This is a genomic window from Stutzerimonas azotifigens (genome assembly GCF_013522725.1).
Classification (GTDB): Bacteria; Pseudomonadota; Gammaproteobacteria; order Pseudomonadales; family Pseudomonadaceae; genus Stutzerimonas; species Stutzerimonas azotifigens_A.
Genome location: NZ_JAAMRF010000001.1, coordinates 227,961 through 339,933, shown reverse-complemented (window position 1 = coordinate 339,933; position 111,973 = coordinate 227,961). Strand labels below are relative to the sequence as shown.

At 62.5% G+C, this 111,973-nt stretch carries 113 protein-coding genes and 1 other RNA gene (2 of these 114 only partly in view); 57 read left to right on the top strand and 57 right to left on the bottom strand.

Annotated features, from left to right (window positions below):
- A protein-coding gene (locus G7026_RS01590; RefSeq protein ID WP_181068891.1) for a M48 family metallopeptidase crosses the window boundary here: on the bottom strand, nt 1-468 show its 5' portion. The gene continues 351 nt to the left of window position 1, outside the view; the window shows 468 of its 819 coding nt (coding positions 1-468); it begins with the start codon at nt 466-468; its stop codon lies off the left edge, out of view.
- Between the two features lie 143 nt (nt 469-611).
- Here G7026_RS01590 and G7026_RS01585 point away from each other — a divergent pair, with 143 nt between their 5' ends.
- The gene (locus G7026_RS01585) at nt 612-2,741 is read left to right on the top strand and encodes a methyl-accepting chemotaxis protein (protein WP_181068890.1); all 2,130 of its coding nucleotides are present in this window, start codon (nt 612-614) and stop codon (nt 2,739-2,741) included.
- A gap of 4 nt (nt 2,742-2,745) precedes the next feature.
- Here G7026_RS01585 and G7026_RS01580 read toward each other — a convergent pair whose 3' ends face one another.
- The 3 genes from G7026_RS01580 to G7026_RS01570 are packed head-to-tail and all read right to left on the bottom strand — an operon-like array spanning nt 2,746 to nt 3,848.
- On the bottom strand, nt 2,746-3,366 hold the full coding sequence (locus G7026_RS01580) for an SOS response-associated peptidase (RefSeq protein WP_181068889.1): 621 nt from the start codon (nt 3,364-3,366) through the stop codon (nt 2,746-2,748).
- Nucleotides 3,367-3,405: 39 nt separating this feature from the next.
- Nucleotides 3,406-3,666, bottom strand: coding sequence for a putative signal transducing protein (locus tag G7026_RS01575; RefSeq protein ID WP_181068888.1), 261 nt, complete (start codon nt 3,664-3,666; stop codon nt 3,406-3,408).
- The gene (locus G7026_RS01570) at nt 3,666-3,848 is read right to left on the bottom strand and encodes a CPXCG motif-containing cysteine-rich protein (protein ID WP_181068887.1); all 183 of its coding nucleotides are present in this window, start codon (nt 3,846-3,848) and stop codon (nt 3,666-3,668) included. The genes G7026_RS01575 and G7026_RS01570 overlap by 1 nt, the downstream gene beginning before the upstream one ends.
- Before the next feature lie 90 nt (nt 3,849-3,938).
- On the opposite strand from G7026_RS01570, the gene G7026_RS01565 reads away from it, so the two are divergent.
- Nucleotides 3,939-5,099, top strand: coding sequence for a 1-acyl-sn-glycerol-3-phosphate acyltransferase (locus G7026_RS01565; RefSeq protein ID WP_181068886.1), 1,161 nt, complete (start codon nt 3,939-3,941; stop codon nt 5,097-5,099).
- Nucleotides 5,100-5,435: 336 nt separating this feature from the next.
- The gene (locus tag G7026_RS01560) at nt 5,436-6,785 is read left to right on the top strand and encodes a DUF1329 domain-containing protein (RefSeq protein ID WP_181069225.1); all 1,350 of its coding nucleotides are present in this window, start codon (nt 5,436-5,438) and stop codon (nt 6,783-6,785) included.
- A gap of 116 nt (nt 6,786-6,901) precedes the next feature.
- Here G7026_RS01560 and G7026_RS01555 read toward each other — a convergent pair whose 3' ends face one another.
- The 3 genes from G7026_RS01555 to G7026_RS01545 form a co-directional block, all read right to left on the bottom strand.
- Nucleotides 6,902-7,486 carry a YajG family lipoprotein gene (locus G7026_RS01555; protein WP_181068885.1) on the bottom strand — a complete coding sequence of 195 codons (585 nt, stop codon included), beginning with the start codon at nt 7,484-7,486 and terminating at the stop codon, nt 6,902-6,904.
- A gap of 175 nt (nt 7,487-7,661) precedes the next feature.
- Nucleotides 7,662-9,167: a malate dehydrogenase (quinone) gene (gene mqo / locus G7026_RS01550; RefSeq protein WP_258190138.1), complete on the bottom strand. Its 1,506-nt coding sequence runs from the start codon at nt 9,165-9,167 to the stop codon at nt 7,662-7,664.
- A 327-nt stretch (nt 9,168-9,494) separates the two neighbouring features.
- Complete coding sequence (locus G7026_RS01545; RefSeq protein WP_181068883.1) at nt 9,495-9,782, bottom strand: PA4642 family protein; 288 nt, start codon at nt 9,780-9,782, stop codon at nt 9,495-9,497.
- A 213-nt stretch (nt 9,783-9,995) separates the two neighbouring features.
- Between G7026_RS01545 and dauA the strand changes: the two genes are divergently transcribed.
- The gene (dauA, locus tag G7026_RS01540) at nt 9,996-11,726 is read left to right on the top strand and encodes a C4-dicarboxylic acid transporter DauA (protein WP_181068882.1); all 1,731 of its coding nucleotides are present in this window, start codon (nt 9,996-9,998) and stop codon (nt 11,724-11,726) included.
- Nucleotides 11,727-11,779: 53 nt separating this feature from the next.
- On the opposite strand, the gene G7026_RS01535 is transcribed toward dauA, so the two are convergent.
- Nucleotides 11,780-12,691: an SDR family oxidoreductase gene (locus G7026_RS01535; protein ID WP_181068881.1), complete on the bottom strand. Its 912-nt coding sequence runs from the start codon at nt 12,689-12,691 to the stop codon at nt 11,780-11,782.
- A gap of 499 nt (nt 12,692-13,190) precedes the next feature.
- On the opposite strand from G7026_RS01535, the gene G7026_RS01530 reads away from it, so the two are divergent.
- The 8 genes from G7026_RS01530 (at nt 13,191) to G7026_RS01495 (ending at nt 19,123) form a co-directional block, all read left to right on the top strand.
- The gene (locus G7026_RS01530; RefSeq protein ID WP_181068880.1) at nt 13,191-14,138 is read left to right on the top strand and encodes a glycerophosphodiester phosphodiesterase; all 948 of its coding nucleotides are present in this window, start codon (nt 13,191-13,193) and stop codon (nt 14,136-14,138) included.
- A gap of 559 nt (nt 14,139-14,697) precedes the next feature.
- Nucleotides 14,698-15,285 carry an LOG family protein gene (locus tag G7026_RS01525; RefSeq protein WP_181068879.1) on the top strand — a complete coding sequence of 196 codons (588 nt, stop codon included), beginning with the start codon at nt 14,698-14,700 and terminating at the stop codon, nt 15,283-15,285.
- 28 nt (nt 15,286-15,313) lie between these two features.
- Complete coding sequence (locus G7026_RS01520) at nt 15,314-15,817, top strand: Mut7-C RNAse domain-containing protein (RefSeq protein WP_181068878.1); 504 nt, start codon at nt 15,314-15,316, stop codon at nt 15,815-15,817.
- Between the two features lie 204 nt (nt 15,818-16,021).
- The gene (locus G7026_RS01515) at nt 16,022-16,435 is read left to right on the top strand and encodes a VOC family protein (protein WP_181068877.1); all 414 of its coding nucleotides are present in this window, start codon (nt 16,022-16,024) and stop codon (nt 16,433-16,435) included.
- Nucleotides 16,432-16,908, top strand: coding sequence for a DUF2726 domain-containing protein (locus G7026_RS01510; protein ID WP_181068876.1), 477 nt, complete (start codon nt 16,432-16,434; stop codon nt 16,906-16,908). Before G7026_RS01515 ends, G7026_RS01510 begins: the two co-directional genes overlap by 4 nt.
- 42 nt (nt 16,909-16,950) lie before the next feature.
- Nucleotides 16,951-17,454 (top strand): thioesterase family protein, encoded by a 504-nt coding sequence (locus G7026_RS01505; protein WP_181068875.1) that lies wholly within the window; start codon nt 16,951-16,953, stop codon nt 17,452-17,454.
- 63 nt (nt 17,455-17,517) lie between these two features.
- Nucleotides 17,518-18,540, top strand: coding sequence for a DUF5924 family protein (locus G7026_RS01500; protein WP_181068874.1), 1,023 nt, complete (start codon nt 17,518-17,520; stop codon nt 18,538-18,540).
- 55 nt (nt 18,541-18,595) lie between these two features.
- The gene (locus G7026_RS01495; protein WP_181068873.1) at nt 18,596-19,123 is read left to right on the top strand and encodes an MgtC/SapB family protein; all 528 of its coding nucleotides are present in this window, start codon (nt 18,596-18,598) and stop codon (nt 19,121-19,123) included.
- 24 nt (nt 19,124-19,147) lie between these two features.
- On the opposite strand, the gene sfsA is transcribed toward G7026_RS01495, so the two are convergent.
- Together sfsA and G7026_RS01485 are read right to left on the bottom strand one after the other, a co-directional pair.
- Nucleotides 19,148-19,855, bottom strand: a complete 708-nt coding sequence (gene sfsA / locus G7026_RS01490) for a DNA/RNA nuclease SfsA (protein WP_181068872.1) — start codon at nt 19,853-19,855, stop codon at nt 19,148-19,150.
- Nucleotides 19,855-21,027 carry a pyridoxal phosphate-dependent aminotransferase gene (locus tag G7026_RS01485; protein WP_181068871.1) on the bottom strand — a complete coding sequence of 391 codons (1,173 nt, stop codon included), beginning with the start codon at nt 21,025-21,027 and terminating at the stop codon, nt 19,855-19,857. The genes sfsA and G7026_RS01485 overlap by 1 nt, the downstream gene beginning before the upstream one ends.
- 190 nt (nt 21,028-21,217) lie before the next feature.
- On the opposite strand from G7026_RS01485, the gene dksA reads away from it, so the two are divergent.
- The 11 genes from dksA (at nt 21,218) to pgi (ending at nt 34,155) form a co-directional block, all read left to right on the top strand.
- The gene (gene dksA / locus G7026_RS01480; RefSeq protein WP_181068870.1) at nt 21,218-21,664 is read left to right on the top strand and encodes an RNA polymerase-binding protein DksA; all 447 of its coding nucleotides are present in this window, start codon (nt 21,218-21,220) and stop codon (nt 21,662-21,664) included.
- Between the two features lie 58 nt (nt 21,665-21,722).
- Nucleotides 21,723-22,634 (top strand): tRNA glutamyl-Q(34) synthetase GluQRS, encoded by a 912-nt coding sequence (gene gluQRS, locus G7026_RS01475; protein WP_181068869.1) that lies wholly within the window; start codon nt 21,723-21,725, stop codon nt 22,632-22,634.
- 113 nt (nt 22,635-22,747) lie between these two features.
- On the top strand, nt 22,748-22,924 hold the full coding sequence (locus G7026_RS01470) for a hypothetical protein (RefSeq protein WP_138407285.1): 177 nt from the start codon (nt 22,748-22,750) through the stop codon (nt 22,922-22,924).
- Nucleotides 22,908-25,856 (top strand): sensor histidine kinase, encoded by a 2,949-nt coding sequence (locus G7026_RS01465; RefSeq protein ID WP_181068868.1) that lies wholly within the window; start codon nt 22,908-22,910, stop codon nt 25,854-25,856. Before G7026_RS01470 ends, G7026_RS01465 begins: the two co-directional genes overlap by 17 nt.
- 62 nt (nt 25,857-25,918) lie before the next feature.
- Nucleotides 25,919-27,331 carry a sigma-54-dependent transcriptional regulator gene (locus tag G7026_RS01460; protein ID WP_181068867.1) on the top strand — a complete coding sequence of 471 codons (1,413 nt, stop codon included), beginning with the start codon at nt 25,919-25,921 and terminating at the stop codon, nt 27,329-27,331.
- A 635-nt stretch (nt 27,332-27,966) separates the two neighbouring features.
- Nucleotides 27,967-29,367, top strand: a complete 1,401-nt coding sequence (locus G7026_RS01455; protein WP_181068866.1) for a polynucleotide adenylyltransferase PcnB — start codon at nt 27,967-27,969, stop codon at nt 29,365-29,367.
- Nucleotide 29,368: 1 nt separating this feature from the next.
- Nucleotides 29,369-29,887 (top strand): 2-amino-4-hydroxy-6-hydroxymethyldihydropteridine diphosphokinase, encoded by a 519-nt coding sequence (folK, locus tag G7026_RS01450; RefSeq protein WP_181068865.1) that lies wholly within the window; start codon nt 29,369-29,371, stop codon nt 29,885-29,887.
- Nucleotides 29,888-30,050: 163 nt separating this feature from the next.
- Nucleotides 30,051-30,851 (top strand): 3-methyl-2-oxobutanoate hydroxymethyltransferase, encoded by an 801-nt coding sequence (gene panB, locus G7026_RS01445; protein ID WP_181068864.1) that lies wholly within the window; start codon nt 30,051-30,053, stop codon nt 30,849-30,851.
- The gene (gene panC, locus G7026_RS01440; RefSeq protein ID WP_181068863.1) at nt 30,848-31,705 is read left to right on the top strand and encodes a pantoate--beta-alanine ligase; all 858 of its coding nucleotides are present in this window, start codon (nt 30,848-30,850) and stop codon (nt 31,703-31,705) included. Before panB ends, panC begins: the two co-directional genes overlap by 4 nt.
- 72 nt (nt 31,706-31,777) lie before the next feature.
- Nucleotides 31,778-32,158: an aspartate 1-decarboxylase gene (panD, locus tag G7026_RS01435; RefSeq protein ID WP_138407293.1), complete on the top strand. Its 381-nt coding sequence runs from the start codon at nt 31,778-31,780 to the stop codon at nt 32,156-32,158.
- A gap of 332 nt (nt 32,159-32,490) precedes the next feature.
- Nucleotides 32,491-34,155 carry a glucose-6-phosphate isomerase gene (gene pgi, locus G7026_RS01430; RefSeq protein WP_181068862.1) on the top strand — a complete coding sequence of 555 codons (1,665 nt, stop codon included), beginning with the start codon at nt 32,491-32,493 and terminating at the stop codon, nt 34,153-34,155.
- Nucleotides 34,156-34,228: 73 nt separating this feature from the next.
- Here the strand turns inward: pgi and G7026_RS01425 are convergent, their stop codons facing one another.
- Entirely contained in the window at nt 34,229-35,107 is an 879-nt protein-coding gene (locus G7026_RS01425) for a ChaN family lipoprotein (protein ID WP_181068861.1), read from the bottom strand.
- Nucleotides 35,108-35,237: 130 nt separating this feature from the next.
- Here G7026_RS01425 and G7026_RS01420 point away from each other — a divergent pair, with 130 nt between their 5' ends.
- The 12 genes from G7026_RS01420 (at nt 35,238) to G7026_RS01365 (ending at nt 49,711) form a co-directional block, all read left to right on the top strand.
- Nucleotides 35,238-35,570 (top strand): Rieske (2Fe-2S) protein, encoded by a 333-nt coding sequence (locus tag G7026_RS01420; RefSeq protein WP_181068860.1) that lies wholly within the window; start codon nt 35,238-35,240, stop codon nt 35,568-35,570.
- 60 nt (nt 35,571-35,630) lie between these two features.
- A complete protein-coding gene (locus G7026_RS01415; RefSeq protein WP_181068859.1) occupies nt 35,631-37,400 on the top strand; it encodes a protein-disulfide reductase DsbD in 1,770 nt (589 codons plus the stop codon).
- Between the two features lie 148 nt (nt 37,401-37,548).
- A complete protein-coding gene (gene aroQ, locus G7026_RS01410; RefSeq protein WP_181068858.1) occupies nt 37,549-37,992 on the top strand; it encodes a type II 3-dehydroquinate dehydratase in 444 nt (147 codons plus the stop codon).
- Between the two features lie 78 nt (nt 37,993-38,070).
- Nucleotides 38,071-38,523, top strand: a complete 453-nt coding sequence (accB, locus tag G7026_RS01405; RefSeq protein ID WP_181068857.1) for an acetyl-CoA carboxylase biotin carboxyl carrier protein — start codon at nt 38,071-38,073, stop codon at nt 38,521-38,523.
- Between the two features lie 17 nt (nt 38,524-38,540).
- Nucleotides 38,541-39,890: an acetyl-CoA carboxylase biotin carboxylase subunit gene (gene accC / locus G7026_RS01400; RefSeq protein ID WP_181068856.1), complete on the top strand. Its 1,350-nt coding sequence runs from the start codon at nt 38,541-38,543 to the stop codon at nt 39,888-39,890.
- Between the two features lie 101 nt (nt 39,891-39,991).
- Nucleotides 39,992-40,873: a 50S ribosomal protein L11 methyltransferase gene (prmA, locus tag G7026_RS01395; protein WP_181068855.1), complete on the top strand. Its 882-nt coding sequence runs from the start codon at nt 39,992-39,994 to the stop codon at nt 40,871-40,873.
- Between the two features lie 100 nt (nt 40,874-40,973).
- Nucleotides 40,974-42,191 (top strand): DUF3426 domain-containing protein, encoded by a 1,218-nt coding sequence (locus G7026_RS01390; protein WP_181068854.1) that lies wholly within the window; start codon nt 40,974-40,976, stop codon nt 42,189-42,191.
- Between the two features lie 177 nt (nt 42,192-42,368).
- Complete coding sequence (gene dusB / locus G7026_RS01385; protein WP_181068853.1) at nt 42,369-43,382, top strand: tRNA dihydrouridine synthase DusB; 1,014 nt, start codon at nt 42,369-42,371, stop codon at nt 43,380-43,382.
- Nucleotides 43,379-43,702, top strand: a complete 324-nt coding sequence (gene fis / locus G7026_RS01380) for a DNA-binding transcriptional regulator Fis (RefSeq protein WP_181068852.1) — start codon at nt 43,379-43,381, stop codon at nt 43,700-43,702. The genes dusB and fis overlap by 4 nt, the downstream gene beginning before the upstream one ends.
- A 73-nt stretch (nt 43,703-43,775) precedes the next feature.
- Nucleotides 43,776-45,380, top strand: coding sequence for a bifunctional phosphoribosylaminoimidazolecarboxamide formyltransferase/IMP cyclohydrolase (gene purH, locus G7026_RS01375; protein WP_181068851.1), 1,605 nt, complete (start codon nt 43,776-43,778; stop codon nt 45,378-45,380).
- A 117-nt stretch (nt 45,381-45,497) separates the two neighbouring features.
- Entirely contained in the window at nt 45,498-46,781 is a 1,284-nt protein-coding gene (gene purD, locus G7026_RS01370; protein ID WP_181068850.1) for a phosphoribosylamine--glycine ligase, read from the top strand.
- A 119-nt stretch (nt 46,782-46,900) separates the two neighbouring features.
- A complete protein-coding gene (locus tag G7026_RS01365) occupies nt 46,901-49,711 on the top strand; it encodes a hybrid sensor histidine kinase/response regulator (protein WP_181068849.1) in 2,811 nt (936 codons plus the stop codon).
- Nucleotides 49,712-49,717: 6 nt separating this feature from the next.
- Here G7026_RS01365 and G7026_RS01360 read toward each other — a convergent pair whose 3' ends face one another.
- Nucleotides 49,718-50,965: a cytochrome P450 gene (locus tag G7026_RS01360; RefSeq protein WP_181068848.1), complete on the bottom strand. Its 1,248-nt coding sequence runs from the start codon at nt 50,963-50,965 to the stop codon at nt 49,718-49,720.
- Between the two features lie 246 nt (nt 50,966-51,211).
- Between G7026_RS01360 and G7026_RS01355 the strand changes: the two genes are divergently transcribed.
- Both G7026_RS01355 and G7026_RS01350 read left to right on the top strand, forming a co-directional pair.
- Nucleotides 51,212-52,159 (top strand): lysylphosphatidylglycerol synthase transmembrane domain-containing protein, encoded by a 948-nt coding sequence (locus G7026_RS01355; protein ID WP_181068847.1) that lies wholly within the window; start codon nt 51,212-51,214, stop codon nt 52,157-52,159.
- An 85-nt stretch (nt 52,160-52,244) separates the two neighbouring features.
- Complete coding sequence (locus G7026_RS01350; protein WP_181068846.1) at nt 52,245-52,976, top strand: VC0807 family protein; 732 nt, start codon at nt 52,245-52,247, stop codon at nt 52,974-52,976.
- A gap of 50 nt (nt 52,977-53,026) precedes the next feature.
- Here G7026_RS01350 and G7026_RS22820 read toward each other — a convergent pair whose 3' ends face one another.
- Both G7026_RS22820 and rfbD read right to left on the bottom strand, forming a co-directional pair.
- A complete protein-coding gene (locus G7026_RS22820) occupies nt 53,027-53,113 on the bottom strand; it encodes a hypothetical protein (protein WP_138407415.1) in 87 nt (28 codons plus the stop codon).
- Between the two features lie 268 nt (nt 53,114-53,381).
- Nucleotides 53,382-54,305, bottom strand: a complete 924-nt coding sequence (gene rfbD, locus G7026_RS01345; RefSeq protein WP_181068845.1) for a dTDP-4-dehydrorhamnose reductase — start codon at nt 54,303-54,305, stop codon at nt 53,382-53,384.
- A 489-nt stretch (nt 54,306-54,794) separates the two neighbouring features.
- Here rfbD and osmE point away from each other — a divergent pair, with 489 nt between their 5' ends.
- From osmE to G7026_RS01330, 3 genes are all read left to right on the top strand, one after another.
- Nucleotides 54,795-55,133: an osmotically-inducible lipoprotein OsmE gene (gene osmE / locus G7026_RS01340; RefSeq protein WP_181068844.1), complete on the top strand. Its 339-nt coding sequence runs from the start codon at nt 54,795-54,797 to the stop codon at nt 55,131-55,133.
- Between the two features lie 38 nt (nt 55,134-55,171).
- A complete protein-coding gene (locus G7026_RS01335; protein ID WP_181068843.1) occupies nt 55,172-55,570 on the top strand; it encodes a Rho termination factor N-terminal domain-containing protein in 399 nt (132 codons plus the stop codon).
- Between the two features lie 263 nt (nt 55,571-55,833).
- The gene (locus G7026_RS01330; RefSeq protein WP_181068842.1) at nt 55,834-56,367 is read left to right on the top strand and encodes a ferritin-like domain-containing protein; all 534 of its coding nucleotides are present in this window, start codon (nt 55,834-55,836) and stop codon (nt 56,365-56,367) included.
- A gap of 73 nt (nt 56,368-56,440) precedes the next feature.
- Here the strand turns inward: G7026_RS01330 and lpxC are convergent, their stop codons facing one another.
- The 18 genes from lpxC to rsmI form a co-directional block, all read right to left on the bottom strand.
- Nucleotides 56,441-57,352 carry a UDP-3-O-acyl-N-acetylglucosamine deacetylase gene (gene lpxC / locus G7026_RS01325; protein ID WP_181068841.1) on the bottom strand — a complete coding sequence of 304 codons (912 nt, stop codon included), beginning with the start codon at nt 57,350-57,352 and terminating at the stop codon, nt 56,441-56,443.
- A gap of 111 nt (nt 57,353-57,463) precedes the next feature.
- Nucleotides 57,464-58,651 (bottom strand): cell division protein FtsZ, encoded by a 1,188-nt coding sequence (ftsZ, locus tag G7026_RS01320; protein WP_181068840.1) that lies wholly within the window; start codon nt 58,649-58,651, stop codon nt 57,464-57,466.
- Nucleotides 58,652-58,699: 48 nt separating this feature from the next.
- Nucleotides 58,700-59,947, bottom strand: coding sequence for a cell division protein FtsA (ftsA, locus tag G7026_RS01315; RefSeq protein WP_181068839.1), 1,248 nt, complete (start codon nt 59,945-59,947; stop codon nt 58,700-58,702).
- Between the two features lie 13 nt (nt 59,948-59,960).
- Nucleotides 59,961-60,818, bottom strand: coding sequence for a cell division protein FtsQ/DivIB (locus tag G7026_RS01310; RefSeq protein ID WP_181068838.1), 858 nt, complete (start codon nt 60,816-60,818; stop codon nt 59,961-59,963).
- A 3-nt stretch (nt 60,819-60,821) separates the two neighbouring features.
- Nucleotides 60,822-61,769 carry a D-alanine--D-alanine ligase gene (locus G7026_RS01305; RefSeq protein WP_181068837.1) on the bottom strand — a complete coding sequence of 316 codons (948 nt, stop codon included), beginning with the start codon at nt 61,767-61,769 and terminating at the stop codon, nt 60,822-60,824.
- Nucleotides 61,766-63,226 (bottom strand): UDP-N-acetylmuramate--L-alanine ligase, encoded by a 1,461-nt coding sequence (gene murC, locus G7026_RS01300; RefSeq protein ID WP_181068836.1) that lies wholly within the window; start codon nt 63,224-63,226, stop codon nt 61,766-61,768. The genes G7026_RS01305 and murC overlap by 4 nt, the downstream gene beginning before the upstream one ends.
- Nucleotides 63,219-64,289: an undecaprenyldiphospho-muramoylpentapeptide beta-N-acetylglucosaminyltransferase gene (gene murG / locus G7026_RS01295; RefSeq protein WP_181068835.1), complete on the bottom strand. Its 1,071-nt coding sequence runs from the start codon at nt 64,287-64,289 to the stop codon at nt 63,219-63,221. Before murG ends, murC begins: the two co-directional genes overlap by 8 nt.
- Nucleotides 64,279-65,508 (bottom strand): putative lipid II flippase FtsW, encoded by a 1,230-nt coding sequence (gene ftsW / locus G7026_RS01290; protein ID WP_181068834.1) that lies wholly within the window; start codon nt 65,506-65,508, stop codon nt 64,279-64,281. The genes murG and ftsW overlap by 11 nt, the downstream gene beginning before the upstream one ends.
- Entirely contained in the window at nt 65,508-66,851 is a 1,344-nt protein-coding gene (gene murD, locus G7026_RS01285) for a UDP-N-acetylmuramoyl-L-alanine--D-glutamate ligase (RefSeq protein ID WP_181068833.1), read from the bottom strand. The genes ftsW and murD overlap by 1 nt, the downstream gene beginning before the upstream one ends.
- Before the next feature lie 6 nt (nt 66,852-66,857).
- Nucleotides 66,858-67,940, bottom strand: a complete 1,083-nt coding sequence (mraY, locus tag G7026_RS01280) for a phospho-N-acetylmuramoyl-pentapeptide-transferase (protein WP_181068832.1) — start codon at nt 67,938-67,940, stop codon at nt 66,858-66,860.
- The gene (locus tag G7026_RS01275; protein ID WP_181068831.1) at nt 67,940-69,316 is read right to left on the bottom strand and encodes a UDP-N-acetylmuramoyl-tripeptide--D-alanyl-D-alanine ligase; all 1,377 of its coding nucleotides are present in this window, start codon (nt 69,314-69,316) and stop codon (nt 67,940-67,942) included. The genes mraY and G7026_RS01275 overlap by 1 nt, the downstream gene beginning before the upstream one ends.
- Nucleotides 69,309-70,772 (bottom strand): UDP-N-acetylmuramoyl-L-alanyl-D-glutamate--2,6-diaminopimelate ligase, encoded by a 1,464-nt coding sequence (locus G7026_RS01270; RefSeq protein WP_181068830.1) that lies wholly within the window; start codon nt 70,770-70,772, stop codon nt 69,309-69,311. The genes G7026_RS01275 and G7026_RS01270 overlap by 8 nt, the downstream gene beginning before the upstream one ends.
- Complete coding sequence (locus G7026_RS01265) at nt 70,772-72,499, bottom strand: peptidoglycan D,D-transpeptidase FtsI family protein (RefSeq protein WP_375138177.1); 1,728 nt, start codon at nt 72,497-72,499, stop codon at nt 70,772-70,774. The genes G7026_RS01270 and G7026_RS01265 overlap by 1 nt, the downstream gene beginning before the upstream one ends.
- A complete protein-coding gene (gene ftsL / locus G7026_RS01260) occupies nt 72,496-72,786 on the bottom strand; it encodes a cell division protein FtsL (RefSeq protein WP_181068829.1) in 291 nt (96 codons plus the stop codon). Before ftsL ends, G7026_RS01265 begins: the two co-directional genes overlap by 4 nt.
- Nucleotides 72,783-73,730, bottom strand: a complete 948-nt coding sequence (gene rsmH, locus G7026_RS01255; protein WP_181068828.1) for a 16S rRNA (cytosine(1402)-N(4))-methyltransferase RsmH — start codon at nt 73,728-73,730, stop codon at nt 72,783-72,785. The genes ftsL and rsmH overlap by 4 nt, the downstream gene beginning before the upstream one ends.
- On the bottom strand, nt 73,727-74,182 hold the full coding sequence (gene mraZ, locus G7026_RS01250) for a division/cell wall cluster transcriptional repressor MraZ (protein ID WP_138407329.1): 456 nt from the start codon (nt 74,180-74,182) through the stop codon (nt 73,727-73,729). Before mraZ ends, rsmH begins: the two co-directional genes overlap by 4 nt.
- Nucleotides 74,183-74,477: 295 nt before the next feature.
- Nucleotides 74,478-74,835, bottom strand: an RNA gene (rnpB, locus tag G7026_RS01245) — RNase P RNA component class A.
- Nucleotides 74,836-74,893: 58 nt separating this feature from the next.
- Complete coding sequence (rsmI, locus tag G7026_RS01240; protein WP_308811739.1) at nt 74,894-75,757, bottom strand: 16S rRNA (cytidine(1402)-2'-O)-methyltransferase; 864 nt, start codon at nt 75,755-75,757, stop codon at nt 74,894-74,896.
- A 114-nt stretch (nt 75,758-75,871) separates the two neighbouring features.
- Between rsmI and G7026_RS01235 the strand changes: the two genes are divergently transcribed.
- The 4 genes from G7026_RS01235 to G7026_RS01220 all read left to right on the top strand — a co-directional run bounded on the left by G7026_RS01235 (nt 75,872) and on the right by G7026_RS01220 (nt 79,274).
- Complete coding sequence (locus tag G7026_RS01235; RefSeq protein ID WP_181068826.1) at nt 75,872-77,647, top strand: penicillin-binding protein activator; 1,776 nt, start codon at nt 75,872-75,874, stop codon at nt 77,645-77,647.
- Nucleotides 77,644-78,009: a YraN family protein gene (locus G7026_RS01230; RefSeq protein WP_181068825.1), complete on the top strand. Its 366-nt coding sequence runs from the start codon at nt 77,644-77,646 to the stop codon at nt 78,007-78,009. The genes G7026_RS01235 and G7026_RS01230 overlap by 4 nt, the downstream gene beginning before the upstream one ends.
- A gap of 93 nt (nt 78,010-78,102) precedes the next feature.
- Complete coding sequence (locus G7026_RS01225) at nt 78,103-78,696, top strand: phosphoheptose isomerase (RefSeq protein ID WP_181068824.1); 594 nt, start codon at nt 78,103-78,105, stop codon at nt 78,694-78,696.
- Nucleotides 78,693-79,274, top strand: a complete 582-nt coding sequence (locus tag G7026_RS01220) for a BON domain-containing protein (RefSeq protein ID WP_181068823.1) — start codon at nt 78,693-78,695, stop codon at nt 79,272-79,274. Before G7026_RS01225 ends, G7026_RS01220 begins: the two co-directional genes overlap by 4 nt.
- A gap of 64 nt (nt 79,275-79,338) precedes the next feature.
- Here the strand turns inward: G7026_RS01220 and G7026_RS01215 are convergent, their stop codons facing one another.
- From G7026_RS01215 to rplM, 7 genes are all read right to left on the bottom strand, one after another.
- Nucleotides 79,339-79,746, bottom strand: a complete 408-nt coding sequence (locus G7026_RS01215; protein ID WP_181068822.1) for a ClpXP protease specificity-enhancing factor — start codon at nt 79,744-79,746, stop codon at nt 79,339-79,341.
- A gap of 14 nt (nt 79,747-79,760) precedes the next feature.
- A complete protein-coding gene (locus tag G7026_RS01210) occupies nt 79,761-80,378 on the bottom strand; it encodes a glutathione S-transferase N-terminal domain-containing protein (RefSeq protein WP_181068821.1) in 618 nt (205 codons plus the stop codon).
- Nucleotides 80,379-80,548: 170 nt separating this feature from the next.
- Nucleotides 80,549-81,331: a cytochrome c1 gene (locus G7026_RS01205; protein ID WP_181068820.1), complete on the bottom strand. Its 783-nt coding sequence runs from the start codon at nt 81,329-81,331 to the stop codon at nt 80,549-80,551.
- Nucleotides 81,331-82,542: a cytochrome b gene (locus G7026_RS01200; RefSeq protein WP_181068819.1), complete on the bottom strand. Its 1,212-nt coding sequence runs from the start codon at nt 82,540-82,542 to the stop codon at nt 81,331-81,333. The genes G7026_RS01205 and G7026_RS01200 overlap by 1 nt, the downstream gene beginning before the upstream one ends.
- Nucleotides 82,542-83,135, bottom strand: coding sequence for a ubiquinol-cytochrome c reductase iron-sulfur subunit (petA, locus tag G7026_RS01195; RefSeq protein WP_181068818.1), 594 nt, complete (start codon nt 83,133-83,135; stop codon nt 82,542-82,544). Before petA ends, G7026_RS01200 begins: the two co-directional genes overlap by 1 nt.
- Nucleotides 83,136-83,389: 254 nt before the next feature.
- Nucleotides 83,390-83,782, bottom strand: coding sequence for a 30S ribosomal protein S9 (rpsI, locus tag G7026_RS01190; RefSeq protein WP_181068817.1), 393 nt, complete (start codon nt 83,780-83,782; stop codon nt 83,390-83,392).
- Between the two features lie 14 nt (nt 83,783-83,796).
- The gene (gene rplM, locus G7026_RS01185; RefSeq protein ID WP_019342644.1) at nt 83,797-84,225 is read right to left on the bottom strand and encodes a 50S ribosomal protein L13; all 429 of its coding nucleotides are present in this window, start codon (nt 84,223-84,225) and stop codon (nt 83,797-83,799) included.
- A 343-nt stretch (nt 84,226-84,568) separates the two neighbouring features.
- Between rplM and G7026_RS01180 the strand changes: the two genes are divergently transcribed.
- Together G7026_RS01180 and G7026_RS01175 are read left to right on the top strand one after the other, a co-directional pair.
- Nucleotides 84,569-85,606 (top strand): NADP(H)-dependent aldo-keto reductase, encoded by a 1,038-nt coding sequence (locus G7026_RS01180; RefSeq protein WP_181068816.1) that lies wholly within the window; start codon nt 84,569-84,571, stop codon nt 85,604-85,606.
- A 125-nt stretch (nt 85,607-85,731) separates the two neighbouring features.
- Nucleotides 85,732-86,409 carry an energy-coupling factor ABC transporter permease gene (locus tag G7026_RS01175; RefSeq protein ID WP_181069221.1) on the top strand — a complete coding sequence of 226 codons (678 nt, stop codon included), beginning with the start codon at nt 85,732-85,734 and terminating at the stop codon, nt 86,407-86,409.
- Here the strand turns inward: G7026_RS01175 and yacG are convergent, their stop codons facing one another.
- The 5 genes from yacG to pilB all read right to left on the bottom strand — a co-directional run bounded on the left by yacG (nt 86,410) and on the right by pilB (nt 91,133).
- A complete protein-coding gene (gene yacG, locus G7026_RS01170) occupies nt 86,410-86,607 on the bottom strand; it encodes a DNA gyrase inhibitor YacG (protein ID WP_181068815.1) in 198 nt (65 codons plus the stop codon).
- The gene (gene coaE / locus G7026_RS01165) at nt 86,604-87,212 is read right to left on the bottom strand and encodes a dephospho-CoA kinase (protein WP_181069219.1); all 609 of its coding nucleotides are present in this window, start codon (nt 87,210-87,212) and stop codon (nt 86,604-86,606) included. The genes yacG and coaE overlap by 4 nt, the downstream gene beginning before the upstream one ends.
- Before the next feature lie 117 nt (nt 87,213-87,329).
- Nucleotides 87,330-88,205, bottom strand: a complete 876-nt coding sequence (locus G7026_RS01160) for a prepilin peptidase (RefSeq protein ID WP_181068814.1) — start codon at nt 88,203-88,205, stop codon at nt 87,330-87,332.
- A gap of 3 nt (nt 88,206-88,208) precedes the next feature.
- Nucleotides 88,209-89,426, bottom strand: coding sequence for a type II secretion system F family protein (locus G7026_RS01155; RefSeq protein ID WP_181068813.1), 1,218 nt, complete (start codon nt 89,424-89,426; stop codon nt 88,209-88,211).
- A 3-nt stretch (nt 89,427-89,429) separates the two neighbouring features.
- Nucleotides 89,430-91,133 carry a type IV-A pilus assembly ATPase PilB gene (pilB, locus tag G7026_RS01150; RefSeq protein ID WP_181068812.1) on the bottom strand — a complete coding sequence of 568 codons (1,704 nt, stop codon included), beginning with the start codon at nt 91,131-91,133 and terminating at the stop codon, nt 89,430-89,432.
- A gap of 225 nt (nt 91,134-91,358) precedes the next feature.
- Here pilB and G7026_RS01145 point away from each other — a divergent pair, with 225 nt between their 5' ends.
- Nucleotides 91,359-91,835: a pilin gene (locus G7026_RS01145; protein WP_181068811.1), complete on the top strand. Its 477-nt coding sequence runs from the start codon at nt 91,359-91,361 to the stop codon at nt 91,833-91,835.
- Nucleotides 91,836-91,986: 151 nt separating this feature from the next.
- On the top strand, nt 91,987-92,436 hold the full coding sequence (locus tag G7026_RS01140; RefSeq protein WP_181069217.1) for a pilin: 450 nt from the start codon (nt 91,987-91,989) through the stop codon (nt 92,434-92,436).
- A 255-nt stretch (nt 92,437-92,691) separates the two neighbouring features.
- On the opposite strand, the gene cysN is transcribed toward G7026_RS01140, so the two are convergent.
- The 3 genes from cysN to G7026_RS01125 all read right to left on the bottom strand — a co-directional run bounded on the left by cysN (nt 92,692) and on the right by G7026_RS01125 (nt 96,500).
- The gene (cysN, locus tag G7026_RS01135; RefSeq protein WP_181068810.1) at nt 92,692-94,593 is read right to left on the bottom strand and encodes a sulfate adenylyltransferase subunit CysN; all 1,902 of its coding nucleotides are present in this window, start codon (nt 94,591-94,593) and stop codon (nt 92,692-92,694) included.
- A gap of 99 nt (nt 94,594-94,692) precedes the next feature.
- Nucleotides 94,693-95,610 (bottom strand): sulfate adenylyltransferase subunit CysD, encoded by a 918-nt coding sequence (cysD, locus tag G7026_RS01130; protein ID WP_181068809.1) that lies wholly within the window; start codon nt 95,608-95,610, stop codon nt 94,693-94,695.
- 131 nt (nt 95,611-95,741) lie between these two features.
- Entirely contained in the window at nt 95,742-96,500 is a 759-nt protein-coding gene (locus G7026_RS01125; RefSeq protein WP_181068808.1) for a Nif3-like dinuclear metal center hexameric protein, read from the bottom strand.
- A 107-nt stretch (nt 96,501-96,607) separates the two neighbouring features.
- On the opposite strand from G7026_RS01125, the gene algW reads away from it, so the two are divergent.
- Complete coding sequence (algW, locus tag G7026_RS01120; protein ID WP_181068807.1) at nt 96,608-97,768, top strand: Do family serine endopeptidase AlgW; 1,161 nt, start codon at nt 96,608-96,610, stop codon at nt 97,766-97,768.
- Nucleotides 97,769-97,812: 44 nt separating this feature from the next.
- Here algW and hisC read toward each other — a convergent pair whose 3' ends face one another.
- The 10 genes from hisC to G7026_RS01070 all read right to left on the bottom strand — a co-directional run bounded on the left by hisC (nt 97,813) and on the right by G7026_RS01070 (nt 105,912).
- Nucleotides 97,813-98,874, bottom strand: a complete 1,062-nt coding sequence (gene hisC / locus G7026_RS01115; RefSeq protein WP_181068806.1) for a histidinol-phosphate transaminase — start codon at nt 98,872-98,874, stop codon at nt 97,813-97,815.
- Between the two features lie 110 nt (nt 98,875-98,984).
- Complete coding sequence (gene hisD, locus G7026_RS01110; protein ID WP_181068805.1) at nt 98,985-100,295, bottom strand: histidinol dehydrogenase; 1,311 nt, start codon at nt 100,293-100,295, stop codon at nt 98,985-98,987.
- 164 nt (nt 100,296-100,459) lie between these two features.
- Entirely contained in the window at nt 100,460-101,086 is a 627-nt protein-coding gene (gene hisG, locus G7026_RS01105) for an ATP phosphoribosyltransferase (protein WP_181068804.1), read from the bottom strand.
- Nucleotides 101,087-101,172: 86 nt separating this feature from the next.
- Nucleotides 101,173-102,438 (bottom strand): UDP-N-acetylglucosamine 1-carboxyvinyltransferase, encoded by a 1,266-nt coding sequence (gene murA, locus G7026_RS01100; protein WP_181068803.1) that lies wholly within the window; start codon nt 102,436-102,438, stop codon nt 101,173-101,175.
- A gap of 100 nt (nt 102,439-102,538) precedes the next feature.
- The gene (locus G7026_RS01095; RefSeq protein ID WP_181068802.1) at nt 102,539-102,778 is read right to left on the bottom strand and encodes a BolA family protein; all 240 of its coding nucleotides are present in this window, start codon (nt 102,776-102,778) and stop codon (nt 102,539-102,541) included.
- An 83-nt stretch (nt 102,779-102,861) separates the two neighbouring features.
- Nucleotides 102,862-103,194 (bottom strand): STAS domain-containing protein, encoded by a 333-nt coding sequence (locus tag G7026_RS01090; RefSeq protein WP_181068801.1) that lies wholly within the window; start codon nt 103,192-103,194, stop codon nt 102,862-102,864.
- The gene (locus tag G7026_RS01085; protein ID WP_181068800.1) at nt 103,187-103,837 is read right to left on the bottom strand and encodes an MlaC/ttg2D family ABC transporter substrate-binding protein; all 651 of its coding nucleotides are present in this window, start codon (nt 103,835-103,837) and stop codon (nt 103,187-103,189) included. The genes G7026_RS01090 and G7026_RS01085 overlap by 8 nt, the downstream gene beginning before the upstream one ends.
- Nucleotides 103,838-103,848: 11 nt before the next feature.
- On the bottom strand, nt 103,849-104,307 hold the full coding sequence (mlaD, locus tag G7026_RS01080) for an outer membrane lipid asymmetry maintenance protein MlaD (protein ID WP_181068799.1): 459 nt from the start codon (nt 104,305-104,307) through the stop codon (nt 103,849-103,851).
- Nucleotides 104,307-105,104, bottom strand: coding sequence for a lipid asymmetry maintenance ABC transporter permease subunit MlaE (mlaE, locus tag G7026_RS01075; RefSeq protein ID WP_181068798.1), 798 nt, complete (start codon nt 105,102-105,104; stop codon nt 104,307-104,309). Before mlaE ends, mlaD begins: the two co-directional genes overlap by 1 nt.
- Nucleotides 105,097-105,912 carry an ATP-binding cassette domain-containing protein gene (locus G7026_RS01070; RefSeq protein WP_181068797.1) on the bottom strand — a complete coding sequence of 272 codons (816 nt, stop codon included), beginning with the start codon at nt 105,910-105,912 and terminating at the stop codon, nt 105,097-105,099. Before G7026_RS01070 ends, mlaE begins: the two co-directional genes overlap by 8 nt.
- Nucleotides 105,913-106,177: 265 nt before the next feature.
- Between G7026_RS01070 and G7026_RS01065 the strand changes: the two genes are divergently transcribed.
- From G7026_RS01065 to ptsN, 8 genes are all read left to right on the top strand, one after another.
- Entirely contained in the window at nt 106,178-107,155 is a 978-nt protein-coding gene (locus tag G7026_RS01065; protein ID WP_219858257.1) for a KpsF/GutQ family sugar-phosphate isomerase, read from the top strand.
- A complete protein-coding gene (locus G7026_RS01060) occupies nt 107,155-107,679 on the top strand; it encodes a KdsC family phosphatase (RefSeq protein ID WP_181068796.1) in 525 nt (174 codons plus the stop codon). The genes G7026_RS01065 and G7026_RS01060 overlap by 1 nt, the downstream gene beginning before the upstream one ends.
- A gap of 9 nt (nt 107,680-107,688) precedes the next feature.
- Nucleotides 107,689-108,261 (top strand): LPS export ABC transporter periplasmic protein LptC, encoded by a 573-nt coding sequence (lptC, locus tag G7026_RS01055; RefSeq protein WP_181068795.1) that lies wholly within the window; start codon nt 107,689-107,691, stop codon nt 108,259-108,261.
- Nucleotides 108,248-108,793: a lipopolysaccharide transport periplasmic protein LptA gene (gene lptA, locus G7026_RS01050; protein ID WP_181068794.1), complete on the top strand. Its 546-nt coding sequence runs from the start codon at nt 108,248-108,250 to the stop codon at nt 108,791-108,793. The genes lptC and lptA overlap by 14 nt, the downstream gene beginning before the upstream one ends.
- On the top strand, nt 108,793-109,518 hold the full coding sequence (gene lptB, locus G7026_RS01045) for an LPS export ABC transporter ATP-binding protein (RefSeq protein WP_181068793.1): 726 nt from the start codon (nt 108,793-108,795) through the stop codon (nt 109,516-109,518). The genes lptA and lptB overlap by 1 nt, the downstream gene beginning before the upstream one ends.
- Nucleotides 109,519-109,666: 148 nt before the next feature.
- The gene (locus G7026_RS01040; RefSeq protein WP_181068792.1) at nt 109,667-111,169 is read left to right on the top strand and encodes an RNA polymerase factor sigma-54; all 1,503 of its coding nucleotides are present in this window, start codon (nt 109,667-109,669) and stop codon (nt 111,167-111,169) included.
- A 74-nt stretch (nt 111,170-111,243) separates the two neighbouring features.
- Nucleotides 111,244-111,552, top strand: a complete 309-nt coding sequence (gene hpf, locus G7026_RS01035; RefSeq protein ID WP_181068791.1) for a ribosome hibernation-promoting factor, HPF/YfiA family — start codon at nt 111,244-111,246, stop codon at nt 111,550-111,552.
- Between the two features lie 10 nt (nt 111,553-111,562).
- Nucleotides 111,563-111,973, top strand: partial view of a PTS IIA-like nitrogen regulatory protein PtsN gene (gene ptsN / locus G7026_RS01030; RefSeq protein WP_181068790.1) — the 5' portion only. 54 nt of this gene lie beyond the right edge of the window; only the first 411 of its 465 coding nucleotides appear in the window; the start codon lies at nt 111,563-111,565; its stop codon lies beyond the right edge, outside the window.

Here is a 111,973-nt window from a genome sequence, read left to right as displayed (position 1 = left end):
CTCTCGTCCATGCTCGCGCAGGGCATGGGCGATCTCATGCCCCATCACCGCCGCGATCTCATCGTCGGTGAGGTTCAGTTTCTCGATCAGCCCGGTGTAAAAGATGATCTTGCCTCCAGGGCCGCAGTTGGCGTTCAGCTCGGGACTGTCGATCACGTTGACTTCCCAGGCCCACTGGGCCGCGTCGGGGCGGAACACCGGTGCTTTGGCGATCAGGCGCTGCCCGATGGCATTGACGCGCTTGGAAATGGCGCTGTTCTTGTCCAGCACGCCTTTCTTCGATGCTTCCTGAAGGGTTTCCTGGTACGACTGCGCATACATCTGGTTGACCTGCTCGGTCGATAGCATGCTGAACATATACTGCTTGCGATCGACCCCGATAGCGCCGCCGCTGGTGGTGTTTACCGCCTGGCAGCCCGCCAGCAACGCGGCGCCGATCAGCATCGACAGAGAGTGTGGCTTGAACATGGCGCTTCTCCATAAAACGTGGCGCGTATGCTAGAACCGGCCAGTGACCCCGGCAAGCGCGCCGCCCGCTCTTTGTATCGCAAAATTTCAGTTTTCATGACGACAGCCGATAACGGGCCATACCCATAAGAAGGCTGTTCGTCATGTTCCGATCCGTTCAGACCGCATTCGCCGCACTCGCCGGCGCAAGCATCGTCGCCATCATCGCGGCCCTACTGCTTTATGTGATGTACTCCGGTGAGCGCACCCAGGCGCTCGTCGAATCCCGTACCAGCGCGATCACCAAGACCATGGTCGAGCAGCGCGTCACGGCCCTCGCCCAGCTGCAGATCAGCCGTATCCAGTCACAGCTGCAGACGCCCCTGCTGATCACCGCCGAACTCGCCCGGGTCAATTCGCTGACAGGCAAGACCGGCGACGACGGCATGCCGCTGGCCAACCTGCGCCGCGAGGAGCTGATCAACCTGGCTCGAGAAACCCTCGACCAGAACCAGGTACTGCAGAGCATCTTCATCGCCTGGGAACCGAACGCCATCGACGCCAACGACATCATGTACCGCCGCGATGCGCCCGGCATGCTCAACGGCCGCTTCGCCACCTGGCTGCACCGCGACGTCGGCGGAAAGCTCGCCCTCGACACGCTGACGGAGATCGAGAACACCTCGATGCTGCCCACGGGCGTGCGCGCCGGCGAGTATTACCTGTGCCCGAAGGAAACCCTCAAGCCCTGCGTCGTCGACCCTGCGCCCTACGAGGCAGGCGGCAAGACCACCCTGCTCGCCTCCTTCAACGCCCCTATCCTGATTGACGGCCAGTTTCAGGGCATCATCGGCGCGGACCTCGAGGTCGACTTCATCCAGCAACTGCTCATCGAAGCCAACGGACAGCTCTACGGCGGCGCCGGCGAGATTTCGCTGATCTCCAACAACGGCCGTCTGGCCGCCTACTCGCGCGACAAGTCCATGATCGGCAAACCCGCCAGCGATGTGCTCGAGCCTGAGGACCTGGCCCATGCGCAGCAGCTCAAGGCCGGGGAATACCTCTACCAGATCGACCAGCCGCGGGGGCTGATCGAGCTGTTCCTGCCGTTCAGCTTCTCCGGCACCGATGCGCGTTGGACCCTGGCATTGGAAATGCCCATCGCCGTGGTGATGCAGGAACACCAGCAACTGATCGATACCCTCTCCTCCAACCATGACAGCAACCTGATCAGCATGTTGGTGATCGGCCTGCTGGTCGCCGCTGCCGGCCTGGCCCTCGTCTGGATCATCAGCCATCGTCTGACCCGCCCGCTGCGCCAGATGGTGGTCATGCTGGATGACATTGCCCAGGGCGACGGTGATCTCACACAGCGCTTGCACGTCGACAGCCGCAACGAGCTGGGGCAGATCGCCAAGGGCTTCAACGCGTTTCTCGGAAAATTGCAAACGATGATCGGCAACGTGGTCGGCTCGGTGCAGCAGGTCAGCGACGCCTCGGAAAATACCGCCGACATTGCCATTCGCACCGACAAGGGGGTGCAGAAGCAACTGGCCGAGATCGAACAGGTCGCCACCTCGGTCCACGAGATGACCGCCACCGCCCAGGATGTGGCACGTAACGCCACGCAAGCGGCCGAAGCGGCCAACAACGCCGACCGGGCCGCACGCCAGGGCAAGCAGGTCGTGCAGGAAACCGCCGGCACCATCGGCGATCTGGCCGGCGAGATCGGCCGCGCGGTGGGCGTGGTGCAGACACTGGCCCGGAACAGCGAGAATATCGACACCATTTTGGTCACCATCCGCAGCATCGCCGAGCAGACCAACCTGCTGGCTCTCAACGCGGCCATCGAGGCCGCGCGCGCCGGCGAGCAGGGCCGTGGTTTCGCCGTGGTGGCCGACGAGGTGCGCAACCTCGCGCAAAAGACGCAGCAGGCCACGGGCGAAATCCAGAGCATGATCCAGCAGCTGCAGGAAGGCACCCGCGGTGTGGTTCAGGTCATGGAAAACAGCCAGTTGCGTACGGAACAGAGCGTGCAGCAGGCCAGCGAGGCGGCCCGCGCCCTGGAGTCGATCACCCAGGCCGTGTCGGTGATCAACGACATGAATACCCAGATCGCCAGCGCCGCGGAACAGCAGAGCGCGGTTTCCGAGGACATCAACCGCAACGTCAGCAACATCGGCCAGGTCGCCCAGGAAGTCGCAGGGGGCGCCGAAGAGGCCAGCCGTGCCAGCGCAGGCCTGACCAAGCTGGCCGAGCAGCAGCGCCGCCTGATCAATCAGTTCAAGGTCTGACGCCCTAGTTGGCGGGCGTCAGACATTCCGGGCTGTCGAGGTTTGGGTCGTTGACCAGCGTCGCCAGCGGGCGCTCGCGCAGTGGCTGCTGCGGAGCGGCGAGTAGCGCGTCGAGTTCGCTCGGGGGCGTACGCGGATCGAGCCAGGCGGCCTGCCCGGCCGCATCGAGAATCAGCGGTCGGCGCAGGCTGGCCGCAGGCAGGGTCACCACCGCCGCGCTCAGGTAGGTATGACCCTGCACCGGGTAGGCCTCCCACAGGGCCGCGAAATAAAGAATCGAGTCCTCGCCGGTCATCCAGAACGGCCGCTTGCGCTGATTGCCACGCCATTCGTAAAAGCCGTTGGCCGGCAGCAGCCCCCGCCGCTGGCGAAAGGCATCACGAAACATCGGCTGCTCGGCCAGGGTTTCGGCGCGCGCCTGGGCCGGCGTGCGGGAGAGATCGGAAAGCCAGGCGGGGGTAAGACCCCAGCGCACCCGGTTCAACCGCGTGCCCTCGCCGGCGTCGTGCAGCAGCAGGACCGAAGCGCCAGGCGCCAGGCTCCAGTGAGGTTGCTGATCGGCGGGAAACCCCGGCAATTGCGCAAAGTCGGGATTCCAGCGAAAAAAGGCGAAGCGGCCACACATTTTGCAGAACTCATCGGGCGGGGGATGAACGGAGGGCGGTCAGCAGATCAGCTCGCCCGGATAGCTTTCCGGCTCGTCACCGGGCAAGGGATCGGCGCCATTGTACTCGGCGATCAACGTCCGCGCCCGCTCTGCATCCGCCTCGGCCACCTGCAATCCCAGCAAACCGGCGGCAGGCAGCTCGCCTATCGCGCCGATCAGGTGCTGCCCGGAAACGAAGGCCATGATGCCCTCCGCAGCGAGCATGCCGACCAGCATCTGGGCCTCCAGCAAATCGCGTGGTTCGTAGATGCGCCGCATCACTCATCCTCCCGCAACGCAGCCAGCTGCCAGTCGACACCATCGGTGCGCAGGTCGAATACGATTGGCCGGCAGCACACCGGGCAGTCTTCGGTGTACTGCTGATCCCCGGCGGACAGATCGAGCACCGCCTCGACCGGTTCTCCGCAATAGGGGCATGCGTAGTCCTGGGTTTCCAGCATCACCGGTCTCCTGTGTGACTTGTCGGTATAATGACCGTCTAGTTACCGGCCCTACATACGCGCCGGCCACGCCGTTACCTCAAAGAGAGCATGATGGACGAATTCGAAGCCATCCGACCTTACGCTGACGCCGAAGTCCCCACTGTCATGGCGCGCCTGTTCAACGACCAGACCTTTCTCGCGATTCTCGCGAGGTTTCGCTTTCCCCGTCTGGCGGGAACCCTTGGCTGGGCGCTCAAGCCCCTGATCGCCCATCGCCTGCGCAAGGAGTTCGCCGGGCTGGCGACGGTCGACGCGCTGCAGGAGAAGATCGAGCCTTATATCGACCGCACCATCGAGCGCGCTACAGACGGTATCACCTATTCAGGCCTTGAACAGTTGCAGCGTGGCTGCGCCTACCTGTTCCTCGCCAACCACCGCGACATCGTGATGGACCCGGCGTTCGTCAACTACGCCGTATACCAGGCAGGCCTGCGCACGCCGCGCATCGCCATCGGCGACAACCTGCTGCAGCGCCCCTTCGTCAGCGACCTGATGCGCCTGAACAAGAGCTTCATCGTTCATCGTTCGATCACCGGCAGGCGTGAAAAGCTCGCGGCGTACCAAATGCTCTCGGCGTACATCAATCATTCAATCCGCCATGACGGCGAGTCGGTCTGGATCGCCCAAGCCGAAGGGCGCGCCAAGGACGGGGACGATCGAACCGACTCGGCGATTCTCAAGATGCTGCACATGAGCCGCAAGGACGCGCCCTTCGCCGAGGCGATGGCCGAACTGCACCCAACGCCGGTCTCGATCAGCTACGAATACGACCCGTGCGACCAGGCCAAGGCACGTGAGCTCTACATCCGCTCCACCACCGGCAGTTACACCAAGGCGCCGGGCGAAGACGATGCCAGCATCGCCCTGGGCATCACCGGCTACAAAGGACGGGTACACGTCCATTTCGGCGCCCCGATGGAGCGCGTCCCCGAAGATGCCAAGCAGTTCGCGGTGGCGCTGGATCGGGAGATCCTCGGCAACTACCGCCTGTTCCCGGTGAACTACCTGGCCTATCACATGTGGGCTGGCAAGGACCCCGCACTGGAGGTGCCGGACGCCGCCACGCTGTTCGGCGAGCATGAACTGCAGCGTGCCCATGCCGAGTGGAGCAAGCGTCTGGCGGCCTGCCCGAGCGCGCAGCAGCCATATCTTGTCGAGCAGTACGCCACCCCGGTTCGCAACCAGTACCAGATCCGCCGGAACGGCTGACCCCGACGCCTGGCGACGCTCGCGCGGGGCGCCACCTCCCTCCTGCCGACAGACCGACCGTGACCATTCAGGCGGCATTTGCCTCGTTTATGGTCGTTCCTAAGCCGTGGCGTCCTTGACTATAGTGGCGCCCGGCTGCACCCTCAAAACCCCCGAAGGGCCTATCCAGAGCATGTGAACATGCCAGGCGGAACAGCCAGAAGCCCCGGGAACGCCCGCTATCAGGCCAAGACCCCGTGACGCCCCTTCGGCGCCACCGGCCCTGCGACTGAATAACGACGGCACGATGGTCAATGCGCTTCAGGATTACAGGAATAAGAACAAATGAAACGAATAATGCTGAAAACGGGGGCTTTCACTCTCTCTCTGCTGGCTGCCAGCGCCATGGCGGCGGTATCGGATTCCGATGCGGCCAAGCTGGGCGCCAGCCTCACGCCGATAGGCGCGGAAAAGGCGGGCAACGCCGCAGGCACCATTCCGGAGTGGACAGGCGGTTTGCCGGAGAACGCCGCACCTGTCACCGACACCGGCTTCGTGACCGACCCTTTCCCGAATGACAAACCCAAGTTCGTCATCACCGCCGAGAATGTCGACCAGTACAAGGACAACCTCTCGCCTGGCCAGCTCGCCATGTTCAAGCGCTATCCGGACACGTATCGGATGCCGGTGTTCGAGACCCGCCGCAGCGCCGCCATGCCTCAGAGCATCTACGAGGCAGCCAAGCGCAACGCCACCCGCACCAACCTGGTCCGCGGCGGCAACGGCCTGGAAAACTTCGATACCGCTGTCGCCTTCCCGATCCCCCAGGACGGCCTGGAAGTCATCTGGAACCACATCACCCGCTATCGCGGCGGCTCGGCACGGCGCGTAGTCGCCCAGGCCACCCCGCAGGTCAATGGCAACTTCAGCCTGGTCAAGTTCGTCGACGAGGTGATCTACGCCAACACCCTGACCGACTACAGCCCAGAGAAGCACGGCAACGTCCTGTTCTACTTCAAGCAACAGGTCACCGAACCCTCGCGCCTGGCCGGTAACGTGCTGCTGGTCCACGAGACCCTGGATCAGGTGAAGGAACCGCGCATGGCGTGGATCTACAACGCCGGCCAGCGCCGTGTGCGCCGCGCCCCGCAGGTGGCCTATGACGGCCCCGGCACCGCGGCCGACGGCCTGCGCACCTCCGACAACCTGGACCTGTTCAACGGCGCCCCGGATCGCTACGACTGGAAGCTGGTGGGCAAGAAGGAGCTGTACATCCCCTACAACTCCTACCGCCTGGATTCGCCGCAGCTCAAGTACAGCGATATCGTCAAGGCCGGCCACATCAACCAGGACCTGACCCGCTACGAGCTGCACCGCGTGTGGGAGGTCGAAGCGACGCTCAAGAGCGGCGAACGCCACATCTATGCCAAGCGCCACTTCTTCATCGACGAAGACACCTGGCAGGCAGCGATCGTCGACCATTACGACGGCCGCGGCCAGCTCTGGCGTGTAGCCGAGGCGCATGCCCTGTATTTCTATAACGTGCAGGTTCCGCTGTACGCGATGGAAACCCTCTACGACCTGATCTCCGGTCGCTATCTGGTGATGGGTATGAAAAACGAGGAGCGCAACCCCTACACCTACAACTATAAGGCGCATTCCAACCAGTACACCCCGGCAGCACTGCGTAACGCCGGCGTGCGCTGACCGCTCCCCTACCCTGCAAAACGCCCCGCCCCTGCGGGGCGTTTGCATTGCGCACCGGCAAGCATTCGCCCATGAAAAAGCCCGCTCGAGAGCGGGCTTTCGAGGACGGGCTCAGGTCACTGGGCCAACAGCTGACCGATGTTCTGGTCGTTGAAGACGCGGGTCAGCGCATCGCTGAGTACCTCGCTGACCAGCTTGGTGTTGGTCTGCTCGTTCGGCGCCATGCCGAAGCGCTGGTTCAGCGTCGCCCCGTAGCGACCGTTGTAACGTCGGCCCCCGTTCTGCGCATCGACGCGGAAGGTGGCGCCGATCGTGGCTTCGGTAACGTATAGGCCTTCCTTGGGCGACTGGTACTTCAGGTCCGCGAGGGTCAGGGTCAGCTGAGGCGCATTGAAGGCATTGGCCGACGGCGTGAAACCGAGCAGGCGAACCGCGGCTTCGGCCTGGGCCTGCAGCTTGGGTATCACCTTGTCGGCCGGAACGATGACCGCACTGGTCTCGGGATAGAGGCCGCCGCGGGTGCCGAGCGTCGACGAGGGACGACCATCCACGACGCGCACCATGACCGGCTGGCCTTGACCGACCGGATTGATGGTGCCGGTGAGCTTGGGATGCGGATCGAGCTGCTGGGGGCTGTGGGCGCAGCCGACCAGGCCGAGCGCCGCTACCGTGACAAGACCGAACAACAGGCGTTGCAGCATGCTGTCTACTCCAGGTGAGGGTTGGGAAGGAACGGGCCGCAGTATAGCCAGACGGACCGGCCGCTGACAGCGAGCCGATCGTAACCGAAACGGACAGGACGCCGGCAATCGAGCCGACACCAGCGCAGCAGCTTCGGCGCTCCCGGGCCGACCGCCTGGAAACGCCGGAGGCCTGTCAGTAGGACAGGCCCAGGCGCTCGTCGGAACGCGCGGTGACTTCCCGATAGACCTCGGCGTCGGTGGCCAGAAGCTTCTCGCGAGCCGGGAAGATTTCCGCCAGCTTGCTCGCCCAGGCTTGCGACTGGGCTTTTTCCGGGAAGCAGCGCTCGATCAGCTCGAGCATGATCGAAACGGTGACCGAGGCGCCCGGGGAGGCGCCCAGCAGGGCCGCGATACTGCCGTCACGGGCCGCCACCAGTTCGGTACCGAACTGCAGGATGCCGCCCTTCTTCGGGTCCTTCTTGATGATCTGCACGCGCTGACCGGCCACTTCCAGGCGCCAGTCCTCGGCCTTGGCTTCGGGGTAGAAGCCGCGCAGCGTGTCCAGGCGATCCTGCATCGACTGGCGGACTTCTCGGATCAGGTAGCGGGTGAGGTCCATGTTGTCGCGTGCAACGGCCAGCATCGGCTTGAGGTTGCTCGGCCGAATCGACATCGGCAGGTCGAGCGGCGAACCGTACTTCAGGAACTTGGTGGTGAAGCCCGCATAAGGTCCGAACAGCAGCGATTTGTTGCCATCGACCACCCGGGTGTCGAGGTGCGGCACCGACATCGGGGGGGCGCCAACCGCGGCCAGGCTGTAGACCTTTGCCTGGTGCTGTTTGACGATTTCCTGATTGTCGCAACGCAGCCACTGGCCGCTGACCGGGAAACCGCCGAAACCCTTGCCTTCCTTGATACCCGACATCTGCAGCAGCGGCAGCGCACCACCGCCGGCACCGAGAAAGACGAACCCGGCCTGGATATCACGTTCACCGCCGCTGCGGCTGTCCTTGACCTTCACTCGCCAGCCCTTGCCGCTGCGCTCGAGGTCGGTGACGCGATGGTTATAGGTAACGGTAACGCCCGGCTTGAGAGCGAGGTACTGCAGCAACTGGTTGGTCAGCGCACCGAAATTCACGTCGGTACCGTTCATGGCACGGGTCGCGGCGATCGGCTCGTCGGGCGCGCGGCCCGGCATCATCAGCGGCATCCAGTCGGCCATGGTGGCGCGGTCCTCGGTGTAGACCATGTCGGCGAAGGCGTGATGACTGCGCAGCGCCTCGTAGCGCTTGTGCAGGTAGGGGACGTTCTTGGCACCACGAACGAAGCTCAGGTGCGGAACGGCATTGATGAAGGTCTTGGCCGAACCGAAGCCTTCTCGACCGCACAGGTGAGCCCAGAACTGCTTGGAGACTTCAAACTGGGTGTTGATCGTGACCGCTTTCTTTATGTCGATCGAGCCGTCGGCCGCTTCAGGGGTGTAGTTCAGCTCGCACAAACCGGCATGACCGGTACCGGCGTTATTCCAGGGATTGGAGCTTTCGACAGCTCCAGCCTCCTGGAGCTCGACGATCTCGAGACGGATTTCAGGGTCAAGTTCCTTCAGCAGCACCGCCAGTGTAGCGCTCATGATGCCGGCTCCCACCAACACCATATCCACTGCTTCGCTATCGTGTTGCGCCATTAACGCCTTCTCCAAAATCGCAGCAAAAACCTGTCACGACCGCCGTATTCGGTGCGTGTGAAACCCTTCAGCCAGACGGGCAGAAACCGGAGGGGGATTCTGTGCCGTTGGTCGAGCGGGTGCTCGACATGGCAGGCGAGCAACACCTGCCAGCTCAGACGCGAGGCTTTTGGCCCCGTATCTTCCCGCCTTTGCACCCGGAGCGGGACTCGAAAGTCCGATCAGCTCTGAACAGGCAGCGAAAGCGGGGGAAATCGTTCAGCAATTTTTACCATCGCCTGCGGCGACGGCGCGCACGATATCATCGATACGCGGCTTCTTGATGCGAAAAAGGGCCTCGACTCAACGGCGCGCGGCCTCGACCAGTTCGATGTAGGGTTGTGCCTGGCGCTGATCGGCGATCAGCTGGACGAAATCCTGACCTCGACCATCACGGGCGTTGAGGTCGTATCCGGCTTCGACAAAGAAACCGAGAAATCGCTCAAAATCATCGATACGCAGCCCACGGTAGGCCTTGATCAGCTTGTGCAAGGAAGCAGGCGTTTCGTCGGCCGGCTCCGGCTGCAGAAACAGCTTGATCGACTCGTCACCGATTTCTTCGCCAATCACCTGTTTCTTGTCTTTGCGCATGCTGCCTCCGGGGAACGGATCTTACGGGGCCGGCAGTTTACTCTCGCCACGCGGCCCGCTCAACGCGATGATGAGCCTTGCGACGAAGGTCGTACGGAGAACGACTCCCGCGCGAGCGTCGATAATGCGACGATCGAGACGATTCGGGTCAGGACCTGTAGACGCCTGACGGCCCTATACTGGGCGCCTGCCGACCAGACTGGAGGGTCCCGCATGCCGCTGCCACCACTGTTTGCCGCCTGGCGCGAGGTGTTGCAGGCCGGCTATGGCGGGCGCGCCCTACGCGGTGACCTCAGCGCCGGGCTAACGGTGGGCATCATCGCCATTCCCCTGGCCATGGCGCTGGCGATCGCCGTCGGTGTTCCACCGCAGCATGGCCTCTACACCGTACTGGTCGCCGCCCCGATCATTGCGCTTACCGGCGGCTCGCGCTTCAACGTCTCCGGCCCCACCGCGGCCTTCGTCGTGATTCTGCTGCCGATCACCCAGCAGTTCGGCCTCGGCGGCCTGCTGCTGTGCACTCTGCTCGCCGGGCTCATTCTCATCGCCCTCGGGCTGCTGCGTGCTGGCCGGCTGATCAGCTTCATCCCCTACCCGGTGATCGTGGGCTTCACCGCCGGCATCGGCATCGTCATCGCCACGCTGCAACTCAAGGACCTGCTCGGACTGCAGCTCGAAGCCGACCCGCGCCATTACAGCGAGCAACTGCTCCTGCTGTTGCGCGCACTCCCCGGTATCAGCCTTGGCGACACGCTGGTCGCCCTCCTCTGCCTGGCGACGCTGGTCCTCTGGCCACGCTGGGTACCGCGCGTACCGGGCCACCTCGTTGCCCTCACGATAGGCGCCTTGGCGGCCCTCACGCTCGAATCGCGAGGCGTCTCGGTCGCGACCCTCGGGGAACGCTTTCACTACAGCCAGGACGGCATCGACTATCCGGGTATCCCGCCTTTCCTGCCGTCGTTCGACTGGCCCTGGAACCTGCCAGGCCCCGACGGAGCTCCCCTGACGCTGAGCTATGGCCTACTGCGCGAACTACTGGCCCCGGCGTTGGCAATCGCCATGCTCGGGGCCATCGAGTCGCTGCTCTGTGCGGTGGTATCCGATGGGATGGCCGGCACCCGTCACGACCCCAACGCCGAACTGCTCGGTCAGGGACTGGGCAATCTCGCCGCCCCGCTGTTCGGGGGCATCACCGCCACCGCCGCGATTGCACGCAGTGCCGCCAACGTTCGCGCCGGGGCCTTTTCGCCCCTGGCAGCGATCATCCACGCCGGCGTCGTGCTGGTGGCGATTCTCTGGCTCTCGCCGCTGTTCAGCTATCTGCCGATGGCAGCGCTGGCCGCGCTCTTGCTGATGGTTGCCTGGAACATGAGCGAGGCGCCGCACGTCGTGCATATCCTGCGTATCGCACCGCGGGGTGACGTCCTGGTGCTGCTCACCTGCCTGTCGCTGACGGTGCTGTTCGACATGGTGCTGGCGGTGGGGGTCGGCTTGCTGTTGGCCGCCGGGCTGTTCGTCAAACGCATGAGCGAACTGACCGACACGACGCCTTTGCCCCCTGCTCAGCGAGGACCGCTCGAGGGCCTGCCCGCCTCCGTCGCCGCCTATAGCATCCGCGGTCCGCTGTTCTTCGGCGCAGCGGAAAAAGCCCTGCAGGTGCTGCGCAGGTTCAATCCGCAGATCAGGGTGGTGATCGTCGACATGAGCGCGGTGCCGCTGCTGGACATGACCGCCCTGGCCAGCCTTGAAACGGTGCTGGACGACTACCGCAAACGAGTTGTGACACTGATTCTCAGCGGCAGCCACGCCCGGGTCAGGCTCAAGCTGCGCCGGGCAGGCGTTCACCGCCAGTCAGGGTTGCTCTACGCCAACGGTCTGGAACAGGCGCGCTGTAAGGCGCTGGGGTTGCTGGACGAGTTCGAACGCACCGCCGATGGCAAGTGAGCGACGCCGAGCACGCCCACCAAGCCTGCACATCGGCAGCGTGAGGGGGAATGTCAGCCGGCGTGCTTCTGCAGGTTGGCCATCATTTCCTTCAGGGCCTCGATGTTGTCCGCCGGGTGTGCGGCGTTCTCGAAGCTGCAGATCTGCTGCCAGCTCGCCGCCACGTCTTCGGCGTCGAAACCGGCCTTGGGGTCGAAACCGACACCCAGGCTGCGCTCCCAGCGCACCTTGCCCATCCAGCCGCCGCCCACCTCGAACAGACCCGAGGTTTCCTGGCACGCTTCGCTGGCGAGATAGACCACCAGCGGACTGACCAGCTCGGGCTTGAGCTGCTCGAAAACCTGAGGCGGAATCAGCCCCTCGGTCATGCGCGTAGCGCCGGTGGGCGCGATGGCGTTGACCAGGATATTGTTCTTGCGTCCTTCCAGCGCCAGCGTGCGGGTCAGGCCGTAGAGCCCGAGCTTGGCCATGCCGTAGTTGGACTGACCGAAGTTGCCATAGATGCCGGAGGTCGAAGCGGTGAAAATCACCCGGCCATAACCCTGCTCGCGCATCAACGGCCAGGCGGCGCGAGTCACCTTGTAGGCACCCTCCACATGGACCCGATAGACCAGGTCCCAATCGGCGTCTTCCATCTTGTGAAAGGTCTTGTCGCGCAGGATGCCGGCGTTGTTGACCACCACGTCGACCCGGCCGAAGGCATCGAGTGCGTGCTGCACAATCTTCTCGCCATCGGTCACCGAATCGTGATTGGCAACTGCAGTGCCGCCTGCCTGGCGGATCTCCTCGACCACGCGATCGGCCGCCGAGGCGTTGGCGCCTTCGCCCTGGGCGCTACCGCCCAGGTCGTTGACCACCACCCGTGCGCCGTGCCGGGCGAAGGCCAGGGCGTGGGCACGGCCCAGGCCGCCACCCGCGCCAGTGATGATCACTACCTTGTCGTCGAAGCGAATGGCTTCAGTCATGTGCAGGCTCCTCGAATGTCATGGGTCAGGATGCGCCGAGTCTCGCCTCGCGGCCGATGCGGGGCAATCACCGCGTCGCCAATGAATGGCTCGGCATAAGCACGCAGCGGCCGGCGTGGCCGATGCAGACGGGCCATTGTCGAGCATTACAAGGAAGGCAAGCGGGTGACGCATTCGGTCTTCGGCGGGGCCGACACCCTCAGCCGGACGCGCCAATCCATGGCGCTGCCCCTGCCGAACCAGGGCCATATCAGCCTGCGCATTGGTGCATGAAGGCACACAGCCAGCATGACCAGCAGCGGCGGCCCGGCCTTACTGCGGGCAGCATTCTCTGCCTGCTGATTTATGGCCGTCGCGTCGTCATCGTCGAAACGACAAGACCTTCGTCAAAAATCTTGAAAAAGACGACTGAAACGGCACGCCAGACGCGCCCGCGCGCCTTGTTGCAGGTCGGAAGGCAGGGGCATACTCCGACCAGAATCTCTGGCTGGAACCCTCCATGTTGCGCTTGCTTCGCTTCCTCTTCGCTCCTGCATTGCTCATTGCTGCGGTGCTCGGCCTGCTGCTGTTGACCAGCCAGCCCGCCACCGTGCCCGGCGTGCTCGCCCCATTCGAAGGCGGGCCGCCGCTGGTCATCGCTCACCGCGGCGGCATGGGGCTGTGGCCCGAGAACAGCCTGTTCGCCTTCGAGCGGTCAACGGCCCTGGGGGTGGACATGCTCGAGATGGATCTGCACCTGTCGCGTGATGGGGAGCTGGTGGTAATCCATGACGCGACCCTCGAGCGCACCACCAACGGCTTCGGCGAGGTCGCCGATCACGACCTGGCAGACCTGCAGGCGCTCGATGCCGGCTATCGCTGGACGGCGGATGGCGGCGAAAGCTACCCGTACCGCAATCAGGGCATCGGCATCCCGACCTTCGCCGAAGTGCTCGCGGCGCTCCCGCAGATCCCCAAAGTGGTCGAGATCAAGGTACCCGAACCGGACCTGGAAGCGCGCCTGTGCGAACAGATAATGGAAAGCGGTCAGCGCGACCGGATCATCGTCGGCAGCTTTCACGACCGCAGCCTGCAGCGCTTTCGCAGCCTCTGCCCGACGGTTGCCACCTCTGCCGGGGCCAGTTCGGTGCGCCTGCTGGTGCTGCTCGATCGCATCGGACTGGGCAGCCTCCTGTCGCCCAGCTACGAACTCCTGCAGATACCCGCACGCCATAGCGGCGTGCAGGTCGCCACGCCGAGCCTGCTCGATACCGCTGCAGAACGTGGCCTGCGCACCCAGCTGTGGACCATCAATGAACAGCCCGAAATGCAGCGCCTGCTGGACATGGGCGCCGACGGGCTGATTACCGACTATCCAGACCGCGCTTTGCATCTGCTGCGTCTGCGGCACAGCGCCGATGATGGCGGCGAAGCAGTCGCCGATCCGGAGGAAGCAGCATCGGGCTGATTGGCTATTTTTCAACCAACACTGCGCAGCGCCCGCCGTTTCGCTGCTGCGTCGGTGTTTACCCATGTTATCCACAACCTCGTCCACAATAGACGGGGATAACCGCAGCGAACCATCCTCTGACGTCGGGCTTTTCCGACAAGCCGCTTGACGCCAGGCCCCGCAGCATGCGTGTCAGAGCGATTACGGGTCGTTGATCAAAAAACGAACGCCCCGCGCTATACCTAGTGACACAAGCGTCTGGCTAGACCGCCCCAAGGTTATCCACAGAACGCTACACAGCAGCCGGGGATAACTTCCTTTTATACTTTCCTGAAACTATCGACTCGATTCGATCAATTGAAATGAGCTAACAAGCCAAACGGCATAAGCTCGCCTGCATTACATCCGAGAATCTGGCGATGCCATCTTTCTGCTTGTTTCGCACATTGCTTGCCGCCTATGCCTGCGCCACCAGCGGCGCAGGCACCGACGAATCGCTGCAAACCAGCGGCGCTGCGCTTGGTTAGATAGAACCCGGGCGCTACCCTGCCAGGCTGTTCAACAGTCGGAGTCGACCATGCCCCTGCGTTCAATCTGCGTGTTCTGCGGCGCCAGCACCGGTGCCAACCCGGTGTATCGAGAAGCAGCCGTCGCACTTGGCCAAGCCCTTGCCGCACGCGGCATTACATTGGTTTATGGGGGTGGCGCGGTAGGCTTGATGGGCGTGGTGGCCGATGCCGCGATGGCTGCTGGCGGCGAGGTGATCGGCATCATCCCGCAAAGTCTGCAGGACGCAGAGATCGGCCATCGTGGCCTGACGCGCCTTGAAGTCGTAGACGGCATGCATGCCCGCAAGGCCCGTATGGCCGAGTTGTCCGATGCGTTCATCGCCCTGCCCGGAGGCCTCGGAACGCTCGAGGAGCTGTTCGAGGTCTGGACCTGGGGACAACTGGGCTATCACGGCAAACCGCTGGGCCTGCTCGACGTGAATCACTTCTATACCAAGCTGAGCCACTTCCTCGACCACCTGGTGGAAGAAGGCTTCGTACGCACACACCACCGCGACATGCTGCAACGCAGTGAAACAGCCGAAGGCCTCCTGCAACAACTGGAAGCCTGGGAGCCGGTGGTGGCCCCCAAGTGGGATGAGGGCGCGCCACGCTGATAGATCGGCGGAACCCCCAGCAGCGGCCATGATCCCAACTTCTATGGAACAGCCCCGTCTGCTTGCCGACGCCATGCTTGGCGGGCTCGTTCGCTGGTTGCGCGTGCTCGATTGCGACACCGCCTACGATCCCGCCCTTTCCGATGCCGAGCTCGTGGCGCTGGCGGCGCGCGATTCGCGCACTCTGCTGACTCGCGACCGCCACCTGCTGACCTTTCTGCGCCCTCAGTCGGCACTGCGAATCAGCCACGACGCACCGCTCGAGCAGTTGCGCCAGGTCGTCGAGGCCTGTGTGATCGAGCCGCCATCGGCGTTGTTTCGCCGCTGCCTGGTCTGCAACAGCCCGCTGCAACAGGCCAGTGAAGAGCAGGCTGCCAAGGCCCCGCCTTCGGCACGAGCGTTCGCCGAACCGATGCGTCATTGCCCGGGCTGCGGACGTCTCTACTGGCTCGGCTCGCATACCCGGCGCATGCGCTCCATCCTGATACAGGCCTTCCCCGAATGGACTGCGCTGCGCCGCGACGGACCTTGAGCCGACGTCTGCCGACATCTACGCTCTTGCAGGCATCGCCCAGAACCCCGAAGAGCGCTATGCCAAGCACACGCCGGGGCTGTACCCGAAAAGGATAAGCCCGCCCCGACCGGCTCGGCACGCGCCGCCTCTGTCGCGGTCCAAGCCGGTACATAGCGTCCCCGCGCCTGTTACGGTGCGTGGCCTCAACGCAAGGAGATCGCCATGTTCACCTACGTCTGCCTCGGCACCAACGACCTATCCCGCGCCGTCCGGTTCTATGACCCGGTGATGGCAGCGCTCGGACATGCACGTTGCGAGACGGGCGATGAGCCGGGATGGGAAAACTGTGTCGGCTGGGGCCTGTACGAGGACGAAGGGCGTCGTGAGCTGGCGCTGTGGCTACAGAGCCCTTTCGATGGGCGCGCAGCCACGGGAGGGAATGGAACGATGGTAGCGCTGGCGGCGGGGACCTGGGAGCAGGTTCAAGGCTTCCATAGCGCAGCGCTAACCCATGGCGGGCGCTGCGAAGGCCAACCGGGCCTTCGACCTCACTATGCTCCGGACTTTTATGCGGCCTACGTGCGCGACCCGGACGGCAACAAGCTCGCCGCAGTCTGCCGGGGGCGCATCCAATGAGTTGGCTCGCCCTGACCCTGGTGGTGTTCGGCTGCTTCGTCGCTGTGTTCTACATCAAGAATCGCCAGATGAACCATCCAGCGTTGCAGTTTCCCTATCGCCTCAAGGCAAGCCCCCTTTCGGCCGACGAGCTGGCGCTGTTCGAGCTGATCCGGGAGGCGGTTGGCGAGCGTTACCAGATACTGGTGAAGGTTCGCGCCGCCGACGTGGTCGATGTCACCGCAGTGCCGCGTCGGGCGCCCTGGTATCACGCGGTCAATCGCATCGGTGCCGGCCATTTCGACTTTCTGCTTTGTCGCAAGGAAGACCTCGGCGTGGTCTGCGCCATCGAATACACGGCCAGCGCCGAGGAGCAGGAGCCCTTCATCGAACAGCTCTGCCAGAGCATCGGTCTGCCGCTGATCAGGCTCAGCGCAGAGCGGGCACGCTCCTTCAGCGAGGTCCGCGACGCGCTGGAAGCGGCACTGCAATAACGCGGCCTGTCGGTACCCCTCTCGACTCGTAGGTAGCCGTTCATGGCCGGTCTGTTACGCAATCTCCTGGTCCTGATTCTGGCCCTGCTGCACCAGGGCAGCGTCCGGCCCGCCGAGCGGCTCGTCACGCGGTTTCGCGTCACGCCGCTGGATATCGGCCTGTCGCGGCTCAAGAGCGACCGTTATCTGCAGCTGACCGAGGCGGCGCAGCTCGACTTCCTGATGCGCACCGGACTCATCGGCATGCTGATACGTAATCGCTACAACTTCGTAAACGCCTCCGCGACGGTGCGCTACACCAGGCCCATCACTCTATTCTCCAAGGTGAGCGTCGCCTCCCGGGTGGTGTACAGCGGCCCTCGCTTCGCCTACTTCGAGCACCGTTTCGAAGTGTCCGGCGTCGAACACGCCTGCGTGCTGATAAAGATGAAATTCAAACAGGGGCGGCAAACCATCGAGCCCAGCCGGATTCTTGGACCTGTCGGAGCCACGGATAAACCCGAGCATCTGCAGCGCTGGGATGATTTGCTGGACCACTGGCCCTGACAGGCTGCGGCACATCCGCCACTATCTGCTGTCTAGCCCTAGCCATCCCCCCACGAAGTCCCCATGCGCTGGAAACGTTACCTGAGCCGCACGCTCGAGCTGGTCTCCACCCTTATCCGCCGTTACCCGGGCACCGTCGCGTTGTTCGGCTTCTGCTCAGGCGTCGCCAGCTTCGTACTGGTGGACCGGCAAGCCGGCCTGGCCAAGGTCGTGGCGCTGGTGATGCTGGTCAGTTGGGTGTGGCTGATGCTGGAAAACAACCTGCGTCGTTTCATCCAACGCCGGTTCGGCTGGCAGCTACCGCCACCGCTGCTGCGCTATGCGACGCAGATGGTTCACCAGGAAAGCCTGTTTTTCATCATCCCCTTTTTCTTCGTTACCACCACCTGGAACAGTGGCCAGGCGGCGTTTACCGCGCTGCTCGGCTGCGCAGCGCTGGTCTCGCTCGTCGACCCGCTGTACTACAGGTGGCTGGCACCCCGCCGCTGGATTTATCTCGCCTTCCACGCCCTGACGCTGTTCGCGGTGCTGCTTACCGCGCTCCCCATCATCCTGCATCTGTCGACCCCACAGAGTTATCAGCTCGCATTGGGCATCGCCGTGTTGCTGGCCCTGCCCAGCTTCAGCTCACTGTTTCCGGACTGGGGCTGGCGACGCGGCGTGGCGATCTGTGCGCTGGCCGCGATGGTGGGGCTGGCCGGCTGGTACGGCCGGGTCTGGGTTCCGCCTGCCACATTGTGGCTGACGGACGTCGCGGTAAGCATGCAGATGGACGATGCCAAACGGGAGCCGGGCCAAAGCCTGCGCAGCCTTAGCGTCGCGCAACTGCAGGGCAGCGGGCTGTATGCCTACACCGCGATCAATGCGCCGCGCGGACTCAAGGAGCGCATCTATCATGAGTGGATGCATAACGGCAGACGCGTCGATCGCATCGCGCTGGACATCGACGGTGGCCGCAAGCAGGGCTATCGCGCCTGGAGCCACAAGCGCAATTTCCCGCAGGACCCGGTGGGCCGATGGCGCGTCAGGGTCATGACCGAGGCCGGCCAGATGATCGGTACGTTGCGCTTCGAGGTTACGCAGTAGGTCGGCAGAACCCTCGCGCGCCCTGCAGTCATAAGTTCACGACCGGGAGCTCGGCATGACCAACTGGGAACGCATCATCTCAACGCTGATTTCGGAATTTTCCGACATTCCGGACCTGGAAGAAGCCACGCGGGTGTTCACGCGGCTGACCTTCGCCGTCGTACTGGGCGGCCTGGTCGGCTACGAACGCGAGCGCAAGGGCAAGGCAGCGGGGCTGCGAACCCACATGCTGGTCTCGCTGGGCTCGGCCCTTTTCGTCCTCACCGCGCTGCAGGGCGGCGTACCGCGCGACGACGTATCCCGGGTCATGCAGGGGATCGTCACCGGCATCGGCTTTCTCGGTGCAGGGACCATTCTCAAGGGCAGCACGATCAAGGAAGTCCAGGGACTGACCACCGCCGCCGGCATCTGGCTGACGGCGGCAATCGGCGTCGCGGCCGGACTGGGCAACGAGGCCACAGCGGTCTTCGCCACGCTGCTTGCGCTCGCCGTGTTCATCCTCATGCCCGGACTCGAACGGCACGCCGCGCGCCGCGCAGGCTGGCGCCGCAAACGCCGGCGCGCTCAGGAAGAAACGCCCTGACGGCACGCCGATTCCTCCGGCGCCTCAAAGCACCACGGGCAGCCGGTGAGTCAGGCGAATCTCCTCGATCGAGAGCTCCACGCCATAGGCGATTACTTCGACACCGGCCGCTCTGGCGTCGGCGAGTGCGGCAGCGTAGGCAGGGTCGATTTCCACCGCCGGGCGCACCGCTTCGATGTCGCTGAGATTCACGCAGTACAGCAACACGGCTCGTATCCCCTCGCGAGCCAACGCGGCGAGCTCGCGCAGATGGCGCGCGCCTCGACTGGTCACCGCATCGGGAAAGGCCGCCACATGGCCTTCATCGAAGCCCAGCGTGACGCTCTTGACCTCGACATAGGCCGGGCCATCGGGAAACTCGAGCCGGAAGTCGACCCGGCTGTTCTCCGCGCCGTAGGGCACTTCCCGGCGCAGGGCAGTGAACCCGGCCAGCTCCTCGATCACCCCGGCACGCAACGCCTCCTCCACCAAGGCATTGGCCCTTGCGGTATTCACGCAGGCCAGGCGCCCCTGCGGCGTCTCGGCCAGTTCCCAGGTCGCCGAAAGCTTGCGTTTGGGGTCATTGGAGCGCTGGAACCAGACGCGTCCGCCCTCGCTCATGCAATTGAGCATCGAACCCGTATTGGGGCAGTGAATGCATAGATGCTCGCCTTCGGCGGTCACCACATCGGCGAGAAAACGCTTGTATCGTCGGACCAGCCGCCCCTCTTCCAGGGGTGTGGAAAAGCGCATCAGCCGGCCCAGCTTTGCAGACCACGAGCGATGCGCTCGACAGCCTGCTCCAGCCGGGGCACCTGCTGGGTGTAGGCGAAGCGCACATGATGGCCAGCCAGGTGCCGTCCAAAATCCAGGCCTGGCGTAAAGGCTACGTGCTCGGTTTCGAGAAAATGCTGGCAGAAGCGATAGGCGTCGCCGCCGAACGCACTGATGTCGGCATAGAGATAGAACGCGCCTTCCGGCTCGACGGCGATGCCGAAACCCAACTCACGAAGGGCCGGCAGAAGGAAGTCGCGTCGACGGGCGAACTCGGCCCGGCGCGCCTCGAGAATCTCCAGAGTTGCCGGCTCGAAACAGGCCAGCGCCGCATGCTGGGCCATGGTCGGCGCGCTGATGTAAAGATTCTGGGCAAGCTTCTCCAGCTCCGGCACCGCGTCGGGCGGCGCCACCAGCCAACCCAGGCGCCAACCGGTCATCCCGAAATATTTGGAGAAACTGTTGAGCACGAACGCCGAATCGTCCACCTCCAGCACGCTGGCGGCGTCCATGCCATAGGTCAGGCCGTGATAGATCTCGTCGACGACCAGGTGACCGCCCTGCGCCTTGATCGACGCGGCCAGCGCGCCCAGCTCGTCATGCGAAAGCACCGTTCCGGTGGGGTTGGCGGGCGATGCGACCAGCGCGCCGACGCTGTCGCGGTCCCAGTGACGCTGCACCAGCTCGGGCGTCAGCTGGTAGCGGGTCTGCGGCCCGACCGGAACCAGCTGCGCCGCCCCCTCGATCAGCCGCAGAAAGTGCCGGTTGCAGGGATAACCGGGATCGGCGAGCAGCCAGTGCTTGCCCGGATCGACCAGCAGACCGCTGGTCAACAGCAAAGCGCCGGAACCACCGGGAGTAATCATGATCCGTTCGGGGTCAATAGCTAGCTTGTAGCGCTGCGCATAGAAACCCGCGATGGCCTCGCGCAGCTCCGGCAGCCCTCGGGCAGCCGTGTAACGCGTATGTCCGGCGGCCAGGGCAGCCTGTCCGGCAGCGATGATGGGTTCGGCCGTGGTGAAATCAGGCTCGCCGATTTCAAGGTGGATCACATCGTGCCCCTGAGCCTGCAATTGATTGGCTCGCGCCAGCAGCGCCATGACATGAAAAGGTTCGATAGCCCTGCTGCGGGCGCTGTAAGACAAGGTCATCTGACCGTCCTTGAGACATAAAAATTGAATTCTACCGAAGGTCTCTCAAACGCCGCAGCCACCGTGATCGCCGGGAGTAGCGCACCCCGATTCGATCTGGTAAGTTCGCCCGCTTGCAGCCGCAGGGCCGGCACGGGCCGGCGAGGGACCACTCACCTGCGCAATGGACATAGCGAGAGGCGTTCATCCAATGGCCATTCTTAAAGAAACACAAACCAGCAACCAACTGATTCGCGCCTTCGAGCCCTACAAGGAAACCGCCGGCGAGGAGTACATGAGCGACAAGATGCGCGCTCATTTCTCCGCCATCCTGAACAAATGGAAACAAGAGCTGATGGAAGAGGTCGATCGCACCGTCCATCACATGCAGGATGAAGCAGCCAACTTCCCGGACCCGGCCGACCGCGCCAGCCAGGAAGAAGAATTCAGCCTGGAACTGCGTGCCCGTGACCGCGAACGCAAGCTGATCAAGAAAATCGACGAAACCCTCCAATTGCTCGAAGACAACGAGTACGGCTGGTGCGAATCCTGCGGCGTCGAGATCGGTATCCGCCGCCTCGAAGCCCGTCCTACCGCCACCCTTTGCATCGACTGCAAGACCCTGGCGGAAATCAAGGAAAAGCAGCTCGGCTCCTGATCCCGAACGGGGCGCTTCGGCGCCCCGCTTCATTTATAGACTCCCCGTTTCGCCTCCCATGCCCAATCAGCCAGCCAGTGCATCTACTGCTGATCCCTATGTGGGCCGCTTCGCCCCTACTCCCAGTGGCTACCTACACTTCGGCTCGCTCGTCGCGGCCCTGGCCTCCTTTCTCGACGCCCGCTCGGTGAACGGCCGTTGGCTGCTGCGCATGGAAGACCTCGATCCTCCGAGAGAGATGCCCGGCGCGCAGACCTCGATTCTCGACGCGCTGCAGGCCTATGGCTTCGAATGGGACGGCCCGCTGATCAGGCAAAGCGAGCGACACGAACGCTACCAGGCCGTCATCGACAAGCTGCTCGCCGACGGCCATGCCTATGCCTGTACCTGTTCGCGCAAACAGCTCGAAGCCTATCCGGGTGCCTATCCGGGCTTCTGCCGCGACGCCGGCAAGCCCGCGAAGGATGCCGCCATCCGGATACGCGTGCAGGCAAACGAGTTCGGCTTCACCGATCGCGTGCAAGGCCCGTTCAGCCAGCAGCTCGCGCAGGACGTCGGCGACTTCGTGATTCGCCGCCGCGACGGGCTCTACGCCTACCAGCTGGCGGTGGTGCTCGACGATGGCTGGCAGGGCGTGACGGACGTGGTTCGCGGCGCCGACCTGCTGGACTCGACGCCGCGCCAGCTGTTCCTGCAACAGCTGCTCGGCCTGCCGCAGCCGCGCTATCTGCATGTGCCGCTGATCGTCCAGCCCGATGGCCACAAGCTCGGCAAGAGCTACCGCTCACCGCCGCTACAGGCCCACGAGGCGCCGCCCTTGCTGTTGCGGGCCCTGCGAGCGCTCGGCCAGCGGCCGCCCATGGAGCTGACCGGCGCTACACCGCAGGAGATTCTCGCCTGGGCGACCGCCCACTGGGATGCCGGCGCCATTCCTCGCAGCCCGACACTGGCCGAGGCGCAGCTGAGCTGAGGCGACGGGCCCGCCCGGTGATCGGCATCCCGATGCCTTCTCTTCTTACTTGTAGCTTGCGGCTCGCCACCTGCCGCTTCTACCATCCCCCCACTTCCAACCCGAGGCCCGTCATGTACATCTATCGACTGGTACTGCTTCTGGTCGTGGGGATCTATCTGTTCTCGCCGGCGATCATGGACTGGTGGATCGACCCCAACGAGGCCTGGTATCGCCCCTACCTGCTGTGGCTGATCCTGATCGTGGTGACCTTCATCCTGCAGAGCCAACGCGATGCTGACGAGCTTTAACCTCAGCTACCTGATCCTGATCAGCGCGGCCTATCTGTTCGTGCTGTTCGGGGTCGCCTGGGTCAGCGAGCGCGGGAAAATTCCGCGCTGGATCATCCGCCATCCGCTGGTCTATACCCTGTCGCTCGGCGTATACGCCAGCGCCTGGGCCTTCTATGGCACGGTCGGTCTGGCCTACCAGTACGGCTACGGCTTCCTCGCATCCTACCTGGGCGTCTGCGGTGCCTTCCTGCTGGCACCGGTGCTGCTCTACCCGATCCTGCGAATTACCCGCACCTACCAGCTGGCTTCGCTCGCCGATCTCTTCGCCTTTCGCTTTCGCAGCACCTGGAGCGGGGCCCTGACCACCCTGTTCATGCTGGTCGGCATGTTGCCGCTGCTCGCGCTGCAGATCCAGGCGGTGGCCGACGCCATCGGCATCATGACCCTGGAACCGCTGCAGGAACGGGTGGCCCTGGGTTACTGCGTACTGATCATGCTCTTCACCATCCTGTTCGGCGCCCGCCATATCGCCACCCGGGAAAAGCACGAGGGACTGGTGTTCGCCATCGCCTTCGAATCGGTGGTCAAGCTGGTCACCTTCAGCGCCATCGGCCTGTATGCGCTGTATTCGGTGTTCGGCGGGCTCGGTGAGCTGGAAACCTGGCTGCTACAGAACCAGTCCGCGCTGGCCGCCCTGCACACACCGCTACAGGAAGGTCCATGGCGAACCCTGCTGCTGGTGTTCTTCGCCTCGGCGATCGTCATGCCGCACATGTACCACATGACCTTCACGGAAAACCTCAACCCCCGCGCCATGGTCAGCGCCAGCTGGGGGTTGCCGCTGTATCTGCTGCTGATGAGCCTGGCGGTGCCGCTGATTCTCTGGGCCGGCCTCAAGCTCGGCGTGACCACCAATCCGGAGTATTTCACCCTCGGGCTGGGCATCACCCTGGGCAACGAAACCCTTGCGCTGATCGCTTTCGTCGGTGGTCTGTCGGCTTCCAGCGGGCTGATCATCGTCAGCACCCTCGCCCTCTCCGGCATGGCCCTCAACCACCTGGTACTGCCGCTCTATCAGCCGCCGACCGAGGGCAACATCTATCGCTGGCTGAAGTGGACCCGACGTGGACTGATCTTCGCCATCATCATGGCCGGCTATGGCTTCTACCTGCTGCTGGGTGCCGAACAGGACCTGTCGAACCTGGGCATCGTCGCCTTCGTCGCCACCTTGCAGTTCCTGCCTGGCGTGCTCTCTGTGCTCTACTGGCCGACCGCTAACCGGCGCGGCTATATCTGCGGCCTGCTGGCCGGCATAGGCGTATGGGTAGTGACCATGCTGCTGCCGCTGGTGGGCAACCTCGACGGCTTCTATATCCCGCTGTTCAACGTGGTCTACGTGCTCGACGACACCAGCTGGCATCTGGCAGCGATCGCTTCGCTGGCGGTCAACGTGCTGGCCTTCTCCCTCGTCTCGCTGTTCACCGAAGCCAGCCCCGAGGAAAAGAGCGCCGCCGAAGCCTGCGCGGTGGAAAACGTCCGACGCCCGCAGCGCCGCGAGCTGATGGCAGCCTCCCCGCAGGAATTCGCGGCGCAGCTGGCCAAACCGCTCGGCGCCAAGACCGCCCAGCGCGAGGTGGAACAGGCGCTCCATGACCTGCAACTGCCGTTCGACGAGCATCGCCCCTATGCGCTGCGCCGCCTGCGCGACCGCATCGAGGCCAACCTGTCCGGCCTGATGGGCCCGAGCGTCGCCCAGGACATCGTGGAGAATTTCCTGGCCTACAAGCACGGCACCGAGGCCTACGTCACCGAAGACATCCACTTCATCGAGAACCGGCTGGAGGACTACCACTCGCGCCTGACGGGCCTGGCGGCCGAGCTCGACGCCCTGCGTCGCTACCATCGCCAGACCCTGCAGGAGCTGCCGATGGGCGTCTGCTCGCTGGCCAAGGACGAAGAGATCCTGATGTGGAACCGGGCCATGGAAGAGCTCACCGGGATTCCCGCGCTGCAGGTGGTCGGCTCACGCCTGTCGACCATCGCCGACCCCTGGAAAAGCCTGCTGCACGGTTTCATCCGCCAACCCGAGGAACACCTGCACAAGCAGAAGCTGCCGCTCGACAGCAGCAGCCGCTGGCTGAACCTGCACAAGGCGGCGATCGACGAACCATTGGCGCCGGGCAATAGCGGCCTGGTCCTGCTGGTCGAGGACCTGACCGAGACCCAGGTACTGGAAGACCGGCTCATCCACTCCGAGCGTCTGGCCAGCATCGGTCGCCTCGCCGCAGGCGTGGCGCACGAAATCGGCAACCCGATCACCGGAATCGCCTGCCTGGCGCAGAACCTGCGCGAGGAGCGCGAAACGGACGGCGAAATCGTCGAGAGCAGCAACCAGATCATCGAGCAGACCAAACGCGTCTCGCGCATTGTCCAGTCGCTGATGAGCTTCGCCCACGCTGGCGGCCGTCAGCAGCAGCTCTACCCGGTCAGCCTGGCCGAGGTAACCCGCGACGCCATCGGTCTGCTCTCGCTCAATCGACGCGGGACTGAGGTTCAGTACTACAACCTCTGCGACCCCGACCACCTCGCCGAAGGCGACCCTCAGCGCCTCGCCCAGGTGCTGATCAACCTGCTCTCCAATGCGCGCGACGCTTCTCCCGATGGGGGGGCCATCCGGGTGCGCAGCGAAGCGTCGGAGCAGACCGTCTACCTGATCGTTGAAGACGAAGGCAGCGGGATTCCCAAGGCGATCCAGGATCGTCTGTTCGAGCCGTTCTTCACCACCAAGGACCCGGGGGAAGGCACCGGTTTGGGGCTTTCACTGGTCTATTCCATCGTGGAAGAGCATTATGGCCAGATAAATATCGACAGCCCGGCAGATCCGCAGACCCAGCGCGGCACCCGAATCAGGGTCACTTTGCCACGGTATGTCGAGGCGACAATCGCTTAATCTGATGAGGCTGCGGACCGCGCTTCTGGCCGGCTCGCCGCAAAGACGTCGAGAGAGTTTTGATGCCACATATTCTGATCGTCGAAGACGAAACCATCATTCGCTCCGCGCTGCGCAGGCTGCTCGAGCGCAATCAGTATGAAGTCAGCGAAGCCGGCTCCGTACAGGAAGCCCAGGAGCGCTTCAACATCCCCGGCTTCGACCTGATCGTCAGCGACCTGCGGCTGCCCGGCGCGCCGGGCACCGAGCTGATCAAGCATGCCGAAGGCACGCCCGTGCTGATCATGACCAGCTATGCCAGCCTGCGCTCGGCGGTCGACTCGATGAAGATGGGCGCGGTCGACTACATCGCCAAGCCGTTCGACCACGATGAAATGCTGCAGACCGTCGCGCGCATCCTGCGTGACCGCCAGGAGTCGGCTGCGGCGGCCCCGAGCCGGACAGCCGGTGCGGCGAACGGTGCCGCGCCGGCACAGGGCGAGATCGGCATCATCGGGCGCTGCTCACCGATGCTCGATCTGTACAGCAAGATCCGCAAGGTCGCGCCGACCGACTCGAACGTGCTGATCCAGGGCGAGTCCGGCACCGGCAAGGAACTGGTTGCGCGGGCCCTGCACAACCTGTCCCGGCGCGCCAAGGCCACCATGGTGTCGGTCAACTGTGCCGCAATCCCGGAAACACTCATCGAGTCGGAACTGTTTGGCCACGAAAAAGGCGCTTTCACCGGTGCCAGTGCCGGTCGTGCCGGTCTTGTGGAAGCCGCCGACGGCGGCACGCTGTTCCTCGACGAGATCGGCGAGCTGCCGCTCGAGGCCCAGGCACGCCTGCTGCGCGTATTGCAGGAAGGCGAGATACGGCGCGTCGGCTCGGTTCACTCTCAAAAGGTGGACGTCCGCCTGATCGCCGCTACCCACCGGGACCTGAAAACCCTGGCCAAGACCGGACAGTTCCGTGAAGACCTCTATTACCGACTGCACGTGATTGCGCTCAAGCTGCCGCCTTTGCGTGAGCGCGACGGGGATGTTCTGGAGATCGCCGAGGCGTTCCTGGCTCGTCAATGCCAGCGAATGGACCGGGAGCTGCGCTTCGCTCGCGACGCCGAGCAGGCCATCCGTCACTACGCCTGGCCAGGCAACGTCCGTGAGCTGGAGAATGCCATCGAGCGCGCCGCCATTCTCTGCGAGAGCCCGGAAATCGGTGCCGACCTGCTGGGCATCGATATCGAACTCGACAGTCTGGACGACGACTTCGACGACGGCGGCCTCGCCACGCCCAGTGCCCCCCTCGGCAATGGCCACGAACCGACCGAAGACCTTTCGCTGGAAGACTATTTCCAGCACTTCGTGCTCGAACATCAGGATCACATGACCGAGACCGAGCTGGCGCGCAAGCTCGGCATCAGCCGCAAATGCCTGTGGGAGCGGCGACAGCGCCTTGGGATCCCACGCCGCAAATCGAGCGCGGCCACCGGCTGATCGATGCGAAGCGGTGTTACCTTTGAAACAATCGCGTAACAAAAAACCGGGTTCATCGGTAACGAGGAACCCGGTTTTTTTCTGCAAGCTCTGAACGCATAGAACCTAACTCGTTGATTTTAAAGTACTTCAAAAAACTGGCACGACACCTGCTTTCTCTCCCGCACAACAACAATAACAAGCAGTCCTCAATAAAAATAAGACGTAACGGCTCTAGCAGAACAACAACAAGAAGGCAGAGACGCAGCTAACTGATTCTTTTGGAGTCGACTTGCCGGCGGGGCTTGCCCCACGACCAGCCCGAGAACAATAAAACTGCCCCAAGGCAGCGCCCGAACTGGTTGAATGACGGCAATATCAGCGACCAAAGCAATCCGTTTGCTATTGGCTCCCGGATGGGGAGCATCCTGGTGACGCACCGGGACGGACGACCAACAAGAACAACACGTCCGTAAAACCAATAATAAAAAAGCACGTACCACATTAGGGGGGAGCTTCGGCTCCCCCCAGTGCTTTGAACGATCCCCCCGCTTTGACACCTCTCCTCGCTTCGTTCACCATCCCCCCATTCCGGCCAACACCCGCGACCCTCGCGTCCGCAGGCCGATCCGCCACCTCGTCACACAGTGCTCCCCATGCTGAAAAAGCTGTTCCAGTCATTTCGTTTACCCTCGCGCCGTTTCCCGCATCCCCGCCGGACGCCCGAAATACTGACCAGCCGGCAGCACTCTCTCAAACGCAACGAGATCAGCCGACACGCCGTGAGCGTCGTCGAACGGCTCCAGCACGCGGGCTACGAAGCCTACGTGGTGGGGGGATGCGTGCGTGACCTGCTGCTGGAGCTCGAACCGAAAGACTACGACGTCGCGACCAGCGCGACGCCCGAGCAGGTCCGGGCCGAATTTCGCAACGCACGAGTCATCGGCCGTCGCTTCAAGCTCGTCCATGTGCACTTCGGCCGCGAGATCATCGAAGTCGCCACCTTCCGCGCCAACCATCCGGAGCAGGACGAGGAGGCCGACGCCGGCCAACAGGGCTCGCGCCACGAAAGCGGACGCATCCTGCGGGACAACATCTACGGTACCCTCGAAGATGACGCGCAGCGCCGCGACTTCACCATCAACGCCCTGTATTACGATCCATCCAGCGAGCGCATCCTCGACCACACCCACGGCGTGCACGACATCCGCAACCGCCTGATCCGATTGATCGGCGACCCCACGCAGCGCTATCAGGAAGATGCGGTACGCATGCTTCGCGCCGTACGCTTCGCCGCCAAGCTGGATTTCGAGATCGAAAAGCACAGCGCCGCGCCGATTCGCCAACTGGCACCGCTGCTGCGTGAAATTCCCTCGGCCCGCCTGTTCGAGGAAGTGCTGAAGCTGTTCCTGGCCGGGCGCGCCGAACGCACCTTCGAACTGCTGCTCGAATACGACCTGTTCGCCCCGCTGTTCCCGGCCAGTGCCGAAGCGCTGGAGCACAACCCCGAATACACCGGCACCCTGATCCGCCAGGCGCTGGCCAATACCGATCTGCGCATCCGTCAGGGCAAGCCGGTTACCCCGGCGTTCCTGTTCGCCGCCCTGCTCTGGCCCGCATTGCCGGCACGTGTACTCGAATTGCAAGACCGCGGCATGCCGCCGATTCCCGCGATGCAGGAAGCGGCCCACGACATCATCTGGGAGCAATGCCAGCGCATCGCCATTCCCAAGCGCTTTTCGATTCCGATCCGCGAGATCTGGGACATGCAGGAACGCCTGCCACGTCGCCATGGCCGCCGCGCCGATCAGTTGCTTGAAAACCCGCGCTTCCGGGCCGGCTACGATTTCCTGCTGCTGCGCGAAAGCGCCGGCGAAAAAACCGACGGCCTCGGCGACTGGTGGACCGATTATCAGGAAGCCAGCGACAGTGAACGCCGCAGCATGATCCGCGACCTCAGCGGCAAGGACGAGAGTGCCGGCGCCACGCGCAAACGTCGTCGCGGCGGACGCAAGCGCCGGGGCCCGGCATCCGACTCCCCTGCTGCAGCCGACTGAGATGGAAACGGCCTACGTCGGCCTGGGCAGCAACCTGGCCGAGCCCGGGTGCCAGCTGCGCGAGGCACTGCTGGCTATCGCCGCACTGGAGCAGTCGACCCTGCTGGCCGTCTCGCCCTTCTATGCCAGCGATCCCCTCGGCCCGCCCGATCAGCCGCGTTACGTCAATGCTGTCGCCGCGCTGGCCACCGCACTGGAGCCGTTGGCCCTGCTCGATGCCCTGCAACAGATCGAACTGACCCAGGGTCGCGAACGCAAGGCCGAACGCTGGGGGCCGCGCACGCTGGACCTGGACATTCTCCTGTTCGGTGACCGACAGATCGCAGAGCCGCGGCTGCAGGTCCCGCACTATCACCTGCACGCCCGCGCCTTCGTGCTCTACCCACTGGCCGATGTCGCCCCGACCGACCTGCGCCTGCCAGACGGCCGGAGCCTTGCGCAGTTGCTTGCCGAGTGCCCATTCGTCGGTCTCGAGCGGCTCGAGGACAGCGTTCCGCTCCCTCCTGGCGAGCCTCGGTAACAGTCAGGTAACAGTCGCGATTGACTTCGCCTGTTCCCATCGGGACTATAAGCGCCCTCCCGGTAACGCATCGTCTTGGGGCGTAACGCCCGAACCTGCACTGTGACGCAGCAGATGCCAACATTCGATCCCCCGACCAAGGGCCTCCACAGAGGACGGCGCCATGCCAGACGTAACCCTGACCACGTTGCAAGGGCTCAAGCAGAGAGGCGAAAAGATCGCCATGCTCACCTGCTATGACGCCACCTTCGCCAAGACCGCCAGCGAGGCGGGCGTGGAAATGCTGTTGATCGGCGACTCACTGGGCATGGTCCTGCAGGGTCATGACAGCACCCTGCCCGTGACCGTCGCGGAGATGGCCTACCACACCGCCTGCGTCAAGCGCGGCAACCGCGGAGCGATGATCGTCGCCGACCTGCCGTTCATGGCCAACGCCACCACCGAACAGACGTTGAACAATTCCGCCGTGCTGATGCAAGCCGGCGCGCACATGATCAAGCTCGAAGGCGCCGCCTGGCTGGCCGAAGCCATCAGCCTGCTGGCCGAGCGTGGGATTCCCGTTTGCGCCCACCTGGGCCTGACCCCCCAGGCAGTCAACCTGTTCGGCGGCTACAAGGTGCAGGGTCGTCAGGACGCTCAGGCGCAGAAGATGCTCGACGACGCCAAGGCGCTGGAGCAGGCCGGGGCAGCGATGCTGCTGCTCGAATGCGTACCCAGCGAGCTCGCCGCGCGCATCACCCAGGCGGTCGCCATCCCAGTGATCGGCATCGGCGCCGGCAGCGCCACCGACGGCCAGGTGCTGGTTCTGCACGACATGCTCGGCCTGTCGCTGACCGGTCGCTCGCCGAAGTTCGTCAAGAACTTCATGCAGGAGCATGGCGACGTCGCCTCGGCCATCGCCGGTTACGTCCAGGCAGTCAAGGCGGCGGAATTTCCCGCAGCCGAACATGGGTTTTCCGCATGAAGACGGTGCACAGCGTAGCCGAGCTGCGTGAAGCAGTCGGCCAAGGCCGGCGCAACGGGGCCTCGATCGGCTTCGTGCCGACCATGGGCAACCTCCACATGGGCCATATTTCCCTGATCGAGCGCGCCCGCCAGCAGTGCGGATTCGTGGTCGCGAGCATCTTCGTCAACCCACTGCAGTTCGGCCCCAATGAAGACCTGGCCACCTATCCGCGCACCCTCGCGGCGGATCAGGAAAAGCTCGAACAAGCCGGTTGCGACCTGCTGTTCGCCCCGTCGGTCGAAGAAATGTATCCCGACGGCATGACGCTGCAGACAGTCGTCAGCGTGCCGGCGGTTTCCGAAGGGCTCTGTGGCGCCAGCCGGCCGGGCCACTTCGACGGCGTTTCGACCGTGGTGAGCAAGCTGTTCAACATGGTGCAGCCGGATGTCGCGGTGTTTGGCCAAAAGGATTACCAGCAGCTGGCGGTGATTCGCACGATGGTGCGCGACCTCAATATTCCCGTGCAGATCATCGGCCAACCCACCGCCCGCGCCGAGGATGGTTTGGCCCTGTCTTCACGCAACGGTTACCTGACCGAGCAGGAACGCACCACCGCCCCAGCCATCTATCGAACGCTGCAACGGCTCGGCCAGGCGATCGAAGCCGGGCGCGAGGACCACCAGACGCTGGTCGACCAAGGCCTGAGCGAACTGCAAGCTGCAGGGCTGCGCCCCGACTACCTGGAGATACGCGACGCCGATACCCTCGGCGAACCTCGGGCCAGCTCCGATCGCCTGTTGATAGTGGTTGCAGCCTATCTTGGCAAGACCCGCCTGCTAGACAACCTGGTAATCGAGCGGCGCCCTTCCTGACTCGCCTGTAACCTTGATCACCAACGGGGCATCGGGCACACTCTGCGCCGCCCTGCCCCACGGAGAACCGACATGCACGCCATCATGCTCAAGGCCAAACTGCACCGCGCCGTGGTGACCCATTCCGTGCTCGATTACGAAGGCTCCTGCGCCATCGACGGGGACTGGCTGGACCTGGCCGGTATCCGCGAGTACGAGCAGATCCAGATCTACAACGTCGACAACGGCGAACGCTTCACCACCTATGCGATCCGCGGCGAGGAAGGCTCGAAGATCATTTCGGTCAACGGCGCTGCCGCACACAAGGCCGGCGTCGGGCATCGTCTGATCATCTGCGCATACGCGCACTACAGCGAAGCCGAGCTGGCCAACTTCAAGCCTCACGTGCTGTACATCGGCGCCGACGGCGACTTGAGCCACACTAGTAACGCCATTCCGGTACAGGTGGCCTGAACGGCCGCGACCGATGAGCAGCACCAAGCCCGGGCCGTTTTCGACGTTCCGGGCTTTTCGTTTGAGGCCAGGGCAGCGGCAAAGCGTCGGTTCCAGCAGAGTTTGCAGACCCGCAGGAACGTATCGGGCTTTTTGCATGTCTGAGAGCAGTCTCGCTGGGTGCAGGATGCGCCCTTCGCCGGTCCGGCAGTGCTGGGTCGGTTCGCGCCTGATGCATTCAGGAAGAGTGCCTGGCGTGCCAGCACACACCAGGCCGCAATGCGGCGGCGCCAGCACGGTGTCGCCAGGAGCCCATGATCAACGGTCTGTCATGCAAAGGAAGCCGCACTACCATGACGCATTACCAGAATCCCCTTGATGTCACTGACCTGTCGTCCTGGAAAGCCTTGGGCGATCACCGCCTGGCCATGCAGAACTTCAGCATGCGCGATGCTTTCGCCACCGATCCCAAGCGCTTCGAATCCATGTCCGTATCGGCTTGTGGCCTGTTCCTCGACTACTCGAAGAACCTGGTCACGCCCGAAACGCTGAGCCTGCTGTTCAACCTGGCGCGCGAAGCGGGTGTCGAACAGGCCACGCGGGCAATGATGACCGGCGAGCCCGTCAACGCTTCGGAACAGCGCCCGGCTCTTCACACCGCACTGCGTCGTCCCATGGGCGAAAGCGTGATGGTGAACGGACAGAACATCATGCGCGACGTTCACACGGCGCTGGCGCAGATGACGGACATCGTCAGCCGCATCCACAACAATCTCTGGCGCGGCTTCAGCGACAAGACCATCACCGACGTGGTGAACATCGGCATCGGCGGCTCGTTCCTCGGCCCGCAGCTGGTTTCCGAAGCGCTGCTGCCGTTCACCCAGCATGGCGTTCGCACTCATTACCTGGCCAACATCGATGGCAGCGAGTTCCGCGAGGTGACCGCCAAGCTGAACGTCGAGACCACCCTGTTCATCATTTCCAGCAAGACCTTCGGCACCCTGGAAACGCTGAAGAACGCCCAGGCCGCGCGCACCTGGTACCTCGGCAAGGGCGGTACCGAGGAAAAGCTCTACCGGCACTTCATCGCCGTGACGAGCAACAAGCAGGCCGCCATCGATTTCGGCATCCGTGAAAAGAACATCTTCCCCATGTGGGACTGGGTCGGCGGCCGCTACTCCCTATGGTCGGCCATCGGTCTGCCCATCGCGCTGGCAATCGGCATGTCCAACTTCAAGGACCTGCTCTCCGGCGCCTACAGCATGGATTGCCATTTCCAGAACGAGCCGTTCGAACGCAACATGCCGGTGCTGCTGGCAATGCTCGGGGTCTGGTATCACAACTTCTGGGGTGCGCAGAGCTACGCCTTCCTGCCGTACGACCATTACCTGCGCAACTTCGTCAAGCATCTGCAGCAGATGGACATGGAGTCCAACGGCAAGAGCGTCCGCCAGGACGGCACGCCAGTTTCGTGCAACACGGGTCCGGTGATCTGGGGCGGTGTCGGCGCGAACGGGCAGCATGCCTATCACCAGCTGCTACACCAGGGCACTCCGTTGATTCCGGCGGACTTCATCGTCCCGGTGGTCAGCCACAACCCGGTCGCCGACCACCACGAGTGGCTGTACGCCAACTGCCTGTCCCAGAGCCAGGCGCTGATGCTCGGCAAGAGCCGCACCGAAGCGGAAGCCGAACTGCGCGCCAAGGGGCTGGACGAAGCCGAAGTGCAGCGCTTGGCGCCGCACAAGGTGATCCCCGGCAATCGCCCCAGCAACACGGTGGTGATGGAAACCATCAGCCCTGGGCGCCTGGGCGCGCTGATCGCGCTGTACGAGCACAAGGTATTCGTCCAGGGCGTGATCTGGGGCATCAACTCCTTCGACCAGTGGGGCGTGGAACTCGGCAAGGAACTGGGCAAGGCCGTCTACAATCGACTGACTGGCTACGACTCCCCTCCGGCCGAAGACGCCTCGACCCAGGGCCTGGTCGATTACTTCCGGGGCCGCCATCGCGGCTGATGATGCACGTGACACAGCAAGCCAGGACAGCGCCTCTGCCCTGGCTTTTTTGTGCCTGCAGGTACCTGAGCTGTCAGCCTTTTCGAAAGGAGGCACAGTGGTCCTGCGCTGGCGGCGCTGGCGTGAACCAGACGAAATCCGCCTGTTGCGCGCTGATCGCCTCCCCTGCTTCAGCCAGCATCAGCACCCGGCTTTCACCCAGGGCCTGCAGGTCGTCCAGATGCAGCGGAACGCCCAGGTCACGGCGCACATGGAAGGCGCCAGCGATCAGTACCGCCGGGCTCGGCGCCTCGAGCAACCGCTCGGCCATGCGCCGGTCGCGGTGCTGCTGCACCGCCAGCATCGCCGGCAGCTGTGATTCGGGCAGCATGCCGCAGTGCGACTCGGCGATCTGCGCGAGCAACATCTGCCGCGGTGCTTGAGCCGTTGACGCTCTCCCTTCGAGCGCCGCGCCGCTGCGATAGAGCTCGACGATCTCCTCGCGATCCAGGTTGGCAGCCAGCAACGGGTATGGCTGCTCCAGGGCATAGCGCACCAGCGGCCCGTATAGCGACCAGTCCCAACCTTCTTGCCAACCCAGCGCCGACGGCAGGTCCACGGACTCGCCGCGCCGGAACTCGGCCTGGGCTCGACTTACCCGAGCCTGCTGGTCAGGGTTGAGCATTTCCAGCAACAGACTGCCAGGCGCGCGGCCCTGCCCCAGCGCCTGCAGCAACCACACCTGCAGCGCATGGTGGTCTGGATTGTCGTGGCGTTCGCCAATCAGCACCCGGTCGGCCTGCGACAACCGAGCGACCAGCTCCGCCGGCTGAAGGTGCTCGCCACTTCGCAGATCGATAACCGCGCCGAGCTGCGGATGATCACGCCCCTCGCTGCCTTGCCATTCGGGCAGTGGCGCCAGCGTCTTGCAGCCACCCAGCATGATCATGATCCAGCAGCACAGCAGACGCATCCTGACCCTCCTCTTCAGTTCAACCGCCAGCGGGACGCCAGCCTTCGACATCGTGCCGGCAAGCCTCGGGGCAACCCTTGGCAAACGCAGGCATCGGCGGATAATGCCCGGCCAACGCCTGGAGGACCCGATGATACGACTATGCGCCACGACCGCGCTGCCGGAAGGCCAGAGCCGGGGCTTCGCCTGGCAGGGTGAACGGCTGCTGGCGGTGCGCCGCGACGGCCGGGTCCATGTCTATATCAATCGCTGCCCGCATCGGGGCATCCCACTGGAATGGGAAGCCGACCGTTTTCTCGACGACAGCGGCAGCCTGATCCAATGCGCGACCCATGGTGCGCTGTTTCTGATCGAATCGGGCGAATGCGTGGCCGGCCCCTGTGCCGGCGAAAGACTCACCGCCGTCCCGAGCACCGAGGAAGACGGCAGCATCTGGCTGCACGATACCCCCTGTGACGGTTAAGCCCAGGCAGCGTACGCAGCGGGCGGGTATCATGGGCGGATCATCCGAAACGAGACCGCCATGCGACGCCTGCTGAGCCTGCTGCTCCTGATCATCGCGCTGCCCGCCAGCGCCGGGCTGTTCGACAGCCGTCCGAGCCCGACCCTTGGCGGCCTGAACAACAGCGCCGACTTCCTGCCCGTTCGCGAAGCCTTCCGGCTCACGCTGGTGGAAGCCGCCCCGGAGCAGATCACCCTGCGCTTCGTCGCCGCCGATGGCTACTACCTCTACCGGCACCGGCTCAACTTCGCGACCTCGACCGAGGGCGTGACCCTGGGAGAGCCGGTTTTGCCAGAGGGCGTACACAAGACCGACGAGTATTTCGGCGACGTGGAAGTCTATTACGGCGTGCTCGACGTGCAGCTGCCGATCACCAACGCGCAAAACAGGCCGTTCACGCTGCAGGTCGGCTACCAGGGCTGCGCCGACAAAGGCCTGTGCTATCCGCCCGAGACCGAAACGCTCAGCCTCGGCAATGGCGCACAGCCCGCCGATGACGATCCGAACGCGGACGGCACGGCGAGCCTGAGCTGGCGCTCGGTGGCGCTGTTCTTCCTCGCAGGCGTCGGCCTGACATTCACTCCTTGCGTGCTGCCGATGCTGCCGATCCTTTCCGGGCTGGTGCTGCGCGGCAAGATCGGCGGGATGCGCAGTTTCCTGCTCGCCCTGACCTATGTGCTTACCATGGCCGGGGGATTCGCCATTCTCGGCGCTCTGATGGGCGTCTTCGGCGCGGAGCTGAATCTGCAGGCGCGCCTGCAATCACCCTGGGTCCTGGTGCCCTTCGCCCTGTTCTTCGTCGCGTTCGCGCTCGCCATGTTCGGCCTGTTCGAACTGCGCCTGCCGCAAGCTCTCAGCGGTCCGCTCGATCGCCTGGCCGGCAATGCCCGTGGCGGCTCATTCGTCGGCGCGGCCATTCTGGGCGCAGTCTCCAGTCTGCTGGTGTCCCCCTGCGTCTCGGCCCCCCTGGCCGGTGCGCTGCTGTACATCAGCGCCAGCGGTGATGCACTGGGCGGCGGCGTCCAGCTGTTCGCGCTGGGTCTGGGCATGGGCGCGCCGCTGGTAGTATTCGCCACCGGCGGCGGGGCCATGCTGCCCAGAAGCGGTCCCTGGATGATTGCGGTGCGCAACACCTTCGGTGTCCTGTTGCTGGGGGTCTCGGTATGGATGCTCGAGCGCGTGTTGCCCGGCCCGATTGCGCTGGCCCTCTGGGGTCTGCTCGCAGCGGGCAGCGCGCTGTTTCTCGGCGCCCTCGAGTTTACCGTCAAGAGCCCGCGCGCGAAGCTCGCTCAACTGCTCGGGCTCGCGCTGCTGGTTTATGCGCTTGCTGCCTGGGTGGGCGCTCTGCAGGGGGCCAGCGATCCTACCCGACCGCTGCACCGCACGGGGATGGCCGAGAGCGGCCAGCCCGCCTCCGCAGCCGAAGGCTGGCACACCCTGTCCACCCCGGCCGAACTCGACGCCCAACTGGCTGCGGCCAGCGCGGCCGGCCAGGCGGTGATCCTCGACTGGTATGCCGACTGGTGCATCAGCTGCAAGGTCATCGAGCGCGAGGTTTTTGCCGATCCGCAGATCGCACCGCGGCTGGCGAGCTATCGCTTGCTGCGCTTCGACATCACCGAAAGCAACGCCGAACAGCGCCGTCTGCTGGACCGCTACAGACTGTTCGGGCCACCGGCAATCCTGTTTTTCGATGGCCAGGGTCGCGAGCTTGAGCGATCGCGCGTCGTTGGCGAGATCAAGGCAACGGCATTTGCCGAGCGCCTGAGCGCGGTCGACGCCGCCCGATAGATCATTGCGCCAATCTCCAGACATATTGCTGCCATTTACTTCGATCCAGTAAGCGACTGGACAGTCAGCGCCGGCTTGGGCATAGTTTTGCCCTTTCACTGGCCGCGCCCCTGCGCCTGCCAGGCGAGCAGAACAACAAGGAACCACCATGGCCACCATTCTGGTCCTCCACGGCCCCAACCTGAACATGCTCGGCACCCGCGAGCCTGGCGTCTACGGCGCCGTGACCCTGGCACAGATCAATCAGGATCTGGAGCAGCGCGCACGCGACCAGGGTCATCACCTGCTGTACCTGCAGTCCAATGCCGAGTACGAATTGATCGAGCGTATCCACGCTGCGCGCGGCGAAGGCGTGGACTTCATTCTGATCAATCCCGCCGCATTCACGCATACAAGCGTGGCGTTACGTGACGCATTGCTGGCGGTGAGCATCCCATTCATCGAAGTGCACCTATCCAACGTGCACAAGCGTGAACCCTTCCGTCATCACTCCTACTTTTCCGACGTGGCGGTAGGGGTGATCTGCGGCCTCGGCGCCAGCGGTTATCGGCTCGCCCTGGAGGCTGCCCTGGAACAACTCGCCACTTCCTGAGCGAGCGCGACGCGCACTGCGCACCGCGGCGCTCGGGAAACGATTGCTAACCTTTGAACTCACCGGAGTCACTGCTTCATGGATATTCGCAAAGTCAAAAAACTGATCGAGCTGCTGGAAGAGTCGGGCATCGACGAGCTTGAGATCCACGAAGGTGAAGAATCGGTGCGCATCAGCCGCCACAGCAAGCAGCCGATGATGTCGCAGCCGATGTACGCACCGGCGCCCGCCCCGGCCCCGGTTGCCGCCGCACCCGCCGCCGCATCGGCCGAAGCGCCGGCAGCCCCTCAGCTCAACGGCACCGTGGTGCGCTCGCCCATGGTCGGCACCTTCTACCGTGCCGCCTCGCCAACCTCGGCGAACTTCGTCGAAGTCGGCCAAACCGTCAAGAAAGGCGACATCCTCTGCATCGTCGAAGCCATGAAGATGATGAACCACATCGAGGCTGAAACCAGCGGCACCATCGAATCGATCCTTGCGGAGAATGGTCAGCCGGTCGAATACGACCAGCCGCTGTTCACCATCGTTTGAACCGCGGAGAGCCTGCGATGTTGGAAAAAGTACTGATCGCCAACCGCGGCGAGATCGCCCTGCGAATCCTGCGTGCATGCAAGGAACTGGGCGTCAAGACGGTCGCGGTCCACTCCACGGCTGACCGTGAACTCATGCATCTGGCGCTGGCAGACGAGTCGGTGTGCATCGGCCCAGCCCTTGCGACCAACTCGTACCTGCACATCCCGGCGATCATCGCAGCGGCGGAAGTGACCGGCGCGACCGCGATCCATCCGGGCTACGGCTTTCTCGCCGAGAATGCCGATTTCGCCGAGCAGGTCGAGAAATCCGGCTTCGTCTTCGTCGGCCCTAAGGCGGACACCATCCGCCTGATGGGCGACAAGGTATCGGCCAAGGACGCGATGAAGAAAGCTGGCGTGCCGACCGTTCCGGGATCCGACGGCCCGCTGCCTGAAGACGAGGAAGCTGCCCTGGCAATTGCGCGTGAGGTCGGCTATCCGGTCATCATCAAGGCTGCAGGCGGTGGCGGTGGACGCGGCATGCGCGTGGTCCATCACGAGGAAGATTTGATCAAGTCGGCCAAGCTGACCCGCACCGAAGCCGGCGCCGCGTTCGGCAACCCGATGGTCTATCTGGAAAAATTCCTCGGCAACCCGCGTCATGTGGAAGTCCAGGTACTGTCCGACGGACAGGGCAATGCGATCCACCTCGGCGACCGCGACTGCTCGCTGCAGCGTCGCCACCAGAAGGTCATCGAGGAAGCGCCTGCGCCCTTCATCGACGAGAAGGCTCGCGCCGAAGTACTCAAGCGCTGCGTCGACGCTTGCGTCGAAATCGGCTATCGCGGCGCCGGCACCTTCGAGTTCCTCTATGAAGACGGCAACTTCTACTTCATCGAGATGAACACGCGGGTCCAGGTCGAACACCCGGTCACCGAGATGGTGACGGGCGTCGACATCGTCAAGGAAATGCTGCGCATCGCCGGCGGTGACAAGCTTTCGGTCAAGCAGAGCGACGTGGTCATCCGCGGTCACTCGGTGGAATGCCGAATCAACGCCGAGGACCCTTCGACCTTCCTGCCGAGCCCCGGCAAGGTCAAGCACTTCCATGCACCGGGCGGCAACGGCGTGCGTGTCGACTCGCATCTGTACAGTGGCTACACGGTACCGCCGAACTACGACTCGCTGATCGGCAAGCTGATCACCTACGGGGCGACCCGCGAGGAAGCGATGCAGCGCATGCGCAACGCGCTGGACGAGATCGTCGTCGACGGGATCAAGACCAACGTGCCGCTGCACCGCGATCTGGTGCGCGACCCAGGGTTCTGCAAGGGCGGCGTGAACATCCATTACCTGGAAAAGAAACTGGGAATGGATAAGCACTAAGCGCCACGCGCTATCATGTGCACCTGACAAGGAGCGGCCCTGCCGCTCCTTTTTCTTTTTCCGCACCCTCGGTTTGCAGGGTGCCCGCAGAGGACGCTCCCATGCCCTGGTTGCAATTGCGCATCGCCATCAGCCCCGATCAGGCGGAGCAGTATGAAGACGCCCTGCTCGGAGTCGGTGCCGTTTCGGTAACCTTCATGGATGCCCAGGACCAGCCGATCTTCGAGCCGGACCTCGGAACCACGCCACTGTGGACCCATACCCACCTGCTCGCCCTGTTCGAGGCCGACGTCGACGCCGATGCGCTGCTGGCCCATCTGCAGCTGCTCACCGGCGGCGCCCTCCCGGAGCACCAACTCGAACGGATCGAGGACCAGGACTGGGAACGCAGTTGGATGGACAACTTCCAGCCCATGCGCTTCGGTCGGCGACTGTGGATCGTCCCCAGCTGGCACGACGCACCGGAACCCGGCGCCGTGAACCTGCTGCTCGACCCCGGGCTCGCCTTTGGCACGGGCACCCATCCGACCACCGCACTCTGCCTGGAATGGCTCGACGCGCAGACCCTGACAGGCGTATCCGTACTCGACTTCGGCTGCGGCTCGGGCATCCTCGCCATTGCCGCGCTGCTGCTCGGCGCCGACCATGCCGTCGGCACCGACATAGATCCCCAGGCACTCGAAGCGTCGCGCGACAACGCCAGTCGCAACCGCATCGCCAAAGAGCGCTTCAAGCTGTTCCTGCCAGAACAGTTACCCGCAGCCCAAGCCGACGTCGTGGTTGCAAACATCCTCGCCGGGCCGCTGGTCGCCCTCGCCGGGCAGATCACCGAGCGCGTCCGCCCAGGCGGTCGTCTCGCGCTGTCGGGCGTTCTCGCCGAACAGGCGGAGGAAGTCCGCGCGGCGTACGCACACGCATTCGAGCTCGAGCCGACCGCAGCGAAGGACGGCTGGGTTCGCATCAATGGCGTGCGTCGCCGTTGAGCGGAAGCAGGCCGCCCCTGATCGGCGAGGCGGGGCGGCAGCTTGTCGACAGCCGGCGGGCATGCGCTAGACTAGCGGCTGTTTTTCGCCGGACCACCGCATGAGCAGCTTCGTCACCCAGTGCCCCCATTGCCGCACCAGCTTCCGCGTCAGCCGCGCCCAGCTCGGGGCGGCGCAAGGGGTGGTCCGCTGCGGGGCCTGCCTGGAAGTGTTCAATGCCGCACGCCAGCTGCTGGTGAACCAGAACGTCCGGGCAACGCCAGCTCCCCCTGCGCCACCCACCCCGCTAAAACCGCAGGCCGACCGGGAAACGCTGTGGATCCACGACGACCTGGATCTCGATCACCTGGACCTCGACGAAGAGCTGGCCAGGCTGGAGCAAGAAGAACTGCAGCTGTCGCGCGAGTTCATGGAGCTGGAGCAACGCGCGACCAAGACCGCATTCAACCGACCGAACCAGGACGAACAGGACCCGCTCGATGAAGCCTGGGCTGAGCAGCTTCTTCGCGAGGAATCGGACCACCGCGCTCCCGACGCATTGCCAGAACCGCAGCAGGAGGTGACCTTTTCTCCCGTCACCCCCGACGAGCCGGTTCCACCCGCGCCCCTGACGACCTCCACCCTGCCCCTGCAGGCCGCAGCGGCAGATGAGCGCAACGGTGACACGTCTGTACCGCTTGAAACCCTGACCACAGAAGAACAGGGGCCGAAGCGCCGTAAATCCAGGCGCGCCAGCGACAACCTGAAAAATGACGTCGACCCAGCCCTGGAGCGGGAGCGACTGTTCGATCTCGACGACGAACCACTGGAACTCGATTGGCAAAAGCCCAAGAGCCCGTGGGGTAGCAGGCTCGGCTGGGGTGCCTTGACGCTTCTCGCACTGCTGGCACTGGGCGCTCAGTACGCCGCCTATAATTTTGCCGAGCTGGCGCGACAGGATCGGTATCGGCCGTGGTTCGAATGGATCTGCCCAACCCTGGGCTGCGAGGTGCCTGCAAAGGTCGATATCACCCAGGTCCGCAGCAGCAATCTGGTGGTGCGCAGCCATCCCGAGTTCAGTGGCGCGCTGGTGGTCGACGCGATCCTCTACAACCGCGCGCCCTTCTCGCAACCCTTCCCCATGCTCGAGCTGCGCTTTGCCGACATCAACGGTCAGCTTATCGCCAGCCGACGCTTCAAGCCGGGCGAATACCTCGCTGGGGAGCTCGCCGGCCAGGCGGACATGCCGCCGCAGACGCCGATCCACATCTCGCTGGACATCCTCGACCCCGGTCCGAGGGCCGTCAATTACAGCTTGAGTTTTCACTCGCCAGAGTGATCGGAACAGGCCTTCCGGATGCGCATGCGTCGCATCCGAACCTTTGGCGATAAGGTTTCGACTGTTCAGAATTTGTTCAAAACAATCTTTATCCAGTCATGCAGAGCGGGTATTATGCCCACCCTTTTTTGCAGTCCCCGATCGACCTAACAAGCAGGCCCAAACCAGGGAATCTCAATGTCAGCGGTACGCATCGGCCCTTACACCTTATCCAATCGTCTGATCCTCGCGCCCATGGCCGGCGTGACCGATCAGCCGTTCCGCCAGCTGTGCCGTCGTCTTGGTGCAGGCCTGGTGGTCTCGGAGATGGTGACCAGCGACGTTCGACTGTGGAACAGCCGCAAGTCGCGTCTGAGGCTGCTGCACGAAGGTGACCCGGAGCCTCGTTCGGTGCAGATTGCTGGCGGCGACGCGCAGATGCTCGCCGAGGCGGCACGCCGCAACGTCGAGCTTGGCGCGCAGATCATCGACATCAACATGGGTTGCCCGGCCAAGAAGGTCTGCAACAAGGCGGCCGGTTCGGCACTGATGAAAGATGAGCTCTTGGTGGCGCAGATACTCGAAGCAGTGGTCGGGGCGGTGGATGTACCGGTGACGCTGAAGATCCGCACCGGATGGGATCGGCAGAACCGAAACGGCACGACCGTGGCTCGGATCGCCGAGCAATCGGGAATCGCCGCGCTGGCAGTGCATGGCCGAACCCGAGCCGATCTCTACACCGGCGAGGCCGAGTACGAGACCATCGCGCAGATCAAGCAGTCGGTGGGCATCCCGGTGTTCGCCAACGGCGACATCGACTCCCCGCAGAAGGCTCGCCAGGTGCTGGCGTATACGGGTGCAGATGCCCTGCTAATCGGGCGAGCAGCCCAGGGGCGGCCGTGGATCTTTCGCGAGATAGACCACTTTCTGGCGACCGGTGAGCTGCTTCCGGCGCCAGCGCTGGAGGAGATCGAGGGCATTCTGCTCGAGCATCTCGGCCAGCTGTACGGGTTCTACGGGGATGTGATGGGCGTGCGAATCGCGCGCAAGCATGTGGGCTGGTACCTGTCCACGATGCCGGGGGCGAAGGCGTTCCGCAGCACCTTCAATCGGTTGGACGAGCGGGATGCACAATGCGCCAGTGTTCGGGCCTTTTTCTCCGAATGCCGGAAGGGCCTTGATTCAGGGGAAGGGGACGAGGTGGCCGCATGACGACAATGATGACCGACACACTGGTAACTGGAACGACATCCGTGAGCGATAACGTCAACCTGAAGCAGCACCTGAACACGCCGAGCGAAGCGGGACAAACCCTGCGCGGCAGCGTGGAAAAGGCGTTGCGCAATTACTTTGCCCATCTCGAGGGCGCCGAAGTCACGGATGTGTACGACCTGGTGCTTTCGGAAGTCGAGGCCCCGCTACTGGAAACCGTGATGGACTACGTCAAGGGTAACCAGACCAAAGCCTCCGAACTGCTTGGCCTGAACCGCGGCACGCTGCGCAAGAAGCTCAAGCAGTACGACCTGCTGTAACCCCTCACCTGAAGAAAGGGCGGCCTACAAGCCGCCCTTTTTTGCTGATTTCTCTGCTCTGATGGACATCGACATGACCGACCAGACCTCCCGCCTTCCCGTTCGCCGCGCCCTGATCAGCGTATCCGACAAGACCGGCATCCTCGACTTCGCCCGCGAGCTCGCCGGCCTCGGTGTCGAGATCCTGTCCACTGGCGGCACCTACAAGCTGCTCAAGGACAACGGCATCGCCGCGGTTGAAGTCGCTGACTACACCGGCTTCCCGGAAATGATGGACGGTCGCGTCAAGACCCTGCACCCCAAGATCCACGGCGGTATTCTCGGGCGCCGCGCGCAGGATGGCGCAGTGATGGATGCCCACGGCATCAAGCCGATCGACCTGGTCGCGGTCAATCTCTACCCGTTCGCAGCAACAGTGGCGAAACCTGGCTGCACCCTCCCCGACGCCATCGAGAACATCGACATCGGCGGCCCGACGATGGTCCGTAGCGCCGCGAAGAACCACAAGGATGTCGCCATAGTGGTAAACGCCGGCGACTACGCGTCGGTCATCGACGCGCTGAAGAACGGCGGCCTGACCTATGCCCAGCGTTTCGACCTGGCGCTGAAAGCGTTCGAACACACGGCGGCTTACGACGGCATGATCGCCAACTACCTGGGCGGCATCGATCAGTCGGCCGAAACCCTCACCACCGAAGGCCGCAGCCTCTTCCCGCGCACCTACAGCATGCAGTTCATCAAGTCCCAGGACATGCGCTACGGCGAGAACCCGCACCAACAGGCCGCGTTCTACGTCGAGTCGCCCGACGAGGCCTGCGTGGCCACGGCGCGCCAGCTGCAGGGCAAGGAACTCTCGTTCAACAACGTCGCGGACACTGACGCTGCGCTCGAGTGCGTTAAAAGCTTCGTCAAGCCGGCCTGCGTCATCGTCAAGCACGCCAACCCTTGCGGCGTGGCGGTGGTACCGGACGAGGACGGCGGCATCCGCCAGGCCTACGAACTCGCCTACGCCACAGACAGCGAATCGGCATTCGGCGGCATCATCGCCTTCAACCGCGAACTGGACGGCGAGACCGCCCGCGCCATCGTCGAGCGACAGTTCGTCGAGGTCATCATCGCGCCGACCATTTCCGAAGAAGCGCGCCAGGTCGTGGCCGCCAAGGCCAACGTGCGTCTGCTCGAATGCGGTCATTGGCCCGCCGAGCGTGCCGCCGGCTGGGACTTCAAGCGCGTCAATGGCGGCCTGCTGATACAGAGCCGCGACATCGGCATGATCAGCGAGGCGGACCTGAAGATCGTCACCCAGCGTGCGCCGAGCGAAAAAGAAATCCACGACCTGATTTTCGCCTGGAAAGTGGCCAAGTTCGTCAAATCCAACGCCATCGTCTATGCGAAGAACCGCCAGACTATCGGCGTCGGCGCCGGTCAGATGAGCCGCGTCAACTCGGCCCGCATCGCCGCCATCAAGGCCGAGCATGCCGGCCTGGCCGTTCAAGGTGCGGTGATGGCCTCGGACGCCTTCTTCCCCTTCCGCGACGGCATCGACAATGCGGCCAAGGCCGGCATCTCGGCGGTGATCCAGCCCGGCGGCTCGATGCGCGACGCCGAGGTGATCGCCGCGGCCGACGAGGCCGGCATCGCCATGGTCTTTACCGGCATGCGCCATTTCCGGCATTGACCCCTGGTGGATGGCTTCGGCCATCCACCCTACACGGAACGCCAGACATCGTAGGGTGGATAACGCTTTGCTTATCCACCAACCGGGCCGCAGGCCCGCCTCCTGAAGGAGAATCCCATGAACGTATTGATCATCGGCAGTGGCGGTCGCGAACACGCCTTGGCCTGGAAAGTCGCGCAGGACAAGCGCGTCGAGAAAGTCTTCGTTGCGCCAGGCAATGCCGGCACGGCTACCGAAGCCAAGTGTGAAAACGTCGCCATCGACGTGCTGGCCATCGAACAGCTTGCCGACTTCGCCGAAAAGAATGTGGCACTGACCATCGTCGGCCCCGAAGCCCCGCTGGTCAAAGGCGTCGTCGACCTGTTCCGTGCACGCCGGCTCGCCATCTTCGGCCCTACTGCCGCCGCGGCTCAACTAGAAGGCTCGAAAGCCTTCACCAAGGATTTCCTGGCGCGCCACAACATTCCAACGGCCGACTACCAGAACTTCACCGAGGTCGAGCCGGCACTGGCCTACCTGCGCGAAAAGGGCGCCCCCATCGTGATCAAGGCCGATGGCCTGGCTGCCGGCAAGGGTGTCATCGTCGCCATGAGCCTGGAGGAAGCCGAAGCCGCCGTGCGGGACATGCTCTCGGGCAATGCCTTCGGCGACGCCGGTGCGCGGGTGGTGATCGAAGAGTTTCTCGACGGCGAGGAAGCCAGTTTCATCGTCATGGTCGACGGTGCCAACGTCTTGCCGATGGCCACCAGCCAGGATCACAAGCGCGTCGGCGACGGCGATACCGGCCCGAACACTGGCGGCATGGGCGCTTACTCGCCGGCTCCGGTGGTGACGGACGAGGTCCATCGGCGGGTAATGGACGAAGTGATCTGGCCGACCGTCAAGGGCATGGCCGCCGAAGGCAATGTCTATACCGGCTTTCTCTACGCGGGCCTGATGATCGACACGTCCGGCGCGCCCAAGGTCATCGAGTTCAACTGCCGCTTCGGCGACCCCGAGACGCAGCCGATCATGGTGCGTCTGGAGTCGAGCCTGGTCTTGCTGGTCGAAGCCGCACTGGCGCGGGCACTGGACAAGGTCGAAGCCCGCTGGGACCCGCGCCCGACGGTCGGAGTGGTGCTCGCGGCCGGCGGCTATCCGGGCGACTATGCCAAGGGCGACGTGATCGAAGGGTTGGACGCGGCTGCGGCGCTCGACGGCAAGGTGTTCCATGCCGGTACGGCACTGCGTGACGGCCAGATCGTGACCGCCGGAGGGCGTGTCCTCTGCGCGACGGCCATCGGCAAGAGCGTCGCCGATGCCCAGCAACAAGCCTATCGCCTGGCCGAAAAGATTCGCTGGAACGGCTGTTTCTACCGCAGCGACATCGGCTATCGGGCAATTGCCCGCGAACAGGCGTAGCGCTCGAACAACCGCTCGGCGAAATCAGCGCAAAGGCCGGTGGTAAACCGTCTTTGCGCATTACAGCGCCTTGGGGCCGTGGCTATAATCCGCTGTCACACCCCAGAAGGGACTTCGCCGTGAGCCGGCTTTGGATTGCCATCGGAATCGTTTGCTGCCTGTTGCTGCCGGCCTGGAGCCTTCAGCCGGCGCAAGCTTTTCCGGTACCGCCATCAGCCAGCGCCGGTGACTCGCCGGAAGAGGACAACGGTCCGAACTGGCGCCTGCTGATCGACGAATCCGGGCGCCTGTCCCTGAGCGAGGTTCTGGCCCAACGCAACCTTTTCCAGCGCCTCGATAAAACGTCCTATACCGCTCCCGCCAGCGACAAAGCCATCTGGCTGCAGGTCAGCCTGCACGGCGACGCTGAACCCAACTGGCTGTGGCTGTTCGCACCACGCGTCCAGCAGCTGGATTTCTACCTGCTACGCGACAACCAGCTCGAACAGCATATTCGCACGGGCGAGCAGCAACCCCTGAGCAGCCGCCCGCTGCCTGCCCGCGCCTATCTGTTCTCGCTGCCCAATGACGAGCGCGCGCGCGAAGTCTACGTGCGCATGCAATCGAACCATCCGCTGATGACCTGGTTCCAGGTCATCGACGAAGCCGGGCTGGTCAGTCAGGAAAAGCCGGCCTACCTGTTCGGCGCACTTCTCGGCGCGCTGGCGCTGCTGATGATCCACAACCTGCTGCGCTTCGCCTATACCCTGAGCTACACCTACATCACGCTGGGCCTGTTGCATGGCGCCTTGCTGGTGTGCGCCGCCGCCAACCTCGGGCTATTGGCCGTGTGGGTACCGGAACTGGGCTTCAGCCAATCGCTGATCGCCGACATCTCGGCGTTGGTCGCTTGCCTGGCACTGCTCGCCTTCACGGTGGGCTTTTTCCGCTATCGGCCAAGGCGCTGGGTGAATTGGCTGATCGGTACCGAGTTGTGCACGGTCGCGATCCTCACCCTTGTCATCCTGCTGACCGGCTGGTTCTGGCACAGCTGGCTGATCTATTCGCTGGTGTTGATAGTGGCGATCAGCGTTCCGGCGGTGGCCATTTACCATTGGCGTCAGGGCTACCGTCCCGCACGCCTGGTGGTTGCCGGCATGCTGCTGTTCAATGCGGGCTTCGCCTTTTTCGTTCCGGTGCTGCTCGGCTTCGACCAGCTCAACCCCGGCTGGCTGGTCAGCGGCGTGTTCAGCGTCGCCACCATTGGCGGCATGGTGCTGAGCTTCGCGCTTGTGGAGCGCCAGCGGCATCTCCAGGCCGCCCGACTGTCCCAGCACACCGCAGCTGCGGTGAATACCGCCGAGTTGAAAACCAAGGCCGACTTTCTCGCCAAGATCAGCCATGAGATCCGCACCCCGATGAATGGCGTACTCGGGATGACTGAATTGCTGCTCGGCACCTCGCTCTCGGCCAAACAGCGCGACTATGTACAGACCATTCACAGCGCCGGTAACGAGCTGCTCAACCTGATCAACGAGATCCTCGATATTTCCAAGCTCGAGTCCGGGCAGATCGAACTCGACGATGTGCAATTCGACCTCAACGCTCTGGTAGAGGATTGCCTCGATATCTACCGGGCCAAGGCCGAACAGCTAAAGGTCGAGTTGATCAGCTTCATCCAGCCGCAAGTGCCGCGGGTGATAGCCGGCGACCCGACTCGCCTCCGCCAGACGCTTCTGAGCCTGCTCGACAACGCCTTCAAGCAGACCGACGAGGGCGAGGTACTGCTGGTCGCCGCCATGGACGGATCACCGGATGCTCCGCGCCTGCGCATCACCGTGCAGGACAGCGGGCAACCGCTGGATCAGGCCGAACGCGAAGCCTTGCTCAACGCAGCCCTCAACAGTCGCGACGTGCTCTCGGCGACGCGCTTCAGTGGCCGCCTGGGACTGATCATTGCCCGCCAGCTGGTTGGCCTGATGAATGGCGAGTTCGGCATCCATAGCGGCAGCTCACAGGGCAATACGCTGTGGATCTCCTTGCCGCTGGGCCGAGAGCTCCATCTGCCGCAAAGTACCGATCTCGAGAGCCCCTTACGTGGCGCGCGCCTGCTCGTGGTCGACGACAATGAAACCTGCCGCAAGGTGCTGGTCCAGCAATGCAGCAGCTGGGGCCTGAACGTCAGCGCGGTCGCCTCGGGCAAGGAGGCGCTGGCGCTGCTGCGCACCAAGGCGCACCTTCGCGAATATTTCGATGTGGTCCTCCTGGACCAGGAGATGCCCGGCATGACCGGCATGCAGCTGGCCGCCAAGATAAAGGAAGACCTCAATCTCAACCATGACCTGCTGCTGATCATGCTCACCGGCATCAGCGCCGCGCCGAGCAAAATCATCGCGCGCAATGCCGGTATCAAGCGGATCCTCGCCAAACCGGTAGCCGGCTATACGCTCAAGACCACGCTGGCCGACGAGCTGGCCCAGCGCACCCACGGCTCGCTGCCCCATCAGCAACCGGAGCCGGAGCCGCAGAGCGTGGCGGCCATGGGCGTACCGGACGACTTCCGCATCCTGGTCGCCGAAGATAACAGCATCTCGACAAAGGTCATTCGCGGCATGCTGAACAAGCTCAACGTCAAACCCGACACCGCCAGTAACGGCGAGGAAGCGCTCAAGGCGATTATGGCGCAGCCTTACGACCTCGTCCTGATGGACTGCGAAATGCCGGTACTGGACGGCTTCACCGCCACCGAACGACTACGCGAATGGGAAGCCAGCCAGCAACGCCGGCGTACGCCAGTGGTCGCGCTCACCGCGCACATCCTCAGCGAGCACAAGGAACGTGCCCGCGAGGCCGGCATGGATGGACATATGGCCAAGCCCGTGGAAATGTCGCAACTGCGGGAACTCATCGATTACTGGATCGCGCAGAAGGCCGCCGTAATGTCGCGCTGAGTCTGTTCAGCGCCTGCGCACGTCACTGATCACCAAGCAGCTCTCCGGCTGGGCCGGCATCCTCGACTTGTCGATCCGAAGATCTTGGGCCGGTACGCCATACTCCATCTCCTGCGTCAGCATGCGCAGGGCCTGCTTGAGCAACTCGATAGCCAGCCGCTCACCGGGGCAGCGGTGATTGGTCGCCGCCTCACCACCGCCCTGGGTAATGAAATTGTACGGGCTGCCGTCCCAGCGTTCGAAGCGCTCCGGCTGGAACCTATCGGGATCGCCCCAATTGCGCGGGTCGCGGTTGGTCCCATACAGGTCGAGCATCACCCGGGTCCCCTCGGCGAAGCGGTAGCCCTTCCATTCGAAATCCTTGCGCACCCTGGCGGCCGTGAACGGGAAGAAGGCGTAGAGCCGACGAACTTCCTGAGCGAACAGTTCGAGGTCTTCGTCAGAGCCCTCGGCCAATCGCTGGCGCCAGTCGGGGTTGGCCAGCAATTCGAGCGCCGCGTATACGATAAAGCGCGACACCGCGACCGTCGGGCGCAGCAGGTTGAGCAACTCGACCGCCGCAATCCGCGTATCGAGCCGCTCGCCATCGGCGTCCCGATACGCCGCCACGGCATACAGCGCACTATCGGCCGGGACCGAGAATGTTCCGGAGCGCACCTGCTCGATCAGCGCCCCTGCCCATCGCTCCGCCTCACGGCGTGACTTGCGTGCCTGCCAATGGCGCGCGCCAATCCCGCCGGCGCCGTCGATCATCGCAGCCAGCTGCGCTCGCCTGACCTCGACCTCGTCATCCGCCAACGGCACGGCGGCCCACCGGCATGCGGCCTGGGTGAGAATCCGCTGGGACTCGATCAGCAAGACCACCCGATCGGCCTGGGTCCAGCGCTCGATGGCCGCCTCCCATTGCTCCTGCGCCAACCGCACCATTTCGGCCACGCCATTGGCGTCTAGCAACAACATGAACAGCCGCTTGCGCTGCAGGTGCGCTTCACCATCGAGCCCCTGCACACCGCCGCGCCCGAACAGCGTTTGCTGGAGCATCCGCGGCGCGGCATGGGCGCGCTGGAAAAGCGCCTTGTCATAGAAAAGCCGCGAGGCTTCCTCGCCACTCATGCAGATCGTGTTCTGCATCAGCAGTCGTGTCTGGAACACATCCGTACCTAGCGCGCGGCAGCGATCACTGATGAAGGTGTAGCCTTCCCGCAACAATGCCGTCGAGCTTTCCAGGCTGTCATCACGCGGTATGTCGGTCATTGCCCGCCCCTGAATTCGTCTGAACCTGATTGGTCGACAACAGGCCTCTGGCCTGGGTTGCCGGCAACGGGACAGGAGGTGTTGCGGTACGTTAAAGGAACGAATGGAGCATGCCAGGATCGATTCAAGCATTACTGGCCGATTGCTGTGGCTGCGTGCATGATACGGGCCTTTCTGCCCGTCCCGCTCCACGCCAGCCGAATCACTGGCCGAGGCAAAGGAGCCCACCTGCGTGATGAATTCTCGATGATGAAAAGGAGCGATGCCGCCTGGACCCTCATTGGGCTTGCGGCAGTGCTGTTCTCCAGCTACCTGCTGTATCACGAATTGCGCAACATATCGCTGGCGGAAGTGATGGGCAGCCTTGCCGCCATCGGCCATCGCAACTGGTTGCTCGCCCTTGGCGCCACCCTGGGCGCCTACAGCGCGCTGGCCTGGTACGATCGCATCGCCATGGCTCACCTGGGCAAGCGGATTTCCTGGTGGTTCATCACCTTGTGCTCCTTCACCACCTACGCATTGGCCCATAACATCGGCGCTTCGGTATTCTCCGGCGCGGTAGTGCGCTATCGCGCGTACCGCAGCAAGGGCCTGACGCCCCACGAGATCGGCGTGCTCATCGTGTTCTGCTCGTTGACCTTCGTGCTCGGCACCTTGCTGACCATCGGGATGGTGATGCTGTTGCGCCCGGACCTGCTGAACCGCATCGTCAGCGTCGATCCATGGGTCTCCTACGCCGTCGGCGGCGCGATCCTCGCGCTGGTAGCGCTGTATGTGTTCGGCGCCTGGCGCGAACGCGCGCCCTGGCGCCTCGGCAAATGGCACATCGAATATCCGCGCCTGGCCATCGTGGGCCGGCAGCTGCTAGCCGGCCCGCTGGAGCTGATCTGCGCCGCAGCGATCATCTATTTCGCGCTGCCAGTGGAGCAGAACCCCGGCTACCTGGTGGTGCTGGGCGTGTTCCTCGCCTCGTTCTCCCTGGCCTTGCTGTCCCACGCCCCAGGCGGGCTCGGCGTGCTGGAAGTGACCTTCATCGCCGCACTGCCGGAGCTGCAAACGGCAGACGTCCTGGCAGCGCTGATCGTTTTTCGCTGCCTGTACCTGCTATTGCCGTTCGCACTGGCGATCATGGTGGTGCTAGGCTTCGAGGTCCGTCAGTGGTCACGCAAGCGCGTCGAACTGCCGGGTGATTGAGACGGCGCGCCCATCCGACGAATGTGGTCTAGCGGCGGCAAGACTCGCAGGCGATCATGCCCCTTCAGCCAACTGCCTTGATGATATGACTGACTCTCAGAACGCCCCTGCCCAACATAAACCCCGCCCGCTCATCGACCTGGCGGTCAGTATCCTGATTCCATCGCTCATTCTGATGAAGCTCAGCGGCGAAGAGCGGCTCGGCCCGGATGGCGCGCTGTTGCTGGCCCTCGCCTTTCCACTGGGCTGGGGCGCACTGGAACTGATCCAGTACCGCAAGTTCAACTGGATCGCCTTGCTCGGGCTGGTCAGCGTGCTGCTGACGGGAGGCATCGGCCTGCTGAAGCTCGACCCGCAGTGGCTGGCCATCAAGGAAGCGACGATTCCCGGCATTCTCGGCATCGTCGTGCTGGCCTCGACTCGCACACGCTATCCGCTGATCCGCACCATGCTCTATAACCCGAAGGTGCTCAACGTCGACAAGATCCACCAGCAACTCGAGCGCAACGGCCAGGTCGAGCACTTCGAAACACGCCTGCAGCGCGCCACTTACTGGCTCAGCGGCACGTTTTTCTTCTCATCGTTCATGAATTATGTACTGGCGAAATGGATCGTTCACAGCCCAGCGGGCAGCGAAGCGTTCAATGAGGAGTTGGGACGCATGACGCTACTCAGTTATCCGATGATCGCGATTCCGAGCATGATGATGATGATGGGTATCTTCTACTTTCTTTGGCGAACCATTCACGGGCTCACTGGCCTCAGCCTCGAAGATATCATGGCGACGTCGTCGCAAAAGGAGCCCTTCCAGGGCTGAAGCGAAAAGGCAGCGCCATGACTTCAGGAGAAGCCGTGGCGCAAGCTGGGTCAGAAGATCAGTTTGAAGATCCCGATGACCACGATGAGCCCGATGATGAAAATGATGCCTGCGGTACCGCCAATGAATTTCAGCATGGTGTTCTCCCGGGTAATGAAGGGGCTAATTTTCTGACACCCCTCCCCCCCATCCGTTCGCCCTTTCGCCGGGCAAGACGGTCATCGCCCCCTCAAGACACCCAACCGCATCAGAACCGGAAGCATGTCCAGCGAGCAGGGTGGCTAGACTTTCCGGCTGGGTCTGACCGGCCGCACTCCAACTAAAGCCGGAAGCAAGCACGCTGCCTCCGCTTGGCCAGGCCACCACTTGTGGCGAACCGACCAACGCCACCCGAGCAAAACTCAATCAGGCGCGCGCTCGCCGCTCCATCTGATGGGAGTTGCGCTCGATCTGTGCAAGATGTTGGACCACCTCGGTCAACTCATCACGCCAATCGCGTGTCGGCAGGCCAAAGGTGGACTCGAAACGGGTGCAATCGAGCACTGACCACATGGGCCGTTGCGCCGGTGTCGGGTATTCGCTGGTGGGGATGGCGAAAACCGTCGGCCGGCTCTCCAGTAGGCCTTGCGCTCGTGCCTGCTGAAAGATCTCCACGGCAAAGTCGTACCAAGAGCAGGGGGAGCGCCCACTGTAGTGGTAAAGCCCCCACGGCAACTCACCTTGGCGCTCGTAACGGCGCGCCAGCTCGAGCAGCGTGTCTGCAATGCTACTGGCCTTGGTTGGGCATCCGAACTGATCACAGACCACTGAGAGCTCGTCGCGCTGGGCGCCGACCCGCAGCATGGTTTTGACGAAATTGTGGCCGTGAATGCCGTACACCCAGCTCGTACGCAGAATCACATGCCTAGCCAGACGGTCCTGGATCATGGCTTCACCGGCCAGCTTGCTCGCACCATAGACACCGGTCGGCCCAGTCGTGTCGGTTTCCCTATATGGCGCCTTGGCTTCGCCTGAGAAGACGTAATCGGTGGAGATGTGCAGCAATGCAATGCCGAATTTCTCGGCCACCGCCGCGAGGTTGCCCGGGCCGTCGCGATTTACCGCTTCGGCGAGTGCCTGCTCCGTCTCGGCCGTGTCCACGTTGGTGTATGCGGCCGAATTGATGATCAGCCTCGGCCGGTAGCGCAACACCGCCTGTTCCACCTGATCGGCCTGAGTAATGTCGAGTTGGCTACGGTCGAGACTGATGGCCTCCAGACCGAACATCGGCGCGCGACTGATGATGTCCCGCCCGACCTGCCCATTAGCGCCACATACAAGGATCTTCATTTGTTACCTCAAGTGAATCAGTGAACGTCGATGCGTTGCCTCGACGCCATCAAATCAGGCCGCTTGTGCTGCGGCGCAAGGCTGAGCTCCGGAGGTTATCGAGCGACCATAGCCGGAAAACCCTTTGGACGGGCCGATCCTTCGTCAAGCAACTATTTCGTTGCGACCGGTTCAAGTGCGGCCTTCGGAGCAAGGCCAGGTTCAGGCCAATTGCAAAGGGTTTTGTTCCCGAGTGAAACCCTTAACAGCACCTTTTCTCATCATCGGAACCAAGAAAAATCGCGATGATATCTATATGCCAGCCATTTAATCGTATTTTGCCGGCCTATTTGCGCCTAATCCCCGCCTAATAGCTAATTTTAAGCGACGCTTTAAATCTTCCCAGGGAACGCAACTTACCCTCCCTGTGTTTCTAATTCTTTCTAAAAGTGAAACTCATCGAAATTTGCAGGGCCCAACCTACAAATCCGACACCGTAGGAAGGTACGCATGATCAAGCCTATTGCCTCGCTAATCACCGTCGCGCTGCTCACCGGTTGCGCTGGGCACGTGCAAAACCCGGTCGATCGCGTGACCTTTCGCGACGAACCACTGGTCAAGGACGTACGTGACGGGATGACTCGCGCTCAGGTGCTGTCCCTGGGCGGCGAGCCTTCGACCACGAGTGACAGAGTTGCCAGCCCTGGCACCTGCAATGACTACATCCTCACCCACAACGACGAACAGCAACCTTACTTCGTCAGCTTCGACGCCAATGGGCGCGTTGATGGCAAAGGCTTCCTGACCTGCAGGCAGATGGATGAAAACCAGCGCGCACGTCGCCTGTAGGACGCCGCGCCCCAACAGCACACGATGAGGTACGCATCATGCCCCAAGGTGATAAGAGCAAATACACCGACAAGCAGAAGCGCAAGGCCGAGCACATCGAGGAGAGCTACGAAAGCAAAGGGGTTTCCGATAAAGAAGCCGAAGCCCGTGCCTGGGCGACTGTGAACAAACAATCGGGCGGTGGCGAGCGTAAGGGCGGCTCTGGACAGAAGAAGTCTTCGACCGCCAAAAGCGCCGAGCGTAAGGATTCAGCCCACAGAGCGGCAGACGCGCGCAAAGGCGACTCGCCGAACAAGGGATCGGCCCGCGCCAGCAAATCCGGCAGTACCTCGCTAAGCGACATGACTCGGGATGAGCTCATGAAAAAGGCCAGGGAACGCGACATTTCTGGCCGGTCGAAGATGCGCAAGGACGAGCTGATCCGGGCCCTGAGCTGAGGAATGCCTGTGCAACGTCCAGAACCCGATCCGCGTGACGACGGCTCGCCAGGGCCCGGACACATCCCGTCAAGGGACGATCCTGGCGAGCCGGCTCCCATCGAGGAGCCCAACGAGCCGCCAGCGGCCGGCAAGCGCCGGCCCGGCTAAACTTTCCCTGCCCTTGTCGATCAGATTAGCGAGCCGTGGATCCGTGACCCCGGCACCTAACAGGCAGCGGAGAGACTCCGCAGCGCCGCTACGCCATATTAAGGAGACGCCTGATGAGCTATGTGCAACTGAGCGACAAGAACACACTGCGCGAGCGTGCACGCCAGCATGTCGAGAACGGAGCGGTGACCGAAAGCTACTCGGCCGACCGCGAAACCGTAATCAAACTGCTGAACGAGGCGCTGGCGACCGAGCTGGTCTGCTACCTGCGCTACAAACGCCACTACTATATGGCGACCGGCCTCAAATCCAGCGTTGCTGCCGATGAATTCCTCGAGCATGCCAACGAAGAGCAGGAACATGCCGATCGTCTCGCAGAGCGTATCGTCCAACTGGGCGGCGAACCGGATTTCAACCCCGACAACCTGACCGAGCGCGCGCATGCGCAATATGCCGAGGGCAACGGCCTGCGTGACATGGTGTTCGAAAACCTGGTCGCTGAGCGTATCGCCATCGACAGTTATCGCGAGATCGTTCAGTACATCGGTGACAAGGACCCGACCACCCGCCGCATCTTCGAAGACATTCTGGCGCAGGAAGAAGAGCACGCCGACGATCTGGCCGGCCTGCTGGACGGCATGAACTGATCCGTAAAAGAGCAACGATCCCGCAAAAAAAAAGGCCACCCGAAGGTGGCCTCAAAAGAAAGGAGAGTATTGCTCAGCCGGCCGCAACCGGGCGCATGTAGGAGATCGGTGCGGTCTGCGGATCATCGAAGGTAACCACTTCCCACGCATCCTTCTGGGCCATCAGGGTGCGCAACAGGCGATTATTCAATGCATGTCCGGATTTAAAGCCGCGGAATTCGCCGATCAGACTGTTACCCAAAAGATACAGATCACCAATTGCATCGAGAATCTTATGTTTGACGAACTCGTCCTCGTACCGCAGGCCGTCTTCGTTCAACACACCGTTTTCATCGACAACGATGGCGTTTTCCACACTGCCGCCGAGTGCCAGGTTGTGCGAGCGCAGGAACTCGATATCGCGCATGAACCCGAAGGTTCGCGCACGGCTCACTTCCTTGACGAAGGAGGTGCTCGAGAAATCCACGCTGGCAGTCTGGGTTCGGCCATGGAACACCGGGTGATCGAAATCGATCTCGAAACTTACCTTGAAGCCTTCGAAAGGCAGGAAGGTGGCACGCTTGTCCCCATCTTCGACGGTGACTTCGCGCTTGATCCGGATGAACTTCTTATGGGCGTCCTGCTCCTGGAGACCAGCTGATTGAATCAGGAACACAAAGGGCCCTGCGCTACCGTCCATGATCGGCACTTCAGGCGCTGAAAGCTCGACATAGGCATTGTCGATCCCCAGGCCAGCCATTGCCGACAGCAGATGCTCCACCGTATCGACCTTCACCTCGCCGTTAACCAGCGTGGTCGACATGGTGGTTTCACCGACGTTCTCAGCCCGCGCGGCGATTTCCACTGGCGGATTGAGGTCGGTACGACAGAACACGATTCCGGTGTCCACCGGAGCCGGCTTAAGGGTGAGATAAACCTTCTCACCCGAATGCAAACCGACGCCGGTGGCGCGAATGATGTTCTTCAATGTGCGTTGTCTGATCATGGCTTGGTCGCTAGGCACTAGTTGCGAATGGTTTTCAACAAAACGAAGGCGATCATAGCAGATGCCTACTTTGCTGAACACCAATCAGCGCGATCGCTGTGATTGACTCCTTCAATCAGCCTGACGGCGCAGGAACGCTGGAATATCCAGATAATCCAGATCGTCCTGCGGGTTCATTTTCGCGGCAGTCGCAGCTCCGGCTTGATTACGCATCACGGTCGGGCGCTCCAGGTCGCGGTAGTTCACCGACGACTGCTCGGCACGTTGAGGCTGTGCTGCTGCCGGGGCGGCCATCGCAGCGGTCTGCACCGTATTGTCAACGACCTTGACCGGCTTTTCCATGCGCGGTCCGAGACCGGTGGCGACAACCGTTACGTGCAGCTCGTCGTGCATGTCCGCGTCGATAACTGCGCCTACCTTGACGGTGGCATGCTCCGAAGCGAATGCCTCGATGATTTCACCAACGGCGGCGTATTCGCCCAGCGACAGATCCAGACCGGCCGTGATGTTCACCAGGATGCCGCGGGCACCTTGGAGGTTAACGTCTTCGAGCAGCGGATTGCGGATGGCCGCCTCGGTGGCTTCGCGAGCGCGGTTCGGGCCGCTGGCGCAGCCGGTGCCCATCATCGCCATGCCCATTTCGCCCATGACAGTCTTCACGTCGGCAAAGTCGACGTTCATCAGGCCCGGACGCTGCATGATGTCGGAGATACCGCGGACCGCGCCGGCCAGCACGTCGTCAGCCTTGGCGAAGGCGGACAGCAGGCTCGCATCCTTGCCCAGGATGGTCAGCAGCTTCTCGTTGGGGATGGTGATCAGCGAGTCGACGCACTCGGACAGCGCGCGAATGCCCTCATCGGCCACCTGCATGCGGCGACGCCCTTCGAACGGGAAGGGACGGGTGACCACTGCGACGGTAAGGATGCCCATTTCCTTGGCCACCGAAGCGATGATCGGCGCAGCGCCGGTACCGGTACCACCACCCATGCCGGTAGTGATGAACACCATGTCGGCGCCCTGCAGGACTTCGGCGATACGCTCGCGGTCCTCCATGGCGGCCTGGCGGCCAATTTCCGGATTGGTCCCGGCGCCGAGACCCTTGGTGATGGCCGATCCCAGTTGCAGCACGGAACGGGCTTCGATCTTCTTCAACGCCTGGGCATCGGTGTTGGCGCAGATGAACTCCACGCCTTCGACGCTGTTGCGCACCATGTGGTTGACGGCATTGCCGCCGCCGCCGCCGACGCCGATGACCTTAATCACTGCGCTTTGCGGGGTATGATCTACGAGTTCGAACATGTCCCTCTCTCCTTTCAAGTTTCTAGTTTTGGTGTTGCGGTTGCACTGTTAGAAATTGCCCTGAACCCAGCTCTTGAGCCGTTCCAGAACAGATGGTTTTGATTCGTCGCCGAAATTGCCGAGGCCGGACATGGACACGCCATCGGTCTGCTTTTGCAGCCCGTACAGCAACAGGCCCACACCAGTGGAATAGATGGGGTTACGCACTACGTCGGCCAGGCCCTTGACGTTCTGCGGCACGCCTAGGCGCACCGGCATATGGAAGATTTCCTCGGCCAGCTCGACGGCGCCTTCCATTTTCGAAGTACCGCCTGTGAGGACGATCCCTGCGGGGATCAGATCCTCGTAGCCGCTGCGGCGCAGCTCGGCCTGGATAAGGGTGAAGAGCTCGTCGTAACGCGGCTCCACCACTTCGGCCAAGGCTTGACGCGAGAGTTCCCGCAGCGGACGTTCTCCGACGCTCGGTACTTTGATCGTCTCCCCGGCACCGGCCAACTTGGCCAACGCGCAGGCGTAGCGAACTTTGATTTCCTCGGCGTACTGGGTCGGCGTACGCAACGCCATGGCGATGTCGTTGGTGACCTGATCGCCGGCGATCGGGATCACTGCGGTGTGGCGAATGGCACCTTCGGTGAAGATGCAGATGTCGGTCGTACCGCCACCGATATCCACCAGGCAGACGCCCAACTCCTTTTCGTCGTCGGTCAGCACCGCATGGGCCGAAGCCAATTGCTCGAGGATGATGTCGTCGACTTCCAGCCCGCAGCGGCGTACGCATTTCTCGATGTTCTGCGCCGCGTTAACCGCGCAGGTCACCACGTGCACCTTGGCTTCCAGACGCACGCCGGACATTCCCAGAGGCTCGCGCACGCCCTCCTGGTTATCGATCACGTAATCCTGAGGCAGCGTGTGCAATACACGCTGATCGGAAGGAATCGCGACCGCCTGTGCGGCATCGAGGACACGTTCCAGGTCCGCGGTGCTGACCTCGCGATCGCGGATGGCGACGATGCCATGGGAGTTCAGGCTGCGGATGTGGTTGCCGGCCAGGCCGACGAACGCCGAATGGATGCGGCAGCCAGCCATCAGCTGGGCTTCCTCGACGGCGCGCTGGATCGACTGCACCGTGGACTCGATATTGACCACGACACCCTTCTTCAAACCCCGGGAGGGATGGGTACCGATACCGACGATCTCGATAGCCCCGTCCGGGGTCACCTCACCGACCAGCGCCACCACCTTGGAGGTGCCGATGTCGAGGCCGACGATCATCTTGCCGCTTTGCACACTTGACATGTTCTTCCGTTCCTCAATTCTTCACCGCAACGGTAGGTTCCGTTGCGGTCGGGATGGGCTCGCGCCACGCCACGGCCAGGCCGTTGGAATAACGCAGGTCGATCCGCGCGATGTTCTCGCTCTGCTGCTTGAGCGCCTTTTCGTAAATGGTGATGAATCGGCGCACCTTTTCCACGACGTGATCGCGACCCAGCAGGAGTTCTACCCCCTGCCCGGTCGTCAAGAACCAGCTTCCGCGTTCGCGCAGTTCCAGTCGTGTGATGGAGAAGCCCATCGGACGCAGCATTTGGCTAAGCATCTGGTATTGCTGCATTACCCGTTGCTGAGCGCGTTTCGGACCTTGGAGTTGTGGCAAGTGTCCATAGTTGGCAAGTTCGTTGGGCGCAAAAGCCTCGCCCTTGTTATTGAGCAATGCCTCATCGCCCCAGCGGGCAATCGGCAATTGTTCGTCCAACCGCACCATTACCTGGTCGGGCCAGACGCGTCTTACTTCGGCGTGAGCGATCCAGGGCATCTGCTCAAGGTCGTGGCGCATGGCCTTGAGATCAACCGTGAAAAAGCTCGCCTCGACGAACGGCGCGATGCGGCGCTGGATCGCCTGCTGGCTGACGTAGCCGAGCTCGCCCTGAACGCTGACCTTCGCGATGGGCCGATCCGCATAGGGCAGCAGCATTTGGCTCAGCTCGTAGCCGCCCACCGCCAGACCGGCCAGCAGCACCGGCCACATCACCCGCTTGAGGCCGCTCAGGCTCGGCTTGGGCAGCCGAGCCGAAAGCGGCTCGCGCACCACCAGCCGACTGGCGCCGCGCTGCGCGGGTTTGCGCAGCGGGCTACGGCCGATCGGTTGAGTGTGACGCAGCATGGCGACCATGGATCAGCGCCCCGCCTCTAGGCTGGCGTCGAGAATCGACAACACCAGCTGTTGAAAATCGAGCCCCGCCGCACGCGCAGCCATGGGCACCAGGCTGTGATCGGTCATACCGGGCACAGTGTTCACCTCGAGCAGCCAGAACTGACCGCTGTCGGCATCCTGCATCACGTCGACCCGAGCCCAGCCACGCACTCCCACGGCGTCGCTCGCCTGGGCGCAGAGCGACTTGAGCGCCTGCTCGCTGGCAGCGTCCAGGCCGCAGGGAATGCGGTACTGGGTATCGGAAGCCAGGTACTTGGCGTCGTAGTCATAAAAGGTGTGAGGGGTCCCGAGGCCAATGGGTGGGAGAACCTCGCCCCGTAGCAGGGCAACGGTATATTCCGGGCCCTGGATCCACTGCTCGACCAGCACCTGCGAGTCGTAGGCACTGGCCGCGCGCCAGGCCGCGATCAGCTCGGCGATGCCGCCCACCTTGGCCATGCCGATACTCGAGCCTTCGTGAGCCGGCTTGACGATCAGCGGGAACCCGAGCGCCTGCGCCGCCTGGTGGCAGTCGGCTTCGCTGGCGAGCGCGGCATGACGGGGCGTCGGCAGGCCGAGGCTTTGCCAGACCTGCTTGGTACGCAGTTTGTCCATCGCCAGAGCCGAAGCGAGGATGCCGCTGCCGGTGTAGGGGATTCCTGCGCATTCGAGCAGGCCCTGCATGCTGCCGTCTTCGCCACCACGGCCGTGCAGAACGATAAAGGCGCGGTCGATGCGTTCGCTGGTCAGGCGTTTCAGGAAATCCTCGCCGACATCGATGCCGAATGCATCGACGCCCGCGTCCACCAGTGCGCCCAGCACGGCTTGGCCGGACTTGAGTGAGACCTCGCGCTCGGCGCTGATGCCACCGAAAAGTACAGCGACACGACCGAAGTCGCGCGGGTGGCGGGTCGAATGCAGCGCAGTCATTTTGCTTTCCTTGCGGCGCTGTCAGCCCCGCCAAACAAAGGGTTCTGAATCAATTGCGGCGCAAGGCCACCGATGTCCCCAGCGCCCTGGCAGAGAAGAATGTCACCAGCGCGCAGCAGCGGCTTGACCAGCGGGCCGAGATCGACACCGCGCTCTATATAGATGGGGTCGAGCTGGCCGCGCTGGCGGATGCTGTGGCACAGGTGGCGGCTGTCTGCGCCTGGGATCGGCTCCTCACCGGCGGGATAGACTTCCATCAGCAACAGGACGTTGGCGTCCGCCAGCACCTGGACGAAGTCGTCATAAAGATCACGTGTGCGGGTGTAACGATGGGGCTGATAGACCATCACCAGGCGCCGTTCGGGCCAGCCACCGCGCACCGCGCGGATCACCGCAGCCACTTCGCGCGGATGGTGCCCGTAGTCGTCGACCAGCATCACGCTGCCGCCTTCGACCTGCAGCTCGCCATACACCTGAAAACGACGCCCGACGCCTTCGAAGGCTGAGAGCCCCAGAGCGATGGCTTCGTCGTCGATCCCCTCGTCAGTGGCGATGGCAATGGTTGCCAGCGCGTTGAGCACGTTGTGATTGCCCGGCATGTTCACCGACACGTCGAGCGGCTCGTGACCATCGCGCAGCACAGTGAAGTGAGTGCGCATGCCTTCCTGGCGCACATTGATTGCACGGATGTCGGCGCCTTCGTTGAAGCCATAGGTGGTCACCGGGCGACCGACCTGGGGCAGTATCTCGCTGACCACCGGGTCGTCCACGCAGACGACCGCCAGCCCGTAGAACGGCAGGTTGTGCAGAAACTCGATGAAGGTCTTCTTCAACTTGCCGAAATCGCCGCCGTAGGTGCTCATATGGTCGGCGTCGATATTGGTGACCACAGCCACCATGGGCTGCAGGTGCAGAAAGCTCGCATCGCTTTCGTCGGCTTCGGCGATCAGGTAACGACTGCTGCCGAGCTGGGCGTTGGTCCCGGCCGCGTTCAGTCGCCCACCAATCACGAACGTCGGATCCAGACCGCCGGCGGCGAACACTGAGGCCAGTAGGCTGGTGGTCGTGGTCTTGCCATGGGTACCGGCAACGGCGATGCCGTGGCGATAACGCATCAGCTCGGCCAGCATCTCGGCACGGGGTACGACCGGAATCCGCTGCTCGAGCGCCGTAGCCACTTCGGGGTTGGACTCGTTCACCGCGCTGGAGACCACCAGCACGTCGGCGCCGGCCACATTCCCGGCCTGGTGGCCGATGAAGATGTGCGCCCCAAAGCTTTCGAGCCGCTCGGTCGCCGCCGACACCTTGAGGTCGGAACCGGAAACGTCGTAACCGAGGTTCAGCAAGACCTCTGCGATGCCGCACATGCCGACACCGCCGATACCGACGAAATGGATGCGGCGGATGCGGCGCATCCGGCGGATTTCGGCTTTTACCGCCGCGGGAGATTTAGCCACGAGCCACCTCCAGGCAAATGTCGACAACCGTGCGCGTCGCATCCGGTCGCGCCAGCCGGCGCGCGGTGGCCCCCATGGCCTTGAGTTTTTCCGGCTGCATCATTACCTCGGTCAACTGTGCGGCGAGTAGCGCCGCATCGGTCTTGGCTTGTGGAAGAAGGACGGCGGCGCCCTCGTTGGCCAGATACTGGGCGTTGCGTGTCTGGTGATCGTCGATCGCATGGGGTAGCGGAATCAGGAACGACGGCAGTCCCGCCGCCGCCAGCTCGCTGACCGTCAACGCGCCTGCACGGCAGATCACCAGGTCGGCCCAGGCATAGGCATGCGCCATATCCTTTATGAAAGGGGCTACTTGCGCCTCGACGCCGACGTCGCGGTAGCGCTCGGTAGTCAGGTCCGCATGCTGCTTGCCGGCCTGATGGAAGACCTCCGGGCGCAGCTCCGGCGCCAGCATGGCGAGCGCTGCAGGTACCAGTTTGTTCAGCGGTTCTGCCCCCAGACTGCCGCCGAGCACCAGCAAACGAGGCCGACGGTCGCGCAGCGTCTGACGTGGCGTTTCGAGAAACAGCTCCTCGCGTACCGGATTGCCGGTGGTACGGCGCTTGGGGCCGCTGGCAAAGGTGTCCGGGAAGGCTTCGCACACACGACGGGCGATCGGCGCCAGACTGCGATTGGCGGTACCGGCTACGGCGTTCTGCTCGTGAATCACCAGCGGCGCACCGGCAAGCCTGGCGGCAAGACCACCGGGACCGGTGACATAACCACCCAGGCCCAGCACGCATACCGGTTCCAGCCGGCGCATCAGGCTGCGCGCCTGGAACAACGAGCGCAGCAGCTGGAACGGCGCCTTGAGCAGCGACAGAGCGCCTTTGCCGCGTAGGCCGCTGACATGGATCAGGTGCAGCGGTAGCCCAGCGGCCGGTACCAGCTCGTTCTCGATTCCGCGGGGTGTGCCCAGCCAGTGGACCGCATAACCACGCGCCTGGAATTCCTTGGCGCACGCCAGCGCCGGGAACACGTGGCCCCCGGTGCCGCCAGCCATGATCACCACGTTACCGGCCATGGGCGAGCCCCCCAGCCTTAACATCCTCGGGAAAGTCGTCTTCGCTGAAATCGGCGTCTTCGCTGCCGAGTACCGTGCGGCTTTCCCATTCGATACGCAGCAGCAGCGCCATGCTCAGGCAGGTCACCACCAACGAGCTGCCACCGTAGCTGAGGAACGGCAACGTCAGGCCCTTGGTTGGTAGCAACCCGACGTTCACCCCCACGTTGATCAAGAACTGACCGATCCAGAGAAATGCCAGTCCCCAGGCGACATAGGCGGCGAAGAACTGCTTGGCCTTTTCCGCCCACAGACCGATATACAGCGCGCGGATACCGACGAAACCGAACAGCGCCACGGTCGCCAGTGCGCCGACCATGCCCAGCTCTTCGGCCAGCACCGAGAACACGAAGTCGGTGTGGGCTTCGGGCAGGTAGAACTGCTTCTGAACGCTGTTACCCAGCCCGACGCCGAACCATTCGCCGCGACCGAACGCGATCAGCGCCTGCGTCAACTGGTAGCCGGCACCGTACTGGTCCGCCCAGGGGTCGGTAAAAGTGATCAGGCGCTGCAGGCGGTATTCCTGGGTCTGCACGAGAATGAACACCGCGCCGACCGCAAGCACCACCATCAGGCCGAAACGGAACAGCCCGACACCGCCGAGAAACAACATCGCAGCCGCGGCGCCCATCATCACCACGGTCGCACCGAAGTCGGGTTCCATCAGCAACAGGCCAGCCATCGGCAGCAACACGACGAAAGGCTTGAAGAAACCGGCCCAACTTTCCCGGACCTCCTCCTGACGGCGCACCAGGTAACCCGCGAGGTAGATCACCACGAATAGCTTGGCCAGCTCGGACGGCTGCACGTTGAAGGCGCCAAAACCGATCCAGCGCATCGAACCGTTCACCTCACGGCCAATGCCGGGCACCAGCACCAGTACCAGCAGTACGAAGGCGCCGAGCAGCAGCATCCAGTCCAGACGCTGCCAATTGGCCAGGGGCACCAGAAGGACCAGGCCGGCGACGCCCAAGCCGATCATCAGATACACCAGGTGACGGATCATGTGATAGAGCGCGTTGCCGGCGTTCACCGCGGCAACCTCCGACGACGCCGAGGCGATCATCACCAGTCCCAGGCCGAGCAGCGCCAGGCAGCCAGCCAGCATCGGATAGTCGACGTCCATGAAGCCGCGACGGCTGAAGACGGGGGACGGTGAGTTGAGCAGAGTCTGGAGCATCAGACGAGCGCCTCCACCGCAGCGGCGAACAGGCGACCGCGCTCTTCAAAATTCTTGAACATGTCGAGGCTGGCGCAGGCCGGCGAAAGCAATACCGCATCGCCCTGCTGCGCCTGCTCTGCGGCTTCACGAACCGCCTCATCGAGCGTCTTCACGAATACCAGAGGCACTGCGCCCTTGAGCGTCTCGGCAAGCCGCTCCGCGTCGCGGCCGAGCAGGATCGCACTGCGGCAGAATCGCTCGACCGGTGCCCGTAGCGCGTTGAAGTCGGCACCCTTGCCGTCGCCACCGGCAACCAGCACAAGTTTGCCCTCGATATCCGCACCCAACCCTTCGATGGCGGCCAGCGCCGCGCCGACGTTGGTCGCCTTGGAGTCGTCATAGTAGGAGACTCCGCGGCGTTCGCCGACCCACTGGCAGCGGTGCGGCAGCCCGGTGAACGTACGCAGCGCTTGCAGCATGGGCTCGAAGGGCAAGCCCACCGCGTGGCCCAGCGCAAGGGCCGCAAGCGCATTGGACTGGTTGTGGGCACCGCGCATCTTCAGTTCGCGCACCGGCAGCAGGGCGTCGAACTGGAACGCCAGGTGCTTCTCGCCGCCCTCTTCGATCAGGCCGAAACCTTTGAAATCCGGACGACCGAGGCCGAACGACCAGAGCGGAATGTCTTCGCGAACCAGCGGGCGGCTCAGGCGGTCGTCACGGTTGAACACCACTTGGCGAGCACCGCGAAAAATCCGGTGCTTGGCCTGGTGATAGGCCGGCAGGCCGCTGTAGCGGTCCATGTGGTCTTCGCTGATATTCAGGCAGGTGGCGACTTCAGCGTCCAGCTGATCGGTAGTTTCCAGCTGGAAGCTCGACAGCTCGATGACGTACAGCTCTACAGAATCATCGAGCAGATCCAGTGCAGGCGTGCCCAGGTTGCCGCCCACGGCGACATGGCGCCCCGCGGCGGCAGCCATTTCGCCCACCAGCGTGGTCACGGTGCTCTTGGCATTGGAGCCGGTGATGGCCACGATCGGTGCCTTGGCTTCACGGGCAAACAGCTCGATATCGCCGCTTATCTTCACGCCACGCGCAGCGGCTGCCTGCAGTGCCGGCGTGCTCAGGGCCAGCCCCGGGCTGACCAGCAGTTCGCTGGCGCGGCAGAGGAACTCGACATCCAGTTCGCCGCAGCGAACCTCGACCTGCGGATACTGATTCCTGAGCGTCTCCAGCTCCGGCGGGTTCGCACGCGTGTCGGCGACGGCAAAGGCAAACCCCCGGTGCGCCAGATGGCGAACCAGGGACATGCCGCTCTTGCCGAGACCGACAACGATGCGGAACTGGTCGGAAGCGATCAGCACTCTGGGTTACCTCAGCTTCAATGTGGCAAGACCGACCAGCACCAGGATCACGGTGATGATCCAGAACCGCACGATGACGCGCGGCTCAGGCCAGCCTTTGAGTTCGAAATGGTGGTGAATCGGTGCCATGCGGAACACGCGCTTGCCGGTCAGCTTGAACGAGGCGACCTGGATCATCACCGACAGGGTTTCCATGACGAAGACGCCACCCATGATGAACAGCACGATCTCCTGGCGGACGATCACGGCGATGGTGCCGAGCGCCGCGCCCAGCGCCAGTGCGCCGACGTCGCCCATGAACACCTGTGCCGGATAGGTGTTGAACCAGAGAAAACCAAGCCCCGCACCGATCAGCGCGCCGCTGAACACGATCAGTTCACCGGCGCCAGGCACGTTCGGGATCAGCAGGTATTCGGAGAAATTCGCGTTGCCGGAGAGGTAGCAGAAGATTCCCAAGGCACCGCCCACCATCACCGTCGGCATGATCGCCAGCCCATCCAGGCCATCGGTGAGGTTGACCGCATTGCTCGAGCCGACGATCACGAAGTAGCTCAGCACGATGAAGCCCACGCCCAGCGGGATCTCGATGTTCTTCAAGAGCGGCATGATGAACGTCGTTTCGATCGGGTTTTGCGCGGTGACATAAAGGAAGGTCGCAGCGCCCAGACCAAAGACCGACTGCCAGAAATACTTCCAGCGGCTCGGCAGGCCGCGGGAGTTCTTCTCGATCACCTTGCGGTAATCATCGACCCAGCCGATCGCACCGAACAGCAGTGTCACCGCCAGCACCACCCATACATAGCGGTTCGACAGGTCGGCCCAGAGCAACGTGCTGATCGTGATGGCGCTGAGAATCAGCGCACCGCCCATGGTCGGCGTGCCGGACTTGGACAGGTGCGATTGCGGACCATCATTGCGCACAGCCTGGCCGATCTGGCGGATCTGCAGGGTACGGATCAGCCAGGGACCCATGCACAGCGACAGCACCAGCGCGGTCAGCACGCCGAGAATTCCGCGCAGGGTCAGGTACTGGAAGACCGAGAATCCCTTGTGGAACTGTTGCAGATACTCCGCGAGCAGCAGCAGCATCAATGTTTCTCCCTGGCCGGTGGGCACAGGGCGGCGACGATCTTGTCCATCGCCGCGCTGCGCGAGCCTTTGATTAAAATAGTGGTTGTGCTGCCGCGCTCGGCCTGGAGCGCTTCGATCAGACTGGGCTGGTCGGCGAAATGTCGGCCACCGGCGCCAAAGGCTGCGACTGCGTGGGTCATCAGCGGGCCGATGCCGTAAAGCACGTCCACCTTCCCGGCGGCATACGCGCCGACCTCGCGATGTCCTTCCTCGGCCCATTCGCCCAGCTCACCCATGTCACCGAGCGCCAATACCTTGCGCCCGGAGAACCCCGTGAGCACGTCCACCGCGGCGCACATGGAGGCAGGATTGGCGTTGTAGCTGTCATCGATGACCCGTGCACCGTTAGCGGCGATCTGCGCCACGGCACGTCCCTTGACCGGCTGCAGCTGCTGCAGACCGGCAACGATATGTTCCAGGCTCATGCCCAGAGCATGGGCCGCCGCAGCCGCGGCCAGGGCATTGGCCACGTTGTGGCGGCCGAGCAGGTTCAACTGAACCCGGGCGGACCCCACCGGGCTGAACAGGGTGAAGCTCGGGCAGCCGCGCAGATCGTAGGCAATCGAGCCGGGATAGAAATCAGCCAGCGCGCTTTCCAGTCCGAAGCTCAGCACCCGATGGCCGGCCGCACGCTTTTCCCAGACCGCATAGGCCTTGTCGTCACGGTTGAGGATGGCCACACCGCCGTCGCTCAGCCCTTCGAGAATCTCGCCCTTGGCCTGGACGATCTTTTCCGGGCCACCGAACTCGCCGACATGGGCGGTTCCGGCATTGTTGATCACGCTGACACGCGGCCGGACCAGGCCGACCGTGTAGGCGATCTCGCCCATACGCGACGCGCCAAGTTCGATCACCGCGGCACGATGGTCGGGCGCGAGCTCGAGCAGCGTGAGCGGCACGCCCAGCTCGTTGTTCAGATTGCCGCGCGTCGCCAACACACCGGTTTCGCCAAACGCCGAGCGCAGGATGCTGGCCAGCAGCTCCTTGACGCTGGTCTTGCCGCTCGAACCGGTAATGGCAGCGACCGGGCCTCTGAAACGGTCCCGGTTGAGCGCGCCGAGCTGGCCCAGCGCGAGGCGTGTATCGGCCACGACCAACTGCGGCAGCATAGCGCCCTGGACTTTGCGTTCGACCAGCGCGGCGACGGCGCCACGGGCTGCAACCTGCTCGAGGTAATCGTGCCCGTCGAAACGAGGTCCGGTCAGCGCGACGAACAACTGCCCAGGCTCGATCGCACGGCTGTCGGTGCTGACGGACGAGAATTGCTCATCCTGGCCGACCAGACGCGCCGAAAGCGGCTGCACAAGCTGACTCAAACGCATCGGGTCAAACATTGGCCGCCTCCCAGTTGTCGAGCGCCTTGCGCGCCTGCTCGAGGTCGGAGAAAGGCAGACGCTCACCGTTGATTTCCTGATAGTCCTCGTGACCCTTGCCGGCGAGCAGCACGACGTCGTTCGCCGCGGCGCCAGCGATGATTTCGGCAATCGCACGCTCCCGTCCCGACACGAAGCGGACCGCGCCCGGCCGAGCGAAACCGGCACGAATATCCTCGAGAATCAGCGCAGGGGCTTCGGTGCGTGGATTGTCGTCGGTGACCACCACCTGGTCGGCTAGGCGCTCGGCGATCTTTGCCATGAGCGGCCGCTTGCCGCTGTCACGGGCACCACCGCAGCCGAACAGGCAAAGCAGCTTGCCGCGAGCGTGCGGCCGCAGGGCGTCGAGCACCTTTTCCAAGGCATCTGGCGTATGCGCGTAGTCGACCACCACCAGCGGCTGTTCTCCGCCGCCGAGGCGCTGCATGCGCCCCTCGGGCCCCTGCAGCGCCGGCATGACCTTCAGGACCTCGTCGAGCGGGTAGTTCATTCCGAGCAGCGCACCCACCGCAGCGAGCACATTGCTCAGGTTGAACCGTCCCAGCAGCGGGCTGCGCAGCGCATACTCGCCTTGCGGCGTGACCAGCCGTGCATGGATGCCATCGTCTCCCAGCGTCGCCTCGGGGCAATACAGGTAGGCGGATGCATCTTCCAGGCTGTAACCAATGATGCGCGACTCGTGGGGCGCAGCCGCGAGTTCGCGACCGAACGGATCGTCGAGATTGAGTACACGGCAGCGCAACCCCTGGGTGGCGAACAACTGCGCCTTGGCTTCGCCATAAGCCTGCATGCTGCCGTGATAATCGAGGTGATCGCGCGACAAATTGGTGAACACCGCGACATCGAACTTCAGCGCCGCAACGCGTCCCTGGGCCAGGCCGTGGGACGAGACCTCCATCGCGACCGCGCGCGCTCCACCCTTGCGCAGGTTGGCCAGAGTCGCCTGCACACCGATTGCATCGGGTGTGGTGTGACGTCCTTGCTCCAGCTGCCCATGGAAGCCGGTACCAAGTGTGCCGATAATTCCGCAACGCTCGCCGAGCGCGTCGAGCGCCTGGGCGACGAGCTGGCTGACACTGGTCTTGCCATTGGTGCCCGTCACGCCAACCATGTGCAAGCCACGGCTCGGCTCGCCATAGAAACGTCCGGCGATTGCCGACAGTTGTGCACCGAGCTGACGGACCGGAACCAGTACGGCACCATCGGCCTGCACCGGCTGAGCGCCTTCGGCCTCGTACGCGACGGCCGCCGCGCCGCGTGCGATCGCATCGGCAATGTGGGCGCGGCCGTCCTGCTCGAGACCAGGCACAGCAAGAAACAGATCGCCCGGCAGCACCTTGCGGCTGTCGAGCGTGAGCTCACGTACCAGAACGGCGGTGTCGGCCTGGACCAGCAACTGATTGAGCGGCATGGGCATCAGCTCCGTCCTCCCTTGCGGTCGGTGGCGTCAGCCGTCTGGACCTCGGCAGGCAGATTGTCGGGCGCAATGTTCATCAACCGCAGCGCGCCGGCCATGACTTTGCCGAACACCGGAGCCGAGACCAGACCGCCGTAATAACCGACCTTACTCGGCTCGTCGATGACCACGACCATGGCGATGCGCGGATTGTTGGCTGGCGCGAAGCCCGCGAACAGCGAGCGGTAGGCGTGCTCGGTATAGCCCTTGCTGCCGACGGTCGCCTTGCGCGCCGTGCCACTCTTGCCTGCCACATGGTAGCCCGGCACCTGTGCGCGATGGGCGCCACCCGGCGCCTCGATGACTTGTACGAGCATGCCTTGAATGGTCTTGGCGATGTCCTCAGGGATGACCTGCGAGCCCTCTGGCGCACGGTCGACCCGGACCATCGAAAGGGGCACGTTCCGCCCGTCGTTGGCCAAGGTGGAAAATGCGTGAACCAGCTGAACGGCAGTCACCGAAAGGCCATAGCCATAGGAAAGCGTGGCGGTTTCCGCCTTGCGCCAGTTGCGATGATTCGGCAAGTTGCCGACGCGCTCACCGGGGAATCCGAGCCCGGTGTCCTGGCCGAGACCGACCTGCTGCATCACGTTGTAGATGGCTTCGCCACCGATATCGAAGGCAATCTTGCTCATGCCCACGTTGCTCGACTTGATGAGGATGCCGGTCAGATCCAACGGCCCATCGCTCCGCGAGACGTCGTGGATGGTATACCTGCCGATCTGCAGCGAGCCCGGGTAAACGTCGACCTTGTCGGTGGGTTTCCAGCGGCCGGTCGCCAGCGCCGCGCTCATGGAGATCGGCTTCATGGTCGACCCCGGCTCGAACACATCGATCAGGGCGCGATTGCGCATTGCCGCCGGCTGCAGGTTGCGACGGTTGTTCGGGTTGTAGGTCGGCTGGTTGACCATCGCTAAGACTTCGCCCGTCTTGACGTCGACCATCGCCAGGCTGCCGGCCTTGGCGCCGAACTCAACCAGCGCATTGCGCAACTCGCGGTGTGCCAGGTATTGCAGGCGAAGGTCAATCGAGAGCGATAGCGACTTGCCGGATTTGGCGTTGCTGACCACCTGGACGTCGCGAATCAACCGACCACGGCGATCCTTGAGCACCTGGCGCTTGCCGGGCACGCCGGCCAGCCACTCGTTGTAGGCCAGCTCCATACCTTCGCGGCCACGGTCGTCGATATCGGTGAAGCCAACCACGTGGGCCGCCACTTCGCCGGCCGGATAGAAACGGCGGAACTCTTCCTGGGCATAGACGCCCGGAATCTTGAGATCGATGACTGCCTGTCCCTGCTCGGGTGTCAGGCCGCGCACCAGATACATGAACTCGCGAGAGGCTTGCTGCTCCAGCCGCCGGGCGAGCGTAGCGGAGTCCTGACCCAGCGCCTTTGCGAGCTCAGGCCAGCGCGCGCGTACCGACTGGAGTTCTTTGGGATTGGCCCACAGGGTAGTCACCGGCGTGCTGACCGCCAGCGGTTCGCCGTTACGGTCGGTAATCAGGCCGCGGTGCGCCGGAATCGGGATGTGCCGAACGCTGCGCGCATCACCCTGCCCCTTGAGGAAGCTCTGGTCGAATACCTGCAATTCGACGATGCGCCAGACGATGGCGCCGATCATTAGCGCCAACAGCAGCAGCACCAGGCGAAAACGCCAGGGATAGAGCGCGCCTTCGAGCCTCATCATGGCGCCACCAACTTAACTTCGGCCGGCTCGGGAATGCGCATCTTCAGCTGCTCGCTGGCCAGCGTTTCGATACGACTGTGGGCGGTCCAGGTGCTCTGCTCGAGAATCAGTCGCCCCCACTCGGCCTGCGCCTTGTCACGCACGCTGAGCTCGGTATAGAGCATGTTGAGCAACTGCCGATTCCAGTGCGCGCTGTAGGACACGCAAATCGCGGACACCAATACGCCGATGAACAGCAACAGCATCAGGAAGCGACCCTTGGGCATGGAGCGCAGCGACCGGCTCATCGCAGCTTCTCCGCAACGCGCATCACGGCGCTGCGCGAGCGAGGGTTGGCCTTGACCTCAGCTTCGGATGCGAACTGCGGCTTGCCGAGGAGTTTGAGCCGCGGCTCGAACACTTTGGCAATTACCGGCAGATTGCGCGGCAATTGATCCGCTTCACCCTTGGCGTAACGGCGCATGAACTGTTTGACGATGCGGTCTTCAAGCGAGTGGAAGCTGATCACCACCAGCCGACCGCCTACTTCTAGCGCATCGAATGCGGCCTGCAAGCCCACCTCAAGGTCGCCAAGTTCGTTATTGATGTAGATGCGCAGCCCCTGAAAGGCTCGTGTCGCCGGGTTCTTGCCTTTTTCCCAGGCCGGATTGGCTTCCGTCAGGACCTTGGCCAGGTCAGCGGTGCGCTCGAACGGACGCTCGATGCGGCGCTGCACCACCGCACGTGCCATGCGCTTGGCAAAGCGCTCTTCCCCGTATTCCTTGAAAACGCGGGCTATTTCATCTTCGCTGGCAGTGGCGATCCATTGCGCCGCACTCACGCCGCGGGAAGGATCCATGCGCATGTCGAGCGGCCCGTCATTGAGAAAGCTGAAACCCCGCTCTGGATCGTCGAGCTGCGGCGAGGACACGCCCAGGTCAAGCAGTACGCCGCTTAGCGTCCCACTCCAACCGCGGTGCGCCAGCTCATCGCCAAGCTCGGCAAAGCTTCTCTGCACAACGACAAAGCGGCCGTCCTCGGCCGCCAGTGCTTGCCCCGTAGCGATTGCCTGCGGGTCTTTGTCGAAGCCAAGCAAGCAGCCGTCGGGCCCGAGCCGCCGCAGCAGCGCGCGGCTGTGCCCTCCGCGGCCGAAGGTGCCATCCACGTAGCGACCTTCCGGACGAACGGCCAGCGCCGCGACGGCTTCGTCGAGCAACACGGTGATATGTCGCAGGCTGCTTGTCTGGTTCACAGGATGAGATCACGCATTTCGTCCGGCAGACCGCCGGGTTGTTTGATGGCCGCCAGGTCCGCGTCAGATATCGCGTTCCAATCGTCCTCGTTCCACAGCTGAAACTTGTTGAGCTGACCGACCAGCATGGCGCGCTTGTCCAGCCCCGCGTATTCGCGCAAACGCGGCGGCACGAGCACCCGGCCGCTGCCATCGAGCTCGATATCCACCGCGTTACCAATCAACAGGCGCTGCAGTCGCCGCGCCTCCTCACGCAACGAGGGCAGCTCGCGCAACTTCGCCTCGATGACTTCCCATTCGGGCAGCGGATAAATGCAGAGGCAGCGATCCACGGCGTCGATCGTGACGATCAACTGGCCATCGCAACGCGAAACGAGCTCGTCACGATACCGGCTGGGCATCGCGAGCCGCCCTTTGGCGTCGAGACTGATGGCGTTTGCTCCGCGAAACACGGCTGCTTCCCCTGAATTCAGCTATCCATGCCCATTTTTATCCACTTCGTACCACTTTCTACCACCTGGGCACACTATAGGAATGCGCCTACCCCACCGTCAAGGCACGCTCAGCGGGAAAACCCTTACGGGGCGGCTATTTAGCGAAGCGGTTTGAGACTGTAGGAGTGCTCGTGACGAGCAAAAGAAGGGGAACTGCGAAGCAAAGCGAGGGGTTAACAAGCACAGTTAAAGTAACTTGTTAAGAGTAAGACTTTTTAGGCATTAGAATTGTGGCGAGCACAAGCGAAAGGAAGGGGAGAGTCGATCTGTAAGCCGGGTTCTGTCGAGGACAGCCATTCCTCTACGACAGCCATCACTGACTGCCTCTAGCAACCTACCCGGATCCAGCGCGGGCCACGCCAATGGATCCCTATTTGGTCTTGCTCCAAGTGGGGTTTACCTAGCCACGGACTGTTGCCAGCCGTGCGGTGCGCTCTTACCGCACCTTTTCACCCTTACCGGCGCCGAAGCGCTTAGGCGGTTATTTTCTGTGGCACTTTCCGTAGGCTCACGCCTCCCAGGCGTTACCTGGCACTTTGCCCTATGGAGCCCGGACTTTCCTCCCTCCCATTCCGCAAGCAGAACAAGACAGCGACTGTCCGATCGACTCTCCGCCGACAAGAATACGGGCTAGGCGCACACAGCCGCAACCTATAAGCCATCATTCGGCTACGCCTTGCGCTCCAGAGCCGCCTGATATAACAGATTCTTGCGCACCCCGGTGATTTCGGCGGCCACCGCAGCGGCGCGCTTGAGCGGCAGCTCGGCCAACAGCAGGTCCAATATGCGCAACGCGCCAGCATCCAGGGCATCTTCGCTAGCGGGTGCCTGCCATCCAGCGACGACAAGCACACATTCGCCGCGCTGCTGATTGCTGTCGGCCTTCACCCACCGAACCAGCTCGCCCAACGGCAAGCCCTGCAGCGTCTCGAAGGTCTTGGTCAGCTCACGCCCGAGCACTGCGGGGCGCGCTTCGCCGAACACGTCTGCCATATCCCTCAGGCTGTCGAGAAGGCGATGGGGAGCCTCATAGAAAAGTAATGTGCGCGACTCCTCTCTCAGCGCCTCGAGCCGGGCCCTGCGTCCGGCTACCTTGGCCGGCAGAAACCCTTCGAACGCGAAGCGATCGGATGGCAACCCAGCCGCACTGAGCGCCGCTATCAATGCGCAGGCACCAGGGATCGGTACCACACGGATTCCGGCAGCACGCACCTGGCGCACCAGGTGAAAGCCCGGATCGGAAATCAGCGGTGTCCCGGCATCGGAAATCAGCGCCACGTCACCGCCAGCCAGTAACCGCTCCAGGAAACGCCCTTCGTCACGCTCGTTGTGATCATGGCAAGCAGCCAACGGGGTCGAGATGCCGAAGTGCTGCAGCAGGCGCGACGAGTGCCGCGTGTCTTCGGCCGCGATCAGTGAAACCTCCTTCAATATACGCAACGCCCTGGCACTGATGTCCTCGAGGTTGCCGATCGGCGTGGCGACCACATAGAGCACGCCTGCGGCGGAATTCGCATCAGCTGTCGCAGTCACAGGGCATACCTCGCTAACGGAAACGCGCATTGTAGCCCGTTTCGGGGATGCACCATCGCAGCCCCATAGGGGCTTGGGTACAATCCGCTCACTATTGCTTTCAGGAACCTTCCCATGACGGCCCGTCTGCGCCCGCTCCTCATCCTCTGCCTCGTTGGCCTGCTGTCGGCCTGCGGCAGCAGCCCGACGTCGACCCTTGGCGAATTGCCTCGCACACCCCAGGCATCCACCCAGCAGCTGCTGGAACAGGCCGCCAGCAGCGACGCCGAAAAAGCCGCCCTGCTGCGCCTCACCGCTGCAGATCAGTCGTTCAAGCAGGGCGACCTCGACCGCGCCGCGCAGATTCTTCAACAGGTTCCGATGGACATCCTCAAGCCCGCGCAGCAGATCTTCGCTCGCACGTTGCAGGCCGAACTGGCCTTGGCGAACGGCGATCCGCGTCAGGCGTTGGTGCTTCTGCAACACCCCGCATTCGAGCGGCTTTCCGAACTACCAGTGGACCAGCAGATCCGCAGCCAGCTCGCCCGCGCCGAAGCACTGGAAGGCGACGGCCAGCTGATGGCGGCGGCGCGCGAACGCGTTTTCATCGCCCCGCTACTCGGAGGCCAGGCTGCCGAGCAAAACAACGAAGCGATCTGGGGACTGGTCTCCAGCCTGCCGTCCGAACAACTCGGCGCCGCCGAAGAGCCCGACTTGGCCGGATGGCTGTCGTTGGCCGCCGCGCTCAAGCAGGCCGGCACACTAGGCCAGCAGCAGGCGGCCATCGACAGCTGGCGCGACCAGCACCCCGGCCACCCTGCCGCCCAGCGCCTGCCGGAAGCACTGGTGAAGCTCAGGGAAATGGCCGATCAACCGCTGACTCACATCGGACTGCTATTGCCTACCGATGGCCAACTGGCCTCGGTAGCACGCGCCTTGCGAGACGGGTTCCTCGCCGCGCACCTGCAGGACCGCCAGATGGGCAACACCTCACCGAAGATCGAGCTGTACGACACGGCTCGCTTCCGTTCACTGGATGACTTTTATCAGCAAGCCCAGGCCGATGGCGTTCAGCTGGTCGTCGGCCCGCTGGAAAAGGAGCAGGTCCGCCAGCTTGCCGAGCGCGAGCAACTGCCGATCACCACCCTTGCCCTCAACTACAGCGACGCTGGCCAAAAGACGCCGCCACAGCTGTTCCAGTTCGGCCTTGCTGCCGAGGACGAGGCCCGCGAAGTGGCGCGCCGGGCATGGGCCGACGGCCACCGCAGCGCCATCGCCCTGACACCCCGTGGAGAATGGGGCTCCCGTGTATTGGATGCTTTCCGCCAGACTTGGCTGGACCAGGGCGGCACCCTGCTGGCGGCCGAACCGCTGGCGGAGCCGGTCGAACTGGCCAAGCAGATCGCCGACCTGTTCCAGGTTCGCTCCAACGGCGCGAACGCCGAACCGACGCGTCGGCAGGACGTGGACTTCGTATTCCTGGCCGCAACGCCGCAACAGGCGCAGCAGGTAAAGCCGACGCTGATCTTCCAGTACGCCGGTGACGTGCCGGTCTATGCGACCTCGCATCTTCACGCGGCAACCAACAACCGCACACAGTACCTTGACCTCGACGGTATTCGCTTTGCCGAAACACCCTGGTTACTCGACCCCAGCATCCCGCTGCGTCAACAGGCCGAGCAGCAATGGCCACAAGCGGCCGGAAGCCTGGGCAGGCTTTATGCGATGGGGGCCGATGCCTATCTCCTCGCACCGCGCCTAAGTCAGTTGACGGCGCTACCAGGGATGCGCCTCGAGGGCCTTTCGGGCACTCTCAGCCTGACGCCTGGCCAGCGCGTCGAGCGCGAGTTGCCCTGGGCCGAGTTCCGCGACGGCCAGGTGCAGCGCCTACCCGACAGCCCGGCACAATGAGCGAGGACCGCCAGAGCAGCGGCCGAGCGGCCGAAGCCCTGGCCCTGACGCACCTGAAGCGGAACGGCCTGCGCCTGGTGGCACAGAATTGGCTCTGCCGCAGCGGAGAGCTCGATCTGGTCATGCTCGATGGCGATACAGTAGTATTCGTCGAAGTTCGCTACAGGCGCCACGAGGCCTGGGGTGGCGCTCTGGAAAGCGTCGACGCGCGCAAGCAGCAGAAGCTCATCAAGGCAGCCCAGCTGTTCCTGCAGAAGGAAACGCGCTGGGCCAAGCACCCCTGCCGTTTCGACGTCATCGCCCTCAGTGCCGCCACGCAGCCCAGCGAGCCGAACTGGATTCGCAACGCTTTTGACAGCTGACGCCAGGGCACAGCCGCAGAGACTACACGCCAGCCGCTCCGCTCACCGGCGCTCAGCCCGCTCCGCACGCCACATGAAGGTCAGAATTACCGAATGGATATGCAATCCCGTATTCGCCAGTTGTTCCAAGCCAGCATCGAGACCAAGCAACAGGCAATGGAAGTTCTCGCACCGAGCATCGAGCAGGCCGGCCAGGCGATGGTCAACACCTTGCTCAACGAAGGCAAGATATTGAGCTGTGGCAACGGCGGCTCGGCGGGCGATGCCCAGCACTTTTCCTCCGAGCTGCTCAATCGTTTCGAGCGGGAGCGACCAAGCCTGCCGGCAATCGCCCTGACCACCGACAGCTCCACCCTGACCTCTATCGCCAACGACTATAGCTACAACGAAGTCTTTTCGAAGCAGATCCGCGCCCTCGGTCAGCCTGGTGATGTCCTCTTGGCGATTTCCACCAGCGGCAACTCGGCGAACGTCATTCAGGCCATCCAAGCTGCCCATGACCGTGAGATGCTGGTGATTGCCCTTACCGGTCGAGACGGCGGCGGCATGGCTTCCCTGCTGCTGCCCGAAGACGTGGAAATCCGGGTTCCGGCCAAAGTTACCGCACGCATTCAGGAGGTCCACCTTCTGGCGATCCACTGCCTATGCGATCTGATCGACAATCAACTGTTCGGGAGTGAAGAATGAACCGGAAAACCTTGGGCGCCGCAGCACTCGCCCTTTGCCTCGCCGTGATCGGCGGCTGCAGCTCGGTACTGAACGCGACGCGTGACGAACCGATATCGGACAACCGCGGCACGCGCACCATCGGCAGCAAGATCGACGATTCGCTGATCGAGACCAAGGCCTCGGTGAACATCGCCAAGGCCCATGTCGACTTGGACAAGAACTCGCATATCATCGTTGCGAGCTACAACGGCGTGGTGCTGCTGGCCGGACAAACGCCCCGCGAAGACCTCAAGCAGCTAGCCGAACAGGCGGCTAGCCAGGTGCAGCGCGTGAAGCGCGTGCACAACGAGCTGCAGATACTCCAACCCTCGTCAGCCCTGGCGCGAAGCAATGACACCTGGCTTACCAGCAAGATCAAGGCACAGATGCTGACCGACAGCTCGGTGCCCGGCTCGCGCATCAAGGTCATCACGGAAAACGGGATCGTCTACCTGCTCGGGCTGGTCACCCGCCAGGAAGGCACTCGAGCCACCAATCTGGTTCAGGGCGTTTCCGGCGTTCAGCGCATCGTCAAGCTATTCGAATACATCGACTGAGCCCCTCACGCTGCGCCAGTGAAAAAAACGGCGACCTGATGGTCGCCGTTTTTTTGCTCAAGGCCTACTTAACCACCTTCAGACTGGGGCGTCCGCCCGCACTGGGGCGCGGCCCGCCCGCTGAAGAAGACGAGTCTTCCGGTGCGCCGTCATCGGGCGGCGTGGGCTCGACCTCGAACACCATGCCCTGCCCGTTCTCCCGCGCGTAGATCGCCATCACGGCTGCCGACGGGATATAGAGGCTATGGGGAACCCCACCGAAACGCCCTTCGAAGCTGACGGCCTCGTTATCCATTTGCATCTGACGCACCGCACTGGGCGAGACGTTCAGAACGATCTGTCCGTCGCTGGCGAAACCCGCCGGCACCTGCACGCCAGGATGCTCGGCATGGACCAGCAAGTGAGGCGTGCAATCGTTGTCGACGATCCATTCGTACAGCGCGCGGACCAGATAAGGACGACTTGAATTCATGTGGGCTGCCTCTCTTAGCGCATTCGGCGCTCAACGGCGGAAAGACTGGCCTGGAAGGCCTCGCGAACGAAATTACGCTCCATGTAATCGAGCAGCGGCTTGGCCGCTCGCGGTAGCTCGATACCCAGACTGGGCAAACGCCACAGGATTGGCAACAGGCAGCAATCCACCAGGCTGAGCTCTTCACTGAGAAAATAGGGCTTGTCCGCAAAAACCGGCGACACACCGGTCAGGCTTTCACGAAGCTCCTTGCGCGCCTGCACCTTGGCAGCCTCGACGACACGTCGCTCGAGAATCTGATCGACCAGGCGGCACCAGTCACGCTGAATGCGGTGAACCAGCAAGCGCGTATTGGCGCGCGCCACCGGGTATACGGGCAGCAGCGCGGGATGTGGATAACGCTCCTCGAGGTACTCCATGATTACCGTGGACTCATAGAGCGCCAGATCGCGATCGACGAAGGTCGGAACGCTGGCGTAGGGATTGACCTCGGCGAGCTGCGGTGGGCAGCGCTGCGGATCGACGTCGATGATCTGCGCCTCGACGCCTTTTTCGGCAAGAACCAGGCGCACCCGGTGAGAGTAATGATCGGAGGGATCGGAATAACAGGCCAGCTTGTTGTTCATGGCCATAGGGTCCTTCCTCGCGTATGAATGCATATCGTTGGGCTGGCAGCATGGCCAAACCACGAGTTCCGTGAGCGCGCTCCGCGCGGCTATGCCAGCGGCACCGCCCTTCTCGGAGAGCAGAAAAAACACGCGCGCCCATCAGGCGCGCGCGGTTACAACAGGTACTGCCTGGTTTAATGAACGTCTTTCCAGTACTCACGCTTGAGCAGGTAGGCGAACACGAAGAAGACCGCCAGGAACAACAACACGTAAGTGCCGATGCGCTGGCTTTGCAGCTTGACCGGGTTGGCGGAGTACGCCAGGAAGGTCACCAGGTTCTTCACCGTCTCGTCGTACTCCACCTCGCTTTGCGCTCCGGTGCCAGGCATGACGGTCAACTGGTCACAGGCTTCGTGAGTGATGGGCGTCCCAGTCAGCGGATCGAACTGGCGACGACCATTCTCGACCACCTGAACCTGCTTGCAACCCACCACCTGACGACCTTGCAGCGGCGCCAGCACGTGCGGCATACCGACGTTCGGGAAAACGCGGTTGTTCACACCGTACGGACGGCTCGGGTCTTCGTAGAACGCACGCAGATACGAATACAACCAGTCATTTCCACGAACCCGCGCAACCAGCGTCAGATCCGGCGGCGCAGCGCCGAACCAACCCTTGGCATCGTCCGGACGCATGCCGATCTGCATATGGTCGCCAATCTTGGCGTCATTGAAGATCACGTTCTCCAGCATGATCTCCTCGGGAATACCGAGGTCCGTCGCGACGCGCTCGTACCGCTGGTACTGGGCACTGTGACAACCCATGCAATAGTTGGCGAACGTGCGCAGACCATCCTGCATTGCGGCCTTGTCGGTAAGATCGATATCGACCTTGTCCAGCTCGACGCCATGGCCGCCAGCAGCGAAGGAGAGGACCGGCATCAGCGCGAGAATAAATGCAGCTACTTGCTTTTTCATCAGCCATCCACCCTATCCGGTACTACTTTGGTCTTCTCGAGCTTGGTGTAGAACGGCATCAGGAGGAAGTACGCGAAATAAAGGAACGTACATACCTGGGACAGCAGCGTCCGTCCCGGAGTAGGAGCCAGAACGCCGAGGACGCCGAGAATTACGAACGATACGCAGAAAACCAGCAGCCAGATCTTGCTCATCCAACCCTTGTAGCGCATCGCTTTGACCGGGCTGCGATCCAGCCATGGCAGCACGAACAGCACGGCGATCGCCGCGCCCATCGCGATGACGCCCAGCAACTTGTCAGGTACCGCGCGCAGGATCGCGTAGAACGGCGTGAAGTACCAAACGGGCGCGATGTGCTCTGGCGTCTTGAATGCGTTGGCCGCCTCGAAGTTCGGTTTCTCGAGGAAGTAGCCGCCCATCTCAGGGAAGAAGAACACCACCGCGCAGAAGACGAACAGGAAGACCACCACACCCACGATGTCTTTCACCGTGTAGTAAGGATGGAACGGAATGCCGTCGAGCGGAACGCCTGCCTCGTCCTTGGACTTCTTGATATCGACACCCATCGGGTTGTTCGACCCAACCTCATGCAGCGCCAGGATATGCAACACCACCAGGCCAAGAATGACGATTGGCAAGGCAATCACGTGAAGCGCGAAGAAGCGGTTCAGGGTGATGCCCGAGATCAGATAGTCACCACGGATCCACTGAGTCAGGTCGTCGCCGATCACCGGAATGGCGCCGAACAACGAGATGATCACCTGGGCGCCCCAGTAGGACATCTGCCCCCATGGCAGCAGATAGCCCATGAAGGCTTCGGCCATCAACGCCAAGTAGATCAGCATGCCGAAGATCCACACCAGCTCACGCGGCTTCTGATAGGAGCCGTAGAGGATCCCGCGGAACATGTGCAGATAGACGACGACGAAGAATGCCGAAGCACCGGTCGAATGCAGGTAGCGGATGATCCAGCCGTACTCGACATCACGCATGATGTATTCGACGGAGGCAAAGGCCCCTTCAGCCGACGGCTCGAAGCTCATCGTCAGCCAGATACCGGTGAGGATCTGATTGACCAGAACCAGCAGTGCCAGGGAGCCAAAGAAGTACAGAACGTTGAAGTTCTTGGGCGCGTAATACTTGCTCAGATGGTCTTCCCACATCTTGGTCGCGGGGAAGCGCGCATCGACCCATTCCATGAACTTGCTCATCAGGCGTTCTCCTGGTCCACGCCGATGATGAGAACATCATCCGTCTCGTACGAGTGCGGAGGCACTGGCAGGTTCAAGGGTGCTGGCTGCGATTTGTAGACGCGGCCGGCCATGTCGTATTTGGAGCCGTGGCACGGGCAGAAGTAGCCGCCCTGCCAGTTGGCGCCGAGATCCGCCGGAGCGACTTCCGGGCGGAAGGACGGCGAGCAGCCGAGGTGTGTGCAGAGCCCCACTAGCACCAGCAGTTCGGGCTTGATGGAGCGCGTCTTCGGATCGACGTACTCTGGCTGAACCGACTCCTCGGATTGAGGATCGGCCACTTCAGCCTCGACTTTTTCCAGGCCGCCGAGAATCTCATCGGTCCGACGCACGATAAATACCGGCTGGCCCCGCCATTCGGCCACCAGTTGCTGGCCCGGCTGGATCTTGCCGATATTCACCCTAACCGGCGCACCGGCCGCCTTGGCCTTGGCACTAGGGAACCATGACCCCACGAACGGGACCGCGGCACCCACCGCTCCTGCCGCACCCACCACCGAAGTGGCGGCAACCAGGAAGCGACGCCGGCCAGCATTCACGCCGTCATTGCTCATTCAGTCCTCTCCCATCAGCTTCTTATGGCCTGCCTTAAAGCAGGCATCTACTACGTAAAATCGGGCCGCGAAAAAATTCGCCAAATGGTAAAGAAAACCCCTTCCCCTGACAAGGTAATAGCCAGACACAAACAGCCTGCAAGCCTTTATAAATAAGACATTGAGCGCGCGACATGCTGTCGCATCAATGAATCGAAGGGCAAAAAAAAACGCCCGGATTCGAACGAACCAGGGCGTTTTCTTCGCAAGCGAGATTAACGCTTGGAGTACTGAGGACGCTTACGCGCCTTGCGCAGACCAACTTTCTTACGCTCGACTTCGCGTGCATCGCGAGTCACGAAACCGGCCTTGCGCAGCGCAGGGCGCAGGGTTTCGTCGTATTCCATCAACGCCCGGGTGATTCCGTGACGAATCGCGCCGGCCTGACCGCTCACACCGCCACCCAGAACAGTGACATACACGTCGAACTTTTCGACGGTAGAAGTCAGCTCGAGCGGCTGACGAACGACCATGCGAGCGGTTTCACGCCCGAAGAAGTTGTCCAGCTCGCGGTTGTTGATAGAAATCTTGCCAGTGCCCGGACGCAGGAATACGCGTGCGGTTGCAGTCTTGCGACGGCCAGTGCCGTAATTTTGAGTCGCCGACATAATGAACTATTCCGTTAAATCTTCAGTTCTTGGGGCTGCTGAGCGGTGTGAGGGTGGTTGGCACCCTTGTAGACCTTCAGCTTGCGGTACATGTCGCGACCCAGCGGATTCTTCGGCAGCATGCCCTTGACCGCGGTCTCGATCACACGTTCAGGCGCCTTGGCGATCAACTTTTCAAAGTTGATCGACTTGATGCCACCCGGGAAACCGGAGTGAGAGTAGTACATCTTGTCGGTAGTCTTTGCACCGGTCACGCGCACTTGCTCAGCGTTGATTACGACGATGTAATCGCCAGTATCAACGTGCGGGGTGTATTCCGCCTTGTGCTTGCCACGCAGACGGCTGGCAATTTCGGTAGCCAGACGACCCAGGGTCTGACCAGCAGCGTCGACGACAAACCAGTCGCGCTTGACGGTTTCCGGTTTAGCAGTAAAAGTCTTCATTCGTTATAGCCTCAGGGGCCGCCCTGAAAATAAGACGGCGAATCTTACTGAATAGTGCTCGCCCTGACAAGCAGGGCAGCCGGAAACAGACGCTATCGGGGGCTCGGGTCAGCGCGTCCGCTACGGCGGAGGTTCGGTAGGCTAGGCATCCCCTACCTTCATTTCGCCGGGCTAGGCATCCCCGGCGAGAAGCTGCGCAATTATCCGGATAATCGGCAGAATAGCAACCGCTTTTAAACATCTACTTCATGCAGCTCGCCGCCGCACACCCAGACTTCCAATAGCCTCCCTCTCTGGCGTTCAATGACCCCTACCTTTATCGACACCGCCAAGAGGAGTCACCATGGAATTGCGCAAACTCGGCCGCTCGAACCTGAACGTCAGCTCCCTGTGCCTGGGCACCATGACCTGGGGCGAGCAGAACAGCGAAGCCGAGGCCTTTGTCCAGATCGACCGCGCCAAAGCCGCAGGCATCAACTTCATCGACACCGCAGAGATGTACCCGGTACCGCCGAAGAAGGAAACCTACACCGCCACCGAGCGCATCATTGGCAACTATTTCAAAGCCCGCGGCAACCGCTCCGACTGGATACTGGCCAGCAAGATCGCAGGTCCCGGCAATGGCATCGACTACATTCGCGGCGGCAATCCGAAGATGAACCGCCAGCACATCGCCGCCGCGGTTGATGCCAGCCTCGAGCGCCTGCAGACCGACTGGATCGACCTCTACCAACTGCATTGGCCGGAACGCAGCACCAACTTCTTCGGCCAGCTTGGTTACCGCCACAAGGAACAAGACTTCACACCCCTGCAGGAAACGCTCGAAGCGCTGGAAGAACAAGTCAAAGCTGGCAAGATCCGCCATATCGGCCTGTCCAACGAGACACCCTGGGGCGTCATGACCTACCTGGCGCTGGCCGAAGCCCGGCAATTGCCCCGCGTCGTATCTATCCAGAACCCCTACAACCTCCTCAACCGCACCTTCGAGGTGGGGCTGGCCGAGGTAGCCATTCGCGAACAATGCGGACTGCTCGCCTATTCACCGCTGGCCTTCGGCATGCTGTCGGGCAAGTACGAAGGCGGTGCCCGCCCCGCCAATGCCCGGATCAGCCTGTTCAGCCGCTTCACCCGGTACACCAACCCGCAATCGGAAGCCGCATGCTCGCACTACGTCGCACTTGCCAGGGAGCACGGACTCGACCCCGCACAAATGGCGCTGGCCTTCGTCACCCAGCAACCGTTCGTGACCAGCAATATCATCGGCGCAACCACAATCGAACAATTGGAAAGCAACTTGGCCAGCGCCGAGATCAAGCTATCCGATGAACTGATCGCCGCGATCAACGCCATCCACACCAGCCAACCCAACCCCGCGCCTTAATCAGTTTGTCCCCGCCGGCCCTCGCAACCACCTGACGACCTTTCGTGTCGTAACTGCATAGACAGGTGGTTGCCAGGCCTCAGTTGCCGCTCGCAGCCTGGACATACATATCGGGTGTGCCCCTCATGATTTCCGCTGAACTGCTTTCGGGCTCGTCCCTGCTCACCGGCTGGGTGATCTACTGCTTGGCGCTCAGTTGGGCGGTCATCCGTGCGCCCTGGGTAGAGCTATTCAGCGACACGCGCCGACAACATCTGCTGTTCGGCTCGGTACTGGCGATCTTCCTGCTATGGCTGGTACGCCGGGATTTCGAGTCAGGCTTATCGTTCCATTTCATAGGCCTGACGGCAGTCACCCTGCTGCTCGACTGGCCACTGGCGATTCTTGCAGCCTTTTTGGCTCAACTTGGCCTCATGGTGCTGGGTCACCAGGACCTGGGCGCGATCGGCATGAACGGAATTCTGCTGATCCTGATCCCGGTCGCCGTTACAGAAACGTGCGCCCTGCTTGTGGAGCGCAGGCAACCGAAGAACCTCTTCGTCTATATCTTCTTTTCCGGCTTTTTCCCGGCAGCCCTTGCAGCGCTGTTCTGCATACTGGCATCGCTAGGCGTGCTGCTGCTGGATGGTCGCTACCTTATGCCGCCTTGGCTCGACGACTTCGCCGGCTACATCTGGCTGGTGATGTTCCCAGAGGCTTTCATCAACGGCACAGCTGTCACAGCGCTCGTGGTGTTCTACCCGGACTGGCTGGAAACCTTCAACCGCAGCCGCTACCTGCAGGCGCCCTGGAAAAATCCCTGATCAGTGGCGCTGCGGCGGCAGGTCTTCGGAAAACACCTCGTCTTCCAGCTGATCACCCGGTATGGCATGCGCCTCGGACGCCCAGGCGCCCAAATCGATCAGCTTGCAGCGCTCCGAGCAAAATGGGCGTTGCGGGCTTTGCGGCCCCCACTCGACCGGAGCTCCGCAGGTTGGGCATTCGACCACTGTAGCGTTCACGGCTGACCTCCCCGTAGCGTCAGATAAAAAGAATGCAGGCGTTCGACCTCGGCGTTGAGCCAGGCCAGATCGCGATCATTGACCAATACGTCGTCGGCATGGCGTAGACGCTCCGCTCGCGAAGCCTGGACCTCGAGAATCGCTCGTGCTTGCGCTTCGCTCACCCCGTCACGCTGCATGGTGCGCTGGAGTTGCAGCGCTTCGGGCACATCGATCACCAGGATGCGCTGCGAAATCCGGTGCTGCCCGGACTCCACCAACAATGGCGAAACCAAAATGGCATACGGCGATTCGGCCAGCGACAAGTAGCGAGATATCTCTTCACCAATAAGAGGATGGAGCAAGGCTTCGAGCCATTTGCGCTCCTCGGGGTCCTGGAATACACGCCCCCGCAGCGCGGCGCGGTCCAGGACGCCATCAGCCCGCAATATCTGCTCACCGAAGTGTTCGACGATCCGTTCCAACGCCGGCCGCCCTGGTTCGACCACCCAGCGCGCAGCATGGTCGGCGTCCACCAAGTGAACACCCAACGCGGCAAAGCGCTCGGCCGCCGCGCTCTTACCGCTACCAATGCCGCCGGTCAGTCCAAGAATCCAGGGTTTCATCGATTCAGCGCGCCCACAAAAAGGACGCGCAGTAGTAACGCCTTCGGCTTCGACGTGCAAGCAGAGGGAGACGAAACTCAAAAATGCGACCGATTCAGGGAGTCGGCAGAACTTGCGTCAGTTATTGAAGCCAGCAAACTGCAGGTAGTTCGCCGTGATAACATCGCCCCAGAGCAAGGCGATCCAGCCAGCGATGGCGAGGTAGGGCCCAAAGGGTATCGGCGTGCCCTTCCCCGCTCGCTGAAGGCGCAGCACAATACTGCCCAGCACAGCGCCGACAAGCGACGACAGCAGAATGGTGAGCGGCAAGACCTGCCAGCCTCCCCAAGCACCGAGCATGGCGAGCAACTTGAAATCGCCATAGCCCATCCCCTCCTTGCCGGTCACCAGCTTGAACAGCCAATAGACCGACCAGAGCGCCAGATAGCCTGCAACGGCGCCCCAGACCGCATCCTCGAGGGAAACGAACAGCCCGCCGACATTGACGATCAGGCCCAGCCAGAGCAGCGGCAACACCAGATCATCCGGCAGCAGCTGGTGATCGATGTCGATCAGACTCATTGCCAGCAGGCCCCAGGTCAACAGAAGCATTGCGCCTGCCTGCCAGCCGAAGCCGAAATGCCAGGCGACATAGCCCGAAAGCAACCCGCAAGCCAGCTCTACCAAGGGATAGCGCTTGCTGATCGGCGCCTTGCAACTGGAGCACTTGCCCTTGAGCGCCAACCAGCTGACCAGCGGAATGTTTTCCCAGGAACGGATCTGATGGTTGCAGTGCGGGCAGCGCGAGCGCGGGACGACGATATTGAAGCGTGCGCCCTGCGGCTCGGCAGGCAACTCGAGCACCTCCCGCGCCTGCCGTTGCCAGTCGCGCTGCATCATCAGCGGCAGCCGATGGATGACGACGTTGAGGAAGCTACCGACCAGCAGGCCAAGAACGGCGACACAGAAAACAAAGGCCAGCCCGTGGCTGGCCAGAAGATCAATCAAATCCATAGTTCAGACTACAGAGCCCAGCTGGAAGATTGGCAGGTACATCGCGATGATCAGGCCGCCAATTAACACACCGAGGATTGCCATGATTATGGGCTCCATCAGGGCAGTCAGACCATCCACCATGTTGTCAACTTCAGCCTCGTAAAACGATGCAACCTTTCCAAGCATCTCATCAAGTGCGCCGGACTCCTCACCAATCGCCGTCATCTGAATGGCCATACTAGGAAAAGTACCGGTAGTACGCATCGAGAAGTTCAACTGCATACCCGTAGATACATCGTTTTTGACCTTCATCGTGGCGTTGCGGAACACCACGTTTCCGGTAGCTCCCGCGACGGAGTCCAATGCATCGACAAGTGGCACACCTGCGGCGAATGTCGTAGACAGAGTACGGGCGAAACGAGCGATTGCAGATTTGTAAATAATGTCCCCGACTATTGGTAGCTTCAAAGCCACCCGATCCACCCAGTTACGGAATTTCTCTGAACGTTTATGCGCCTCTCGGTAGCCAAATCCAATTGCAAGCAAAATTATCGCGACAACAAACCACCACTCCTGCAATGCTTCAGAAAGGCCAATCACCATCAGCGTAAACGCGGGCAGTTCAGCGCCAAAGTTGGAAAAGACATCCTGAAACTGAGGCACAACCTTAATAAGCAGGATCGCCGACACGATGAGCGCTACGACCACCACCGCTATGGGGTAATTCATCGCCTTCTTGATCTTGGCCTTCAATGCTTCGGTTTTTTCTTTATAGGTAGCGACGCGATCCAACAAGGTTTCCAACGCGCCAGACTGCTCGCCTGAGTCGACCAAGTTGCAATAGAGATCGTCAAAATATTGCGGTTTTTTGCGGAGCGAAGCCGCAAAACTATTACCCGCCGCCACCTCCTGCTTTAGATCGTCTACGAGCTTGCGCATATTGGGATTATCGAATCCCTCCCCGATAATATCGAAGGACTGCAGCAGCGGCACCCCCGCCTTCATCATCGTCGCCATCTGCCGGGTAAACAAGGCAATGTCCATCGGTTTGATTTTTTTGCCGGCGCTGAATAGCGATACGCTCTTCTTGCGCACCTTCTGGGGATTGATACCCTGCTTGCGCAGCTGCGCCTTGACCAGGGCCGGATTGACACCACTGAGCTCGCCCTTGAGCTTCGCCCCTTTGCGGTCAGTGCCTTCCCAGACAAAAACGCTGTTCTTTATCGCTTTCTGCGCCATGTGTTAGTCCTTGGTCACCCGGTTCACTTCTTCCAGGCTGGTCACGCCCTGCATCGCCTTCAGCAATGCTGAGGTCCGCAGATCGTTGAAGCCGTCTTTGCGCATCTGGGTGGAGATATCGATGGAATTACCGTCTTCCATGATAATGCGCTGCAAAGCGGGCGTGTTTTTAACCACTTCATAAATACCGACACGGCCTTTGTAACCGCCTTTGCAATTTTCGCAGCCGACGGGACCGTAGATTTTGAAAGTGCCAATGGAGGCCTCGGGGAATCCCTCGCGCAGCAACGCATCGCGGGGCACCTCGACTTCCTTCTTGCAGCTGCTGCAGAGCTTGCGCGCGAGTCGCTGAGCGATGATCAGGTTGACCGAGGTAGCGATGTTGAACGCTGGCACGCCCATGTTGCGCAACCGCGTCAGGGTTTCAGCAGCGCTATTGGTGTGCAAAGTCGACATCACCATATGGCCGGTCTGAGCGGCCTTGATTGCAATCTCCGCTGTTTCCAGATCTCGGATCTCGCCCACCATGATGATATCTGGGTCCTGACGGAGGAAAGCACGCAGCGCCTGGGAGAAGTCCATACCCTGCTTCGGGTTTACGTTGACCTGGTTGATACCCTCAAGGTTGATCTCGACCGGATCCTCCGCCGTGGAAATATTCACGTCCACCGTATTAAGGATGTTCAAACCGGTGTATAGCGATACGGTCTTGCCCGAGCCAGTAGGCCCAGTAACCAGAATCATCCCCTGAGGCTGGGACAATGCATTCATATAGAGCTCTTTTTGACTCTCCTCGTAACCCAGCGCGTCGATCCCCATCTGAGCGCTGGAGGGGTCGAGGATCCGCATTACGATTTTCTCGCCCCATAGCGTCGGCAGGGTGTTGACCCGGAAGTCAATGGCCTTGGTCTTGGACAACTTCATCTTGATACGGCCGTCCTGCGGCTTGCGGCGCTCGGAAATATCGAGGCCGGCCATGACCTTCAAGCGAGCCGATATACGCGGCGCCAGCTGAATCGGAGGCCTGGCCACCTCATGCAAAATGCCGTCGGTACGCAGACGCACGCGATAGGCCTTTTCATAGGGTTCGAAATGCAGGTCGGAGGAACCGCCACGGATGGCATCCAGAAGCATTTTATTGACGAAACGGACGACCGGGGCATCATCTGCCTCCCCTCCGGCGTCGTCGCTCTTGGCATCCTCACCGACCGTCTCGACATCGACGCCGTCGAGATCGACATCCCCCAGGTCTTCCAGCCCACTCGACCCATTGTCGAAAAACTTGTCGATCGCATCCCCAAGCTTGTCGTCCTCGACGAGGATCGCTTCGGTAGTAAGCCCTGTGCTGAACTGAACGTCAGTAATCGCCTGGTGGTTGCTTGGGTCAGAAACGCCCAAATAAAGCTTGTTGCCGCGCTTCCAAAGGGGCAACACACGATGCTGGCGCACCAGCTTTTCGCTGACGATATCCTTGGGCTGGTTGTCCTTGTCCAGCACCGAGAGGTCCATGAAGGCGATACCGAACTGTTCGGCGGCCAGCTCCGCGACGTCGCGCCCCTTCGCCATCTTGTTCTGGACGACATAGGTCACCAGCGACAGCTTGTTGCGGACCGCCTGCTGCTGCGCCTGCTGGGCACGCTTTTCGTCGAGAAGCCCGGCCAGGACCATTTGCTTGCCCAAGCCGGATAGGGAAATGTGTTCGCTCATGGAGGCCTCGCGATGGATCAGTGCACGCCTTATAGCGCAGAAGCCGACTCAATCCAAACGCCAACGAGCTGAGTGACCAAAAGTGTCAGTAATGGAGAATTAAGGAAATCGGAATGATTTGAGCCGCCTATGAAAGGCCGCATTTCTTGGGGTTTCGAAAGTTGGCACGGCGACTGCAACACCCTTGGCAGGCTGATGCCTAACCACACCTCCAAGGAGATACACATGAAAGCTCAGATGCAGAAAGGCTTCACTCTTATCGAACTGATGATCGTGGTTGCGATCATTGGGATCCTGGCCGCCATCGCCATTCCGCAATACCAAGACTACGTTGCTCGTTCGCAAGTAACCCGCGTTGTTAGCGAAGTCAGCGCGCTGAAGACCGCAGCCGAAGCTGCCCTGCTGGAGGGCAACGAAATTGTCTCCCTTGATGAGCCGGGCCCTAACCAGGTTGACCTTGGATTTACCCAGTCCAACCTTCTGGAAGACGAGGGCAAAGCGCAAATCGAAATTACTGACGGCACTAGCGACACCCCCACGATTACTGCAGTACTCGGTGGCAATGCCGGTGCATCGGTACGAGGCGCCACTGTAGCCATTAGCCGCAACGAACAAGGCGTTTGGACCTGCGTCACTACCCCAGCGCAAACTAACGGCTGGAAAGACAGCTACGCCCCCAACGGCTGCCCTGTAACTCCGTAACGCAGTAGCTCAGCCTTCATAGGCCAAGCAAAGCAAAGCCCCGCCAGTGATGGTGGGGCTTTTTTTCTGACAGTTATCTCTGCCAGGCCGAGATTTTGCCTGGAGTTGAGCCAATGACATACATGTTACCAATGTCGAAGCGAGCAGCGTCGTGAGTAAAAAATCTACCGAACTTTCAAAAGGATTTACGCTTATCGAGCTGGCTGTGACCGTTTCGATCATAGGAATACTCGCAGCCGCAGCCATCCCTGTTTATCAGGATTATGTGCTGAAAGCGCAGGTTGAACGTGCGCTTGCGGAACTGGGTTCCTACCGAACCCCAATCGAAGCCACACTGGCAGCCGGAAGGCTAGAAGTTACCGACAGCTCTATAGGGTATAGGCCTTCAGATTTGGTAGAGGCTACTGGCGCTACCGTTGCTACGTTCGAGGAGAGCGGAGTAGGTACGCTTCAAGCAACGCTTGCCAACAGGGCGAATTCGTCCATACAAGGCACTACTATCACCCTAACCCGTGATACCAATGGCAGCTGGACGTGCGCCGTCGATGCCTCTTCCGCACCTCGCTGGAAAAACTCATTCTTACCCAAAGGATGCAACTAGCCCGGCAGGTAGCCCTGTAGGGCTGGTGAAACCCGTGCGGTTACCCATCGCCTGATCGGCCACACAAAACCCTGCCCTCACCGGCGGTTTTGTTTTTGCCGGTATGTCCGGACGATGGCGTCGCTGAATACGCTTGGCGGGTTGCACCCGCCCTACGGTTTGGCTCCCTACCGGTTACACCCCCGTTGGGGCCGTAACGCTAAGGTCGAAAACGAAAACGCCCCGCATGGCGGGGCGCAGTTACTCGGTTCCTGCTCAGATCGCGCCGCGCTGGCGAAGCAGTTCGATCACCTTCTTCACACCCTCTTCAAGGGGCACGTCTTCGGTGTCGATGACCACATCAGCCACCTCAGGCTCGTCATACCCAAATGTGACGCCCGGAATATTTTCGCCTCCCGCCGCGTACAACCCCTGCGGATCGCGCTGCTTGCAGGTTTCGGCCGATGCCTTGACGTAAACCGTCAGCAAGCGGTCGTGACCAATCAATGCTTTCGCCTGCTCGCGACCTTCAGCATCCGGCGCAACGAAGGCCGCCAGGGTGATCAGCCCCGCTTCGTTGAACTGACGCGCCACATGCGCAGCACGGCGCCAGTTTTCGGTACGGCCGGCGCGATCTTGCGGCAAGCCTTTGTTCAGGTCGTGGCGCAGGTTCTGGCCGTCGAGCACGTAGACTGCGCGCCCCATGTCGAACAGCTTGCGCTCCACCGCATAGGCGAGCGTGCTCTTGCCGGCGCCCGAAAGGCCGGTGAACAGCACGGTGGCTGGTTGCTGGCCGAAGCGGGCGGCACGCTCTTCGCGGCTGACGTGGGCGAGCGCGCCATGGCTGCCACTGGTGTTCTGGCCGTCCAGCGGGTCGGCGATGATCATGCCGGCGCCGACGGTGCCGTTGGTCAAGCGGTCGATGACGATGAAGGCACCGGTGGTGCGGTTTTGTTCGTAGCCATCGAACGCAACCGGTGCATCGAGGGCGATCTTGACCTTGCCGATCTCGTTCAGCTGCAGGCTGCTGGCCGCGCCGTGCTCGAGGGTGTTCACGTCGACGCGATGGACGATGCTGGCAATCGAGCCAGGCACGTAGCTGGTGGCGCGCTTGATGTCGTATTTCTTGCCCGGAAGCATCGGTTCCTCAGCCATCCACACCAGCATGGCTTCGAAGTTGTCGTCAATGCGCGGGCGGTTGTCGCCGTGTACCAGCATGTCGCCGCGCGAAACGTCGATTTCGTCTTCAAGCGTCAGGGTGACAGCCTCACCCGGCGTCGCCTGCTCCAACTCGCCGTCGAACGTGACGATGGACTTGACCCTGCTGCCCTTCCCCGAGGGAAGGACGACCACTTCGTCGCCCTTGCGCACGACGCCGCTGGCGAGCGTGCCGGCAAACCCCCGGAAGTTGAGGTTCGGCCGGTTCACGTACTGAACCGGGAAGCGCAGGTCGTCGAAATTGCGGTCGCCGGCGATTTCCACCGTTTCGAGAATTTCCATCAGCGCCGGCCCGGTGTACCACGGCGAACGCTCGCTCTTGTTCACGACGTTGTCACCCTTGAGGGCGGACATCGGCACGAAATGCAGCGAGGTCGGCTTGAGCTCAATGCGCTCGGCGAACGACAGGTAATCGGCCCGGATCTGCTCGAAGACCTGCTGGTCGAAGCCGTTCAGGTCCATCTTGTTGATGGCGACCACGATGTGTTTGATGCCCAGCAGCGAGGCGATGAAGCTGTGGCGCTTGGTCTGGGTCTGCACGCCGTAGCGGGCATCGACCAGGATGATCGCCAGGTCGCAGGTGGACGCGCCGGTGGCCATGTTGCGGGTGTACTGCTCATGGCCGGGGGTGTCGGCAATGATGAACTTGCGCTTGGCGGTGGAGAAGTAGCGGTAGGCCACATCGATGGTGATGCCCTGTTCGCGCTCGGCCTGCAGACCGTCGACCAGCAGCGCCAGATCAACCTCATCACCAGTGGTGCCGACCTTTTTCGAATCGCGGGTGATGGCTTCCAGATGATCCTCGTAGATCATCTTGGAGTCGTGCAACAGGCGACCGATCAGCGTGCTCTTGCCGTCGTCTACGTTGCCGCAGGTGAGAAAGCGCAGCAGTTCCTTGCGCTCGTGCTGGGCCAGGTACGCGAGGATGTCCTCGCTGATCAGTTCGGATTGGTGACTCATTCGCTATAGCTCCACGCTGCAGCCGAAGGGTGCAGCTAGCCTGAATTCTGTTTTATCAGCCGATACGGGCACGCCCGCGAGTTCGTTGTCCGCTGGACTTTAGAAATAGCCCTGCCGCTTTTTCTCTTCCATCGAGCCAGCGGCGTCGTGATCGATGACGCGGCCCTGGCGTTCGGAGGTTCGGGTCAGCAGCATCTCCTGGATGATTTCCGGCAGGCTGGTCGCAGTCGATTCCACGGCGCCAGTGAGCGGGTAGCAGCCCAAGGTGCGGAAACGGACCATGCGTTTTTCGATGCGGCCCTTCTCCTCTTCCGAGAGGTGTTCGAGGATGCGCTCGTCATCGATCATGATCAGTGTGCCGTTCTTCTCGATCACCTCGCGCTCGGCGGCGAAGTACAGGGGGACGATGGGGATCTGCTCCAGATAGATGTATTGCCAGATATCCAGCTCGGTCCAGTTCGACAGCGGGAACACCCGGATCGACTCGCCCTTCTTCACATTGCCGTTGTAGACGTTCCACAGTTCGGGGCGCTGGTTTTTCGGATCCCAGCGATGCTTGCTGTCGCGGAACGAATAGACACGTTCCTTGGCGCGGGATTTTTCCTCGTCCCGCCGAGCACCGCCGAACGCGGCGTCGAAGCCGTACTTGTCGAGTGCCTGTTTGAGCCCTTCGGTCTTCATCACATCGGTGTGCTTGGCACTGCCGTAGGTGAAGGGGTTCATGTCCTGAGCCACGCCCTCGGGGTTGATGTGGGTGATCAGGTCCAGGTCCATCTCATCGACCATGCGCTCACGGAAGCGATACATTTCCTGGAACTTCCAGCGCGTATCGACGTGCAGCACCGGGAACGGCAGGCGCCCCGGGAAGAAGGCCTTGCGCGCCAGGTGCAGCATGACCGCCGAATCCTTGCCGATCGAATAGAGCATCACCGGATTGTCGAACTCGGCAGCGACTTCGCGGATGATGTGGATGCTTTCCGCCTCCAGCTGTTTGAGATGCGTCAGTTTGTCGACCATGGCTACTCACGAGGTAAAAAAATGGGCGGCCGGCGGGCCGCGAAACGCCGCACTCTAGCACGGCGAAAAATTCTAATCAGGCCTGTACCTATACCAAAAAGCTCTATGGTTATACCCTTGGCCAGTGCTGGTCACACCGGGTTCGGAATGTCGATGAACAGGTGTTCGATAGCGAAGCGGCGCGCCAGATAATCCCCAAGGGCCTGCACACCGTAGCGTTCCGTCGCATGATGGCCGGCGGCAAAGAAACTGATGCCGTTCTCTCGGGCGATGTGCACGGTCGGCTCGGACGCCTCCCCGGTCAGGTAGGCATCGACCCCGGCAGCCACCGCTTGGTCGATATACCCCTGGGCTGCACCGGTGCACCAGGCGACCCGCCGGATCAGTCCGGAACTCTCGATCATCAGGGGCTCACGGCCGAGCGCCTCATGGAGGCGATGCATGAAATCCATCGGCGTGAGGGGCGAATCCAGCGAGCCAACCAATCCGACCGACTTAGGATTATCGGGCTCCAGCGGCCCCTCGATGGTCAGCTCGAGCAGGCGCGCAAGCTGAACGTTATTGCCCACCTCCGGGTGTACGTCGAGTGGCAGGTGATACGCCAGCAAGCTGATGTCGTGGGTCAGCAGCGTCTTTAACCGGCGCTGCTTCATGCCCACCACGCGAGGATCCTCGTTTTTCCAGAAGTAGCCATGGTGGACGAGGATCACGTCGGCCTCGGCCTCTACCGCCGCGTCGAGCAATGCCTGGCTGGCGGTAACTCCGCTGACGATGCGACGTACCTGCGGTCGCCCCTCGACCTGCAGCCCGTTGGGACAGTAATCGGCGATCCGGGCGGCGTTCAGATAGCGATCCGCCTCGGCGACCAATGTGTTCAACGCGATGGCCATCAATAAATCCTCTTTGACGTGCACGCTGCAATCTTCATGCAGCTTCGTATAATGCCGCCACCTTAAGGGCCGCTCCCACTGCCCGCAACTTACCGGACCTGGACGCAATGACCAACGCCCTGCGTTTTTATGGCTGGCCTCTTGTGGCCGGCGTGCTCGTAGCCTTGCTGATTATCCAGCGCTACCCGCACTGGGTCGGTCTGAGCCCCCACGAATACAGTCTGCACCAAGCACCGCGGACGATCATGCAGCAGCAGGGGCCGCACTCCTATGCCAGCGCGGTCAGCAGCGCCGCGCCGTCGGTTGCCAACCTCTACACCACGAAGATGACCAGCCAGTCCGAACACCCAATGATCAAGGATCCGGTGTTCCGCCGCTTTTTCGGCGAAAGCCTGCCACGCCAGCGACGTATCGAGAACAGTCTGGGTTCGGCGGTGATCATGAGCCCTCAGGGCTATCTGCTGACCAATAATCACGTGACGGCCAACGCGGACCAGATCATCGTGGCGCTCAAGGACGGTCGCGAGACGTTGGCACGCGTGATCGGCAGTGACCCGGAGACCGATCTCGCCGTGCTCAAGATCGATCTGGACAAGCTGCCCGCCATCACCTTGGGACACTCCGACAGTATCCGCATCGGCGACGTAACCCTGGCGATCGGCAACCCGTTCGGCGTCGGCCAGACGGTGACCATGGGCATCATCAGCGCCACCGGACGCAATCAGCTGGGCCTGAACACTTACGAAGACTTCATCCAGACCGACGCGGCGATCAACCGAGGCAACTCTGGCGGCGCGCTAGTCGATGCCAACGGAAATCTGATCGGCATCAACACCGCGATCATTTCCGAGTCCGGCGGCTCACAGGGCATCGGTTTCGCAATCCCGGTCAAGCTGGCACTGGAGGTGATGAAGTCGATCATCGATCACGGCCAGGTGATTCGCGGCTGGCTAGGCGTAGAAGTGCAATCACTGACGCCGGAACTGGCCGAATCCTTTGGCCTCGAAGGACGCCCCGGTATCGTGGTGGCTGGCGTCTATCGCGACGGCCCGGCCGAACGTGCCGGCCTGCAGCCCGGCGACCTGATCCTCAGCATCGACAATGCCAGGGCGGTGGATGGGCGCAGCTCGATGAACCAGGTCGCCCGCGCACGCCCGGGAAACAAGATCGCCATCGAGATTCTGCGCAATAACAAACCGATGACCCTGACCGCCGAGGTAGGAATGCGCCCGGTCATCACCGCCGAGCCCGACAAGCCGGACGAATGACCCGCGCGCGGTCAGCCCTGCCGCCGCAGCAGGACTGACCGGCCTCAGGCCGACAGGATGGAACCCAGGGCGTCGAGCAGTGCCTGATTCTGCTCCGGCGCACCAATGGTGATGCGCAGGAATTGCGCGATCCGCGGCTGCTTGAAGTGGCGCACGATGATGCCCTGCTCGCGCAAGGCCCCCGCTAAGGCTGCCGCATCCCGTTGCGGGTGGCGGGCGAAGATGAAGTTCGCAGCCGAGGGCAGCACCTCGAAGCCCAGCGCCTGCATCCGCTCGACAAGCAATTCGCGGCTCTCTATCACCCGGGTACAGGTCTGCTGAAAGTATTCCCGGTCGGCGAATGCAGCGGCCGCGCCGGCAATCGCGACGCGGTCGAGAGGATAGGAATTGAAGCTGTTCTTGATCCGCTCCAGCGCCTCGATCAGCTCGGGCTGACCAATCGCGAGGCCGACCCGTAGCCCGGCCAGCGACCGGGACTTGGACAGGGTCTGGGTCACCAGCAGATTGGGGTAGCGCTGGACCAGTGCGACGGCCGTCTGGCCGCCAAAATCGATGTAGGCCTCGTCAACCAGTACCACTGAATCCGGATGGGCTTGCAGCAGGCGCTCGATCGCCTCCAGCGGCAGCAGGCAGCCAGTTGGCGCGTTGGGATTGGGGAAGATGATTCCGCCATTGGGGCGGTCGTAATCCTCGATGCGGATCTGGAAGCTTTCATCGAGCGCGATGGGCTCGAAAGGAATACCGTAAAGCCCGCAGTACACGGGATAGAAGCTGTAGCTGATATCCGGGAACAGCAACGGCCGGCCATGCTGGAACAGCCCGTGAAACGCGTGCGCCAACACCTCGTCCGAACCATTGCCGACGAACACGTGGCTGCTGGGCACCTGGTAGAAGTCCGCTACCGCCTGCCTGAGCTGATCGCCGCTCGGGTCGGGATACAGCCGCAGGCCGTCGTCGAGCTGAGCACGCATCGCCTCGAGCGCTTTGGGCGAAGGTCCGTACGGGTTTTCATTGGTGTTGAGTTTGACCAGCCGGGTCAGCTTCGGCTGCTCGCCCGGCACATAGGGCACCAGGTCCTTGACGAAAGGGCTCCAGAATTTGCTCATCCGCCCTTCTCTCCTCGAATGTGGTCGGTTTGCCATAGATCCTCAAGGTGGACAAGAAAAGCGTTGCCACCCTGCGATCTGACTTGTCATTTGCAGCCTGAAGCGTGCCGCTAGCCCTTGATCCGGTATTCCGCGCTGCGCGCATGGGCCGTCAGCGACTCCCCACGAGCGAGCACCGAGGCGACCTTGCCCAGTTCGGAAGCGCCGTCGGCGGAGCAATGAATGATCGACGAGCGCTTCTGAAAGTCGTAGACGCCCAGTGGCGACGAGAAGCGTGCCGTGCCGGAGGTCGGCAGCACGTGGTTCGGCCCGGCGCAGTAATCACCGAGCGCTTCGGCGGTATAACGTCCCATGAAGATCGCGCCGGCATGGCGAATGTGCGGCAGCCACTGCTCAGGGTCGGCGACTGACAGCTCCAGGTGTTCCGGAGCGATGCGGTTGGCCACCTCGACCGCCTGCGCCATGTCCGCCACCTTGATCAGCGCGCCACGCCCTTCGAGCGAGGTGCGGGCGATGGTTTCACGCTCCAGCGTCGGCAACAGCCGCTCGATGCTCGCCGCCACACGGTCGAGGAACGTGGCGTCGGGGCTGACCAGGATCGATTGTGCGTCCTCGTCGTGTTCGGCCTGGGAGAACAGGTCCATGGCGATCCAGTCCGGATCGGTCTGGCCGTCACAGACCACCAGAATCTCGGAGGGTCCGGCGATCATGTCGATGCCGACCTTGCCGAACACGTGGCGCTTGGCGGTGGCCACGTAGATGTTGCCGGGACCGACGATCTTGTCCACCGGCGGTACGCTCTCGGTGCCATACGCCAGCGCTGCGACTGCCTGTGCGCCGCCAATGGTGAAGACACGGTCGACGCCCGCGATCGCCGCGGCAGCCAACACCAGCTCATTGAGCTCACCACGCGGCGTCGGCACCACCATCACCACTTCCGGCACGCCGGCGACCTTCGCGGGGATCGCATTCATCAATACCGAAGAGGGATAGGATGCTTTGCCGCCTGGCACATAGAGCCCGGCACGGTCGAGCGGCGTGACCTTCTGGCCGAGTACCGTGCCGTCGGCTTCGGTGTACTGCCAGGAGTCCTGCTTTTGCTTCTCGTGATAGCTGCGCACCCGTGCAGCGGCCGTTTCCAGCGCAGCACGCTGCTGTGGGGTGATGCGCTCCAGCGCTCGCTCAAGGCGAGCACGCGGCAAAATCAGGTCGGCCATAGACGCGACTTCCAACCCATCGAATCGCTGGGTGTACTCGACCAGCGCCGCATCTCCGCGCTGCCGAACCGCCGCGATGATTTCAAGCACCCGCTGATTGACGCCGTCGTCCGAGACACTTTCCCAGCTGAGCAGATGATCGAGATCCCGTAGGAAATCAGGATCGGCAGCGTCGAGTCGGCGAACAGCGCAGGGATGGGTCATAACGGGCCTCATGGTGGCAGGGCACACGGGTTGGATTATTACGGTGGGCTGGGCGGCCGGTCATGGCTCAGGTACCCGCAAGGGGCAACCAGATTACCAAGCCCGAATCCGGGCCACTCGGTATTTCGGCTATCAAGCGAATAGCGTGAGCGCAAAGTACTGGACTAGCGCGCCTCGACCGCCGTACGCAACGCGTCGATCAGCGCCTGGATACGGGCGTGCTGCATTTTCATCGAGGCCTTGTTGACCACCAGCCGCGAGCTGATCGTGGCGATCAGTTCCTGGGGCTCGAGGCCGTTGGCCTTGAGCGTATTGCCGGTATCTACGACGTCGATGATCTTGTCAGCCAGTCCGACCAGCGGCGCCAGCTCCATCGAGCCATAGAGCTTGATGATGTCGACCTGGCGGCCCTGCTCGGCGTAGTAACGCTTGGCGACGTTGACGAACTTGGTCGCCACCCGCAGGCGCCCCTTGGGCTCAGCTGCGCCGACCTTGCCGGCAGTCATTAGCTTGCAGCGGGCGATCTGCAGGTCGAGCGGCTCGTAGAGACCCTGGCCGCCATACTCCATCAGCACGTCCTTGCCGGCGACGCCGACATCCGCCGCACCATGCTCGACATAGGTCGGCACGTCGGTGGCACGGACGATGAGCAGGCGCACATCGTCCTGAGTGGTGGGGATGATCAGCTTGCGGCTCTTGTCCGGATTCTCGGTCGGCTCGATACCGGCGGCCGCCAACAACGGCAGCGTGTCGTCGAGAATGCGTCCCTTGGACAGGGCGATGGTCAGCATGGCGAATCCTTAGAAAGTACCCGGCGTACGCCGGTCGGTCGCAACCGCGAGCCAGCGGCCGAACAGCCGCCGGCGAGGTCAGGCCGTTAGCCCGGTACCCGGCGAATCTTGGCGCCGAGCAACTGCAGCTTCTCCTCGATGCACTCGTAGCCGCGATCGATGTGGTAGATGCGGTCGATCAGCGTATCGCCCTGGGCGACCAGCCCGGCGATCACCAGGCTCGCCGATGCGCGCAGATCGGTAGCCATCACGGGGGCGCCCTTGAGCTGCGGTACGCCAGTCACGATCGCCGTGTTGCCTTCGACGAGAATCTGCGCACCCATGCGGTTCATTTCATAGACGTGCATGAAGCGGTTTTCGAATACCGTCTCGATGACCGTACCGGTGCCCTCGGCCACTGCGTTCATCGAGATGAACTGGGCCTGCATGTCAGTCGGGAAGGCTGGGTAAGGCGCCGTACGCACGCTGACGGCCTTTGGCCGGTTGCCCTTCATGTTCAGTTCGATCCAGTCGCTGCCGGTATCGATGAAGGCGCCGGCCTCTTCCAGCTTGAGCAGCACGGCTTCGAGGATCGTAGGATCGGTATCCTTGAGCTTCACGCGGCCACCGGTCGCGGCGGCGGCGACCAGGTAGGTCCCGGTCTCGATGCGGTCCGGCATCACGCTGTAGCGACCGCCACCCAGACGCTTGACGCCGTCGATGGTGATGGTCGCGGTGCCGGCACCCGATACCTGTGCCCCCATCGCATTGAGGAAGTTGGCCAGATCGACCACCTCGGGCTCGCGCGCGGCGTTTTCGAGAACGCTGCGACCGTTGGCCAGCGCGGCAGCCATCATGATGTTCTCGGTACCGGTCACGCTGACGGTATCGAAGAAGAAGTGCGCGCCACGCAGGCCGCCGGCGGGCGCCTTGGCCTTGATATAACCACCTTCGACATCGATCTGCGCGCCCATCGCCTCGAGCCCGCGAATGTGCAGGTCGACCGGACGCGAGCCAATGGCGCAACCACCGGGCAGCGCCACTTCAGCTTCACCGAAGCGCGCGACCATCGGGCCGAGCACCAGAATCGACGCACGCATGGTCTTGACCAGCTCATAAGGCGCGACCAGTGTCCGGATGCTGCTGGCATCGACCTCGACGCTGAGCTTTTCGTCGATAACCGGCTGCACGCCCATGCGACCGAACAGTTCGATCATGGTGGTGATGTCGTGCAGGTGTGGCAGGTTGCAGACGGTGACTGGCGTGTCGGCCAGCAGGGTGGCTGCAAGAATCGGCAGCGCTGAGTTCTTGGCACCGGAGACGCGGATCTCGCCATCGAGACGGGAGCCACCGGTAATTAGCAATTTGTCCATGGGTTTCCCATAGCGGGCCAGAGGCCGTCTCGAAGGGAACGCGCAGCCGGTGATTCGGGGGCGCGCGTCCGGGTCTGTTTTCGGATACGCCGAAACGCTGTCAGGCGCGCTGCGCCCAATCGGTACTGCTGAAAAATTTCATGGTCACCGCATGGATGCTGCCATCGGCGATCCAGGGGTTCAGGTGGGCATAGATCTGCTGCTGGCGCTTGACCGGCCCCAGGCCGGCCAGCTTGTCACTGATGACGTTCAGCTGGAAGTTGCAGCCTTCCCCTTCGACTTCCACCTGGACTCCCGGAAGCTTCTCTTCCAGGAAGTTTTTCACTTCTGCAGCCTGCATGTTCAACCTCGATCGGCGACGGACGCGCACGGCCGCCCATCATACAAAAAACCCTGCGAGGTGCACAGCCGATGAAAGTAGGGTCAGACCGAAGCAGGCTCCGCAACGACTTCCTCGAAGACGAGCACTTCGCGCAGACCGTAAACCCCTGCCATCTCACGCATGTCATCGGGTAGCGCGACGATCCTCAGCTGCCTTCCGACCGCCATCGCATCACGCTGATAAGCCAGCAGTAGCGACAGCCCGACGCTGCTGGACTGCTGCACGCCGGAACAATCGATGGTGATCGCTGGAGTCGTCGCCTTGCGGATCAACGCCTGGCCAGCCTGACGCAGCGCCGCTCCACTGCGGTAGTCGAGCACGCCATCGAGCCGCAGCTCGCCCGGCGTGATCTCGGTGATGCGTGCATCACTCATCGCCGGTAGCCTGCTGGCCCGCCTCGGTTTCCCTGGCCTGCGCCACGACCTGAGCCCAACCGTCGATGGTCTTGTCGAGGTCGCCACCGTTGCGCTGCATGCTGTCGGCGAACTGATCACGGAACAGCTTGCCCACATTGATGCCGTTGATGATCACGTTGCGCACGCGCCAGTCGCCACCGACCTTGACCATGGTGTATTGCACCGGATAGACAGTGCCCTGGCGGTCGACCACTTCCATGCCGACGCTGGTCCGCTCCGGATCCTGCTTGCCACTAGCTGGCAGCACACGAATCTGCTGGTTGTCGTACTCGAGCAGGGCGTTGCCATAGAACTGCATCAGACTGCGCTTGAAGTTTTCCTCGAAGCGCTTCATCTGCTCGGGCGAGGCCTGGCGCGAATAGCGTACCGTCATGATGCTGCGCGAAATGCCTTCGGCGTCCACCACCGGCCCGAGGATTCCGTTGAGGGCGTCGTAGAACGCGCCCGGCTCGCTGCGGTATCTGTCCTTGTTTTCCTTCAGATCGGCCAGCAACTCGTCAGTACTTTGCTGGATCACTTGATGGGCACTTGGCGCCGCCAGGGCAACCATCGGCACGCTGGCAAGCAGGACCAGCAAACCACGACGCAAGGCTTTCAGCATGTCGAAACTCCTCATTCTCTATTGACCGAATTCAGCAAAAATTTGCCAATCAGCTCTTCCAGCACCAGCGAGGACTGGGTATCGCGAATGGTGCTGCCATCCACCAACAGCTCGTCATCGCCGCCCACGCTGAGACCGATATATTTTTCACCGAGCAGGCCTGCAGTCAGGATCGAAGCGGTCGAATCCATCGGCAGCATGTCCACGTCCTTGCGCACTTCCATGGTCACGCGACCGGTGAAACTGTCGCGATCCAGGTCGATGGCCGTGACCTTGCCAATGGTGACGCCCGCCATGGTCACCTTGGATCTGACCGTGAGTCCGGCGATATTGTCGAAATAGGCGTAAAGCTTATAGGTATCGGTACCGGAAACGCTCAGCCCGCTGACCCGCAACGACAGCAGCAGCAAGGCCAGCAGCCCGGCCATCAGGAACAGACCGACCCCTATCTCCAGAGTGCGGATTCGCATCAGAAATCTCCAAACATCAACGCAGTCAAAATGAAATCGAGCCCCAGTACCGCCAGGGAGGCGTACACCACGGTCCGGGTAGTCGCTCGGCTGATACCTTCGGAGGTCGGCTCGCAATCGTAGCCCTGGAACACGGCGATCCAAGTCACCACGAGGGCGAACACAACGCTCTTGATCACCCCGTTGAGCACATCGGAGGTGAAGCTCACGCTGTTCTGCATGTTGGCCCAGTAGGACCCTTCATAAACACCCAGCCAGTCCACGGCGACCACCGCGCCCCCCCAGATGCCGACGACACTGAAGATCACCGTCAGCAGCGGCAGCGAGATGAAGCCAGCCCACAGCCGCGGCGCGATGATGTACTTGAGCGGGTCGACACCGATCACCTCCAGGCTCGACAGCTGCTCGGTGGCTTTCATGTTGCCGATCTCGGCCGCCAGCGCAGAACCCGCGCGCCCAGCGAACAGCAGCGCCGTGACCACCGGCCCGAGTTCGCGCAACAGGGTCAGGGCAACCATCTGCCCGACGGCCTGCTCCGAACCATAGCTGGCGAGGATGCTGTAGCCCTGCAGCGCCAGCACCATGCCGATGAAGATGCCCGACACCACCACGATCGCGAGCGACAACACGCCAACCGAGTACAACTGGCGAACCAGCAACTCCAACGAATTGTTGAGCCCGCCGCGACCGAACAGGGCATGCCCCATGAACAGCGTCGAACGCCCCAGCGCGGCCAGAACGTCGAGACCGGCACGCCCGAACAGCCCGACCCGGTCGAGCAGAGAATGCTTACGCATCGGCACCTCCGAGCAGGTCATCGGCGTAACCCGACGCAGGATAATGGAAGGGCACCGGCCCATCGGCCAGCCCCTGCATGAACTGGGCGATTCGCGGATCGTTCGAGTGTTTCAATTCCTCAGGCGAACCCTGCCCCAGCACCTGGCCGTCCCCCACCACATAGATGTGATCGGCGATGCTGGCGGTCTCGGCCAAATCGTGGGACACCACGATGCTGGTGATGCCCAACGCATCGTTGATCAGGCGGATCAGCCGCACCAGCACGCCCATGGCGATGGGGTCCTGCCCGGCGAAGGGTTCGTCATACATCAATATCTGCGGATCCAGCGCGATCGCACGAGCCAGCGCGACGCGGCGCTTCATGCCTCCCGACAGCTCGTCCGGCATCAACTCCACGGCGCCACGCAGGCCAACCGCCTGTAGCTTCATCAGCACGATGTCGCGAATCATCTCGTCCGGCAGCTTGGTATGGACCCGCAGCGGAAACGCGACGTTCTCGAACACGTCCAGATCGGTGAACAGCGCGCCGCTCTGGAACAACACGCCCATGTGCCTGCGCATCTCGAACAGCTCGCTGCGCGACAATGCCGGCAGATTCCGCCCAGCGACCCACACCTCGCCGGATGTCGGCATCAATTGCGCGGCGATCAGACGCAGCAACGTGGTCTTGCCGCAGCCGGACGGCCCCATGATGGCCGTCACCTTGCCCCGCGGAATGGCGATATCGACATTATTGAAAATGCTGCGCTCGCCGCGCTTGAAGGTGACGCCCTTCAGCTCGACGGCAATATCATTGGCAGCGCTCATCTAATCTCCTTGCATGCAGCCTGCAGAACAGACGATCTCCGCCGGCTTGGAGATACTGTTGCGCGCGACCTTTTTCGGGCGCGAACTATAGCACCGCGCCCGGAACGCCCCAAACGTGGAGCGTGTCGCCAGATTACAGATACGACTTTCGTTCAGGGCCGGTTCAGCTTGGGTTCGGCCCTGGAATCGCTGCCAACACCGCGTTTTCGATGAGCGGCGCTCGCTTTGTCGCTATAATCCCGCGTTTTAGCCAGACCTTCGCATCATGACGAGCCAGAGCAGCCAACTGATCGACACCGCCCAGCGCACCATTCGCCTAGAACTCGAGGCGGTAGAGCAGCTAAAGAACCGCATCGACGACAACTTCGTGCGCGCCTGTGAGTTGATCCTGGCCAGCAAGGGTCGCGTCGTGGTGGTCGGCATGGGCAAGTCCGGCCACATCGGCAACAAGATCGCCGCAACGCTGGCCAGCACCGGCACCACCGCCTTTTTCGTCCATCCGGCCGAAGCGAGCCATGGCGACATGGGTATGATCACCCGCGATGATGTGGTCCTGGCCTTGTCGAACTCGGGCAGCACCAGCGAGATCGTCACCCTGCTGCCGTTGATCAAACGCCTCGGGATCACCCTGATCAGCATGACTGGCAACCCCGAGTCCGTGCTCGCCAAGGCGGCAGCGGTCAACCTCGACGCCAGCGTCTCGATCGAGGCCTGCCCACTCAATCTCGCCCCGACCTCCTCTACAACCGCCTGCCTGGTGCTCGGCGACGCCCTGGCGATCGCCCTGCTCGAAGCCCGCGGATTCACCGCCGAAGACTTTGCCTTCTCCCATCCCGGCGGCGCACTGGGTCGACGCCTGCTGCTCAAGGTCGAGCACGTCATGCACAGCGGTGAGCGCCTGCCCCAGGTCAAGCGCGGCACATCGGTACGCGACGCGCTGCTGGAAATGACCGAAAAAGGGCTGGGCATGACCGTCGTGCTCGAAGAGGACGGCCGCCTCGCCGGGGTGTTCACCGATGGCGATCTGCGCCGAACCCTGGACAAGGGTATCGACGTGCGCCAGGCCCGCATCGATGAAGTCATGACCATGCACGGCAAGACCGCCCGCGCCGACATGCTCGCCGCCGAGGCACTGAAGATCATGGAAGACCATAAGATCAGCGCACTGGTGGTCGTCGACGAGGCGGATCGGCCCACCGGCGCGCTCAACATGCATGACCTGCTGCGCGCGGGGGTCATGTGATGGATGCCGCCCTGCTGCAACGCGCCGCCGGTGTACGCCTGGCCATTTTCGACGTCGACGGCGTGCTCACCGACGGCAAGCTGTATTTCCTCGTCGACGGCAGTGAGTTCAAGACCTTCAACACCCTCGACGGGCATGGCATCAAGATGCTGATCAACTCCGGCGTACGCACCGCGATCATCAGCGGGCGCAAGACACCGGTAGTCGAGCGTCGCGCTCAGAATCTCGGCATTCAGCACCTGTACCAGGGGCGCGAAGATAAACTCGTGGTGCTCGATGAACTGCTCGCCGAACTGGGGCTTGGCTACGCTGACGTCGCCTACCTGGGGGACGACCTGCCGGATCTGCCGGTCATGCGTCGCGTCGGCCTTGGAATGGCGGTCGCGAGCGCCGACGGCTTCGTTCGTCAGCATGCCCACGGCGTCACCCAGGCCCGGGGCGGTGAAGGCGCGGCGAGGGAGTTCTGCGAACTGATCATGCGCGCCCAAGGCACGCTCGAAGCGGCCCAGGCAGCTTATCTATAGGGGTTCAGCATGCTGCGCAAACTTCGCCTTCCCGTCGGCCTCGCCCTGATTGCAGCCGTACTGGTCGCTGTGGGTTACTGGAACATCCGTCCGGAAACCTTCATGCAGTCACCACCGGTAGCCAACACCGAAGAGCCCGAGGTTGACTTCTATGTCGTCAACTCGCGCACCGTGCAGTATCAGCCCGACGGCAACCGTCATTACGAGCTGACCGCCGACCGGGTCGAACACATCAAGGCCAGCGATATCAGCCTGCTCACTCGCCCGGATCTGAACCTCTACCGCGGCAGCGACTTGCCCTGGCACGTGCGCAGCGACCGGGGAGAAGTGTCACCGGAAGGTACCGAGGTTGAATTGATCGACAACGTGCGGGTCGAACGCACCGACGAAAAAGGCCGGCCGACGATCCTGACCACCAGCAGGATGACGGTATTGCCGGATGAGCAATATGCGCAGACCGAGCAAGCCGTTAGAATCGAAGCCGCCAACGGGGTCACCACGGCGACCGGTATGAAAGCGTATTTGAATGACGGCAGGATGCTCCTGTTGTCCAACGTAAGAGGCCAGCATGAGGTTCGTTAAACCCCTTTCCCTTCTCAGCCTGGCGGCGGCTCTGCTGGCCAGCACGAACCTCTGGGCACTGCCCGAAGACCGCAACCAGCCGATCCGCGTTCAGGCCGACAGCGCCGAGCTCGATGATCGCCAGGGCGTGGCCGTCTACCGTGGCGACGTGGTCATCACCCAGGGCTCGATGAAGATCACCGGCAATACCGTTACCATCACCCAGAACCAGAACGGCGACGTCGAGGTGTTTACCGCCGTCGGCAGACCGGCCTATTACGAGCAGAAGCCGGCCGCCGACAAGCAGATCGTGCAGGCCTACGGCCTGACCATTCAGTATTTCGCCAGCAACGAGCGCATCGTACTGCTCGACCAGGCGCGCGTGGTTCAGGAAGGCAACACCTTCGAAGGCGAGAAAATCGTCTATGACACGCAGCGCCAGATCGTCAATGCCGGCCGCGCCAGCGGTGCCGAAGTCTCCACGCCTCGCCCGCGGGTAGACATGGTCATCCAGCCGCGCAAGCGTGAACAGGCGGCGGAGCAAAGCGAGTAATGGCGACTCTCAAAGCCCAGCATCTGGCCAAGAGCTACAAGAAGCGACAAGTCGTGCGCGATGTCAGTCTGTCCATCGAAAGCGGGCAGATCGTCGGCCTGCTGGGCCCCAACGGGGCCGGCAAGACCACCTGCTTCTACATGATCGTAGGGCTGGTCAACGCCGATCAGGGCCGCGTCATGATCGACGACCAGGACCTCACCCACCTATCCATGCACGGCCGCGCGCGCGCCGGGATCGGCTACCTGCCCCAGGAAGCCTCGATCTTTCGCAAGCTGAGCGTCGCGGACAACATCATGGCCATTCTCGAGACCCGCAAGGATCTCGACCGCAGCGGTCGCCAGCAGGCGCTCGAATCACTGCTGCAGGAATTTCACATCAGCCACATCCGCGATAGCCTGGGCATGAGCCTGTCGGGCGGCGAGCGGCGCCGCGTGGAAATCGCTCGCGCGCTGGCGACTGCGCCGAAATTCATCTTGCTCGACGAGCCCTTCGCCGGCGTCGACCCCATCTCGGTCGGCGACATCAAGCAGATCATCCATCACCTCAAGGCCAAGGGCATTGGCGTCCTGATCACCGATCACAACGTCCGTGAAACGCTGGATATCTGCGAAGTGGCCTATATCGTCAGCGAAGGCCAACTGATCGCCGAAGGCGACTCGAACGCAATCCTCGCCAATCAACTGGTCAAGGAAGTGTATCTGGGGCACGAATTCCGCCTGTGATGGCGGTTTTTTTGCTGGCCTTCGGATTCGGGTCTAGGCAAAGCCTTCATAACCGGGCATATAATTTGCTTTCTGTCGGCGCCCCGGGCGCTCGTGAAGTCGGAACAGGCGCCGCCGTGCCAGCACTCAAGGTTTAAAGTCCTCTGCCATGAAACCTTCGCTAGTCCTGAAGATGGGCCAGCAGCTGACGATGACTCCTCAGCTGCAACAAGCCATACGATTGCTCCAGCTCTCCACCCTGGATTTGCAGCAGGAAATTCAGGAAGCGCTGGAATCCAATCCCATGCTCGAACGCCAAGAAGAAGGCGACGACTTCGACAGCCCCGACCCGATGGCCGACGGCGCCGAGAAAACCACCGAGAACACTACCGAGACACGCCAGGAAACAACCTACGAGGAGACCATCAACACGGTCGAAAACCTCGAGGAGGGCGAATGGAGTGAGCGGATTCCCAACGAGCTGCCGGTGGACACCGCCTGGGAAGACGTCTATCAGACCAGCGCCAGCAGCCTGCCCAGCAACGATGACGACGAGTGGGACTTCACGGCTCGCACCTCCGCCGGCGAAAGCCTGCAGACCCACCTGCTCTGGCAGTTGAACCTGGCGCCGATGAGCGACACCGACCGGCTGATCGCCGTCACCCTGATCGACTGCATCAACAACCAGGGCTATCTCGAAGAATCGCTGCAGGAAGTCCTCGACTCGCTCGACCCGGAACTGGAAGTCGAACTCGATGAAGTCGAAGTGGTGCTGCGCCGCATCCAGCAGTTCGAACCGGCCGGCGTCGGTGCGCGTGACCTGCGCGAATGCCTGCTGCTGCAGCTACGCCAGCTGTCCGCCAAGACGCCCTGGCTGAGCGAGGCGCAGCGATTGGTGAGCGATCATCTCGACGTACTCGGCAGCCGGGACTACAGCCTGCTGATGCGCAAGATGAAGCTCAAGGAAGACGAGCTGCGCCAAATCATCGAACTGATCCAGAGTCTCAATCCGCGGCCTGGCTCGCAGATCGAGGCAAGCGAACCCGAATACGTGGTGCCCGACGTGATCGTGCGCAAGCACAACGACCGCTGGATCGTCGAACTGAACCAGGAAGCGGTGCCGCGGCTGCGGGTCAACGCCCAGTATGCAGGCTTCGTCAAACGCGCCGACTCCAGCGCCGACAACACCTTCATGCGCAACCAGCTGCAAGAGGCGCGCTGGTTCATCAAGAGTCTGCAGAGCCGCAACGAGACGCTGATGAAGGTTGCCACCCAGATCGTCGAGCACCAGCGCGGCTTCCTCGACTATGGCGACGAGGCCATGAAACCGCTGGTGCTGCACGACATTGCCGAAGCCGTCGGCATGCACGAGTCGACCATTTCACGCGTGACCACACAGAAGTACATGCACACCCCGCGTGGCATTTACGAACTCAAGTATTTCTTCTCCAGTCATGTGAGCACCTCCGAGGGCGGCGAATGCTCTTCGACCGCGATCCGCGCGATCATCAAGAAACTGGTGGCAGCGGAAAATCAGAAAAAGCCGTTGAGCGACAGCAAGATCGCTGGTTTACTGGAGGCACAGGGCATTCAGGTCGCACGCCGCACCGTCGCCAAGTACCGCGAATCTCTCGGGATTGCACCATCGAGCGAACGCAAGCGATTGATGTGACGGCGACCGCCGTAGCGTTACGGCGGCAGGCGCTCCGGCCTGCCGCCACACGTGGCGAGAAAGGAGAAAGCTGTATGCAAGTCAACATCAGTGGACACCACCTGGTTGTAACCGACGCCCTTCGTGAATACATCGAGGAGAAGTTCGAAAGACTCGAACGTCATTTCGACCGAATCATAGCGGTTCAGGTAATTCTCTCCGTCGAGAAACTCAGACAGAAAATCGAAGCGACTCTGCATGTGGCCGGCCGTGAAGTGGTCGCCAACGCCGAGCATGAAGATATGTACGCAGCCATCGATCTGCTGATCGACAAACTCGACCGCCAGCTGATCAAGCACAAGGAAAAACAGCTCGATCGCCACCAGGGCGTCGTCGCCCGCTGATCGCCTCATTATGATCCGACTCGAAACCATCCTGACCCCCGGACGTTCCCTGGTGAACGTCCCGGGCGGCAGCAAGAAACGCGTGCTCGAACAGATCGCAAGACTGGTCGCGCACGATATGCCCGACCTCGACTCCCAGGTCATCTTCGAAAGCCTCGTGGCCCGCGAGAAGCTCGGCTCGACCGGCTTCGGCAACGGCATCGCGATCCCCCACTGCCGGCTCGCCGGTTGCCAGACACCGCTGAGTGCGGTGCTTCGGCTCGACGCACCGGTGGATTTCGATGCCATCGACGGGATGCCCGTCGACCTGCTGTTCGTGCTATTGGTACCGCAAGCGGCTACCGACGAGCATCTGGAGCTGCTTCGCCAGATCGCCAGCATGCTGGACCGCAGCGAGGTTCGTGACCGCCTGCGCCAGGCA

Excerpts from the sequence above, each read along its gene's own strand:
- G7026_RS01275 (WP_181068831.1), bottom strand. The coding sequence starts at position 69,316 with ATGTTTGACCCGATGCGTTTGAGTCAGCTTGTGCAGCCGCTTTCGGCG.
- G7026_RS01360 (WP_181068848.1), bottom strand. The coding sequence starts at position 50,965 with ATGACCGACATACCGCGTGATGACAGCCTGGAAAGCTCGACGGCATTG.
- aroQ (WP_181068858.1), top strand. The coding sequence starts at position 37,549 with ATGGCCACCATTCTGGTCCTCCACGGCCCCAACCTGAACATGCTCGGC.
- G7026_RS01495 (WP_181068873.1), top strand. The coding sequence starts at position 18,596 with ATGACCAACTGGGAACGCATCATCTCAACGCTGATTTCGGAATTTTCC.
- G7026_RS01465 (WP_181068868.1), top strand. The coding sequence starts at position 22,908 with ATGCTGACGAGCTTTAACCTCAGCTACCTGATCCTGATCAGCGCGGCC.
- lpxC (WP_181068841.1), bottom strand. The coding sequence starts at position 57,352 with ATGATCAGACAACGCACATTGAAGAACATCATTCGCGCCACCGGCGTC.
- fis (WP_181068852.1), top strand. The coding sequence starts at position 43,379 with ATGACGACAATGATGACCGACACACTGGTAACTGGAACGACATCCGTG.
- G7026_RS01535 (WP_181068881.1), bottom strand. The coding sequence starts at position 12,691 with ATGACTGAAGCCATTCGCTTCGACGACAAGGTAGTGATCATCACTGGC.
- pilB (WP_181068812.1), bottom strand. The coding sequence starts at position 91,133 with ATGAGCGAACACATTTCCCTATCCGGCTTGGGCAAGCAAATGGTCCTG.
- G7026_RS01525 (WP_181068879.1), top strand. The coding sequence starts at position 14,698 with ATGCCCCTGCGTTCAATCTGCGTGTTCTGCGGCGCCAGCACCGGTGCC.
- G7026_RS01175 (WP_181069221.1), top strand. The coding sequence starts at position 85,732 with ATGATTTCCGCTGAACTGCTTTCGGGCTCGTCCCTGCTCACCGGCTGG.
- G7026_RS01575 (WP_181068888.1), bottom strand. The coding sequence starts at position 3,666 with ATGCGGCGCATCTACGAACCACGCGATTTGCTGGAGGCCCAGATGCTG.
- G7026_RS01085 (WP_181068800.1), bottom strand. The coding sequence starts at position 103,837 with ATGCTGAAAGCCTTGCGTCGTGGTTTGCTGGTCCTGCTTGCCAGCGTG.
- G7026_RS01455 (WP_181068866.1), top strand. The coding sequence starts at position 27,967 with ATGCTGAAAAAGCTGTTCCAGTCATTTCGTTTACCCTCGCGCCGTTTC.
- G7026_RS01545 (WP_181068883.1), bottom strand. The coding sequence starts at position 9,782 with ATGCGCAAAGACAAGAAACAGGTGATTGGCGAAGAAATCGGTGACGAG.
- G7026_RS01160 (WP_181068814.1), bottom strand. The coding sequence starts at position 88,205 with ATGGATTTGATTGATCTTCTGGCCAGCCACGGGCTGGCCTTTGTTTTC.
- G7026_RS01210 (WP_181068821.1), bottom strand. The coding sequence starts at position 80,378 with ATGGCCATGAACAACAAGCTGGCCTGTTATTCCGATCCCTCCGATCAT.
- G7026_RS01305 (WP_181068837.1), bottom strand. The coding sequence starts at position 61,769 with ATGACTGCGCTGCATTCGACCCGCCACCCGCGCGACTTCGGTCGTGTC.
- accB (WP_181068857.1), top strand. The coding sequence starts at position 38,071 with ATGGATATTCGCAAAGTCAAAAAACTGATCGAGCTGCTGGAAGAGTCG.
- G7026_RS01470 (WP_138407285.1), top strand. The coding sequence starts at position 22,748 with ATGTACATCTATCGACTGGTACTGCTTCTGGTCGTGGGGATCTATCTG.
- pgi (WP_181068862.1), top strand. The coding sequence starts at position 32,491 with ATGACGCATTACCAGAATCCCCTTGATGTCACTGACCTGTCGTCCTGG.
- G7026_RS01585 (WP_181068890.1), top strand. The coding sequence starts at position 612 with ATGTTCCGATCCGTTCAGACCGCATTCGCCGCACTCGCCGGCGCAAGC.
- G7026_RS01235 (WP_181068826.1), top strand. The coding sequence starts at position 75,872 with ATGACGGCCCGTCTGCGCCCGCTCCTCATCCTCTGCCTCGTTGGCCTG.
- osmE (WP_181068844.1), top strand. The coding sequence starts at position 54,795 with ATGATCAAGCCTATTGCCTCGCTAATCACCGTCGCGCTGCTCACCGGT.
- G7026_RS01265 (WP_375138177.1), bottom strand. The coding sequence starts at position 72,499 with ATGATGAGGCTCGAAGGCGCGCTCTATCCCTGGCGTTTTCGCCTGGTG.
- G7026_RS01220 (WP_181068823.1), top strand. The coding sequence starts at position 78,693 with ATGAACCGGAAAACCTTGGGCGCCGCAGCACTCGCCCTTTGCCTCGCC.
- rfbD (WP_181068845.1), bottom strand. The coding sequence starts at position 54,305 with ATGAAGATCCTTGTATGTGGCGCTAATGGGCAGGTCGGGCGGGACATC.
- G7026_RS01270 (WP_181068830.1), bottom strand. The coding sequence starts at position 70,772 with ATGCCCATGCCGCTCAATCAGTTGCTGGTCCAGGCCGACACCGCCGTT.
- G7026_RS01070 (WP_181068797.1), bottom strand. The coding sequence starts at position 105,912 with ATGAGCGCTGCCAATGATATTGCCGTCGAGCTGAAGGGCGTCACCTTC.
- algW (WP_181068807.1), top strand. The coding sequence starts at position 96,608 with ATGACCAACGCCCTGCGTTTTTATGGCTGGCCTCTTGTGGCCGGCGTG.
- cysN (WP_181068810.1), bottom strand. The coding sequence starts at position 94,593 with ATGAGTCACCAATCCGAACTGATCAGCGAGGACATCCTCGCGTACCTG.
- cysD (WP_181068809.1), bottom strand. The coding sequence starts at position 95,610 with ATGGTCGACAAACTGACGCATCTCAAACAGCTGGAGGCGGAAAGCATC.
- ftsW (WP_181068834.1), bottom strand. The coding sequence starts at position 65,508 with ATGCTCCAGACTCTGCTCAACTCACCGTCCCCCGTCTTCAGCCGTCGC.
- G7026_RS01425 (WP_181068861.1), bottom strand. The coding sequence starts at position 35,107 with ATGCGTCTGCTGTGCTGCTGGATCATGATCATGCTGGGTGGCTGCAAG.
- accC (WP_181068856.1), top strand. The coding sequence starts at position 38,541 with ATGTTGGAAAAAGTACTGATCGCCAACCGCGGCGAGATCGCCCTGCGA.
- petA (WP_181068818.1), bottom strand. The coding sequence starts at position 83,135 with ATGAGCAATGACGGCGTGAATGCTGGCCGGCGTCGCTTCCTGGTTGCC.
- dksA (WP_181068870.1), top strand. The coding sequence starts at position 21,218 with ATGGCCATTCTTAAAGAAACACAAACCAGCAACCAACTGATTCGCGCC.
- G7026_RS01485 (WP_181068871.1), bottom strand. The coding sequence starts at position 21,027 with ATGACCTTGTCTTACAGCGCCCGCAGCAGGGCTATCGAACCTTTTCAT.
- G7026_RS01205 (WP_181068820.1), bottom strand. The coding sequence starts at position 81,331 with ATGAAAAAGCAAGTAGCTGCATTTATTCTCGCGCTGATGCCGGTCCTC.
- G7026_RS01155 (WP_181068813.1), bottom strand. The coding sequence starts at position 89,426 with ATGGCGCAGAAAGCGATAAAGAACAGCGTTTTTGTCTGGGAAGGCACT.
- panB (WP_181068864.1), top strand. The coding sequence starts at position 30,051 with ATGCCAGACGTAACCCTGACCACGTTGCAAGGGCTCAAGCAGAGAGGC.
- G7026_RS01390 (WP_181068854.1), top strand. The coding sequence starts at position 40,974 with ATGAGCAGCTTCGTCACCCAGTGCCCCCATTGCCGCACCAGCTTCCGC.
- hisG (WP_181068804.1), bottom strand. The coding sequence starts at position 101,086 with ATGCTGACCATCGCCCTGTCCAAGGGACGCATTCTCGACGACACGCTG.
- G7026_RS01065 (WP_219858257.1), top strand. The coding sequence starts at position 106,178 with ATGACGAGCCAGAGCAGCCAACTGATCGACACCGCCCAGCGCACCATT.
- G7026_RS01415 (WP_181068859.1), top strand. The coding sequence starts at position 35,631 with ATGCGACGCCTGCTGAGCCTGCTGCTCCTGATCATCGCGCTGCCCGCC.
- rplM (WP_019342644.1), bottom strand. The coding sequence starts at position 84,225 with ATGAAGACTTTTACTGCTAAACCGGAAACCGTCAAGCGCGACTGGTTT.
- purD (WP_181068850.1), top strand. The coding sequence starts at position 45,498 with ATGAACGTATTGATCATCGGCAGTGGCGGTCGCGAACACGCCTTGGCC.
- panC (WP_181068863.1), top strand. The coding sequence starts at position 30,848 with ATGAAGACGGTGCACAGCGTAGCCGAGCTGCGTGAAGCAGTCGGCCAA.
- G7026_RS22820 (WP_138407415.1), bottom strand. The coding sequence starts at position 53,113 with ATGCTGAAATTCATTGGCGGTACCGCAGGCATCATTTTCATCATCGGG.
- G7026_RS01420 (WP_181068860.1), top strand. The coding sequence starts at position 35,238 with ATGATACGACTATGCGCCACGACCGCGCTGCCGGAAGGCCAGAGCCGG.
- prmA (WP_181068855.1), top strand. The coding sequence starts at position 39,992 with ATGCCCTGGTTGCAATTGCGCATCGCCATCAGCCCCGATCAGGCGGAG.
- G7026_RS01350 (WP_181068846.1), top strand. The coding sequence starts at position 52,245 with ATGACTGACTCTCAGAACGCCCCTGCCCAACATAAACCCCGCCCGCTC.
- G7026_RS01565 (WP_181068886.1), top strand. The coding sequence starts at position 3,939 with ATGATGGACGAATTCGAAGCCATCCGACCTTACGCTGACGCCGAAGTC.
- coaE (WP_181069219.1), bottom strand. The coding sequence starts at position 87,212 with ATGAAACCCTGGATTCTTGGACTGACCGGCGGCATTGGTAGCGGTAAG.
- dauA (WP_181068882.1), top strand. The coding sequence starts at position 9,996 with ATGCCGCTGCCACCACTGTTTGCCGCCTGGCGCGAGGTGTTGCAGGCC.
- G7026_RS01330 (WP_181068842.1), top strand. The coding sequence starts at position 55,834 with ATGAGCTATGTGCAACTGAGCGACAAGAACACACTGCGCGAGCGTGCA.
- mraY (WP_181068832.1), bottom strand. The coding sequence starts at position 67,940 with ATGCTGCTGCTGCTCGCGGAGTATCTGCAACAGTTCCACAAGGGATTC.
- G7026_RS01335 (WP_181068843.1), top strand. The coding sequence starts at position 55,172 with ATGCCCCAAGGTGATAAGAGCAAATACACCGACAAGCAGAAGCGCAAG.
- rpsI (WP_181068817.1), bottom strand. The coding sequence starts at position 83,782 with ATGTCGGCGACTCAAAATTACGGCACTGGCCGTCGCAAGACTGCAACC.
- G7026_RS01090 (WP_181068801.1), bottom strand. The coding sequence starts at position 103,194 with ATGAGTGATGCACGCATCACCGAGATCACGCCGGGCGAGCTGCGGCTC.
- G7026_RS01570 (WP_181068887.1), bottom strand. The coding sequence starts at position 3,848 with ATGCTGGAAACCCAGGACTACGCATGCCCCTATTGCGGAGAACCGGTC.
- G7026_RS01060 (WP_181068796.1), top strand. The coding sequence starts at position 107,155 with ATGGATGCCGCCCTGCTGCAACGCGCCGCCGGTGTACGCCTGGCCATT.
- G7026_RS01225 (WP_181068824.1), top strand. The coding sequence starts at position 78,103 with ATGGATATGCAATCCCGTATTCGCCAGTTGTTCCAAGCCAGCATCGAG.
- ftsZ (WP_181068840.1), bottom strand. The coding sequence starts at position 58,651 with ATGTTCGAACTCGTAGATCATACCCCGCAAAGCGCAGTGATTAAGGTC.
- murA (WP_181068803.1), bottom strand. The coding sequence starts at position 102,438 with ATGGACAAATTGCTAATTACCGGTGGCTCCCGTCTCGATGGCGAGATC.
- G7026_RS01310 (WP_181068838.1), bottom strand. The coding sequence starts at position 60,818 with ATGGTCGCCATGCTGCGTCACACTCAACCGATCGGCCGTAGCCCGCTG.
- G7026_RS01520 (WP_181068878.1), top strand. The coding sequence starts at position 15,314 with ATGATCCCAACTTCTATGGAACAGCCCCGTCTGCTTGCCGACGCCATG.
- gluQRS (WP_181068869.1), top strand. The coding sequence starts at position 21,723 with ATGCCCAATCAGCCAGCCAGTGCATCTACTGCTGATCCCTATGTGGGC.
- hisC (WP_181068806.1), bottom strand. The coding sequence starts at position 98,874 with ATGAGCAAATTCTGGAGCCCTTTCGTCAAGGACCTGGTGCCCTATGTG.
- G7026_RS01515 (WP_181068877.1), top strand. The coding sequence starts at position 16,022 with ATGTTCACCTACGTCTGCCTCGGCACCAACGACCTATCCCGCGCCGTC.
- G7026_RS01555 (WP_181068885.1), bottom strand. The coding sequence starts at position 7,486 with ATGCTGCAACGCCTGTTGTTCGGTCTTGTCACGGTAGCGGCGCTCGGC.
- G7026_RS01560 (WP_181069225.1), top strand. The coding sequence starts at position 5,436 with ATGCTGAAAACGGGGGCTTTCACTCTCTCTCTGCTGGCTGCCAGCGCC.
- G7026_RS01460 (WP_181068867.1), top strand. The coding sequence starts at position 25,919 with ATGCCACATATTCTGATCGTCGAAGACGAAACCATCATTCGCTCCGCG.
- G7026_RS01125 (WP_181068808.1), bottom strand. The coding sequence starts at position 96,500 with ATGGCCATCGCGTTGAACACATTGGTCGCCGAGGCGGATCGCTATCTG.
- dusB (WP_181068853.1), top strand. The coding sequence starts at position 42,369 with ATGTCAGCGGTACGCATCGGCCCTTACACCTTATCCAATCGTCTGATC.
- folK (WP_181068865.1), top strand. The coding sequence starts at position 29,369 with ATGGAAACGGCCTACGTCGGCCTGGGCAGCAACCTGGCCGAGCCCGGG.
- G7026_RS01215 (WP_181068822.1), bottom strand. The coding sequence starts at position 79,746 with ATGAATTCAAGTCGTCCTTATCTGGTCCGCGCGCTGTACGAATGGATC.
- G7026_RS01505 (WP_181068875.1), top strand. The coding sequence starts at position 16,951 with ATGGCCGGTCTGTTACGCAATCTCCTGGTCCTGATTCTGGCCCTGCTG.
- G7026_RS01180 (WP_181068816.1), top strand. The coding sequence starts at position 84,569 with ATGGAATTGCGCAAACTCGGCCGCTCGAACCTGAACGTCAGCTCCCTG.
- lptB (WP_181068793.1), top strand. The coding sequence starts at position 108,793 with ATGGCGACTCTCAAAGCCCAGCATCTGGCCAAGAGCTACAAGAAGCGA.
- mlaD (WP_181068799.1), bottom strand. The coding sequence starts at position 104,307 with ATGCGAATCCGCACTCTGGAGATAGGGGTCGGTCTGTTCCTGATGGCC.
- G7026_RS01530 (WP_181068880.1), top strand. The coding sequence starts at position 13,191 with ATGTTGCGCTTGCTTCGCTTCCTCTTCGCTCCTGCATTGCTCATTGCT.
- hpf (WP_181068791.1), top strand. The coding sequence starts at position 111,244 with ATGCAAGTCAACATCAGTGGACACCACCTGGTTGTAACCGACGCCCTT.
- purH (WP_181068851.1), top strand. The coding sequence starts at position 43,776 with ATGACCGACCAGACCTCCCGCCTTCCCGTTCGCCGCGCCCTGATCAGC.
- G7026_RS01040 (WP_181068792.1), top strand. The coding sequence starts at position 109,667 with ATGAAACCTTCGCTAGTCCTGAAGATGGGCCAGCAGCTGACGATGACT.
- sfsA (WP_181068872.1), bottom strand. The coding sequence starts at position 19,855 with ATGCGCTTTTCCACACCCCTGGAAGAGGGGCGGCTGGTCCGACGATAC.
- G7026_RS01510 (WP_181068876.1), top strand. The coding sequence starts at position 16,432 with ATGAGTTGGCTCGCCCTGACCCTGGTGGTGTTCGGCTGCTTCGTCGCT.
- murG (WP_181068835.1), bottom strand. The coding sequence starts at position 64,289 with ATGGCCGGTAACGTGGTGATCATGGCTGGCGGCACCGGGGGCCACGTG.
- G7026_RS01355 (WP_181068847.1), top strand. The coding sequence starts at position 51,212 with ATGATGAAAAGGAGCGATGCCGCCTGGACCCTCATTGGGCTTGCGGCA.
- G7026_RS01095 (WP_181068802.1), bottom strand. The coding sequence starts at position 102,778 with ATGCAGGCTGCAGAAGTGAAAAACTTCCTGGAAGAGAAGCTTCCGGGA.
- hisD (WP_181068805.1), bottom strand. The coding sequence starts at position 100,295 with ATGACCCATCCCTGCGCTGTTCGCCGACTCGACGCTGCCGATCCTGAT.
- lptA (WP_181068794.1), top strand. The coding sequence starts at position 108,248 with ATGAGGTTCGTTAAACCCCTTTCCCTTCTCAGCCTGGCGGCGGCTCTG.
- lptC (WP_181068795.1), top strand. The coding sequence starts at position 107,689 with ATGCTGCGCAAACTTCGCCTTCCCGTCGGCCTCGCCCTGATTGCAGCC.
- G7026_RS01580 (WP_181068889.1), bottom strand. The coding sequence starts at position 3,366 with ATGTGTGGCCGCTTCGCCTTTTTTCGCTGGAATCCCGACTTTGCGCAA.
- ftsL (WP_181068829.1), bottom strand. The coding sequence starts at position 72,786 with ATGAGCCGGTCGCTGCGCTCCATGCCCAAGGGTCGCTTCCTGATGCTG.
- G7026_RS01230 (WP_181068825.1), top strand. The coding sequence starts at position 77,644 with ATGAGCGAGGACCGCCAGAGCAGCGGCCGAGCGGCCGAAGCCCTGGCC.
- G7026_RS01500 (WP_181068874.1), top strand. The coding sequence starts at position 17,518 with ATGCGCTGGAAACGTTACCTGAGCCGCACGCTCGAGCTGGTCTCCACC.
- G7026_RS01200 (WP_181068819.1), bottom strand. The coding sequence starts at position 82,542 with ATGAGCAAGTTCATGGAATGGGTCGATGCGCGCTTCCCCGCGACCAAG.
- G7026_RS01145 (WP_181068811.1), top strand. The coding sequence starts at position 91,359 with ATGAAAGCTCAGATGCAGAAAGGCTTCACTCTTATCGAACTGATGATC.
- ftsA (WP_181068839.1), bottom strand. The coding sequence starts at position 59,947 with ATGTCAAGTGTGCAAAGCGGCAAGATGATCGTCGGCCTCGACATCGGC.
- mlaE (WP_181068798.1), bottom strand. The coding sequence starts at position 105,104 with ATGCGTAAGCATTCTCTGCTCGACCGGGTCGGGCTGTTCGGGCGTGCC.
- panD (WP_138407293.1), top strand. The coding sequence starts at position 31,778 with ATGCACGCCATCATGCTCAAGGCCAAACTGCACCGCGCCGTGGTGACC.